A 103,775-nucleotide genomic window follows, 5' to 3' on the forward strand; every position below is an offset into this window, starting at 1 on the left:
CCCCCGGAACCCGCCGCGCCGCCATCGCGCTCGAACACCGAACTCGCCCGCCCCGTCGCCGACCGGCCCGTCCGACGCCGCAGCCCCACCCGATCTCCCGCCGAGTCCTCCCGGCCGCGGCCGCGTTCTCCGCGATCGCGCTCGCCACCGTCATGGCCCTCCCGGGCACGCTGCTGCCCGCCTCCAGTGCGGCCGCCTCGCAGACCCCGGGAGTCGCCGCCGCGGTCAGCGCGCAAGCCTTCGTCGCCTCCGACCTGCCTGACAGCATCGTCATCCGCGACAACTTCACCGCCGCCGCTGCACCCGCACGCATCGTCGAGGTCACCACCGAGACGACCGACGCCGTGGGCCCCCTCGACGCAACTGACGACAATTCGGAAGCAGCAACCGAGACCGGGTCCACGGCGACCGAGCTCTCCAGCGGCTCCGTGCGCTGGCCCTTCCCCGTCGGCGTGCGCATCTCCGATGACTACGGCCCTCGAGTGGCGCCGTGCAGCGGCTGCTCCACCTTCCACAAAGGCCTGGACATGACCCCCGGCGCCGGCACGCCGATCAGCGCCGTCGCCGACGGCGTGGTCCGCGAGACCGGCGAGACCGACACCGGATTCGGCAACTACGCCGTCATCGACCACGTCGTCGACGGCGAACTCGTCAGCACCCTCTACGCCCACATGGAGTGGGGATCCCTCACCGTCTCCGAAGGGCAACCCGTGAAAGCCGGTCAGCGTCTGGGCGCCGTCGGCTCCACCGGTCAGAGCACCGGACCCCACCTGCACCTCGAGGTGTGGGCGGGCGGCACCGACCCCATCGACCCCTACGCCTGGCTCTCGAACAATGCGGGATAGAACCGCACCGCGACTCACCGAAAGATGCAAGACTGTTCATATGTTCATTCATGCAGCTATTGAGGGTGGTGCTCGTGGGATCTGATCACGCTCACGGGTCCGCCGTGTCCGCCGCCGGCAAGCACCGTCGGCCCCTCGTCATCGCGTTCTGCCTCACCGCGGCGTACATGGTGGTCGAGTTCGTCGTCGGGTTCTCCGTCAACTCGCTCGCTCTCATCTCCGACGCCGCCCACATGGGCACCGACGTCCTCGGGCTCGGGATGGCGCTGGCGGCGATCACGCTCGCCTCCCGCCCCGCGACCTCGCAGCGCACCTACGGCTTCTACCGGCTGGAGGTCCTCGCGGCGTTGGCGAACGGGATCCTGCTGTTCGCGGTCGCCGGGTACGTGATCTTCGAGGCTGTGCAGCGCTTCTCCGAACCGCCCGCGGTTCCGGGAGCGCCGCTGCTGATCACCGCGGTGATCGGGCTGATCATCAACCTGATCAGCTTCCGGCTGCTGATGGCGGGATCGAAGGAGAGCCTGAACCTCAAGGGCGCCTACCTCGAAGTGATGGGCGACCTGCTCGGATCCGTCGGCGTGATCGTCGCCGCGATCATCCTGCTCACCACCGGCTGGCCGTACGCGGACCCGATCATCGGTGTCGGCATCGGACTGTTCATCCTGCCCCGCACCTGGAACCTCACCCGCCAGGCGCTGCGGATCCTGATGGAGTCCGCTCCCGACGACGTCGACATGCCCGCCATTCAGCGCGACGTCCTCGCCGTGCCGGGCGTGGTCGCGCTGCACGATCTGCACGTGTGGACCATCACCTCCGGGATGGACAGCGCGAGCGGGCACATCGTCCTCGAACGCGGCGCCGACTACGAGAAGGTCCTCGCCGGGGTCCTCGTCGTCCTCAAGGACACCCACCACATCGAGCACGTCACGATCCAGTGCGAGCCCGAAGAGTTCTCCGAGACCACGAACCTGATCTAGGCACCGATGAGCACCGACACCCCCGATTCCCCGCCCGCAGCGCCCGCCGCTTCCCTGCCCGTCGACGCGATGCCCTCCACCGTGATGATCGAGGATCTCGCCGACGTCTTCGGGCTCCTCGGCGATCCCGGACGTCTGCGGATCCTCATCACGCTGCTCCCCGGCCCGCGCACTGTTGGCGAGCTCGCGGAGCACAGCGGTCTCAGCCCCTCCGCGACCTCGCACGCGTTGCGGCTGCTGCGCTCGCACCGCGTCGTCGAGGTGCACCGTACCGGCCGGAGCGCGTCGTACGCGATCGCTGATGAGCACGTGCGCGAGTTCCTCGAACGCGGGCTCGAGCACATCGGTCACACCGTCCTCGTGCACACCCTCCCCCGTACCTCCCATACCGAGACCGATGAGCGCTCCGGCACGGACTGCTCCCGCGAACCCTGACCCGAGCATCCCCTGCTCCACCGTTTCTGCCGACCTCCGGCCTGACAGAAAGCACTCCATGAAAACCAGCACCAAGGTCAACCTCATCGCGATCGGCGCCGTCGTCCTGATCGTCGCGGTCATCGCGGCGATCACGACGTTCCGCCCGTTCTCGCCCTCTCGCGAGGAGGTCGCCGCGTCGACCGCGGTGCTGGAGGAGAACACCCACCGCCTCGACGTCGCCGAGAACGGGGAGGTGACGTTGGTGGAGTTCCTCGACTTCGAATGCGAGGTCTGCGGGCAGGTGTATCCGACCATCGAGGAACTGCGGGAGGAGTACGCCGGCCGGGTCACGTTCGCGACCCGTTACTTCCCGATCCCCTCGCACCGCAATTCGAAGAACGCCGCGATCGCGGTCGAGGCCGCCGCGCAGCAGGACCGGTTCGAGGACATGTACGACCGGATGTTCCAGACGCAGGCCAGCTGGGGCGAGAGCCAGGACTCCAAGGCCGACGTGTTCCGCGGCTTCGCCGAGGAGCTCGGGCTGGACATGGCCCAGTTCGACGCCGACGTCGCCGACCCGGCCACCGCCGAGCGCGTCGATTTCGACTTCCAGGCCGGCCAGGACCTCGGCGTGCAGGGCACCCCCACCATCTTCGTCAACGACGAGGCGATCGACCTTCAACGACTCGACGACATCAAGGCAGCCCTCGACGCCGCGCTCGCCTCGTGAACCGTCTCCCGCGACGCACCCTGCTCACCCTGCCGATGGTCGCGGCCGTCGCGTTGGCCACGACCGGCTGCGCCCAGGATCAGCTGTCGGAGCAGTACCGGACCGGGTCGAACAAGAACTACGTCGCCGGCGACGGGACCGTCGTCGAGTGGCCTGCCGAGACCCGAGGCGAGCCGGTGGAGTTCACCGGGCTCAGCGAGACGGGCGAGACGATCACGGCCGAGGACTACCGCGGCACGGTCCTGGTCGTGAACTTCTGGTACGCCGCCTGCGCCCCCTGCCGCGCGGAAGCACCCGACCTGCAAGCCCTGTACGAGCAGTACACCGGGCAGGGCGCTGAGTTCCTCGGCGTCAACGTGCGCGACCAGGCCGACACCGCAGCCGCCTTCGCCCAGACGTACGGCATCACCTACCCCTCGATCGTCGACGTCGACGCGGCCGCGCAGCTCGCCTTCTCCGGGAAGTTCGCTGCGAACGCCGTCCCCACCACCATCGTCCTCGACGCGGAAGGGCGCCCCGCGTCCCGCATCCTCGGACGAGTCACCGCCCGCTCCATCCTCGACACCCTCATCGCGGATGCCATCGCGGAGGCGCCGTGAATTGGAGCGAGACCGTCTTCGCCGGCCAGCTGCTGATCGCCGCGCCCATCGCAATCCTCGCGGGACTGGTGTCCTTCGCGTCTCCGTGCGTGCTCCCCCTCGTCCCCGGCTACCTCGCCTACATCGGCGGGAACCCCGACCTCGCCACCGGAAGCCGCCGCCGGCTGCTGCTCGGGGTGGGACTGTTCATCAGCGGCTTCGCCGTCGTGTTCACCGCCTACGGCGCCGCGTTCGGTGCCCTCGGCACGTGGCTGCTGCAATGGCAGGACGTGATCACGCGGATCCTCGGAGCGTTCGTGATCCTCATGGGCATCGTGTTCATCGGACAGATCCGCTTCCTGCAACGCACCATCAAGCCGCGATGGAAACCCGCGACCGGCCTGCTCGGCGCGCCCCTTCTCGGCGTCGTCTTCGGCCTGGGCTGGACGCCCTGCTTCGGCCCCACCCTCGCCGCGATCTCCGCCCTCAGTCTCGACGGCGCCTCCGCCGGCCGCGGCGCCCTTCTCGGGCTGCTCTACTGCCTCGGCTTAGGGATCCCGTTCCTGCTCATCGCCCTCGGCTTCTCCTGGGCGAGCACCGCAACAGCGTTCCTCAAACGCCACATCCGCACCATCAACCTCCTCGGCGGAGCGCTGCTCATCCTCATCGGCACCGCCATGCTCACAGGCCTGTGGACCGAGGGGATCTACCGCCTCCAAAACCTCATCAACGGCTTCGTCACCCCCATCTGACCCCGCACATGACGCACACACCCCGGATCACCCCGAACGACGAGACGAGCCACCCCGCAGTGCCCAGCACACACCCGACCCTCGACGAAGCGCCGCAGCGCCCCTCACGGACGACCCGCGTCGCGCTGATCCTCGGCGCGCCCCTCGCGGCCGGCGCCGCACTGCTCGCCCTCGCCGCGACCGGCGCCCTGGACCCCGACCGGCTCCTCATCGACCCCGGCGTCGTCGCCACCCGCGGCCTGCCCCTCGCCCGCGTCCTACACGACCTCGCCGCAACGCTCACCGTGGGACTGCTCCTCGTCGCCCTTCTCCTGCCCCGCTCGAACCGTCCCGGGGACGCGGTCCGGGAGACCGCGATCCGGTGGGCGTCCTGGGCGGCCGCCGCCTGGGTCCTCTCCGCCGCCGCGGTCCTCGTCTTCACCGTCGCCAACGCGATCGGAGCCCCCGTCAGCTCCCCCACGTTCCCCGCGCAGCTGTGGTTCTACATCACCCAGCTCGAGCTCGGGCAGGTCCTGCTGCTCTCCCTCGCCGCCGCCGCGGCCGTGCACGTGATCACCCTGCTCACCCCCGACCGGGCGTGGAGCGGTGCTGCGTTCGCGCTCGCCCTGTTCGCTCTGCTCCCGCTCGCGTTGACCGGTCACGCGGCCGGCGCCGACGAGCACGTCAACGCCGTGAACAGCCTCGCCGTGCACCTCGTCGGGGTGACTCTGTGGGCTGGAGGCCTGCTCGGCGTCGTCCTCCTCGCCCGACGCCTCGGCGCGGCCCTGCCCGACGTCGCCGAACGGTACTCGCGGGTCGCCGGATTCGCGTTCGCCGCCGTCGCCCTCTCCGGGATCATCAACGCCTCCCTCCGCCTCTCCGACCCCACCGATCTCGCCACCCCCTACGGGACCCTGCTGATCATCAAGACCACCGCCCTGCTGGCACTCGGCGCTATCGGCGCGTGGCACCGCGCCCGCGTGCTGCCCGGCCTGCGAGTCGAGGGACGTCGTCGCCGGGCGTTCCTGCGCCTCGCCACAGTGGAGCTGGTGATCATGGCCGCCACAATCGGTGTGTCCGTCGCGCTGTCTCTCTCCGAGACCCCGATCGGTGACGCGACGGTGAACGATCCCCGCCGCAACCTCCTCGGCTACCCCTACCCCGACCCGGTCACCGTCGCCCGCCTGTTCACCTCCTGGCACCTGGACTGGATCGGCCTCGCCGCCGCCGTGTCCGTGGCCTTCTGGTACCTGCGCACTCTCACGCGGCTGCGCCGCATCGGCCGCACTTGGCCTCTCCGGCGCACGATCGCCTGGTGCGCAGGCGTGCTGGTTCTGCTCTGGTCGACGAACGGTGGACCCGGCGTCTACGCCCAAGTGCACCTCAGCACCCTCCTCGGACAGCACCTGCTTCTCGCCGCCGTCGTCCCCGCGCTGCTCGTCGCCGGGAGACCGGTCGATCTTCATCGCGCGAACCGCGCTGCACACCTGCCGCCGTTCGCCCTCCCTCGTGCGTCACGCCGGTCCGGCGTTCTCGTGCAGGTGCTGCGGCGTCCCAGCGTCGCCGTGGTCCTTTTCTTCGCGAACCTCGCTGCGTACTACGGCACCGACTGGCTGCAATGGTCGCTGTTCTTCTACCAGGGGCGCGCCGCGATCATCGCCACCAGCATCACCACCGGACTGCTGCTCGCCACCGCCCTCTCCTGTCGCCCCGAACGCACCAGCGACGCCATCGAGCAGCTGCTCACCCTGCTCGCCACCGTGGCCGGATTCCTCCTCCTCGGCTGGACGCTGCGCGACACCGGCGGCATCCTCGCGCCGTCGTGGTGGATCGCGATGCTCTACCCCGACGACGCCGTCCTCTTCGATCAGGGCCGCGCGGGCGCAGTCGCCCTCATCGCCGCCACCGTCACCGCCCTAACCACCAGCGCACTCCTCAACCTCGCTCGACGACCCCGACGCACGACGGAGGCCTCCGCATGACCCGCCACCACCACACCCCGCTCCGCAGGGTCCACCGCTTCGCGGTCTCCGCGGTCGCTTTCAGCGTCCTGCTGGCCGTCCTCGCTCCCGCTCCGGCGATGGCGGCGGAGTATCCGAGTTGGGAGGACGTCGAAGCGGCCCGCTCCAGCGAGACCAGTAAGCAGGCGCAGATCGGGGAGATCACCGCGCTGCTCACCGAGCTTCGCGACAACGCCGACACCGCGCGCAGCACTCAGGACGCGCGCGTCGCCGACTACGAGAAGGCGCAGGCGACTCTCGACGAAGCCACCTATCGAGCCGACGAGCTCCAGACCGCCGCGGATGAGGCGAAAGCCCTTGCGGAGCAGTCCCGGAAGCAGGCCGGTCAGCTCGCGTCCACCCTCTCCCGCGCCGGCGGCACGAACCTCACTCTCGCGCTGCTGACCAGCGCCGACAGCGGCAGCCTGCTCGATCAGCTCGCATCGATGACCAAGCTGACAGAGAAGACCGACGCGATCTACACGACCGCCCGTACCGACTCCAACACCGCCACCGCCCTCACCGCTCAGGCAGAGATCGCCCGCGACGCTCTCGCGGATCTCGCGGCCGCCGCGGACGCCGCTCTCGCCGACGCGATCGCCGCGCGCGAGGCCGCCGACACCCGAGTGCAGGAACAGCAGGACTACGAGAGCACCCTCCGCAGCCAACTCGCCGTCCTCACCGAGAACCGCGCCGCGACCGAAGCCGACTACCAGACAGGCGAGGACGCGCGCCGCGCCGCGGAAGCAGCCCGAGCAGCCGCGGAAGCCGCCCGCATCGCTGCCCAGGCCGAAGCCGCCCGAATCGCCGAAGCTGCCCGCGCCGCTGCGCCAGCCAGCAGCACTCCAGCCGGAGGCACCACACCCGCAGGCGGCGGGGCGCCGGTCGCCGGCCCCTCCTCCCAAGGATGGGTGAAGCCCGTCTCCGGCCGCATCAGCAGCCCCTTCGGACCCCGCCCGCAGCAGCCCGTCGCCGGAGTGAACCCTTTCCACTACGCGACCGACATCGTCGCCAGCTGCGGGACCCCCGTCGCCGCCGCCTCCAGCGGCACCGTCTCCTACTCGGGCGCGTTCGGCAGCTACGGCAACTGGGTCCTTCTCGATCACGGCAACGGGATCCAGACCGGCTACGCCCACAACTCCACCCTCCTCGTCGACGCGGGACAGACCGTCACCGCAGGCCAGATCATCGCCCTCGTCGGCACCACCGGAGCGTCCACCGGCTGCCACTCCCACTACGAAACCCGCACCGGCGGCGCACGCGTCGATCCCGAACCGTTCATGCGAGCCCGCGGCGTCACCCTCGGATGATCGACTCCCGCACCAGCGCGGCCCACAGACGTTCACTGATGTCGCCCTTGCCGCGACGTCAGTGATCGCGGCTGCAGTGCCTGGTCCGTATTCGGGTTACCGACCGGACACTGCAGCCGTGTTCCCCTGACCACTCCTCATCTGAAAGAATCTGCGCATGGATGCAGACAGTAGGTGCGGGCGGCACGTCGAGAGCCCGTACGTCGAACTCGCGGTCGAGGTGTTCTCGATGCTGGCCGACGCGACGCGGGTGCGGATCGTGCTCGCCCTCGCCGACGGCGAGCTCGCGGTGAACGACCTGGCCGAGCGGGTCGGGAAGTCGCCCGCGGCGGTGTCGCAGCATCTCGCGAAGCTGCGGCTGGCGCGGGTGGTCTCGACCCGTCAGGAGGGGACGCGGGTGTTCTACCGCCTCATGAACGAGCACGCCCGGCAGCTCGTGGCCGACGCGATCTTCCAGGCCGAGCACCAGCTCGGCGGCACTCCCGCCCACCACCACGGGGAGGCGTCCGATGCGGACCGCACTGCGTAGCCGGGGAGTGCAGGCGGCGCTGCTCTCCGCGGTCCTGTTCGGCGCGGGAACGCCCGCGGCGAAGCTCCTTCTCGACTCCGTCAGCCCCTGGCTGCTCGCGGGACTCCTCTATTGCGGCTCCGGGATCGGGCTGGGCCTCCTGCGCCTGGTCCGCCGCTCCCCGCGCGTGCGCCTCGAGCGCGGCGAGTACGCACCGCTCGGCGGCGCGATCCTCTTCGGCGGGATCCTCGGCCCCGTCCTGCTGCTCGTCGGCCTCGTGAACACGCCCGCCTCGGGAGCGTCGCTGCTGCTGAACGCGGAGGGAGTCGCGACCGCGCTGCTGGCCTGGTTCGTCTTCCGCGAGAACGTCGACCGGCGCATCGCCGTCGGCATGCTCGCCATCGTCGCGGGCGCCGTCGTGCTCACCGTGCCCGCGGGGATCGCGTTCGGCAGCCCCTGGCCGGCGCTGGCGATCCTCGGCGCCTGCCTGTGCTGGGGCATCGACAACAACCTCACCCGGAAGGTCGCCCTCACCGACGCGACCTGGCTCGCCGCGGTCAAGGGCGGCGTCGCCGGTCCAGTCAACCTCGTCCTCGCCTTCGCCCTCGGGGCGCAGCTGCCCGCCCTCGGCAACATCGCGGCCGCGATGACCGTCGGCTTCTTCGCCTACGGGGTGAGCCTCGTGCTCTTCATCGTCGCCCTCCGGCACGTGGGCACCGCCCGGGCGGGCGCCTACTACTCCGTCGCCCCGTTCTTCGGCGCCGTCCTCGCCGTCGTCCTCGGCGAACCGGTGACCGCACCGCTCCTCGTCGCCGCCGCGCTGATGGCCGTCGGGATCGGACTGCACCTCACCGAGCGCCACGAGCACGAGCACACCCACGAGCCGCTCACCCACGACCACTGGCACACCCACGACGACCGGGACGAGCACCACCAGCACGAACACGACGAGCCTGTCCCCGCCGGCACCCGGCACCGGCACGTCCACACTCACGAGGCAATCACCCACACCCACGAGCACTACCCGGACAGCCACCACCGCCACGAGCACTGAGAGGATCGGCCGATCGCCACCTCGCGCCGAGAACGTCCGGCCCCTCGACGAGGCTGTCGCCGCCCGGATCCAGGCCGAACTCCTCACCTAGCCGCGTCAGGCCGCCGCGAGGGCGATGGCGGATCTGCTCCTCGATGGCGACTCGGGACCGTGCCGCCGAAGCGGGGTGACGGGATCGTTCGGCCGGGTCGGGGTGGGGTTGTAGGTCGTCTGGTCGCGGAAGATCGCCCAGATGACGTTGATGCGGCGCCGAGCGAGAGCGATCAGCGTCTACTTGTGCGACTTCCCCTCCTGGCGTTTCCGTTCGTAGAACGAGCGCGAGACCGGGCAGTTCCTTGACGCGATGAACGCCGCCTGGAAGCAGGCGTTCAACAGTCGCCGGTCGTATCGCCGTGGCCGGTGATGGTTGCCGGAGATCTTCCCGGAGTCACGCGGCACCGGGGCGAGACCGGCGAAGCTGGCCAGCCGGTCCGGCGTATCGAACGCGGCGAGGTCAGTACCGGTCGCGGCAAGGAAATCCGCGGCGAGCCTGCGCCCGAACCCAGGAATCGACACCAGAAGATCCGCGGATCTGCTGTCCTGCAAAGCGGCTTCGATCTCCCCGTCGAGCTCGGCGACCTCGTCGCGGATGCGGAGGAGATCACGCGCGGACCGGCTCACCAGCCGAGCCGCTGCCCCCTCCCCCACGACGACCGATGTCTGCTCGCGCGCGGCTTCCACCGCCGTCTTCGCGACCGCCGCGGATTTCCAGCAGCCCTGTCCCTTCAACCACGCCGCCAGCCGGCTCTCCCCCATGCGCCGGATTGCACCGGGGGTCGCGTACCGGGTGAGCAGCACCAGAGGTCCCCTGGTCGTCGCGTAGTTGAATGCCCCCTCGAGCGACGGAAAGTAGTGGACGAGGATGGCGCGCAGGCGATTCACGGCGCGGGTGCGATCGTGCACCAGGTCTTCTCGTCGCGCCGAGAGCAGGCGCAGTTCCGCGGTGACCTCGTCGGCCTGGCGCATCAGCGTCACGTCTCGCCGGGTCCGCGCTTGGTCGGCGATGATGACCGCGTCCTTCGCGTCTGTTTTGGCTTCGCCGCGGTAGGCGCCCGAGGCGTGGTGCACGACGCGGCCTGAGATGTAGAAGAGCGGCTGCGCATGCGAGTGCAGGAGCGTCTGCAGCAGCCCTGTCCCGCCGTGGTTGAGATCCGTTGCCCAGGCGACGTCGGTGCCGCCTGGCGGGGAGGCGACGTCGCCCATCAGGGTCAGGATCGCCGTTTCTCGGTTCTTGAAGCGTTGGGAGAGCAGCTTGGTTCCGTTGCCGTCGATGACGACGCAGTGGTGTTCGGTCTTGCCGGCGTCGATACCGGCCCAGAGTTGGGGCATGCAGGGTCCTTCCGTTGAGGGGTGCGGTGCGCCGTGAACGACCTTGCCGGCATGTCCTTACGGGGCGATCTGGTCGCGTTTCTCAATGAGCGGTCCTGCCGTTGCGGGGTCCCGGGCGGCTAATCATGGCGTGCCATCAGGCGGCTGAAGGCGGTCAGCCATACCCGGGACCCCTGGCGCGTTCCGGAGCCTACAACTGCCCCGGATCCACGGAAATAACGGTAAGGAAGGCGGTTCTCCGCCTTAGCAACCGAAGGGCGCAGTGCAACCCGGAGGGCGGCGGTGGAGGGAGTTTCGGCGCGAAATAAGGGAGCGCAGCGACCGCGTGCCGAAGTTTCGGAGGAGCCGGTGGCGCAGCCACTTGAACGGAGCCCGTAGGTAGCGACGACCGCAGCGAAGCGGAGGGAGCCGCCGAAGGCTTCACGGCAAAGAAGCGTGAGCCCAACGGGCGAACATCAGCGGCCGGCACCGCCGGCCGAACCTCTGGGCGGCGCTCCGTCGCCGCTGCGCGAGTGCAGCTCGCGCCCCCGGAACGGGGATGCCGGGGAGTGTGAGGGGATCGCCCCTCGCGGGCCGGCTGGAAGGCCGGCCCTCCCCCACCTGCGACCCCTGCATGTGAGACCGAGATCCGACTGCTGGACGCGGCGGATCTGGGGCACACCGAGATCTGATCGTCGCTGAAGGCCGGGGTCCCGCTCCCGGCCTTCGTCATTTCTGGTCCCCACCCGGAAAGGGGCCGCCGCGGAGGGACATCTGCCCGTTCCTGCACGGATGTTCACGGTAACGTCAGCCGACTCCTCAGCGGCGAGGAGGTCGGCGGGAGCTCGTGCCCCCGCCTGCTGCCGCTCGGGGCACTCAGCGAGGACCGACCCAGAGGACGACCATGCGACGACGACACGCCCTGCTCCCTGGAGCGCTCACCGGACTGCTGCTGGCCTCCGGGCTCGTCGCCGGAGGGCCCGCCGCGGCTCCAGCGGCGGCCGCTCCGGTGGCCCCCGCTCCCGCCGCTCCCGCTCCCGCTCCGGACCGCCCCGTCGCGGCTCCGGACGCCGAGCCCACCGTGATCGAGCCGGAGGCGGACGCGACGACGCAGCAGGCCGCCCTCGCCCTCGACGCCGACTTCGTCGACGTCGAGATCCCGGCGCGCGCCCAGGTGCAGACGCACCGCGTGACGATCGCGCTCGTCGCTCCGCAGGGCACCGTCCCGGGCGGGTACACGACCGCCGACGCCGTCCGCGCCCTCGACCTCGTCGACCGGTTCTACTCCCGCGAGACCAGCGGGGCGATCCGCTTCGAGCTCGACCAGGTCGTCGACTGGCAGGTCGTCGACCAGCCGATCGGCTGCACGAACACGGGCGAACTGCAGGACTGGATCGCGCAGAGGACCGGCTGGCAGCGCGGACCGGGCAAGCACCTGGTCGCCATGGTGCCTGAGGGTGACCCGTGCCCGAACTGGGCCAACGGCGAGCAGTCCGGCGATCCCGATGACGGCGGACGCGCGTTCCAGCCCGGACCGGACGCGTACTTCCTCGCGCACGAGCTCGGCCACAACCTCTCGCTGCCGCACGCCTACAGCGTGAACTGCGCCACGACCCGCGACTACGCCTCCACCCCGCTGCCCGCGGACTGCCGCCGCGAGGAGTACGGCAACCGGACCGACGTGATGGGCGGCGCCTGGTCGTTCCTGCCGCTGTCGTCCCCGTCGCTGGCGCGCCTGGGCACGCTGCCGAACACCCGCCAGCCGGTCTGCGGCGCACCCCGCACCACGACGCTCGACACCCTCGGAGCCGGACCCGCCGGCCGGCGTGCGCTCACCTGGAACGACCCGCAGGACACGGGCATCCGCTACTGGGCGCAGTACAACGACCGCGCCGACACGATGTCCGACGGCGGCGCGTACACGAGTCCCTTCCAGGTGCGCCGCGACGTCTCGGGCGTGCAGATCCTGCGCTCGAACCCGGGCCAGCCGTACGCCGGCGACCTGCTCGAGCGTCCGGGCGACGCGAGCGAGGCGAACGAGTTCGTGCTCGCCGGAGAGAGCGCAGTGCTCAACTCCGGCATGTCCGTGCGGGTCGACCGGATCGACGAGCTCACCCGGACCGCGACGGTCACCGTGACCGTGCCGTGCACCGACTACGTCGGCGACATCGCTCCGCTCGCCTCGTCGACGAGCGCTTCGTACACCTCGCCGTGGACCTCGGTCGGAGCGGTCGCCGACGGCGCCGCCTCGACGATCTGGGGCTCCTGGCCCCGGGTCGGAGAGCAGCACGTCGAGCTGCGCTGGCCGAGCGCCGTGACCGTCGACAGCGCCTCGGTGCTGTTCGCGAGCGACGCGGCCGACGCCGACGGACGCGGGCTGATCCCCGCGCGGTCGTGGCGGGTCGAGCACCTGGTCGGCGACGTCTGGACTCCCGTGAGCGGAGCGGCTCCCGGCCGCGAGCGCGACGTGCTGAACCGCGCGACGTTCGCTCCGGTGACCACGACGGCGCTGCGGCTCGTGTTCACGGCGTGGGGAGCCGGCGAGTACGGCGGGTCCACGGGCGTGGCCGAGATCGAGGTGAACGGCATCGCCCTCGCGGCCTCGGCGGAGGCGCGCGGGACGCTGCAGAGCGTGCCGACCGCGACGACGCGCGACCTCGCGCAGTCCGTGCTGGTGCGCGACTCCTCCGGTCGCGCCCTCGCGGGCCGCTCGGTGGGCTTCGCGATCACCGGGCCGGCGGCCTTCGGGAGCGGAGCGACGACCGCCGCGGTGCTGTCGGGCGCCGACGGCGTCGCCGCGCTCCCCCGGATCCGCACCGGCTCCACCGCCGGCACCGTCTCGATCACCGCGCGCGTCGACGGCGTGACGACGGCGCTGGCCGGAGCGAGCGTTGCGCCCGGCGCCTCCGTCACCGCGAAGGCGACCTCGCGGCTGATCCTCGGGAAGGTCGTCGTCACGGTGACGGCGACGAACACCGGCCGCGCGGCCGCCGATCTGACCGTCGTGACGCCCTACGGCACGGCGTCCTCGGCCGCGGTCGCCCCGGGCGCCACGGTGACCAAGGTGTTCCGCACGGGCAAGAGCTCGATCGCCGCCGGCACCGGCACGGTCACGGCCGTCTCGGGCGCCTCGCGCGCGAGCGTCTCGGTGGTCATCCCGCGCGCGTGACCGGGACGGGGGCTGCCCGCCCGCCAGGACGACTCCGTCCGGGCGGGCGGCTGCTGTTGGCGTCGAGGTGACGCGCCCGGCGACGTGCCGCGGCGGAGTGATCGGGGGACACGATGAGGCGGACGACCGCAGGGATCGCACTGGCAGGAGCACTGCTGCTCGCCCTGACGGGATGCGCGGGCGGAGGCGGGACGGTGGGCGAGGTCCGACTTGTAAGCATGACAACAAGTCAGCGCGGCCCGCTCGTCAGAACAGAGGAGGGAGCTGCCCTGAGGTGAGGATCAGCCGCAGCCCGACCGCGAGAAGAGCGCCCGTCGCGATGACGACTCCGACGATGAGCCGCCGCTCAGCGGCGCTGTCCGCCGCGGCGATCCGGTTCGCTCGGATCGCCTCCTCCTGCTCGATCAGGCGGCGGCTCGTCTTCCGACTCAGCCCCGTCAGCCGCTCGCCGTGCAGGCGCACACGGTCGGCCTCCTGCTGGAGTCGGCCGCTGGACAGGCGCGAGAGCTGATGAGCCGCGCGCGCGGCCCCGGGCCGCTCATCGACACGGCTGCGCTCGATCACGTAGTCACCGCCGGGATGAGGAACGCGATCAGCGCGGCGGCGTGGTCGGTGCCGTCCTCCCGGACGGGAACCCTCCGAGCACCCACACTCCGGGGAGGGTGAGCGTGTTGCGGACGCCCGCGAGCAGCCGTTCGGTGCTGTAGCTCTCGTGCTCCTCGTAGTAGTTGCGCTCGAACGCGACGATGAGGCCGATCTGCTCGGGCGTCGTGCATCCGGTGTCGGCGTCGATGACCGGTGCGGTGCGGGCGGGGTCCGGGGTGAGGAACGCGATCAGTGCGGCGGCGAGGGCGGAGCCGTCGTCCTCGACGGGCTCGGCGCCCGGCAGGGCGTGGTCGTTTCGGACGGCGGCGAGCATCACGTCGTCGCTGTCGTCGGCGTTCTGGTCCCAGTGAGCGCGCTGGTCGGTGATGATGAGGGCGACCTGATCGGGGGTCGCGAGGCCGGTGTCGGTGTCGGTGCGGTACATGGTCTGTTCCTCTCAGCGGGTTGCGGCCAGCGCGGTGTTGATGTCGACGGTGATCCCGCGCTCCGCGAGGCGGTCGAGGGTGGCGGGCTCCTTCGCGATCTGCTGCCAGCCCTCGGGCGAGATGACGACCGCGGGATCCCCGTCCGCGTCGTTGAAGACGACACAGGTGCGCGAGTCGAGAACGGCCCCGGTGCGCGGGCAGAGGATGTTCTTGCTGACGAGGTAGGTGACCATCTGGTCACGGAGGATCGCTTCGAGGGTGTCCATGTGTGTTGCTCCTGCTCCTGGCTGATCGTTTTTCTTTGCCTCTCCGGCGGGGAAAACCGTGTGAGTGGAGCCGGCGGAGTGACACCGATCACGGGCGAAATAAGCCCGTAGGGCGCGTCCGGGATCGGTGGCACGCAGCCGGTGGAGCGAAATAGGTTGGAACCGCGGAGCGGTGAAGAAAACGGATGGAACGGGCCGCATCGCGGCCTCCCATTGGCGGTGCTCCGTCGCCGCTGCGCGAGTGCAGCTCGCGCCCCGGAACGGGACACCGGGGAGCGTGAGGGGGTCGCCCCTCACGGGCCGGCGCCGCCGGCCCCCACGCTCGAGCGGGTCGTGTCAGCGTCGGATGCGACGATGGAGGCATGTGGGAACTGGCACACCGGACGCGCGCGGAATTGGCATCAACGGTGGTGCGCAGCAACGCGGCGACAAGCGCCGCGGCGATCCCGGAAGTGCGCGCAGCGATCCCGGAGGATCACGTCATCCTCTACGCGGTCCGGATCGCGAACGGCTCGGAGTAGAACCCACCGGGATTCGCTCGGAACCACTAGCGTTGCGATCAGTTCCGGAAAGCGATGGTCTCGTGATGGCAAACGTGTTGAAGTTCGTCGGAAAGGCATTCGTGATCGTCTTCCGCCTTCTGGGCGCGGCGGTGTCCGCGGGACTCGCCGCTCTGGGCGTGGGCAGCTTCCAGCAGCCCAACCCCGGACCGCCTCCGTCCTCTACGGAGAACCGCGACTATCGGCCGTAGAACGGCGAACTCTGCGGCGGATGGCGGAGTATCTCGGAGGGCCGAGTCCTACTCAGCCGCGGAGGCGGCGCTGCGGCGGGGTGCGCGCTGGGTGGTCGTGGTGACGACGGCGGTCGCGCGGGTGAGGTTGGGGCCGATGGCGTCGGCTTCGAGGACGCGGCCGGTGCGGCGGTTCTCGCCTTCGCCCCAGGCGACGGTGCGCTCGTAGCCGACGACGATCACGGCGTCTCCCTTGTGGAGGGAGGCGAGCACGTGCTCGCCGAGTTCGAACTTCGCTTCCACGTAGTGCGTGGTCGGGGCGTCGTGCGGGGTCCACTCCCCCGCGCGGTATTCGCCGGTGTTCTCGATGACGCGCAGCTTCACGATCTGCACGCGGCCCGCCTGCACGGCCTCGGGGTCGGCGGCGAGGTTGCCGGTGATGGTCCTGGTGCTCATCTGTCGTCTCCGTAAGTTTGGTGGCGGCCCGAGGGGGCCGGATGTGGCTTATCTGTCGTCGCCGATCGTGTGGCTCAGCAGGAGTGGCCGTCCGGTCCTCTGGGGTGCCCCTGGCCGCTAATTGAGATGTGCGTTTCGGTCGCTGTTTACGGAGATGACGGTTGGGTGCTCCTCGGGCTTACACGAGGCAGATCACGACTGAGGAGGACGGGTTGAACGATCGACAAGCTCACATCTGGGTGGGCATCGATGCAGGAAAGGCGCATCACTGGGTGACAGCGATCGACGACCAGGGCGCGATGCTCTGGTCGCGCAAGGTCAGCAACGACGAAAGTGCGATCCTCGACCCGCTCGCCGAAGTGCTTACTCTCGGCGAGAACTTCACCTGGGCAGTCGACATCGTCGGCACCACGTCTGCGCTGCTTCTCGCGCTGCTCGCAAGCCACGGACAGTCCGCGCTGTACGTCCCCGGACGGATCGTCAACCGGATGGCCGGCGCATACCGAGGCGAAGCGAAGACGGACGCCCGCGACGCCTACGTGATCGCCGAGACGGCGCGGCACCGGCACGACCTGGCCCCAATCAGGCTGCCGGTCGAGATCATTGCCGACCTCAAGCTCCTGATCGCACATCGCGGCGATCTCGTCGCTGATCGCGTCCGCATGCTCAACCGGCTCCGCGACGTCCTGACCGGCATCTTCCCCCGCCTCGACCGCGCGTTCGACTACGCCAAACACAAGGGCGCTCTCACCCTCCTCACCGGCTACCAGACGCCCACCGCGCTTCGCCGGATGGGGCAGGTGCGCCTGACGAAGTGGCTGGCTCGCCGCGGCGTGCAAGGCGCTCCGGCGGTCGCGGAGGCTGCTCTCGAGGCCGCGAGCGGACAACAGACGCAAATCGGGAACGAGACGATCGCGGCGCAGATCATCGCCGACATCGCAACGCAGATCCTCGCCCTCGACAAGCGTCTCCGAACGCTGGAGAACCAGATCACCACGATGTTCCACGCGCACCCGCAGGCCGAGATCATCGAATCGATGCCCGGGATGGGTCCGATCCTCGGAGCCGAATTCCTCGCCGCAGCCGGGCCACTCGACAACTACGCCGACGACGGCCACCTCGCCGCAGCGGCCGGGCTGATACCCGTTCCGCGCGACTCCGGACGCCGGACCGGGAACATGCACCGGCCGAAGCGGTACAACCGACATCTGCGCCGCTCGCTCTACCTGTCAGCGCAGACCTCCATCATCCGCGAAGGACCGAACCGCGTCTTCTATCTCAAGAAACGCGGCGAAGGGTACAAGCACACGCAGGCGCTTCTTGCTCTCTCTCGACGACGTGTGAGCGTGCTCTGGGCGCCACTCCGAGACAATCGCACATTCAGCGAAGCACCTCCGATTCGCGCTGCGTAGATCGGCGACGCGCCGCCGGACGACCCGGCTCGCGACCTACCCTCCATTGCCCATCTCCAGACTCGAGCAAGTCGTCAGTGTCGTTCCTTCCGGGATCGCGAACAGAGGCTCGCCCTACGGCGGTTGACGTGAGGCTCATCAGTTCACACGGGCGCCTCGCGAGAGGAGTTCGGCGGCGGCAGCCAAGTGCTGTTCAAGCGCGGCGCGCTCCTGATCGGTCAGGTGCGGTGTGAAGTTGGTGAGTGCTGATCCGAGTGGTTCGTCGGCCCGTTGGAGTATCGCTGCGCGTGTGGTGCTACTGAGCTCGACCTGAACCCTGCGGCGGTCTCGATCGTCGGTCGTGACGGACAGTGCGCCTGCGGCAGCGGCGGCGTGGATGATCCGCGACACGAGGCTCTGCGCCAGCCCGGTTCGGTCCGTGACCTCTCGGATCGATGCCCCCGGGTGCCGCGCGACGTCTTCGAAGACAGCGAGCTGACCTGCGTTGACGCGGTTCGCGCCCACATTCCCGGTCGCCTCAAGTGCGATCTCGCGGAGGGTGCGGGCAAGACGGTGAAGTTCTGACGCGCGCATGTACTCATTCAATCACTAGTGATACTGTCGATCCATCACTTGTGATCGAAATGGAGCGGACCGATGCAGTGGAACTGGGGCGCGGCGAACCAAATTCTGGACGACGTCATCATCGCGGCGGGGATCATCATCCTCATCATCCGCCAGTTCATCTGGCGCTCTACGCAGCTGCATCGGATGTTGCGACTGCCCGTCGTGATCATCGGAGCTGGGCTCGTCTACCTCGCTGTTGAACTATGGGGCGGCTTCCGCTGGGTCGAAGCGGACTGGATCATCATCGGCGAACTCGCCCTAGTCACCGTGACCGGAACGATCATGGGTCTGGTCACTCGGTTCAGGACGACCAACGCGCAGCTCCAATACAAGCTCAGTACCCCTGGGGTCTGGTTGTGGGGTCTCTTCATCATGATCAGGGTCGGATCGTTCTACCTGGCCTCCGCGCTCGGAGCGAACTTGGCAGGAGCCACTGGGTTGATCCTGCTGTCCTTCGGAGCCAACCGGCTTGCCGCCATTCTCGTCGTGCGAAAACGCGCAAGATCGCTCCTCGCCATAGAGCCCGGCGACGTCGTGAGCAACGCATCGTGACACACTCGATGCGACACTGACTCCCGAAGGCCGCCGTCAGCTAACTGAACTGATCGTTATCCCAGGCGCGCCGCCGGACGGTTCCAACGCTCACCGTCGACCGGGTGATCGTGGGCCTCGCGCCACGGAGAAGACAGTCGGGACGCCTTGACGTGCTCATTGAGACTCCTGCTCGTGCGGTTGGTGGGTCCCGTCGGCGTCGACAGGTTCTCGTTCGCGGCCTCGGCCGCGGGGGTGTCGGTGGGGGGTGTCTCGATGCCCCAGGACGCCAGAGCGTCGCGGCGGGTGACCTCGACCGGCGGCTCGGACAGCGCTCTGCGCTGTTCGAGCTCGGCGCGTGTGACGGTGAGGTCCTGGACGCGGCGCTCGTCGCCGTAGGCGAGGCGGTAGAGCCGGTCGGCCTCGTTCTCCAGCCAGTCGACTTCGCCTTGCCGGTCGGCTTGTCCGGCGAGGTACCCGGCCCGGTAGTCGTCACCGGTGATGTCCGGGCCGGTCATGCGGCGTGCTTCTCGATGAGGTCGGGGCGGAACCCCGACCAGTGGTCCTGGTCGCTCGCGACGACCACGGGGGCGGCGGAGTAGCCCAGCTCCTCCGTGACGTACGCGAGCGCTGCGGGGTTGGTGGTGATGTCGACGGTGGTGTACTCGATGCCCTTCTTCTCGAGCACCCGGTAGGTCATGGTGCACTGCACGCATGACGGTTTCGATTAGACAATCAGGCCAAGTTGCTTCTGCTGCATCATCTCGATTCTCCCGACTTGACGTCTGTCACTGCTGAGTCTGACTGATCGTTTTTGTTTGCCTCTCCGGCGGGTAGATCCGTTCGAGCGGAGACGGCGAAGTGCCGCGGATCCCTGGCGGTACAAGGGAGCACGCGACCGCGTCGGGGATCCGCGGCACGCAGCCGGCGAAGCGAATTAGGGTCGGACCGCGGAGAGGTGAACAAGGCCCCTCCAAGCTCGGCCGCGAAGCGGCTCCACCGTGCGGCGCTCCGTCGCCGCCGCGGCAGCGCCCCGAATCGGGATTCACGGGGGTTCCGAGGGGGCTCGCCCCCTCCGAACCCCGAAATGAGCGCCGCCTGGCTCGGAATCACTTCGAGCAGCCGGTCGACTCCTGCGTCTCGGGTGCCAGCACCGCCCGGTTATGATGCATTTGATGCAACTTTGTTGCAGTCAGATCGGGTGGTGTGGTGATGGATCGAACGCTTCGGGCGTTGGCGCCGGTGACGTTGATCGCGCCGGAGCAGCAGACGTTCCAGGAGATGTTGACGGGGTGGGAGCGGCAGATGCGCGCTCGCGGTCTGGACGTGGTTACCGTTTCCAGCCGTCTCGGGTTGATTCGTCGTCTGCGGCTGTTCCTTGATGACTATCCGTGGAACTGGCGTGCGGCAGATGTCGAGGAGTTCACTGCGTCGCTGTTGTCGGGTCCGAAGCCGCTCGCGAAGTCGACGATCCGCAGCTATCACCTGATGATCCGCGGGTTCTCGGCGTTCATCACCGATCCCCGCTACGACTGGCCGGTGGTCTGTGAGAAGCGGTTCGGCACGCACCCGGTGCAGGTCTGTCACGACTGGAACACCCACGCTCACGTTGCCGAGTTCGAGGCGCGGCCCGCGCGGCGCCCGTTCAGCTACGACGAGCTCGAGGTCTTCTTCGCCCACGTGGACGCGGAGATCGACCGGATCACTGAGCAGGGTAAGAAGGGCGCGTTGGGGGCTCTGCGGGATGCGCAGATGTTGAAGACCATCTACGCGTTCGGTCTGCGCCGTAATGAAGCGCGGATGCTGGATGTGACCGATCTGCATCCGAACCCGGAAGCACCCGCGTGGGGCACCTACGGGATGGTGCATGTCCGTCACGGGAAGTCCCGACGCGGCGGCCCTGCCCGCCGTCGCTCAGTGCTCGCGGTTCCGGAGTTCGAGTGGGCTATCCACGGCCTTCGCCAGTGGGTGGAGCAGGCGCGGCCTCTCTATGGCGAGACGGACAGCTCGGCGCTCTGGTTGACGGAACGCCGAGCCCGAGTCTCAGTCCGTCACCTGGACTCTCGGTTCGCGGCGCTGCGCGAGGGCGCGGGACTGGATTCGGCGCTCACCCTGCACAGCCTGCGCCACTCCTACGTCACGCATCTGATCGAGTTCGGGTACCCCGAGCGCTTCGTTCAGGAGCAGGTGGGCCACGCCTACTCGTCGACGACGGCGCTCTACACCTCGGTCAGCAACGACTACAAGAATCGGATCCTGGCGCGCGCGCTGGCGAACGTCTATCAGGAGGAGAGCACGCGATGACCGCGATCGAGATGACATGGAACCTCCGCCAGCTGATGGCTCAGAAGGGTCTGTTCAAGACGACGGATCTGGTGCCTCTGCTGAGCGAGCGGGGAGTCCAGCTCTCCCGCGAGCAGATCTATCGCCTGGTGACCTCCAAGCCGGCACGGCTGAACATGGATGTGTTCGGAGCGCTCTGCGACATCCTCGACTGCAGCCCGGCGGAGCTGGTCACCTTCACCAAGACCGGAACCGTGACACAGGTCGCCGCAACCGCTGCCGGGCGCCGCAAGGGACCCTCGATCGGGGATCTGCGCCCCATTCCGGCGACCATCCGCCGCGCGGACTGACACGCCTCGGTGACGCCCCCACGCAGCGACCAAGTCACCATGTTGGTCGAGTGCCTGCACCAATCCTGCGACGTCTTCACGACCCTGACGGTCGCCGAGGTCAAGGAGTTGGTGGAGCGGTACGTGCCGACGTCGAACAGTCAAACTCGGCTGCGGCATCACGTTCAGGGCCGTCCCGATTTCGCGGTGTCGGGTGACGCTTACATGCCGCGCGTCGCGCAGCGCTTTCTGCACGACCTCACTCGAGATGGGCTGGTGCAGGTCGTGCTTCCGCGGTGCCTGAGTTGCGGCGATGCCCGGCTGCTGACGAAGACGCTCGCCGACGGGAGACGGGTCTGCGGTCGCTGCGAAGGCGCCGCGGGCCGACGCGAGTGCGCTGGCTGTGGCCGACACCGCACGATCATGGCTCGCGCAGCCGAGGGCGGTATCTGCTCGAGCTGCTGGCGTCACCGGCCAGAGGCGCGCAAAATCTGCAGCCGCTGCAACCGACCCGGACTGATCCAGGAACGCACGATCGACGGGCCTGTCTGTGCCCGCTGCGCCGCCGGGACCGTGCTGCCCTGCAGCAGGTGCGGGCAGACCGCGAAGATCACCGGCTACCTCCTCGGCGGAGCCCACTGCCTGCGCTGCTACAACCAGATCCGCCGCGTCCCTCTCCCCTGCCGGACCTGCGGCGAGTCGCGCATCATCGCCTACCTCGACCCCGCGGGCGAGCCCTGCTGCGCCAGCTGCGCCGGAGTCCCTGCTCGATTCAGCTGCCGCGAATGCGGCGGGGAAACGGACCTCATCGGACGCCTCTGCGCGCCCTGCGCTGTCCAGGCGCGCAGCCTGACGTTGATCACGCGCGACGATGGGACCGTCAACGAGGTGTTCCAGCCGCTGCGCGACTACCTCATCGCCTCACACCGCAGCCACACCCTCGCCGCCTGGACCACACGAAGCGCCAGCGCCGCGCTCATCCGTGACCTCGTCAACGACCGCCTCACCCTCAACCACGACAGTCTCGATCGCGCCACACCCAGGCGAGCAGTCGACTACGTCCGAGATCTACTGGTCGCGGTCGGGTTGCTGCCCGGACGTGACGAACGCCTCGTCCGCGCCGAGCGGCGCGTCCACGCGGCGATAGACGCGGCATCCGTTGAGCACCGGCCACTGCTGCGCCGCTATGCCACCTGGGAGATCATCAACGACCTGCGCAGACGCGCCGCGCGATCGCCGTTGAGCGTCTCCGCGGCAAGCCGAGCTCATCAGAAGATCGAGGCCGCCGACCGCTTCCTCCGCCACCTCGCGCACTCCGACACCGACCTCGGATCGGTGCGTCAATCGCAGCTGGAGCAGTTCGTCCTCGATGAGCGCATGGACCAGAGCGCCCTCAGTGCGTTCCTAAGGTGGGCTCACGGCGCCCGCCTCCTCGGCGATGTCGAGTTGGTCATCCGTCAGCCCACCACACCCAGCCCAGGTCAGACCCAGACCGAACTCCTCGCCGCGATCACCACGCTCTGCGAGGACGGAAGAATCCCGCTTCGCGCTCGGGTAGCGGGCCTGCTCGTCGCCCTGTTCGGGCAACGCTTGACTCACCTGGTCACTCTTACCCGCGCCCAGATCGACGTCAGCGAACTCCACAACAGCGTCTCAATCCGGCTCGGAGACGAACCCGTCCGGCTCCCGCCGGTCCTGGCGCAGCTCACGCTCGAACTCCGAGATGCTCCGCGCCCCTGGCTCGAAGATCCCGGACAAGGATGGCTGTTCCCCTCGATGAAAGCCGGACAGCCGGTGCAGCCGTCCACCCTCGGATCCGAGCTGAAACGGCACAGCTTCAGCGCTGCACGACTGCGCAGCGCAGCCCGCTTCAACCTCGCCGGCAAGATCCCGCTCGGCCCCCTCGAGGAACTCACCGGGATCGGAGCCCAATCGCTCAACCGGTGGGCCACCACCGCCCAACGAGACTGGTCGGCCTACATCCCACTCAGAACAGAGCCGCGGTCTCAACCGATGAACGCACCACACGGTGTCGCTGAAGGCAAGGCCGAGCCGGAGGGTCGCGCTCAGGAGCGCAAGAGACCGTAGCGGACCGAACCGAGCCTGCGATCTTGCGCGCTCTGTGGCTCCGAGTCGCGTCTAGTCGAGGAGCTCGGTCCGGATTCGAGCAGCGACGGCCTCGCGGAGGGGGCGGACGCTCTCGGCGCTCCAGTCGGTCGGGTCGGGGAACTTCCACTCCAGGAACCGGCCGGACGGGGTTGCTGGCAGGGTGAGGCCGGGCTTCATCGCGACGACGATGTCCGCGTTCTCGAGGTCCTCGACCGTGACGGCGCGAGGGGTGCGGTCGCTGATGTCGAGGCCGAGCTCTGCGACGGTCGCTGCGATCGCGGGATTCACGATGTCGGCGGGCGAGAGGCCGGCGGAGGTGGCGGTGTAGCGGTCGCTGGCGAGGACTTCGAGCAGGCCTGCGCCGAGTTGGGAGCGGCCGGCGTTGTGCTGGCAGAGGAAGAGGACAGTGGGCTTCTCGGTCATGCGGGGATGCTGCTTCCGGTCGTGGTGCGGGTCCAGGTCTGGGTGGCGATCTGCACGGCGTCCCACGGTGAGCCGAGCGGGGGCGTGTAGGAGAGGTCGAGGTCGGAGACCTGCTCGACGGTGAGCCCGGCGAACAGGGCGGTCGCGTAAGTGTCGACGCGCTTGGCGGTCTCGGTCCCGAGGTGTCCGACGAGCTGCGCGCCGAGCAGACGTCCGTCGCGGGTGTCACCGGTGATGCGGATCGTGATCGGCTGCGCGCCCGGGTAGTAGCGCTTGTGGTCGTCCGCAACCGCGGTCGTCGTCGCCGGAGCGAATCCGGCGGCGAAGGCTTCGTGCTCGCGCAGTCCGGTCCGGGAGGCGACCAGATCGAACACCTTCACGACCTGCGTGCCGACGGAGCCGGCGAACCGGGCGTCGCCGCCGAGGGCGTTCTCGCCGGCCACCCGTCCCTGCTTGTGCGCGGTGGTGCCCAGTGGCAGGTAGGTGCTGCCGAGGAGGCGGTGGTGGGTGGTCACTCCGTCGCCCGCGGCGAAGACGTGCGGGAGGCCGGTGCGCATTGCCTCGTCCACGACGACGGCGCGGCCGGCGCCGAGGGAGGCTCCGGCGCGGGCGAGGAGGTCGGTGTTCGGCTTCACGCCGACGACGAGGAGGACGACGTCGGCGGTGCGGGTGAGGGGTGTGCCGTCGTGGTCGGCGTGCACGGCGAGGCCGGTCGCGGTCTTCTCGATCGAGGCGACAGTCGTGCGGGTGAGGACCTCGACGCCGTGCTGGTCGAGTTCGGTGTGGACGAGGGCGCCGAGTTCGGGGTCGAGGGTGGAGAGCACTTCCGGGCCGCGCTGGAGCTGAGTGACCTGGAGGCCGCGGACGGTGAGGGCTTCGGCCATCTCGAGGCCGACGTAGCCGGCGCCGACGATGATCGCGGTCTGCGGGTCGCGGCTGTCGAGGAACCGCTCGAGCGCGAAGGTGTCGCCCATCGAGTGCAGCACGTGCACTCCGTCCTCCGGCCCCAGCTCGTCCACTCCGGCGATCCCGGCGGAAGAGGCGAGGGCGCCGGTGCCGACGATCAGTTCGTCGTACCCGATGCGGTCGAGCGTCCCGTCGGGGGTGCGGACGGTGAGCTGGTGTCCGGCGACGTCGATGTCGGTCGCGAAGGTGTCCAGGCGCAGGGTCATGCCGGTGGCTTCGAGGTCGGCGTGGGTGCGGTGCGCGAGCGACTGCCACGGCTGCACTTCGCGGGAGAAGTAGTACGGGATCCCGCAGATGGAGAAGTTCGGGTAGGAGTCGGCGACGACGACGGTCACGTCGACGGACGGGTCGAGCTCGCGGGCGCGCAGCGCGGCGGAGATCCCCGCGTCGCTGCCGCCGATGGCGACGAGATGCATCAGATGGGCCTTCCGGATCAGACGTGTGAAGAGGTCGAGGTGGCCGGGACGACGAGGTTCCCGGCGGCCCGGGCGGCGCCCGGGAAGAGGAACACGGCGATGCCGACGCCGACCGCCGCACCGGCGAGCTGCGCGGCGATGAACGGCAGGACGGAGGTGGGGGCGATGCCGGCGAAGGTGTCGGTGAAGACGCGGCCGACGGTCACGGCGGGGTTCGCGAACGAGGTCGAGGACGTGAACCAGTACGCCGCACCGATGTACGCGCCGACCCCGGCCGCCGCGAGCGGGCCGCGGTTCGTGCGGGCGAGGGAGAGGATCACGAGGACCAGGCCCGCGGTGGCGACGACCTCCCCGAGCAGGTGCCCGGCGGTGACCCGCTCGGTCGTCGCGAATCCGGTCGGGACCTCGAACATCGCGTTCGCGAGGACCGCGCCGCCGATGCCGCCGAGCAGCTGCGCGCCGACGAACACCGCCAGCTCCCGCCCCGACAGGCCGGTGCGGTCGCGACGACCGAGGAGCGCGTCGACGGCGGACACGAGCGGGTTGAAGTGCGCACCCGACACCGGGCCGAAGACGAGGATCAGTACCGCCAGTCCCAGCGCGGTCGCGAGGGAGTTCTCCAGCAGTTGCAGACCGACGTCGTCCGGCGAAAGGGTCTGTACGGCGATACCGGAGCCGACGACGATCGCGACGAGCAGGCCCGTGCCGAGGAGCTCGGCCACGGCTCGACGAGCGAGCGGAGGAGGGGAGGTGGTGTCCATGTCGTCGGCCATCTTGACCGCTCCCGATCACTCAGTCAAGATTGAGTCAATGAACACGGAGCGAACCGAATTGGAAGCGCGAGCCGCCCGGCACGCCGCCCTCAGCGACCCCGCACGACTCCGGATCACGGACCTCCTCACCCTCGGGGACCTGGCGCCGCGGGAGCTGCAGGACCGGCTGGGGATGCCCTCGAACCTCGTCGCGCACCACCTCGCCGTCCTCGAGCGTGAGGGCATGATCCTCCGTCGCCGCTCGGAGGCGGACCGGCGCCGCAGCTACGTCCACCTGGTCCCCGGCGCCTTCGACCAGCTCGGACCGTCGACCACCGCCGCCGCGCGGCGGGTGCTGTTCGTGTGCACCGCGAACTCCGCCCGCTCCCAGCTCGCCGCGCAGCTCTGGTCGCAGCGCAGCCCCATCCCCGTCGCCTCCGCCGGCACCCACCCGGCCACCGCGGTGGCCGCCGGCGCGATCGCGACCGCCGAACGTCACGGCCTCCCCCTACCCGAAGGCGCCCCGCAGCAGTTCGCGGACGTCGCCGCGGACACCGACCTCGTGATCACCGTCTGCGATGCCGCGCACGAGGAACTCGGCTCGGAGGCGCTGCACTGGTCGATCCCCGACCCGGTGCCCGCTGGCACAGACGCCGCGTTCGATGCCGCCTACGACGAGCTCGCCGCGCGCGTCGACGCCCTCGCGGCGAGGGTCACGGCCGCCTGATCAGACGCGGGTGAGCATCCCCGCGAGGGAGTCGAGCGCGCCAGGAACGAGGGAGAAGTACGCCCACGTGCCGCGCTTCTCGCGGGCCAGGATCCCGGCGTCCACGAGGACCTTCAAGTGGTGCGACACGGTCGGCTGACTCAGCCCGACCGGCTCCGTGAAGTCGCACACGCACACCTCGCCCGTCGCGCTGGATGCCACGATCGACACCAGGCGAAGCCTCGCCGGATCCGCCATCGCCTTCAACGCCCGCGCCAGCAGCTCCGCGCCCTCCGCGCTCAGCGGCTCGCGCGCGAGCGGCGCGCAGCACGCGGCCGCTGCCGCGGTGAGAGTCAGCTCGGTCGTCGCCATGCCTCCACCCTCCCACACATTGACAGTCATCGATATAGCGGGGCAGACTCGGTCCATCGATGATCGTCGATGTTGAGGAGTGCACCTGATGACCATGCTGCTGACCGTCCCGCCCCGCACCGACGAGCGCCGCCTCACCGGCCTCCCCGTCGCCGTCATCGGCGCGGGCCCCGTGGGTCTCGCGGCTGCCGCGCAGCTGCTCGAGCGCGGCCTCGACGTCGTGGTCTACGAAGCAGGCGAGAGTGCCGGCGCCGCGGTGCAGCAGTGGGGTCACACTCGCCTGTTCTCGCCGTGGGAGTACCTGGTCGACTCCGCTGCCGGGCGCCTGCTCGACGCCGCCGGCTGGGAGGCGCCCGCCTCGAAAAAGCTGCCCACCGGGCACGAGTTCGTCCGCGACTACCTCGCGCCCCTCGCCGCGACCCCGCAGCTCGCCCCGCTTATCCACTACCGCTCCCGTGTGACCGCCGTCTCTCGTGAGGGTATGGATCGCACCCGCTCCACCGGTCGCGCTGCGACCCCGTTCCTGCTGCGCTTGGACACCCCGGAGGGCGTCACCGACGTCACCGCCCGCGCCGTCATTGACACCTCCGGCACCTACTCCACGCCCAACGCGCTTGCCTCCGCGGGCCTGGACCCAATCGGTGTCCTCGATGTCGCGGAGCATCTCAGTCACGCACTGCCGGACGCGCTCGGCGCCGACCGCGCCCGATTCGCCGGAAAGAGCGTCCTCGTCGTCGGCGCCGGCCACTCCGCCGCGAACACCCTGATCAAGCTCGCCCGTCTCGCCCGCGAGGAACCGGAGACGAGGATCACGTGGGCGATTCGCGGCACCAGCCCGCTGCGCGTCTTCGGATCCGGCGATGACGAGCTCGAGGAGCGCGGCAAGCTCGGCGGCACCGTGCACCAGCTCGTCCTCGACGGCGCGATCACTCTTCTGGACCGCTTCGAAATCGACCGCCTCGAGAAGACCTCCTCCGGTGGTGTCACGGTGATGGGGCGGCGCCGGAAGGAGCGCGAGAGTGTGGAAGTCGATGTCGTGGTGCAGGCCACCGGGTTCCGGCCCGACCTCGACATGCTGCGCGAGATCCGCGTCTCCCTGGACGAGATCGTGGAAGCGCCCCGCGCACTCGCCTCGCTCATCGACCCGAACCTGCACTCCTGCGGCACCGTCGACCCCCACGGCGTCGCGGAACTCGCCCACCCGGAGCCGAACTTCTTCATCGCGGGGATGAAGTCGTACGGCAGGGCGCCGACCTTCCTGCTCGTCACCGGCTATGAGCAGGTCCGCTCGATCGCGGACGAACTTGCCGGCGATCACGCCGCCGCCCGGCGCGTGCAGCTGGTGCTCCCCGAAACCGGCGTCTGCTCCACCGACATCGGATCCGCCGGAGGGAGCTGCTGCTCGTGACCGCGATCCGGCCGATGCTCCCCGAGGACTGGGCGGCGGTCGAGGCGATCTACCGTGAGTGGATCGAGACCGGGCACGCCACGTTCGAGGCCGAGTCGCCGACGTGGGAGGCGTTCGATGCGGGGAAGCTCGACGTCGGGCGCCTGGTCGCCGTCGACGGAGAACAGATCCTCGGCTGGGCCGCGTTGTCGGAGGTCTCGGCCCGGCCCATCTACCGGGGCGTGGTCGAGCACTCCGTCTACATCACCGCCACCTCACGCGGCCGCGGCGTCGGATCCAGGCTGCTGGCCGCGCTCATCGCCGCGGCGGACGACGCGGACCTGTGCACGATTCAGTCGAGCATCTTCCCCGAGAACACCGCCAGCCTCGCCCTCCACGACCGCGCGGGATTCCGGCGCGTGGGTACCCGGGAGCGCATCGCGCAGATGACATACGGGCCAGCTGCCGGCCGGTGGCGCGACACGATCCTCATCGAGCGGCGACGTCCGTGACGCCGTGACTCGCCCAGGATCCGCGTGTATCGTGATCGTCACAACGGGCCGGTTCCCGGAACGTTGCCAGCCGAAGACCCCGCCTAGCGGGGTCTTCGTTTTTAAGGCGTCCAGATCCGGTCGTGCGACGTCGACGCGTCGATCAGAGCGCCTAGGCGCGCCATCGTCGCCGCGGACTTTGGGTGCGTCTCCGTCACCGTCTGCTGACGCCGGTGCAGGTAGATCGCGAGGTCGGCCGCTTGCACCCCGGCGGCGTTCCTCGAGGACGCGAACTGGATCGGGGAGGAAATCAGGTCAAGGCGGCTCGTCAGGTAGCCCGGCGTGCCCAGTGACCGGTAGCTCTCGAACTGCCCCCGGTGCTCCTCCTGTGTCGCGATCTCGTCGGCTACGACGATCACCTCCTCGGTATCGAAGGAGAAGACGTCACGGCGGTACTCGTTCACCCGCTCGAGCAGGTGCTGCAGCACGATCTTGTGCGGCTGCTCCGGGTACCGGTACCGAGCGTTCAGACGCTTCACGTCCACGCCACGGAACAGGTAGCGGACCTCAGCCTCCTGCGCGATCCGCAACGCGGCCGCGTAGATGCCGGCCGCCTCACGATGCTTCCCCCGCAGAGGAGCCCACTCGCCGGCGCCGCCCATCAGCTCGTGCCCGTGGAACTCGACATCCGCCGGGACCCCGTGGTCCGCGGCGATCTGCTCCCGGAGAGCGGCGTAGCCGTGCTCGAGCTGCTCCCACTTCTCCTGTGTCGTTACGGCAGCGCCGATGAAGTAGAAGTCCTGGGTGTAGGACTCGTCCACGTACGCGATCAGCATCCGGTCATCATGTCAGCGACCTCCGCCACCACCAGCGGCAGAACAACGCCGATGAGCCGCTTCGAACGGCTCGCAGACGTGAACACGCCGCGGGAGCACTGATGCTCGGGGTGCACGGAGCGCACCCGATCGATCTGTCGTCACTGGTGTTGTCCGCGGGTGCGGAAGATGCACTCGGTCGAGCAGAGCTCGTCCCGGTCGGGGCACGCGGCGAGGTCGTGGTCGGCGCGGTCGAGGCGAGAGCGCAGCTCATCCAGTCGCGCGCGCTTCTCGTCCAGCTGCCGGACTCGTTCCGCGAGGAGCGGGCGGAGCGCATCGCGGACGTCGGTGCAGGAGGTTGTCTCGAGGGTGCGCAGGTGACGGCCGATCTCCTCGAGCGGGAGGCCGAGTTCCTTGCTGGACTCGATGAGGTCCAGGCGTGCGAGCACGTCCGCGTCGTAGTCGCGGTACCCGTTGCCGCTGCGGCCCGGGGTGATGAGCCCGATGGACTCGTAGTACCGCAGCGCCGTCGCGGAGACGCCGCTGCGCTTGCTGACGTCCGAGATCCGCACACGCCGACCCTACGACTCGAACCCCCGCTTGACCTTCAAGCAGCTCGAACGTTTACCGTTGCACCCCGTGCCCTTCCTTCTTCCCGGTGTGCTGTCGTGAGCGCGCTCGTCGCCTGGCTCGAACACCGCCAGATCCCGCTCTACCTCGCCGCGATCGCCGCTGGAGCTGCGCTCGGACTGCTGCTGCCCGCCGCGCACAGCCTGGAGATCGCGATCGAGCCGGTGCTCGCGCTGCTGCTGTTCGCCACGTTCCTTGGCGTCCCGTTCGCTGCGATCGGCCGGTCGCTGCGCGACGGTCGTTTCCTCGCCGCGGTCGGGGTGTTGAACTTCGTCGTTGTGCCCGTCGTCGCCTACGGCCTGTCCCGGTTCGTGGCTGACAGTCCCGCGCTGCTGTTCGGGGTGCTGCTGGTGCTGCTGACTCCGTGCATCGACTACGTGATCGTCTTCGCCGGCCTTGCCGGCGGCGCCTCCGATCGGCTGCTCGCCGCGGCACCGCTGCTGATGCTCGCGCAGATCCTGCTCCTCCCGCTATACCTGCTGCTCTTCCTCGGACCGGAGGGCGTCGCCGTGGTCGAGATTGGTCCGTTTGCGCGCGCGTTCCTGCTACTCATCGTCGTACCGCTCATCGCGGCCGCTCTCGTGCAGGCCCTCGGTCGGCGGCACTGGGCGGGCCGGGTCATCGAGTCCACGATGCTCGGGCTCATGGTGCCGCTGATGATGGGGACCCTGTTCGTGGTCGTCGCCTCCCAGGCCGGCGCCGTCGGCGCGGTCGCCGGACAGCTGCTCGTCCTCGTCCCGATTTACGCCGGCTTCCTCGTCGTCATGGCCGCCGCCGGTCTGGGCGTCGCGCGACTCTTCCGCCTCGAGTACTCCGCGACCCGCGCCCTCGTGTTCAGCGGCGCGACCCGCAACTCCCTCGTCGTCCTGCCGCTCGCGCTCGCGCTGCCCGCATCACTCGCGCTCGCTCCTGTCGTCGTCGTCTCGCAGACCCTCGTGGAGCTCGTCGGCATGGTCGTGTTCGTCCGGCTGATTCCCCGGTTCGTCCGTGACCCGACGGGTACACACGTCAGAGGCGCATGATCAGCAGATGAGATTCGAAGTTCTCCACATCGACGCGTGCCCGAACTCAGCGGAAGCGATCGGGCGCCTCCGCGAAGCTCTCGTCGCCACAGGGCACCCCGATGCGGTGGTCGAGACCCGGCTGCTGCGAACGTCGGAAGACGCCGCGAATGCACCCTTCGCCGGATCACCCACGATCACCCTCGACGGGACCGACCTCTTCCCCACGACCGGGCAGACGAACGACCTCGCCTGCCGCGTCTACGCGACTCCAGTTGGACTCGCGGGGGCGCCGACAACTGCGCAGATCATCGACGCGATCACCTCTCGTGCCCACTGACACTCCTCTGACCTGCTCGTGCTGCGGCCGACCCAAGAACCGCCGCCAGCTCCACCAGCTCAACAACGGAGCCGCCTTCATCTGCCGCCGATGCGGACTATGGATCGCGCTTCGCCTCCGCCGGGACCACTGACGTAGGCGGAAGGTCCGCGAACGATCGTTCGCGGGACACCAAGGTCGCCCGCGTCGTCCAGGTGCCCTTCGACCTGTTCAACCAGTCTCTTCAGCTCGACGCGCTTCCGACCCATTAGAAATGACTTCTGTAGGCTTGCGGCCAGTGGAGCACGATTAGTCGGTAGAGGTTGTGACTATCAGGCCGGACCAGTTGGACACAGGCAACCGCGTCGAGACGCTCTACACGATCAGCGCCGCCGCCCGTCGCGTTCAGCGCCGCCGCGCCACCGTCCGCGCCTGGATTCAACAGGGCCTCCTGCCCTTCGAGATGATCGACGGCGACCACGCGAAGTACATCAAGGAGGCCGACCTCCTCGCCGTCTATCGCCAGACGTTGACAACACGACGCCTGCGCCCGCGTGATGACGCCGGTCGCTTCATATCCCGGATCTAGGTCCGACCGTCCACCCCACCTCGTGTCCCTCCAGCTCGTGATCGATCCGTACCGGGGAGTTCTGGGTGCCTTCTTCCGAACACGGCCAAACCCGCCACGTCGCCGAGCTACGCTTGCCGCTAGTGGCGCAAGACTCAGAACCTCGCATCTGGACAACTGCCGACGACTGGACAATGGTCCCTCGTTCGCCAGACGAGGCCGCGCACGACCTCTACACGCTGAGCGCCGCAGCGAAACGGATCCGGAAGCGCCGCGCGACGATCCGTGCGTGGATTCAGCAGGGCCTTCTCGACTACTACCAGCGCGAAGGCGATCACACGAAGTACGTGAAGCTCAGCGAACTTCAGGCCGCCTACCTGAACCGCCTCACCGCACTCCGAAGCCGACCCCGCGACGACGACGGCCGATTCACGCCCTGGACTTGACCAACTCCATACCGTCCACCCCAAAATCTAAAGTGGGGATCGTGGCATGTGCTGCCGCATTTCATTCCTCTTCGCTCGCCGTTTCGGATCCTTGACTTCTCCCCGTACGCGAAATCTGTGTGCTCGCGCTAGGCCGCGAACTGGCTCACGGCTTGTGCGAGACATGGCCGATACCGCAAACTAGTACCGCTTGTTACAAGTGCGCCCAGACCAGCCGAACGGCTGGTCTTCTGCGTTAACGGACGACGCAGCGATCACACCCCGCGGCTCGACCGCGACGCCCTACCCACCACGACCGCTCCACCGAAACCACGCCGGCCTCGAGCCGGCTTTTTTCATGCCCGGCCCGGATTTGAGCAGCACCAGCTCTCCTGGCCCCCTCCTCATCTGACTACACACCTGGTTGCTAGTAGTCAGTGAAGCCGAGCCGACCGGCTCGGTGTCGAACGGACGCGCTCGCGCGTCCCCCGCGGAGAGGTTCGTCATGTCGATCCTGCTTCCCGAGTCACCGGAGGAGGTGAACTTCCTGAACGCCTTCGCTGAGCAGCTCCCCGAGCTGTTCGCGATCGCCGTCTTCGCTCCGCTCGTCTACATCGTCGTGCTCGGCAAGAACGGCGCTCCCGCGAAGCGCATCAAGAAGATCGCCAAGGCCCTCCGCCGCCCACCCCAGGCGTAGCGGACTCGAAAAGCGCACCTCCTTCGCGGAGGGGAGAGCTCTGTCTTCGACCGACTCGAAAAACAGTAGCTTTCTGAGACGCGCCGTCCGGCGGTCGCTCCGCACTCAGCGAGTCCGGGCTCTCGGGACGTCCAACGTCTTGAAAAGACGTCTCATTAAGTTTCGTCTCAAGACGAGGCTCGGAGGGTGTTTCCGAGTCAGAATGAGCTCATGAGCCTTCTGGGGTATACGCGTGTGAGCACGTCGAGTCAGGACGCGCAGCTGCAACTCGACGCGCTCGTCGCCGCCGGCGTGCAGAAGCGCGACGTCTTCGCGGACGTCACCTCAGGCAGCAAGACCGCGATCGAGCGGACCGGAATGAAGAAGCTCCTCGAGTACGCCGAGGACGGCGACACCGTCGTCGTCTGGCGAATTGACCGCCTCGGCCGCTCCCTGATCGACGTCCTGAACACGGTGAACCTGCTGCGCGAGCGCGGAGTGCAGGTCCGGTCGATCTCGGACGGCATCGACCCGTCGACGTCGACAGGCCGACTGATGCTGAACATGCTCGCCACACTCGCGGAGTACGAGCGCGAACTCATCGTCGAACGAGTCAACGCTGGCATCGCCGCCGCTCGCGCGAACGGCACTCGATTCGGTCGGCCCCTGTCGGATCCGGTCGTGATCGCGGACAAACTCGCCATCGCCGCGGACGCGCGAGCGCGCGGCCGGACCGCTGAGGACGCCGCTCGACTCGTCGGCTGGAGTCGAGCGACGCTCTACCGCCATCAGCAGGCCCACGCGGCCCGCGAGAGCGCCGCGCTCTAGCGACTGATGAGACCGCCGCAGTAATCCGAACACCGCGCAGAACGAACACATGCCTTGCGCCAGTCGGTGAGCATCAGTCGTCCCACCGGTCGCCGCGGTGCGGGTCGTGCTCGTCGTTGACCGGGGACCAGGCGTGCAGCTCGGCCCACTTCTCGGCGGCGTCGGTGTGTCCGGTCTGGGTAAGGATTCTCAATCAGGTTTGTCAAGCCAGCGGGGGTGGTCTGGCTCGGTTGTTCTTCCTTCTCTCCCAGCGTTTTCTTGCCTGGAAGGCACGTAGTGCCGAGCAGGGTCGGAGGTGGGAGCGCAACCCGGAGGGCGGAGGAGGAGAGGTTGTCGGCGCGATGTGAGGGAGCGCAGCGACCGCGTGCCGAGAACGTCGGAGGAGCCGGCCGCGCAGCGGCTTGCGTGGACGCCGCAGGCCCGTACGCTGCCGAAGGCTTCCAGGCAAAATGCGCACAGCGCTCAACACCGCGCCGAGCGGAGCTCGGCGTCCATGTCGGTGCCCGCGTCCGAGATCGTCTGCGCACCAGGGGCGTGCTGCTCCATCGGGCCGCACGTGCTGCCTTTGTATGCAGTGCGTACCGCTGAGAAGCCGCATATCTCCGCGGAGTAGGCCGGTTCCGCCGCGCCACCGGTGCGAGCATGACCGTAGGAGGCCTGGATGCGTGACGCGGTGATGGTCGTCGAAGACGACGTCGAGATGGGCGAGCTCATCAAGCGGGGCCTCACCGGCGACGGCTACGACGTCGACCTGTTCTCGAACGGGGTCGACGCGCTCAATTCGGCGCGCGAAGCGGACTACTCCGCGGCGATCCTCGACGTGATGCTCCCGGGGATGAGTGGCTTCGAGATCTGCCGGCACCTGCGCGCGAGCGGTGCCACGCTCCCGGTGATCATGCTCACCGCCCGCGACGCCCTGCAGGACCGCGTGTTCGGCCTCGACGCGGGCGCCGACGACTACCTCGCGAAACCGTTCCACTTCGAGGAGCTCTCCGCCCGCCTCCGAGCGATGATCCGCAGAGAGCACCTCACGAACCGGGCACCGGTCGTGCTGGGAAATCTGCGCGTCGACCCCTACGCGCACGCCGCGACGGTCGACGGCGCCGTCCTGCCTCTGAGCCCCAAGGAGTTCGGCGTCCTCCGCGCGCTCGCGGCACGCGCCGGGGACTTCGTGCCGCGGGAGGAGATCCTGCTCGAGGTGTGGGGGTCGGCGGAGTTCGTGGACCACAACATCGCGGAGCAGTACATCAGCTACCTCCGCCGCAAGCTGGCCGCGGGCGGGGCGTCGGTCGAGATCCTCACCCGACGGGGTGCGGGCTATCGCCTCGGGGTGACGCCGTGAGCTGGCGGTCCCTGTCGATCCGGGTGCGGATCACGGTGTCGAGCCTGCTGGTCGCGATGCTGTTCTTCGGGATCGTCGCGGTCGTCGTGCGCGAGCAGCTCGATCACATCCTCGATGCCTCCACGATCGAGCTGGTCCGCTCGGGAGCGTCGCAGGCGCTGATCGAGGAGAGCCGCGACACCGCCGAGGCCGTCGTCGGCGGCGTCAGCACGACGCTCCTGATCGCCCTCGCGATCCTGTTCGTCGCGTTCGCTGTGACGTCCTGGGTCCTGGTCGGCCTCGCGCTGCGCCCCGTCGGCAGGATGCGCGCGATCGCCGACCGGCTGCGCCAGGGACGCTCCACCGAGCTGCTCCCGGTCGGGCCCGCCCGCGACGAGCTCTCCGACCTCGCCTCGACCCTGAACGCGCTGATCGCGGACCTGCGGGAGTCGGCGGACCGGGAGCGGCGGCTCGTCGCCGACGCGAGCCACGAGCTGCGCACCCCGCTCGCCGCGCTGCGCACCCGGCTCGAGCTCGCTGAGCGGGTCCGCGACGATCCGGCGGCTCTCTACGCCGATGTCGTCGACGCGCGCCGCTCGATCGACCGCCTGCAGTCCCTGACGGACGGGCTGCTGATCCTGTCGAGGATCGACGCGGGCATCGCTACCGGCGACGCCTCCTCGGCGGCTCTGCGGGAGGAGGTAGCCGACAGCGTCGACCGCGCCCGGATGCTCGCCCGCGAGCGGGACCTCGCGATCGACTTCGTCGCCCCCGCCTCGATCGTCGCCGCCCGGTACCCGATCTCCCCGACCGATTTCGGCCGGATCCTGGACAACCTGCTCGCGAACGCCGTCACTGCGACGCCCGACGGCGGCAGCGTCAGCGCGACCCTCGTCGAGCGCGCCGAAGAGATCGTCCTCTCCGTCGACGACGACGGCCCGGGCGTTCCTGACGCGTTCCTCGCGGTCGCGACTGACCGTTTCACCCGCCCGGATGCCGCCCGCTCCCGCGACGGCGGCGCCGGCCTCGGGCTCGCGATCGTCGCCGGTCTCAGCCGCGCCGCCGGCGGCGAGCTCCGACTCCGCAACCTCGCCCCCCACGGCCTCGGTGTCGACGTCCGCATCCCCGCGACGCAGCCCCACCCGACCTCTCGCAAGGAGAACCGATGATCGACCCCCAATCCCTCCTCGACGGCGCCGGCCCCTGGGCGATCGCCCTGGTCTGCCTGATCGCCTTCGTCGAGACGGGCCTGCTGATCGGGTTCTTCCTCCCCGGTGACACCCTCCTCTTCTTCACCGGTGTCTTCGTCGCGACCGGCGTGATCTCCCTGCCGGTGCCGCTGGTGATCCTGATGGTCGCCGCCGCCGCGTTCCTGGGCGACCAGCTCGGGTTCGTCATCGGCCGCGCGAGCGGGCCGCGGATCTTCGAGCGCAAGGACAGCGGGCTCTTCAGCCGCTCGAGCGTCGCCCGCACCCAGTCGTTCTTCGACCGGTTCGGCGGCTGGGCGGTCACCATCGCCCGCTTCGTGCCGGTCGTGCGCACCTTCGCCCCCGTCGCCGCGGGCGTCGGGAAGATGCACTACGGCCACTTCGTCGGCTTCAACGCACTCGGCGCCGCCGTCTGGTCCACCGGCGTGATCCTCCTCGGCTTCTTCCTCGGGCAGATCCCCGGCGTCGCGGACTTCGTGGGGAAGTACATCGACATCGTCCTCGTCGGCATCGTCGTTCTCAGCCTCGCCGGCATCGCCCTCACCTACTGGCGGCAGAAGAACCGCGCCGGACGCGACGCCTGAGCCCAGCGCTCAGGGGGTCGCCGTGACGGCCGCGCGCGGTCGGCGGAGCGCGATCACCGCGACCAGCAGCAGGAACACCGCGAGGGCCGCGAGCGTGACCGGGCCGGTGCCCAGGCCCAGGCCCTTCTGGGCGACGGGATCCGCGAGCCAGTCGCAGACCGAGGCGCCGAGCGGTCGCGTGACGACGTAGGCGGCCCAGAACGCGAGGACCGCGTTCCGCCCCGTGAACCGGTGTGCGAGAGCGGGGATCGCGATGATCGCCGCGAACAGGACGGCGGAGGGCAGGTAGCCGAAGCCGAGGGTCGACGCGGTCAGGTCGCCCGCTGCGGTGCCGAGTGCGAACGTCCCCGAGACGGCGAGCCAGTAGAACGCGGCCCGGCGCGGCGTCGTGATCGAGTGGATCGACAGCGTCCGCTCCACCCGCCACCACACGGGGAAGACCGCCGCGAGAGCCACCGCGAACCCGAGGGTGGAGACGAGGTACGGGACACCGGCGACCACGTGCAGCACGTCGGCGGCCATCGTGCCGAAGACACTCACCATCAGCACCGCCAGCCAGTACACCCAGGGGACGTACCGGCGGGCTGCGAACTGCAGCGCCAGCGCGGCGAGGAACGCGAGCCCGGTCACTCCTACAACGATCACCGGGTCGAACGCGGTCGCGAGGAAGTCCGACGCCGTCTCGCCCATCCCCGTCGTCAGCACCTTGAGGACCCAGAACAGCGCCGTCGCCTCGGGCACCGTCGAGGCGGCGTAGCGGCCGGCGAGGAGGCGGGAGCGGATCCGAGGGAGCGGAGGGCGGCGCTGATCGGTGAGATGCGTCATGCCGCCATGGTCGGGCAGTCTGCGGCACCCGGGGCTGGGGGCTTCGCCGGGTCCGTTGAACAAGCGCACAGCGACCCGCTCACCGGCAGCGCTGCCCGCTGCCTTCCGCCGTCATCTGGTCGGACGGTGCCCGGAGAAGCGCCGCCAACGGAACGACGGTGATGCAGCACGTTCGGTGTGCAGCCTGACCGCGAGCGGCGCCCAGACGATCAACGCCACCCCGGCGCCCAGGAGCAGCCCGCCGACGGTGTCGGAGATCCAGTGCGCACCGAGGTAGGTGCGGCTGAGCATCATCGCCACCGTGTAAAGGGCTCCGGCGATGCGGACCCACCACAGCGGGAAGACGATCGCGAGGACCATCGCGGTCGTGGCGGCGTTCGCGCTGTGGCCGGAGGGGAACGAGCCGAAGTCGGCGTTCACGAGGATCTCCAGCGGCCGCGGACGACCGACAGCGTTCTTGAGGATCTGCACCAGCAGCCCGCTCAGCGGCGCGGCGATCGCGAAGTACGTCGCCGCCCACCGACCCCGCCAGACCAGCAGCCCCACGAACACGACGAGCGGAATCACGATCGTGCCGACGATCCCGCCGCCGAGGCTGTTCATCACCAGCGACGGCACCAACCAGAACGTCGACCGGTGCTCGATGATCTCGTTCATCCACGCGGTGTCGAACCCGAACGGCTTGTCGTGCTCCCGGTAGAAGATCAGCGCGGCCAGAAGTCCCGTGAGCAGCACCGCGAGGCCCGCCGAGATCAGCGGCCAGCGTCGCGCCGCCCGATAGGCGATCGCACCATCGGCCGGGGGTCCGCTGTTCGGCATCAGTGCCGTCCTCCTCGCTCGGCGCGCAGCACGCCGGAGGAGTCCACGCTACGAATGCGCGGGCTCCGGGTGCGGAGGATTCCCCCGCATCCGTTGTGAAAGCACAGAACCTGAGCCCATCGGCTCGGTACCGACCTGGTCGAACCGCGGAGCTTCGGGTCGTTGTGAGCAAACACAACGCAGCACGGCGCATCCCGAGCCGCCGCCCACGTCCCGGCTGGGACTCTGCGGGCATGGACATCTCAACGACGGCAGCACCGTCCCGCGGCCGGCGGCTGCTCAGCAAGGTCCCCGAGGTCACGATCTGGTTCTGGATAATCAAGATCCTCTGCACCACGGTCGGTGAGAGCTTCGCCGACTGGATCAACATGGTCCTCGGCGTCGGCCTCATCGCGACGGCTGTGATCTTCATCATCGTCACCGCGGTCGTGCTCGCCGTGCAGATGCGGCTGCGACGCTACGTGCCCGCCGCGTACTGGCTGACTGTCGTGGTGATGAGCGTCACCGGCACCCTGCTCACCGACATCCTCACCGACCAGCTCGGAGTGCCTCTCTGGGCCAGCTCCCTCGTCTTCTCGCTGCTGCTCGTGATCGTGTTCGGCGTCTGGTATTCGAAGGAGCGCACCCTCTCGATCCACAGCATCGACACCACCCCGCGGGAGGCGTTCTATTGGGTCACCGTCCTGGTCACCTTCGCGCTCGGCACCGCCCTCGGCGACTGGACTCTCGAGCTCACCGGCTGGGGCCCTGGCGTCTCGATCCTCCTGCCCCTCACGCTGCTCGCGATCGTCACCGGCCTCTGGCGCTACGGCGCGAACCCGGTCCTCGCGTTCTGGATCGCCTACATCCTCACCCGCCCCCTCGGCGCCAATATCGGCGACTGGCTCGGCCTGTCCCCCGACGAGCAGGGCCTCGGGCTCGGCACCTTCGTCACCAGCATCATCTTCCTGCTCGCGATCCTCGCCACCGTCGTCTACCTCTCCCTCAGCAAGGCCGATGTCGACAAGGGCGCATCCGAGCACTACACCACGCCAGTCGCCCGCGAACGCCGTTCACTCGTCGCCTTCGCGGTCCTCGCCGTCGCCGTCGTCGGGCTGCTCGCCTTCACCAACAGCCAGCCGCACACCAGTCCGGCACCGGAAGGCGCAGCCCCGGCCTGCGATGCGTCGGGAACGCTGTCCGCAGCTGACGCGAAGGCATCCGTTCAGACCGACTTCCCCTCCGCCGACGTGCAGAACTTCCAGACGATCACCGCCGACACCCTCGCCCTCGTCACCAGCGGCGATCAGGCCGGCGCGAAAGCCCGCGCCACCAACCTTGAGACCGCCTGGGACGACGCGGAGCCCGCACTGAGCGCCGCGAACTGCCAGACGTGGACCTACGTCGACCAGCAGATCGACCCCGTTCTCTCCTCCGTCCGCGCCGGCAGCCCCGACCCGGTTGTCGAGAAGACGAGCATCCAGGACCTGCTGACCACTCTCGCCGGACGCTGACATGAGGCGTCAAGGTCTTCTTTTGCGACCCGAATCTGGCCTCCTCCGACCAATTGATCACTGCCGCCCTGCCCTGCCGCCGCCGCAGCGGCATCAGCGCGACTCAACACATCGATCGGAACCGGTCGGTGACAAATCGGTCCGCTACTGAACCCATGCTCGAGCTCGTAGACGCACTCCGAGCACACGGGGCTGCCGACCAGGCCGGCGTCCGCGAGGTGCTCCACCCAGGGGTGCGAGCACTCACCACAAACCTCAGCGAGCAGAACCCGGAACCGGGCGCGGCGCGAACGGCGAGCGTCAGCTCGCCGGCGCCTCTGCGAGAGGCCGACCATCACGTGAGCGTAGCGAGCGCGCCACCAAGCAATCGCGCGCTTCGCCTCATCCGCATCGCCTCTGGCGTCCCGTTTGGGGATTCCCATACGGACGGTAACTAAGGATCTATCCGGCGGTGATCAGCTCGCCGGGCGCACCGAGAGACGCGAGGTCGACATCGCCCTGTGACGTCAGGAGCTCTCCGCTGATCCCGTCGTAGACGGCGGTGAAGACGTCCACCCGATGGAGGTCGAAGCCATAGGGCACGTCTGTTCTCTCCGCGGGCGCGTGCACGGTCAGCGCCCAGACCGGCTCGTCCTGTGCAACCCAGTAGTGGTCCGCGAGAGCGGGGTCATAAGCGGCGAGCTCCTCGTACGTGGTTCCGACCGCGTAGATCGGGTACTGCTTCTTCTCCTCCGCACTGAGCGTCGAGAGCTGGACTCCGGTGCCGTTGGCCAGGTCGAGCGCCGGGTTCGTCAGCTGCTGGACGTCGATGATCGGCCCCTCAGAGGCGGCGGTGGCGATGGGGGTGCCCGGTGGGCCCTCCGTCGGGACGGTGGGTGTCAGGGACTCCGTCATCTCTGTTGGTTCGGCAGGCGTCTCGGTGGAGATGGGGGTCGTGCTGGCGGTGGCGTCGATGGTGACGGGGCCGGAGCGGATGCGCATCGTCGTGGAGGTCTGGGTGAGGCTGACGTCCTCGGCGCCCAGCACGTCCATGAGCCACTGCTCTCGTTCGTCGGCGGCGTCGAGGCAGCCGACGTACGTCGTCGCGGGGCCTCCGGTGACCACCCAGACGGAGGTCTGCAGGCCGGCGGACTGGAGGTCGTAGGTGAGCGTGTTGCAGGGACCGTCGACGCTGAGCTGCGACCGGCCGTCGGTGCCGGTGATGCGAAGGCTGACGGGGTGATCGAGCAGCCATCCGCCTGATCCTTGATCGCCGATGACAGCGGTGGTCTCGTAGACGGGCTTGGTCGCGTCTTCGGCGCTGAGCAGTTCACCCGGCAGCTGCGCCGTCGACGGCGACCCGGGGCTGCTGGCGCTCGTCGCGCATCCACTGGCGAGGAGCGCCGCGGAGAGGCAGAGGATTATGAGGGGGAGGACTCTCGCCCGCCTGACGGTCACTGGTCCACTCCGGTCTGCGTCGCGGGCGGGTTGGTGCAGTCGACCGCGGTGGTCAGTCCCGTGAATATCTCGATCCGGCCGCCCTTTTGGCACACCTGCGTTCCTGCGAGGGAGAACAAGGCGGCGTCCGTCCCGTCTGCGTCGGTCCCAGCGAGCGCAGCACACGCCGCTGCGAGCGACGCAGTGGACTGCTTCGCGGGCGTCTGAATCTCGCCCGACAGGGCGACGCCCTGCCCGTCCTGTTCCCAGCAGGTGACGGGCGCTGCGACCGGAGTGCCGCGCTCCGTCGTCACCGCCGTGAGGACAGCGACGCTGAGAATCGCGCCCGCGATGCCGGCGAGGGTCACCGCCGCGGCCTGGCCGAGACGTCGGCGGCGGCGGATGCGGTGCGCGAGGCGTGCGCTGATGCGCTCGAGCTGCTCGTCGCTCAGGTCAGGATCGTCCATGGTCTTCTGTCCGTTCCGTCAGGGTTCTCGCCAGTGATGTCCGCACCCGCGAGAGGCGGTTGCGGACAGTCCCGTGGGACAGGCCGAGGGAGCGAGCGGCATCGCTGTAGCTGAGGTCGTCCTCGATGCACGCCGTCCAGATCGCCCGGTCCGTCGCGCTCATCTGCTCGACCAGACGCCGCACGTCGAGCAGCCGGTCGCTCGTCTCCGCGTCGACGCCGCGAGAGGCGGTGTCGTCGGAGAGGGGCAGGTGGCGTCGGCGCTGCTCGCGGCGGTTGGTCGAGAAGCTGAGGTTGCGTACCGTGACCAGCAGCCAGGGCAGCACCGACTCCCCCACGATGCGCACGCCCGAGCGGCGCTGCCAGAGCAGGAAGAAGCTCTCCTGCACGACGTCCTCGGCATGACCGGCGTCCGCGAGGAAGCTTCCCGCGGCCCGGTAGACCGCGCGGCCGTGCATCCGGAAGAGAGCATCCAGCGCCGAAGGGTCACCGCCGCGAAGACGATTTACCAGCGTCACCTCAGCAGCACCGACCATCCGACATCACCCCCTCAGTAGTGAATGCCCTCAGAGCACGGTTTCGTCTCAAACTTCACGAACGAACATCGCCGGTCCCGCAATGCGTCTGTGAACGATCGCCTTGCGGACGCTCTCGGTCGCGAGCCGGTTGCTCCTCGTGGTGAGAGCCGCATCACGCCTACTCTTCTCCCGTGGGCGGACTCGAGCTGGGCAGCGGTCGAGGCCGTTTCTCGCCCATTGAGGGGAGACGCCGTGGTTGAAGGTCTGGACAGTTGGGATCCGAGCGGGCTCTCGCCGGACCGGCAGACGCCACCCCGCCAACGACGGTCGGTGAGACTGTCGATCGCGCTGGGCGCTCTAGCCGTAGTGGCGGCCGCGGTTCTGTGGGTAGGTGATCTGCTGTTCGGAGTGCATGGCCCTTCCCACTACGTCAGCATCACCAACGACACCGGAGCCTCACTCACCTGGTCCTGCTCCTGGTCCGATCTTCACCTCGCCGCCGGGGAGACGGGTCAGCTGCGCATCCTCGACCAGCCCGACCAGGACTACGGCTGCGTCCCACAAGCAGCGACCCCCTTCGTAGCGGCGGCGCACAACAACGACATCTGCCCGTCACTGAACTCCATGACCGAGGGAAGGCAGTTCACGGCAACCGACTTCGCGAAGACATACCGCTGCCCGTAGCTGATGCGCGCTTGCGGCGTCGTTCCGAGCTGGCTCGACAGCTGTTCGGGATCATCGCGTCGGGCGGGCGCACCGAGAGCAGCTGTCGGCACGTCCCCCTCGGTCCGGAGGACGGCTAGACCGGCGTCGTACACGGGAGCGCAGAGAACGGCTGCAGCCGCGATCGTCGCTCCCGCGACGACGAAAGGGCGTCCGCGCTCTCTGGGCTCATCCACGAGCCCGGCCACGAGCAATGCGCTGTGGCCCCTGAGGGAACTGCGGCCACTCCATCCGGTCGCCCCAACCTCACGAGAAAGGGAGGAGCGGGGATGACGGCGGATGACCTGCTCTCCCTCAACCCGTTCCGCTTCCCTTCGGACGAGATTCTGCGTGTCGGTGAAGTGTCGCTGCGCGATGACCTCCCTGCGGGGCGCTCGCAGCCGCCTCTGTTGTTCCGGTTCTTGATCGATCCCGTGAAGTGCAGTGCATGATGTCCCGATGACCGTTGGAGAGCCCCCGCGACCGAGTGCAGCGACGCCCGTCGTTCTCGCCTTGGTCTTCGGCGGTCTCGCAGCCGTCATGGGAGCGGTTGCCTCCATCTACATGTGGGACCCGAGCGAGACGTGCCGGACCCGCGGCGGAGGCAGCCTGACCGGAGAGGGGTTCCTCTGGAACCCGCTGTGCTCGGACGGTTCGACCGTTCAGCCGACATGGATGACGTTGACGACTGCTGCGGCGTTGATCGTGGCTGTGACATGCGTCGTCCTCGCGGCCATCCGACGAGCTGAACGCGACGGACAGGAAACGGCGTCGTCCGACGTTCTGCACGACTTCTCGCGCCAGACCCTGCCGGAGGACAACCGGCTCCGCAAGCTGGGCGACGAATGGTGAGAGACGGCGGCTCCCAGGGGTTCTATCGTCCCGCCGTCGCGATGCGGCGTGCGTCGGTCCACGGCGTTTAGGTGATCGCTCGACGATCCCCATACGGGACGCGCACAAGGCGCTCGGGTTCGCGAGACTGAACTGATGTCGGGGTTGCTGGTCATCGATCTCGTGTCGCGCGTGATCAGAGCCCGCTGCGGCCGAGCCGCGGCGCACGAGAGGTGACGCGCCCGACGTCGGGAATCAGCACGCCTCATGATCCACGGCGACGGAGGACAGGACATCAACCGGCCGATCTGCGGCGTCGGCTCAGTGCCCAGACGAGCGCGCCCGCGAGGAGCACCGCGCAGGTCAGCCCGGCGACGTGCAGGACGAGCGAGAGCGTCCCGTTCTCGGGGAGCAGGAAGCCGTAGGGCACCCACCCGTCGGTCGCTCCGCGGACGAGCACGACGACGACCCAGACGATCGGGTAGGGCAGGACCACCCACAGTCGGCGCCAGGAGAGCGGTCCGCGGTCGTTGACGACGATCCAGTCGAGGAGGACGAGGGCGGGGAGCGTCACGTGCAGGACGGCGCTGACCCAGGGCGGGGCCGTGCCGGTACCGGGGACGAGGGTGTTGTAGATCACGGCGACGACGATCGAGTAGGCCGTCGCCGCGCCGCGGACGTAGCTCAGCGACACCGGCGTCGGACGGCGGGCGAGCGCGACCGATCCGGCGACGATGAGCACCGCGCTCGCGAAGAGGCTGGTCTGGTTCGTGAAGTAGCCGAAGTAGTCGAACGGATTCGGGTCGCCGGTCACGATGCTCAGCGCGTAGGTGTGGAGGATCACCGCGACCGCGGCTGCACCGACGGCGATGCGCGCTACACCCACGAATGGGCGGGTCGGTGCCGGGGAACTCATCGGGTCAGCCTAGGAGCCGTTGGGCTTCCTGCTGGCCCGCGACAGACGTTCCCCTTTCCGAACCGTGCTGAGCATTTCAGGCCGAGACGCGACCACGAGGAAAGCGGTGACGTCGCTTGGCCTGAGCCGGTGGGGACGTTCTCGAAAGTGCGCAGCACGGTCGCGGTCGCGGCATGCCTGGCGGTCGTGACGGGATGCACGGCGCAGCCTGCACCACCGACTCCGCCACCGGCGACGAACACGGACGACGGCTTCACCTCCCCGCTGACCGGCGATCTAGGCGTGGCGACGTTCACCAGGAGCGACGGGACCACCGGCGCCGTCCAGTTGAGCGCGGCGGACGGCCGGCTGGCCCTGACATCCGACGAGCTCGTCATCCCCGCCGCGTCCTCCGGTCCCGACGATTCGGCATGACGGCCGACGACCTGTTCTACCTCAACCCGTTCCGGTTCCCCTCGGATGAGATCCTCCGCGTCGGTGAGGACCTGAATCTCACCGTTGCCGCCCGATGACCGCGAGCCACTCGGTCGCCCTCGACGGAGGAGCGTGATGGTCGCCGTATCGGCCGCGGCGCTCTTCCTGCCCCAGCTGCGGATGCTGCCGCGGCCCGTCATCGACCAGGAGCACCTGTGTTTCTAGCGTTCCTCGCTGGCGCCCCGGCCGTCATCGGAATCCTGTGGCTCGTCAACCTCTCAGGCGATGGGTCCCAAGAGAAGGTGCGGCGGGACACCTGCATCGGCGCTCTCGTCGTCAGCCTGCTGTTCATCGTCGGAGCCGTCGTCGACTGGTTCGTGCCGGTGGAGACGAGCAACGATGCTCAGGGATCGTTCGGCGGTTCCGCCTTCGCCGTCGCTGCGCTGGTCGTCAGCGGCATCCTCGGCCTACTCCTCACCTTCATCCTCTGGCTCACGATGCCAAGAGGGACAAGGTTGGAGCGCGACTGATGTCCGGCGCTGCTCGCACGACGATTTGATCGACAGGCGTTCACACCACTGACCCCGCGGAGACACTTCGACAAGGCGATGAGAATCGCGCCCTGCGTAGGCTGAGCGACAGTTCGACGGACGGAGCAGCGCACACCATGACAGACACGAACGCGATCGGCCGGCTATCCGTCAAGGCCGCTGCGACCGGGCTCGTTCTGGCCCTGGCCGGGTGCACGGCACCCCTCGATGGAACCGCCGTCGCCAGCCCCTCGGCGACGTCCGCCGCTCCCAGCCTTCCTACGAACATCCCCACGGATGACTCTGATGCAACGGACGCTCCCGCCGCCCAGTCGCTTCTGGAGCAGCTGCCCATCCGCACGTCACTCGAGAGCGTGTCCAACGATGCGAGCGGCGATCTCCTGATCGAGGAGCGAGAGGACGGGACAGTGTGGCTGTCCTTCAGCGGGCTGAACCTGACCGGAGCAGTGGAACCGCGAGTCCTTCTCACGAGCGCTCCCCTCGAGGACAACGACGGCGAGTTGAGGTTCCCTGCGGACGTCGGAAGCGAGGTCGGCTCGCTGACAGCGGATGCTGATCAGGAATTGCAGATCATCGATCCCGACACGATCGGCAGCATCGAGAGCGTCCTCATCCTGGGTGTCGGTGATCCCGGCACCCGCCAGCTCGCAGCCGCTCGAGTGCCGCCCTCCAGCACGGAACAGTGACGCCGCTGCGCCGCGAACGGGCATCGCCAGGCATCGCTGCCAGCACCCGCGTCGCCCCAGGAGCATCACGAGCGCCCCGACTCGTCGTGGAACGCGCACGAGCTCTCATGGTGTTCTCCGCGTGAATCACCGGTCATCGATTCGTAAGGAACGCGATCCGCGCACTCCGGTTGCGATGCTCGCTGTGGCCGCCGTCGGCGTGCATCTAGTTCCCGGCTTCCTACTCGTCCACGCGTTCCACATCGGGCTCTTCGGAATCGACATCGGAGCAGGAGCCGCCTACCCGAGCAGTCACGACGTTCCCCGAGCCCGCTTTGAAGCAGACCTGGACCACGTTCTTCGCTGGCCGAGTGAACGCACGCGAAGCGTGGGCCGGCTCGTCGGCGCACTCCGGCAGCCTTTTCGAGAGGAACGCCTGACACGCTGAACGTCCGCACCCGGTAGACCATCCCCTACTGGGACGGCGACTCGCCGCGCGATGCCGTCCCGACGTCATCGCGGCCGGCGCCGAAGTCGGGGACAGTCAGCGGGTGGGAGGCGAGTTCGATGGCTTGCTCGCGGGTGAGGTGCTGCGGGAAGTTCACATGAGCGAACCGGCCCGTGGGATCGTCCGAAGAGGACGGCATCGAGACACTGCTTCCCTGGAGGAACGTCACGATCGCGCCCTGGGTGGGGTCGGTGGTGACTCGGCCCAGCCTGTCGCGCAGTTCGAGGAGCACCTTCTGGCCTGGCGTCGACACCTCGAGGACGACCTGTTTCGACCGACCGGTCTCGATCCTCCGTGCCGTGGTGAACGACGCGAAGGGCGTGACCCGCGAGCGCACGCGCACCGTCTCGGCTGACAGGTCGGCGTACGGTGCAGGTTGGCGAATCGCGTGCACGACGAGCGGCAGAACGTTCAGCACGACGAGCGCCTCGACGAGTACCGCCAGGCGAGCAGCAAGGGGAACGGCCTCCGGATTCAGTGCGTCGAAGATGACGTTGCCGCCGATGATCGCCACGACAGTGACTCCGATGAGAACACGCTCCGTCGGCGCTCCTGCGCGACTGAACCAGTTCCATTGAGTGAGTCGCACCTCGGACGCCGAGCGTCCACCTCTGAACCCTGCCGCCATCGCTCACCCCTTCCGTTCCGTTCAGCCTGTCCTACGGCCTGCGGTACTGGCCACTGGACGCTCAACCCCGACCGACGATCCTCAATCGAGACGGCGTTCTCTTGCCATGAAGCTCGAAGGGCCTCGTGACTCGCACCGACGAGCGGGTGCGAGAAGGTCACTCATGAGCACTGACGAGGAGCGGTGGAACCACACGGGGCTGATTCGAGTGTTCACCATCACCGCGTGCGCCTCTCTCGCCGCCGCCATCGCGTTCATGATCCTCGAGCTCACGACGGACCTCGACGCCGCGACGGGCGCGTTCATCTTCCTGACGCTGTTTGTCCTGAATGTCGGGCTGATTCTCGCCCGGCGACGACAGGAGGTTGCAACGGACACACCGGTCGTTCCCTTCTGAAGCGCACTGCTCCGTATGGGGATCCTTCAGCGGAACGATCAGGCGTTCGGTGCGGGTGCGAGTGTTGCGCTTCCGGAGACGACCATCCAGCGCCCGGCGATTCGTCGCCATGCGCGGACGTACTGAAGCCGAGCCTCGATCCGTGTGCCGTGGTCGATCACAACGACGTCTACGACGGACGTGGTCTGGGCGCCGCCGGCAGAGGCCAGCGTGCTGCGACTGATTTCATCGATCGACTCGAACTTCGTTGTGCCCGACGAATGTGCTCCGAGATCTTCGTCCCGGCTGATGATCGAGCCTTCGGGTGTCGTGAAGATCAGCTCGGGTGCGAGCAGTCGACCAAGCGCATCGACGTCACTTGCGCGCATCGCGTCCAGCAATCGATCCTCGGCAGCATCGACGGTTTCGCGGAGCATGGACGGGAACGACATCCGGAAAGAGTATCTCTGCTCGTTGCGCGGCCTGCGTCCGTAGGGGGATCGGGTGCCGGGACCCTCTTCTCTCAGGCAGGCGTGTCGGAGCTCGATACTGAGGTCATGGCATCACCGCTCGTCTCCGACGTCGCTCACTCCGGTCTCACCGTGGCCGACCTCGACGACGCGCTGGTGCTGTGGTGCTTCGGTCTCGGGTTCGTGCTCGAGCGCACCTTCACGCTCGACGTCGACGTCACGGCGGCGACCACCGGCGTCCGTGGAGCCGTGATCCGCGCAGCGACGGTGACCCTCGGCCCCCACCGGGTGGAGCTGCTGCAGTACGACCCGCCCCGACAGCTCGAGTCCGCCGGCTCGCCCGCACAGGTCGGCACGGTGCACATCGCGCTCACGGTCTCGGACCTCGATCGTGTCCTCGAGCTCTGCGCTGGACACGGCTGGACACCGGTGGGGACACCTCACCGGATGACCGGTGGCGCCCGAGCCGGCACGCGCATCATCTACCTCGAAGGTGCCCTCGGTGGATTCCTCGAACTGATCGCGCCCCCGCAGCTCCCGTAGTCCGCGTCGGCCGATCGCGTCGAGGGCCCGATCTCTCAGCCCGCCAACCTCGCCATCCACTCCTCCACCGCGTCGGGCGTGCGCGGCATCGCCGCCGAGAGCAGGATCGACGACGTCTCCGTGACCACGAGGTCGTCCTCGATCCGGATGCCCAGGCCCCGCAGCTCGGCGGGGACCGTCAGGTCGCCCGGCTGGAAGTAGAGGCCCGGCTCCACGGTGAGGGTGTGGCCGGCCGCGAGCACTCCGCCGAGGTACGTCTCGTGCGGAGCGTGGTTGCAGTCGTGCACGTCCATCCCGAGCATGTGCCCGGCGCGGGAGATGCTCCACCGGCGGTGGTACGACGCGGACGGGGCCATGGCCTCGTCGACCGAGCAGCGGATCAGGCCGAGGTCGATCAGCCCTTCGGTGAGGGCTCGCCCGCACGCGTCCTGGTAGTCCTGGAAGCGCACTCCCGCGCGCAGGGAGTCGATGCCGGCCTGCTGCGCGCGCAGCACGATCGAGTACACGTCCCGCTGCAGCGGGGTGAACTCCCCGCTGACCGGGAAGGTGCGGGTGATATCGGCGGCGTAGAGCGAGGGCAGCTCGACGCCCATGTCCATCAGGACGAGGTCGCTGTCGGCGAGGGGCCCGGTGTTCCGCGTGTAGTGCAGGGTCGTGGCGTGCGCTCCCGAGGCGACGACCGATCCGTAGGCCGGCCCCTGTCCCTCGACCAGGGCGCGGCGGGCGAAGGTGCCCTCGAGGTAGCGCTCGCCGCGGGGCATCGCGCGGGCGACCTGCCACGCCTCGAGGCAGTCGTCGAAGCCCCGCGCCGTGCCGTCGACGGCGAGCTGCAGCCGTCCGATCTCCCAGTCGTTCTTGATCAGGCGCAGCTCGTCGAGCGTCGCCTTGAGCACGAGGTGCGGTCCGAGCTCCGGTCCGCAGATGCTCCGCACCAGCTCGTCGACGCTCTCGTCGAGGGTGGGCAGGACCCGGATGCGCCGGGCCCGCCGCGCGGCCCGCTCCACGTCGCGGGTGAAGTCGGCCAGCGGCCGGGTCTCGATGCCCAGTGCTGCCTGCGTCTCGGCGAGCGACGGCCGCGGCCCGACCCAGAGGTCGCCGAGCGCGTCGTTCTGCCAGAACTCGTCGCCGTCGCGGCCGGAGGGAGCACGCAGGTACAGGATCGAGCCGGCCTCCCCTCCCGTCGTGTCGACGACGAGCACGCTCTCGGCGACTCCGTTGCCCGTCAGCCACACGTGGTCGGTGCCCGGGCGGAAGCGGTGGTCGCTGTCGTTCGAGCGCACCCGCGGCAGGCCGGAGGGGATGATCAGCAGCTCGGCGGGCAGCGCCTGCGCCAGTCGCGACCGGCGCTCCGCGGTGTAGGCGAGCACCGGCTCGTCGGAGTCGATCACCGGCTCCGGATCGGCCCAGCCGGCGGTCATGAACGCGCCGTCCCCGGGGAGCGGGCTGCGGTTCCCGGCCCTCGGCATGCTCCAGAGTGCGGACTCCTCTGCCCGGGCCTCCTCCACAGCGCTCACGCGCCCGCCCGCTCCAGCGCGTGCGGTCGCTGGACAAAGCGCGGGCCGGCTCGACGACCTCAATCTGCGCATCCTCGCCGTCCTGCGCGAGAACGGGCGCATCTCGATGTCAGCCTTGGCCGAGCGGGTGAACGTCTCGCGGGCGAGCGTCTACAACCGGGTCGAGCAGCTGACCGCATCCGGCATCATCACCGGGTTCTCGGCCCTGGTCGATCCGGGGAAGGTGGGGCTCGACGTCTGCGCCCTGGTGTTCGTGACTGTGCACCCGCAGTCGTGGCACCGGTTCCGCGAGGGCATCCTCCAGATGCCCGACGTCGAGTACTGCTGCATCACGACCGGCGAGCACGACGCGATGCTCCTGGTCCGCTCGCTCGACATCGGCGGCGTGCACGACGTCGTCACCGGCGTGGTCGCGGCCCGGCCAGAGGTGAAGTCGGTGGTCTCGGTCGTCGTGCTCGACGAGGTGGTGCGCAAGGCCTATCTGCTGCCCTCCGACATCCCCGACCGCTCCGGATCGACGAACCGGCTCGGCATGACGCGGTTCACCACCGCGGGGAACGGCCGCGACGCGGCGCGCTGAGCGTCAGACCTCGACGCAGATGCTGACGTGGTCGTCGCCGTCGATCTCGAACTCCTCGACGAGCCGCAGCAGGCCCTCGCCGTCGAGCTCGACGCGGCTGCCGCCGGTGCCGCTGACCACGGTCCCGCCGTCGATCAGCTGGTGCACGAACGAGACCTGCAGGGCGTCGCCGGTGCGCGTGCCCACGAACCGGCCGAAGGTCACGGTGTCGCCGACGTCGTCGCCCCAGACCACTCCGTCGCGCTCGGAGTAGTGGAACCGCGACGGCGACTCCGGGTCGACCGCGCTGTTGGTCGAGGAGGTCATCACGAACTCGCGGCCGTCGAGACTGGGGGCGGTGGTGGCGTCGTTCACGTCATGGAGTATGCCGGAGAGGTCGAGGTGTCCTGGCCGCGGGCCGATTTCGTCTCATCCTTCGGGTGGCGAACCCGTGGAACTGTACGAAAGTGTCGTCACGGCGTCCCTCCACGGTTCATTCGTCTGCGGTCGCGGACCGACCGACGTCGCTCGGATCGCGCCGAAGGCCCTCCGGCGTGGAGCGGGCGACTCCACGGACAGGACGTCGTCCGGTGTCTGCGAGGCGTCCGGACCTCCCCGGCCGCCTCGATGCTCCAGCGATTCGTCCGCGATCGGATTCTTTCCCGTACTCTCAAAACCCGTACGGGGAATGAATCGGGGCTCATTCGCATCCGATTCGAATTCAGCATCTTGGGGGCGCAATGGATCCGCAGCAATCGGTGAACAGGGATCGCGCCGTGTGCGCCAACGCGAGGAGCGACGGATGACGGGATCGAGCACGGCAGGGGCCGTCGTGAAGCGCCCCGAGTCGCGAGAGTGGATCGACTTCGCCAAGGGCGTCGCGATCAGTCTCGTCGTGCTCTACCACTCGTCGTTGTTCCTGGGATTCTTCGGCCTCGAGGGGTACGTCCCGAAGCTCCGCACTGTGCTGCTCTACTTCCCCATGCCCGTGTTCTTCTTCATCGCGGGCCTCACGGCCGCCCGGATGCTGACGTGGACGTTCGCCGAGCTGTGGCGCCGCCGGGTCCTCGCGCTGGTGTACCTCTATCTGCTGTGGTCGTTCATCCGGGTCGTCTTCTACCTCATCGTCCCGTTCTCACGGTCGGAGGCCACCTCACCGACGGACCCGCTCAACGTGCTGGTGCTCCCCATCCTGCCGTCGAGCAGCTACTGGTTCATCTGGGCTCTCGCGATCTTCAGCATCCTCGCCTGGGCGATCCGCAAGGTGCCCCGGTGGATCCAGCTCTCTGTGGCCGGGCTGCTGTCCGTCGCGTCCACGACCACGGGCCTGCTGGACACCGACAACATCGGCTGGGACCGGGTGCTCCAGAACTTCATCTTCTTCCTCGTGGCGATGTTCATCCCCCGCACGTTCTACCGCTTCGCCGCCCGCGTGAAGGTCTGGCAGGCGCTCGCGCTCGCAGTGTCCTACATCGGCATCATCGCGGTGATCGTCGCCTTCGACGCCAACCGCATTCCGGGCGTCATCCTGATCGCCAGTTCGGTCGCGATCGTCCTGGGCATCGCCGGCTCCCAGTACCTCGTCAAGGTCCGCGCACTGAAGATCTTCGTCACCATGGGGCAGCAGAGCTTCCAGATCTATCTCCTGCACCTCTTCGTGATCGCTGTCGTCGTCGCGTTCGTCCCCCTGCTCGGCGAGACGAATGTCCCGACCGGCCCGGCGACGGTCTTCCCGTTCGCCCTGACGGTGTTCTCCCTCTGGGCGTCGCTGTTCCTCTTCCAGTCGCTGCGGCGCTTCTCCTGGTTGTGGGTGAGCCCGTTCAGCACCGGCAAGTCCCAGAAGAAGCGCCTCGCCGCCAAGGAGGCGAGATCGGCCGCGGTCCAGCCCACCGCGGTCGAGTCCGCAGCTCCTGTCGCCCCGGCCGATGAGCCCGCTGACGCGGGGACTGCGGGCAGACCGGAGAAGGACTGACCGGCGAGCACCTCCCGGGCGACTCCCCGGGCGACCCTTCTGCAGGCCCGAGTCGTCTCGGGCGCTGGTGAGTCCGCCTCAGACCGGGCCGGCCCGCGCTGCTCGGTCTCGGGTGAGCCGAGGGAGCAGTCGGACGAGGACGACCATGCCGACGAGTTCCACGAGGGTCTGCGTGACGACGACGACGGGCGCGAGCGACAGCGGTGCCGGGAGCGCGAGTGCGAGGGGCAGCACGACGAGCGAGTTGCGGGTCGCGCCGCTGAACACGAGGGCGCGCGTCGCGGGCACGTCGAGTCGGAAGACGCGTCCAGCACCCAGCCCCAGAGCGGTCATGACCACGAGGAATCCCGCGTAGAGCGGGACGAGAACGAGAAGCCGGCCGGCCGAGGCGCCCACGGCGCCGGACTGGGAGGCGACGACGGCGAAGAGCGTGGCCGTCATGAGCGGCACCATGAGCCCGAGCATCGTGGACTCGACGATCCGGCCGGACACGTGTCGGCGCGCCAGGGCCTGCACCAGCCCGGCCGCGGACAGCGGCACCACGATCAGCAGCAGGAACGCCCGCGCGAACGGACCGGCGTCGACCACCGCCACCCCCGCAGGACCGATGAAGAGCACCAGATACACGGGGAGGGGAGGATCTGCGCGAGCATCAGCAGCGGTGCGGCGGCGAGCAGCCGGTCGGACGCCCCTCCGGCGAGCCCGGCGAACACGATCACGTAGTCGATGCACGGCGTCAGGAGCACCAGGAGGACCCCGAACAGCAGCACCGGAGTGTCGGCGACGAATCGGGACAGCCCGTAGGCGACGAGCGGCACGACGACGAAGTTCAGCACCCCGACCGCGGCGAGGAAGCGGCCGTCGCGCAGAGACCGTCCGATCGCGGCGAACGGGACACCGAGGAACGTGGCGAACAGCAGCAGCGCGAGCACCGGTTCGATCGCGACCTCGAGGTGGTGCGCGGCGGGCAGCAGCAGTCCGAGAGCGGCGCCGGCGGCGATCGCGGCGAGGTAGAGCGGGATCTGGCGGTGCTCGAGCCAGGCGACGAACACTCTCACGACAGCAGGTCGGCGAGAAGGAGGGGCACGGGTGCAACGGTAGAGGCTCGCCGCCCGGCTCACCGACGTGGCCGAGACCACCCGCGAGCTGCCGGCGCTGACCTGATCGCGCGTCGAGCGGAAGCACCGCCGCACAGTGAGTCCGCTGACGACCGCGACCTGGCGCGCCCGGGCGGATGATGGTCGGGTGAACCGCACCGATCGTCTCTACGGGCTCGTCGAGGAGCTGCGGGCGGTCTCGCCCCGGCCGCGGAGCGCGCGCCGTCTCGCCGAGCGGTTCGAGGTGTCGGTGCGGACCATCGAGCGGGACCTGTCCGCGCTGCAGCAGGCGGGTCTGCCGATCTGGGCGGAGCCCGGCCGCACGGGCGGCTATGTCATCGACGCGTCCGCGACCCTCGGGCCGGCCGGATTCACGGTGGAGGAGGCCGTCGCCGTGCTGATCGGCCTCAGCGCGCTGCAGCGCAGTCCGTTCCGGCAGGCAGCCAGGACCGCCGCCCGGAAGACGCTCGCGGTCCTGCCGGACGACGTGGCCGCCCGCGCCGGCGCGGTCGCGTCCCGGGTGCACTTCCTCGAGAGCGAGGAGGAGGCGGTCGTCCCGGCGGAGTTCGCGACGGCCCTCCGAGCGGATCGTGTCGTCCGGCTGCGCTACCGCGACAGCAGCGGCGCGGAGTCGGTCCGCGACGTCGAACCGCTCGGCTCGATCGGGAAGGAGGAGCACTGGTACCTGATCGCGTGGTGCCGGCTGCGCGAGGGGGTCCGGGCGTTCCGCGGCGACCGGATGCTGTCGGTCGAGGTGACCGACGAGCGGCCTCCGCAGCGCACCCTCCGAGCCGAGGACCTCGCGCTCCAGTACGGACGACTGCGGTCCGTCGTCGACGACTGACCCGCTCCGGGGACGCCGACGACCGCCGCGGACCTCGCGGAGACGAGGACGATCTGCGGAAACACCGACAGGACGGTGTCGCGACGACCGGCGAGCCTGGTGCCTCCACCTCGTCCCCGCCCCTGAAGGAGCCCCATGTCGTTCACCTCCCTCCGCCTCGTCACCGACGACCTCGACGGCCTCGTCGCCTTCTACGAGCAGGTCATCGGCCGTGCGGCCGAGCGCCCGGCGCCGGTCTTCGCGCAGTTCACCGGAGCGGGCGCGACCCTCGCGATCGCCCACACCACGACCGTCGGGATGCTCGATGGCGCCGTCGTCCCCGCGTCGAACCGCTCCATGCTGCTCGAGTTCGAGGTGCCCGACGTCGACCGCGCCTTCGCCGAGCTCGCACCCCGGAGCGAGGACGTGGTGCTCCCGCCGAGCACCATGCCGTGGGGCAACCGCTCCGCCCTCGTCCGCGACCCGGACGGGAACGTCGTCAACCTGTTCAGCAAGCCCGCGGGCTGACCGGTCGCGTTCCGTCGGCCGCGCCCGCTGGGCCCTGCCCGAGTGGCGGCCCGACGACCGGAGTGGGTCGCGACGCGTTTCAGAGAGCCGTTCCCCGCCGGGACGGCGTCATGACGCGCTGCCGGGCGCTGCGAGCTCGCCCGTGAGGTACTGCGCTCGACCGAAGCCGAAGGACCAGTCCGCCGCGGTGTTCTCGACGAAGCCGACGACGAGGTCGGCGCCGTCGACGCCGATCTCCTCCAGCGCGGCGGCGAGTGCGGCGAAGAACGTCTGCTTCTCGTCCGTGGTGCGTCCGGTCTGAGTGAAGATCTGGATGACCACGACCTGCTCGGACCTCTCGATGCCGAGACCGACGTCGAGGGCGGTGAGCCGGCCGGGCTTGTGCTCGGTGACGATCTGGAAGCGGTCGCGCTCCGGGAGGCCGTAGACCTCGACGAGGGTGCGCATCAGCGCGTCGCCGAGTGCGGTGATCTGCTGGTCGGAGCGGCCCTCGATCAGGTCGATGCGGATGAGCGGCATGGTGATTCCTTCGGGTCCGGGGAGGTCGTCGCACCGTAGCGTGCGGCCTGCGCCGACCTCTGCCCCTCCCCTGCGTCTCCTCTCAGCCGGGCGGCGTCGGAAGGATCGGGCAGCCTCTCCTTGCTGGCGCGTCAGCGGGGCTGGTGCTTGCATGGCCCTCATGACGACCCCGTCCGCGCCTCCGCCCTCCTCGCCCCGCGCGGAACCTCACGACGGTGCGATCTCGGGGCGGCTGAACTGGTTGCGGGCGGGCGTGCTCGGCGCGAACGACGGAATCGTCTCGGTCGCCGCTCTCGTCGTGGGCGTCGCCGGCGCCACGACCGCCACGGCACCGATCCTGACGGCGGGCGTCGCAGGGGTCGTCGGCGGTGCGATCTCGATGGCACTGGGCGAGTACGTGTCGGTGAGCAGCCAGAGCGACAGTCAGCGTGCACTGATCGAGAAGGAGCGCGTCGAGCTGGCAGAGGATCCCGCCGGGGAGCTCGAGGAGCTCGCCTCTCTCTACCAGGCGCGGGGCCTGACCCCGGAGACCGCGCATCGGGTCGCCCGCGAGCTGAGCGAGAACGACGCTCTGACCGCGCATCTGGAAGTGGAACTGGGCCTGAGCGAGGAGGCGGTCGCCAGTCCGCTCGCCGCCGCCGGCGCCTCGGCACTGTCGTTCCTCCTCGGCGCCGCGCTGCCGCTGCTGGCGATCCTGCTCCCTTCGCCGGAACAGAGGGTTCCGGTGACCTTCGCTGTGGTGCTGATCGCCCTCGTCGCGACGGGGTTCATCAGCGCCCGGGTCGGCGGCAGCCGGGCTCTGCGGCCGATGATCCGCATCGTCGTCGGCGGCGCTCTGGCGCTCGCTGCCACGTTCCTGATCGGGTCGCTGCTCGGCACGTCCGGCGCGATCTGATGCCCCGGATCCTCGTCGTCGAGGACGACCCGCAGATGGGTGCCCTCGTCGAGCGGGGGCTGCAGGAGGACGGCTACGACGTGCATCTGGTCGACAACGGTGTCGATGCGCTGATCGCCTTCACGGCGGGAGACGTCGACGTCGCCGTCGTCGACGTCATGCTGCCGGGGATGACCGGGTTCGAGGTCTGCCGTCGGCTGCGCGAATCGGGCAGCACCGTCCCGGTGGTGCTGATCACGGCGCGGGACGCCGTCGAGGACCGGATCTTCGGGCTGGACTCGGGCGCCGACGACTACGTCACGAAGCCGTTCCACTTCGGCGAATTGAGCGCGCGGATCCGCGCGCAGATCCGCCGCCGGACCAGCGGCCCACAGCCTGTGGTGCAGATCGGAGCGCTGCGCCTGGACGCCCTGGCGGTGCGGGCGACCGTCCGCGACCGCCCTTTCGCGCTGAGCGTGAAGGAGTTCACCCTGCTGCGCTTCTTCGCCCTGCGGCCGGACGAGGTGCTGACCCGGACGGGGATCCTCACCGAGGTGTGGGGGTCGTCGGAGACGTTCGAGCCGACTCTCGTGGACCAGTACGTCAGCTACCTCCGCAAGAAGCTCGCGCTCGCCGATACGGGCCTTCGGATCACGACGGTCCGCGGCGCGGGGTACCGGCTGGAGCGCGCCGAGTGAGGCTGCTGCGCTCCCTCTCGATCCGCTCCCGGATCACTCTCGGCAGCCTCCTCGTCGCGCTGATCGGGGTCGGTGCGACCACCCTCGTACTGCACGCGCAGTTCCGCAGCATCGTGGTCGCCTCCGAGGTGACCCTCGCCGAGGGCGACCTCGCCCCGTACCTCGCCGATCTGCGATCGGAGCCGACCGAGACCCCTGACCCGCCGGCCGAGGGGATCCTGATCTTCGCGCGCGCTCCCGGCGGTGCGGTCCCCGTCGACACGATGCCGCACGACGTCCACGAGGTCCTGGACCGCAGCAGCGGCAACGACGGCGCCTCGACGGTCGTCACCGACGAGGACGTGCGGTTCACCGTCCTCTCGCGGACCCTCGACACCGGCGCGGGCACGTGGGAGCTCTGGGCGGCGCGCAGCGGCGCCGGCAGCGACCTCACCGTCGCGGCCCTCGACCGGACGCTGCTCTTCAGCGCCGCAGCCCTCGTGATCCTGTCCGCTCTCGCCGCATGGCTGCTCACCGGCGTCGCCCTGCGTCCGGTCGAGCGGATGCGCCGCACCGCCGCCTCGCTCGGCGATCGTGACGGAGGCGAGCTCCCCGTCGGCTCGGCGACTGATGAGCTGTCGGACCTGGCGGAGACGCTGAACGCCTTCCTCGCCCGGACGCGGGACACGGCGGATCGGGAACGGCAGATGGTGTCCGCGGCCAGCCACGAGATCCGCACGCCACTGGCCGTCGTCATCACCCAGCTCGAACTCGCGCACCGGCACTTCGGCGACGCGGACGCCCTCGAGACGGAGATCCGCGCCGCCGAGGGGTCCCTCGCTCGCCTGTCCCGGCTGGCGACGAACCTCCTGGAGCTCTCCCGCCTGGACGCCGCCCCGCCGGTCGCGGCGCGCGCGACGGCGCGCGAGCTGGAGACCGAGTTGATGGACTCCGTCGACCGGCTGAGGACGATCGCCGGAGGCGCCGGCCCCGAGATCGAGCTCGACACCGCGATCGAGCGGGCCGATGCGCCCTACCCGCTCTCGGCGAGCGCGTTCTCGCGGATCCTCGACAATCTCGGCGCGAACGCGATCGCTGCGACGCCGCCGGGAGGACTCATCACCCTCCGTCTGCGCCAGCACGACTCCGGCCTCGAGCTGCACGTCGAGGACACCGGGCACGGCGTGCCGGAGGAGTTCGTGCCGCACGCCTTCGAGCGCTTCTCCCGGCCCGACGAGGCGCGCACCAGCCGCGACGGCGGCAGCGGGCTCGGGCTCGCCCTCGTGGCGGCGCTCGTCGACATCGCGGACGGCTCGGTCGCCCTCGAGAACCGCAGCTCCGGCGGAGTCGCGGTGACGATGGTGCTGCCCGAGCGGTGACAGCCGGGCCCTCGACGACCGATCGCAGGAGGCCACCGGCTCCGACGACTGATCGCTCCGGCGAGCGAGCGCACGCACTGACTCCGCCCGGTCGGCGCCTCGCAGCTCGGCGGTGAAGCGGGGAGTGGGCTCCGAGGACGGGCGAGCGATCGTTCGAGGGCTCACACGAACGCGTCGATCCGGCGGAGCGCGCGGGACAGGCGCGTAGCGTCACGAGGACAGCACCCCTCGACCGAAGGCGCCCCCGATGAACGACTGGCAGATCAACGGCCTCCCTCTCCACCCGCTCCTCGTGCACGCCGTCGTGGTCCTGCTCCCCCTCGCCGCACTGATGCTCGTCCTCGGCAGCGTCTGGCCCGCCGCCCGCCGCAGGTTCGGGATCTTCACCCCGATCATCGCCCTGGCCGCGCTGATCGCCGTCCCGCTCACCACGCAGGCCGGCGAAGCCCTCGAACGCCGGACGGAGCCGTCCGCGATCCTCGAGCTGCACACGGAGCTCGGCGATCACCTGCTCCCCTGGGCCGCCGGCTTGTTCGTCATCGCCCTGGTGCAGTGGCTCTGGTTCCGCCGCACGCGACGGAGCGATGACCACGCCACCACCCGCCGCCCTGTCGTCGGGATCGTGCTTGCCGTCGCAGCGATCGCCGTCTCCGTCGGAGCCACCATCGACGTCGTCCGCATCGGCGACTCCGGGGCGCAGGCCGTCTGGTCCGACTCCACCACCGGCACCGACCAGGCACCCGCGCCCAGCGGCGACAGCGACGACTGAGTCCCCGACGGATCAGCGCTCATGCCCCTGCGACGGAGGACGCGCCTCCTCCAGCCCGCCCCGCCCGCTGGATGCGCGCCCGCACCAGCCGCTGCAGCAGCGCGGGGTAGAGCTGAACGGCGATCGTCGACCCGAGCAGCCAGGCCGCGCCGCCCGTCGCACCCGTGACTGTCGCGGCGAGGGCGAGCGCGACTCCGACGGCCGTGCACGCGACGTGCACCGCCTCAGAGCGGCGGGTGTGCTGATCGAGAGCGGCCAGCCCCGCGCGCGTGCCGTCGAAGCCGCGCTCGCGGGTGACGAGGCGGTTCCACCCGACGACGTCGAGCAGCCGACCGAAGACGCCGACCCCGAGCGCCCGCAGCACCGTCGGCTCGCGGCGGCCCACGTCGAACCAGGACTGCTCGAGCGGACGGGTGCGCGCACCGAAGGTCAGTGCCGCCCAGCTGGTGAGGACCATCTGCGCGACCGCGGCGAAGACCGGATGCGAGGGTCCGATCGCGGTCCAGCCGGCCGCGAGGAGGGCGGCCGCGAGGACGGTGGGAACGAGGGTTCGGATCATCTCCGCTCCCTCCTGCTCGTGCTGCGGTGCTCGAGGCCAGTCCAGCAGATCCGCGGCATCCGTGCGCCGCGTCCTCCTCCGGACGCCCCGCGCCGGGCATCCACCGCCTTCTCGGCACCGCTTCCTTGACACCGCCGCCGGCCGGTCACCATCATGCAGTCACGACCGGCGGCGGCGCGCCACCGGCGTCCCGACAGGAACGGTGCACCGATGCCCACCATGCTCTTCGTCAACCTGGCCGTCGCCGATCTCGCCCGGGCGAGGGCCTTCTACGAGTCGCTCGGCTACTCGATCAACGAGGGCTTCAGCGACGAGAACGCCGTCAGCGTGGTGATCAGCGACACGATCACCGCGATGCTGCTCACGCGGGAGTTCTTCGCAGAGTTCACCAGCAAGCCGATCATCGACGCCACCACCTCGACCGAGGTCCAGCTGGCCCTCAGCGCCGACAGCAGGGAGGAGGTCGACGCCCTTCACGGGAAGGCCCTCGCCGCGGGCGCGACCCCGGTCGGAGAGCAGGACCACGGGTTCATGTACTCCAAGAGCTTCGACGATCTCGACGGCCACCACTGGGACTTCGTCTGGATGGACCCGGCGGCCGCGGCAGGCGGTGCGCCGGAGCTGTCCGTCGAGGAGATCCGGGCGAACACGACGCACAGCTGAGTCACGACCCGCGGACTCCGAGCGGTCGACGTCCACGACCCGCGACGGCGCGCCCTCGCAGTCACACTCCGTCACGATCCGGCGCGCACTCCCCTCGGCCTGACAGGCTCCCGGCATCCGCCTTCCGGGCGTCTGGACAGGAGCACACCGTGACGATCACTGCACCGGCGACCACCGCGACCACCGCTGCGGCGACCACAGCGACCACTGCGGCGAGCGCCGCGACCTCGACCCCGGCGCCCGCACCCCGTGCCTCCGCGGCGGCCGGCTTCTCCACGCGCCAGGTGCACGCCGGTGCCGCGCCCGACGGCGCCCACGGGGCGCGCGTCACCCCCGTGCACCTCAGCGCCGGCTTCGTGTTCGACAGCTTCGAGCACGCCCGCGAGCGGTTCGCCGGCGAGGACGAGGGCTATCTCTACACCCGCAACGGGAACCCGACCACCGAGGAGGTCGAGCGCCGGATCGCCGATCTCGAGGGCGGCGCCGAGGCGATCCTGGTGGCGAGCGGCCAGGCGGCCACCGCCTCCGCTCTCCTGGGGATCCTGCAGGCCGGCGACCGGGTGCTCTCGTCGCGCCGCTTGTACGAGGGCAACCGGGGGCTGCTGGTGCAGAACTTCGGTCGGCTCGGGATCGGCGTGGACTTCGTCGACGACGCGTCGGACCTCGGCGAGTGGGAGCGGCGGATCGGGCCCGACACCCGGGTCCTCTTCGGCGAGCCGATCCCGAACCCGAAGAACGATCTGCTGGACCTCCCGGCGCTGGCCGCGATCGCGCACCGGCACGGGCTCCCGTTCGTGGTCGACAACACGCTCGCGACCCCGTACCTCCTCCGCCCGATCGAGCACGGGGCCGACGTGGTCGTGCACTCGACCAGCAAGTTCCTCGCCGGGCACGGCTCCGCCCTCGGCGGCGTGATCGTCGACGCCGGCACGTTCGACTGGGCGGCGCGCCCCGCGCTCTTCCCGCACCTCAACCAGGAGGAGCGGTCGTTCGGCGGCCGCAGCTGGACCGAGCAGCACGGCCGGCGCGCCTTCGTCTCGTACACGCGGGACATCGTGGTCTCCCGCCTCGGACCGACGCCGTCACCGCTGAACTCCTTCCTGCTGCGGCAGGGCGTCGAGACGCTGTCGCTCCGGGTCGAGCGGCACTCGGCGAACGCCCTCGCCGTCGCCCGCTTCCTCGAGGAGCGGCCCGAGGTCGTGTCGGTCGACTACTCCGGCCTGGAGTCGAGCCCGTCGTTCGCCCTCGCGCAGCGCCTGCTCCCCCGCGGGCAGGGCTCCGTCTTCTCCTTCACCGTGGCCGGAGGGGAGGCGGGCGCGGCCGCCTTCATCGACGCCGTCGAGCTGTTCAGCCACATGACCCACCTCGGCGACGTGCGCTCGCTGGTGCTTCACCCCGCGTCGACCACCCACGCCGGCCGCACCTCCGCCGAGCGGGCCGCCGCCGGGATCCACCCCGGGCTCCTCCGGCTGTCGATCGGGATCGAGGACGTCGACGACCTCCTCCGCGACCTCGAGCGCGGGCTCGCCGCGGTGCGCGCACACGCCCTCCCCGCGCTCGCGGAGGTGTGAGCGTGGCGCGCCGTCAGCACTTCGGCTGGTTCTTCTCCCGGGGCTTCGGACCGCAGGGATGGGGGCACCCCTACCGGGAGTGGAACCACGACTGGACGAAGCCCGGCCTCTACCAGCAGTCGGCCCGCGAGCTGGAGCAGGCCGGCTTCGAGCTGATCGTGATGGAGGACGCCGTCTCGCTCGGCTCCCCGGAGACGCTCGACCTGCGGGTGCGGGGAGCGTACGGCGGGCCGAAGCACGATCCGCTCCTCCTGGCGCCGTACCTGTTCGCGGCGACCGAGCGGATCGGGCTGGCCCCGACGATCAACGCCGGCATCACGCCCCCGTACCTCGCCGCCCGGCAGGCGGCGACGCTGCAGCACCTCAGCTCCGACCGCTTCGGGATCAACCTGGTCACCGACGTCGGCAGCGCCCGTCACGTGGGCCTGGAGCCGCTGTCGCACGACGCGGCCTACGACCGGGCCGACGAGTGGATGGCGGTCGTCCGCCGGCTCTGGCACAGCTGGGGCGAGGGCGCGCTGGTCGCCGACCCCGAGTCGGGCCGCTACGCCGATGGCACCCGGATCGACGCGTTCCGCCACCGCGGGGAGCACTTCCGCGTGGACGGACCCCTGAACGCCGTCCCCTTCGAGAACGGCGACCCGATCGTCGTCTCCCCCGGCGGCTCCCCCCGCGGGCTGGCCTTCGCCGGCACGCAGTCGGACGTGCAGCTCGCCCTCGCGCCGCTGGAGGCCCGGGCGGTCCGCGACTACCGGGCGCGCGTGCTCGCCGCGGCCGAGCAGCACGGGCGGACCGCGGACGACCTGCGCGTGCTCTTCGTCGTGAAGCCCGAGATCGTGTCGAGCCCGGAGGAGGCCGCGCGCGTCGTCGAGGCGTCGCGCCACCCCGACGAGGACGCGCTGCGGCGGATCGCGCTCGGCTGGTCGAGCGACCTGGAGACCGACCTCACCGGGCTGGACCTGGACCTCCCCGTCCCGGAGTCGGTGTTCGGCGAGCACGTCTCGCACGGCACCATCGCCGGCCTGTACGGCGGCACGGAGGACGCTCCGCTGCGGGAGCTGCTCACCAGGAAGGCGCGCAAGGGCCGCGTCGCCGAGCGCGCCGGCTTCGTCGGCACCGCGGAGGAGTTCGCCGACTTCGTCGAGGAGCTCGGCGACGACGGCGGCAGCGACGGGCTCCTCCTCTCCGGGGACCTGCACCCGGTCACCCTGCACCGGATGCTCGACGACCTCGTCCCCGTGCTGCGCCGCCGCGGGATCCTCCGCGACGAGCTCGCTCCCGGCGGGACCCGCGCCAATCTCTTCGGGACGTAGGGGGGGTCCGCCCCGTCTCACTCCGGATCCTGCGCCCGGCCGGGCACCGGGCGGAAGGATCCGTGCTCGATCTCGTGGGCGAGCTGCACAGCCTCGACACGCGAGGCCGCCCGGTCCACCGCCGGCGGCCCGGCCTCATCGGGGGTGCAGAGGGAGCGGAGGCGCTGAAGGACGGCTCCTCGCCACTGTCGTGCGATGCCGCCCGCCTCGGTGCTCCGCCGTCCCACCTCGTCGAGTCCCCGCGAAGGCGCTCCGCCGTTCACACGGCGGCCCGCACGGCTTCGAGCGTCTCGAGGAGGAGGGGACGCGGCATGGCGAAGACGAGACGCACGTGGTCGGCGTAGCCGGCGCCGCACAGGCGTCCGGAGGTGAGCGTCACTCCCGCCTCGCGCTGCAGGTGCTGCGCGGGATCGGCGAGGCCGAGAGCACCCAGGTCGAACCAGGCGAGATACGTCGCCTCCGGGGTGCGGTGCCCGATCCGGGGCAGCTCGGAGGCGAGGAAGTCGGCGATGAGGCGCCGGTTGCCGTCGAGGTAGTCGACGACCTCGTCGAGCCACGCTCCGCCCTCCCGGTAGGCGGCTGTCGAGGCGATCACGCCGAGATTCGAAGCGCCGTGCTGCACCGCGAACCCGAAGCGCGAGTAGACGTCCTCGTCTGCGTCGTTCGTGGTGATCAGCTGCGCGGCCTTCAGGCCGGGGATGTTCCACGCCTTCGAGGCGCTCGTTCCGGTGACGGAATGCCGGGCGGCCTCCTCCGAGACCGAGGCGTAGGGGATGTGGGGGACGCCGTCGAACCGCACCGGCGCGTGGATCTCGTCGGCGAAGACCCGCCCGCCGTGGCGCTCGACGACAGCGGCGAGACCTTCGAGCTCGGACCGCGGCAGGACCGAGCCCGTCGGGTTGTGCGGATTGCAGAGCACCAGGGTGCCCGCTCCCTGCGCGAAGGCCGCATCGATCCCGTCGAGGTCGTGCTCCCAGCGGCCGTCGACGATCGTTCCCGGAACCTCGATCACCTCGCGTCCGATGGCCGACAGGTAGGTGAGGAACGGCATGTAAGCGGGGGTAGGCACGATCACCGGTGAGCCGGGGCGGGAGAACTCGGTGACGGCCACTCCGAGCGCGGCCATGACATCCGAGACGGAGTGCACGCGGGCGGGGTCGACCGTCCACGCGTACTGCTCAGCGAGGTACTCCGCGGCGGCCTCGCCCAGCTCGCCCGCAGTCGAGGGGGACAGATAGCCCAGCACGTCGCCGGCCACGGCGTCGTGCAGTGCCCTCCGAACGGCCGGCGCCGTACCGAAGTCCATCTCGGCGACCCAGGCTCCGATGGTGCCGGGGCGGAGGCTCCACTTGCGGCTCGTCGGGCGGTCGAGTCGTTCGCGCGTGAGCGAGTCGAACAGGTGCATGGGAGTCCTCGGGGAAGCGGGCGGAGGGCGCCCCGCTGGGCGATCGGGGCGCCCGAGGCGGGGGCGGCTCAGCTGTTGTCGAGCGGGAGCCCGGGCGGGTTCACCAGGGCCTCGTCCACGGCCTCGTCCTGCAGGCCGTAGGCCGACAGCCAGTCCTGGTACTGACCGTTCCCGATGAGGTAGCCGAGGGCCTGGGCGATCGGCTCGGCGAGTCCGGAGTCCTTCTTCACAGTCGCCGCGATCAGCCCGTCGAGCGATTCGCCCGCTCCGGAGAACGTGCCGGCGTTGCGGGTCGGGTCGGCGCCGTCCTCCGAGATCCGGTTCTGGTAGACCGTCGTCGGGTTGGGCCCGAAGTAAGCGTCGATCCGGCCGGAGCCGAGAGCGAGAGTGACGGAGTTGGCATCGGGCAGTCGCGTGATCTCCAGGGACCTGCCCTCGGACTGCAGACGGGCCTGCCACTCGAGCAGGATCTTCTCCTGGTTGGTGCCGCTGCTGACCGCGACGGTGAGTCCGTCGAGGTTCTCGTAGTCGCCGTCGAACTCCCAGTCGTTCGAGGCGAGGACCTGGAACGCGAGGGTGTCGGAGCGGTAGGAGGCGAAGTCGTACTTCTCCTTGCGCTTCTCCGTGACGGTGATGTTCGAGAAGCCGACGTCGCTGCCTCCGGTGTCGATGCCCACGAAGAGGTTGTCCCAGGTGGAGTTCTCCACCTCGGGCTGCAGCCCGAGGACGGCGGCGACGAGGCGGCCGAGATCGGGCTCCGAGCCGGTGAGGGTCTCGGTGTCGGTCCCGGTGAACGCGAGCGGAGGGAAGCCTGCGGGGAGAGCGCCGACGCCGATCGTCAGGGTCCCGCGGTCGAGGATCTCCTGCGGCAGCGTGCCGCGGATCTCGTCGACGACCGGCACGTCGATGTCCGTCTCGGTCGCCGCTCCGTTGGAGAGGGCACCCACGGTGACGGTGGTGGTGCCGGAGGCGGCTCCCGGGGAGGCCGGGTCGGAGGCGGCGGCACCGGAGCAGGCCGCGAGGCCCGTCGTCAGCGCGGCGGCAGCGAGAAGCGCCCCGACTCTGGTCCAACGAGTGATGTGCGGTCTGGTCATGATTCGATTCCTGTGTCTGTCGTGCGGATGGAGAGGAGGAGGAGTGCGGGGGCTCAGCCGAGGACTCGGCCGAGGAAGTCGCGGGTCCGCGGATTCTGCGGGCGGTCGAGGACCTCGCTCGGGCTGCCCTGCTCGACGACGAGGCCGTCGTCGACGAACACCACCCGGTCGGCGACCTCGCGGGCGAAGCCGATCTCGTGGGTCACGACGATGAGGGTGCGGCCGCTCTCGGCCAGCGACCGGATGACCTGCAGCACCTCCCCGACGAGCTCGGGATCGAGAGCCGAGGTCGGCTCGTCGAAGAGGATCACCTCGGGGTCGAGCGCGAGCGCACGCGCGATGGCCACGCGCTGCTGCTGGCCGCCGGAGAGCTGCCTCGGATAGGCCGCCGCCTTGTCGGCGAGACGGACGTGCTCGAGCAGGGCGCGTGCCCGCTCGCGGGCCTCCGCGGGCGGCTGCCCCTGCGAGATCGGCGCCTCGGTGACGTTCTCGAGGATCGTCAGGTGCGGGAAGAGGTTGAAGCTCTGGAAGACGAAGCCGATCCTCGCCCTCTGGCGCAGGATCTCCTTCTCGCGCAGCTCCTTGAGCCGACCGCCGCGCAGCCGCACCCCGATCAGCTCGCCGTTCACGGAGACGAACCCCTCGTCGAGCTTCTCGAGATGGTTGATCGCCCGCAGCAGGGTCGACTTGCCCGAGCCGCTCGGACCGAGGATGACCGTGACGGTGCCCGCCTCGACGCGCAGGTCGACTCCCCGGAGCACGGTCCGGTCGCCGTAGGACTTGGTCGCGTTGTGGATCTCGATGGCGGCGGTCATCGCGCACTCCTCAGGCCGGCGAGCGAGCGCCGCACCCGCTGGAGGGGCGTGGGCGCGAGCTCCCGGTGCGCGCCGCGGGCGTAGAAGCGCTCGATGTAGAACTGCACGACCGAGATCGCCGAGGTCAGCACCAGGTACCAGATCGTCGCGACGACGAGCAGGGGGATGATGTCCGTCGGGTACGTGCTGCCGAGGTTCTGAGCGACCCCGAACAGATCGAGCAGCGAGACGTAGAACAGCAGCGAGCTCGCCTTCAGCAGGCCGATGATCTGGTTCACGTAGGCGGGCACGATCGAGCGGAGCGCCTGCGGGAGGACGATGCGGGTGAACTGGCGGCGCTGCGGGATCCCGAGCGCCTTCGCCGCTTCGTGCTGCCCCTGATCGACCGCGAGCACCCCGGAACGGACGACCTCGGCGCTGTAGGCGATCTCGGACAGGCTCAGGCCGATCACGCCGAGGGCGAGCGGAGGCAGCAGCGACACCGTCGGCACCGACCACTGCGGACCGAAGGGGATGCCGATGCCGACGGTCGGATACAGGTTGCCGAGATTGAACAGGAAGATGAGGACGAGGATCAGCGGCACCGAGCGGAACAGCCAGATGTAGACCCAGCTGAGCGTCGACAGCACCGGATTGCCCGAGAGCCGGGCTACTGCGACGACGATGCCTCCGACGAAGCTGATCACGGCGCTGATGGCGGTGGCGAGGAGCGTCAGCTGCAGCCCCTTCAGGATCGCCGGACTGAAGAGCCAGGTCCCGACCTTCGGCCACTCCCACGACGGGTTCGTGAAGAGGGTCTGTCCGGCGTTCAGCAGGAGCACGAGGACCAGTGCGGCGACCACCCAGCGCACCGGGTGGCGCAGCGGCAGCACCGGCCGCTCGCCGAGTCGGGCGAGGTCGATGCCTCCGGGAAGGGGGCCGGACGTGTCCCGCGGTCGAGGCGGCGCGATCGTGCCGCTCATGAGGCACGCCCCGTGACGCGACCGCGCAGGCGTGCTCCGCCGTCGGGCAGGGACGCGGTGAGCTGCGCGAAGGAGTCGTCGTGCGCGGTCCGGATCCTCGCGACGTCGAGCGGCCGATCGGTGAGCGTCCGCGCATAGCCGTGCAGGACGACCACCTCCGGAGGCTGGGTCACGTCGTAGAGCGGTGTGTAGCCCGCGGTGAGGTAGAGCCGCTGCGCCTCCGGCTGGAGCGGCCCGGTCGTGAGGTAGACGGTCGAGTAGCCGAGCCGGCGGGCCTCCGCCTCGAGCTCTGCGACCACGCGCAGGGCGAGTCCCTGCCGACGGTGCGCCGAGGATGTCCAGATGCGCTTGAGCTCGGCGGTCGTGTCGTCGAATCTCTTCAGCGCGCCTCCGGCGATCGCGGTGCCGTCGCGCAGAAGCAGGACGAAGGATCCCTCCGGCGGGGCGAACACCTCGCTCGGGTAGCGCGCGAGCTCGGCCGATGCCGGCTCGCCCCAGGCGGTGCCGTAGCGGGTGTCGTACTCGCGCTCGAGCTCGTCGAGCAGGGGCCGGGCCCGCGGGTCATCGGCCCGCACATGGACGAACTCGTCGGCCGCGACGGTGTCAGACGAGGACACGAGCGGCCTCCTCGGCGGCCTGGGCGGCCGCGGCGTCGCGTCGAGCGACCTCCTCGCGCACCAGCGGTATCACGTGGCGACCGAAGTCGAGGGTGTCGTCGACGTAGTCGTAGCCGCGCGCCGAGATGATGTCGACCCCGAGATCGACGTAGTCGAGCAGCGCGGCGGCCACCGTCTCCGGTGTCCCGACGAGGGCGTTCGAGTTGCCGCGCGCTCCCGCGGCGACTCCCGCCCTGGTCCAGAGCGCGCGATCGAAACGGTCGCCTGCGGCGGCGATCGCGAGGAGGCGCTGCGAGCCGGTGTTCTCCGGCGCGGCGAGGCCTCCGGGGGCGGTCTCGCGGGTGCGCGCCTCGATGCGGCGGAGGATCCCCTCCGCCTTCTCCCAGGCCTGCTCCTCGGTGGCCCCGAGGATGGGTCGGAAGGCGACCTGGATGCGCGGCGCGACGTCGCGGCCGGCCGCCGCCGCCGCCTCCCGGATGCTGCGGATCTGCTCGGCGGTGTCCCGCAGCGGCTCGCCCCAGAGCGCGTAGACGTCGCTCTCGGCGGCACCGACGGACAGAGCGGCGGGAGAGGAGCCTCCGAACGAGATCTGCGGCCGAGGCTGCTGCACCGGCCAGACGTCGCTGACGAACCGGGAGAAGCGGTAGTGCTCCCCGACGTGATCGAACGGCTCACGGGTCGTCCAGACCTGCTTGACGATCCTGATGTACTCGGCGGTGCGCGCGTAGCGCTCGTCCTTGCTCAGGTAGTCGCCCTCCGCGGCCTGGTCCGCGTCCGACCCGCCCGTGATCACGTGGACGCTCAGGCGGCCTCCACTCAGCTGATCGAGGGTCGCGAAGGCTTTCGCCGCGACCGTGGGGTAGGAGACGTTGGGCCGGTGCGCCAGCAGCAGCTGGATGCGCTCGAGCCGCGACGCGATGAAAGCGGCGGCGACGGCGGGGTCGGGGGCTCCGGAGTGGTAGGCGAACAGGATGCGGTCCCACCCGCTGTCCTCATGAGCCGCGGCCAGACGCACCGTGTACTCCGGGTCGAAGCTCGCGCCGCTGCGTGCTCGTGTCTCGCTGCCGTCGTTGAGCGCGGCGATGCCGAGGAATTCGATGGGCACTCGAGGCTCCTGCCTGTCGGGGCGCACCGTTCTGCACGCCGTGGGGGCCGACGCTAGGGTCCGCGGCCACCCGGCTCCAACCCGCCGCTACACACTTCTTCACATCGTCACGAGTCGTCACAGAGCGGCGTCCTCACGGGGGAAGGGTCATCGTGGACGCATGTCAGCGCCATCGGACGGGACCCGCTCCCTCGTGATCGTCGGGGGAGGTCCCCGCGCGGTCGGGGTCCTCGAGCGCCTCGCCGCGAACGCCGCCGAGGACGCCCTCGGGCCGGCCGCGCTCGTCGTCCACGTCGTCGACCCGTACCCCGTCGGCCCCGGCCGGATCTGGCGCTACGAGCAGTCGCCGCTGCTGAAGCTCAACTCGCTCGCAGCCGACGTGACGATGTTCACCGACGCGAGCGCGACGATCGAGGGGCCGGTGCGCCCCGGACCCTCGCTGATCGAGTGGGCGGAGGCGGTGCGGGCCGGCCGGATCGCGCTCGCAGAGGGCGACGAAGCCGTGCGCCGCGAGCTCGACGGGCTCCGCGCCGACAGCTTCCCCACCCGCCGGCTGCAGAGCCTCTATCTGCGCTGGTTCCACCGGGAGGCGCTCGCCGCTCTCCGCCCTGACGTCGAGGTCCGCGAGCACGCGGCGCGCGTCGTCGAGGTGCTCGGCCGCGACGACGGTGCGCAGCGGGTCGTCCTCGACTCCGGCGACGTGATCGAGGCGGACCTGGTCCTGTTCTCGCTCGGGCACAGCGGCGCTCTGCCGACGGTCGACGAGACCCGGCTGGCCGGGTTCGCCGAGCGCCACGGCCTCGCCTACCTGCCGCCGTCGTTCACGGCCGACGCCGACCTCGGATCCCTCCGCGCCGGACACGACGTGATCGTGCGCGGCCTCGGCCTCGTCGCGGTCGACCTCCTGGTGCTGCTCACCGAGGGCCGGGGCGGCCGCTTCGAACGGGACGACGCCGGCGGACTGCGCTACCACCCGTCGGGACGTGAGCCGCGCATCCTGATCGGCAGCCGCCGCGGGGTCCCCTACCACTCGAAGATCGGCTCGACGCTCCAGGGAGCCGCGCCCGAGCCCCGCTGGTTCTCGGCGTCCGTCGTCGAGGAGCTGCGCTCGCGACACCGCCCGCTCGACTTCAGCGAGGACGTCTGGCCCCTGATCGCCCAGGAGATGCTCTGGGGCTACTACCGTGAGCTCTTCACCGGGCACCCCGACCGGGTGAGCACCGACTGGACGCACTTCTCGGAGGTGTTCTCGCGGCTCGACCCGCGCGCCTCGGTCCTCGCCGGCTCCCGCGGCCCGCGACCCGAAGCGGGACAGGGGTACGCTCTCCCCGCACTCGGGGCCGACGCCGAGCGGGTCCTCGGAGATGCGCGGACCCTGACCGCGCTCGTCGCGGACACTGTGCCGGACAGCCTCGACAGGCTGCTCCTCCCCGATCTCGACCGCCCGTTCGCCGATGTGCGGTTCGCCGACGGCTCGGCGCTGCAGGAGGCGGTGCGCGCCTACATCCGGGACGACCTGGCTCTGCGCAGCGGGCAGGAGCACAGCGCCACGATGGCGCTCTTCCTCGCGCTTCTGCGCAGCCACTTCCTCGTCGCCGATCTCACCGCGTCCGCGAGGTGGACGCCCCGCTCGCGGATCGAGGATCTGCACGGATGGTGGCTCGGCTGGTTCAGCTTCCTCGCGAGCGGGCCGCCCGCGCACCGTCTCGAGGAGCTGCTCGCACTCTCGGACGCGGGCGTCGTCGACTTCCTCGGCCCGGGCATCCGTGTGGAGACCTCCGAAGAGGAGGGCCGCTTCGTCGCGAGCGGCGGGGCGACCGATCAGGTCGTCCTCGCTGACGCTCTCGTCGACGCGCGCCTCCCCCGGACGTCCGTTGCGAGGAGTGACGACGCGCTGATGCGAGCGCTCGTCGCGTCGGGGTCGGCGGTCGAGGACCTCGTCGACGTCGGCGACACTCTCCTGTCGACCGGGAGGCTGCGCGTGCACCAGGACGACACCCTGCTGCGCTCGACGGCGGGAGGCCGCGTCGGCCGCCGGTACGCGATCGGCCCGTACACCGACTCGCCGTTCGTCGGCGCCTTCTCCCGGCCGGGCACGAACGCGGTGTCGTTCCGCGAGAACGACAAGGTCGCGCGCGCGCTGCTGCGCCGCCTCCGCGCACTCGACGACGAGGAGCTCGTCCGAGCCGGCACCCTGATCCGAGGAGCACGATGACCGCCGCCCCACCCCTCAGCCTCGCCGTCGCCCTCGAGGGCGCCGGCTGGCACCCCGCGTCCTGGCGCGAGCCTGGCGCCCGTCCCGACGCGCTCTTCACCGGCGCGTACTGGGCGGACATCGTGCAGCGGGCGGAGCGCGGCGGGATCGACTTCGTGACGATCGAGGACTCCTTCGCCCTGCAATCGGCGGACCCCTTCCTGGCCGACGACCGCACCGACGAGGTCCGCGGCCGGCTCGACGCGCTGCTGATCGCCTCCTACGTCGCCCCCCTCACGAGCCGCATCGGTCTCGTGCCCACGGTCACCGTGACGCACACGGAGCCCTTCCACGTGTCGAAGGCCGTCGCGACGCTCGACCACCTGAGCCGGGGGCGGGGCGGTTGGCAGGTCAGGGTGTCGTCACGCGTCGACGAAGCCTCGCACGTCGGACGACGAATCGCGGCGATCGTGCCGCCGGAGCCGGGCACGCCCCTTCTCGAGGACCCCGCGATCCGCGCCGTCGTCGACGAGCTCTTCGAGGAGGCGGCCGACGCCGTCGAGGTCGCACGGAGACTCTGGGACAGCTGGGAGGACGACGCCGAGATCCGCGACGTCGCCACCGATCGCTTCCTCGACGCCGACAAGGTGCACCGCGTCGACTTCGCAGGACGCTGGTTCTCGGTGCGCGGCCCCGCGATCACTCCCCGGCCGCCGCAGGGGCAGCCCGTCGTCGCCGCGCTCGCACACGCCGACATCCCCTACCGTTTCGCCGCGCGCTCGGCCGACGTCGTCTTCGCGACGCCTCAGAACGCAGCGGACGCCGAGAGGATCCTCCAGGAGATCGCCGAGGCGGAGCGCGGGGCGGGGCGCACGGGCGAGCGACTGCGGGTCCTCGCCGACCTCGTCGTCGTCCTCGACACCCCGGCGGAGTCCGCCGCGGCCAGACTCTCGCGCCTCGACGCTCTCGGCCGACCGCTCACCGGCGACGCCGCCGTCGCCGCCGGGTCGGCCGCGTCCGTCGCCGACCGCATCGCCGAGCTCTCACGGCTCGGCTACGACGGCGTCCGCCTCCGACCCGCGGTTCTCGCCACCGATCTGCCGCTGATCGCCGACGACCTCGTGCCCGAGCTGCGCCGACGCGGTCTGCTCGTCGGGACGGAGGAGGGCCGCACCCTCCGCTCAGCCCTGGGCCTGCCCACGTCGATCCCGAACCGCTACGCCTCCGAGGAGCAGTCATGACGCGGCGACCGAAGCAGATCGTCCTCGCCGCCTACGTGGGCGGGGTGAACGAGCACACCCTGTGGGAGCACCCCGACGCCGGCAGCCAGGTCGACTTCTCGACGTTCCGCCGCGTCGCAGAGACCGCGGAGCGCGGGCGGTTCGACTACTTCTTCCTCGCCGAGGGTCTGGCACTGCGGGAGCGCGCGGGGCGCCCGTTCGACCATGACATCGCCGGACGACCGGACACTCTGCCGCTCCTCGCCGCGCTGGCCGCGGTCACGGAGCACATCGGCCTGGTCGGCACGCTCAACGCGACGTTCAACGAGCCCTTCGAGCTCGCCCGTCAGATCGCGACCCTCGACCACCTCTCAGGCGGACGAGCGGGGTGGAACGTGGTCACGTCCTTCGACGCCTTCACGGGCGCGAACTTCCGCCGCGGCGGCTTCCTCGACCGCGCCGACCGCTACGCCCGTGCCGAGGAGGCCGTCCGCGCGGTGACGACGCTCTGGGACACCTGGACCTCCGACGCCGTGCGAGCCGATGCCCCCTCCGGCGAGTTCCTCGCCGACTCGTCGACGGGGTCGTTCGCCGTCTCGAGCAGCCAGTTCGACGTCTCCGGCCGTTTCACCGTGCCGCGCAGCCCGCAGGGCCGCCCGGTGATCGTGCAGGCGGGCGTCTCTCCGCAGGGTCGCGACTTCGCGGCGTCGAGCGCCGACGTGATCTTCTCCCCCTACCACCGGGGACCTGAGGCGCACGAGTTCGCGCGCGACATCGCGGCCCGGGTCGCGGCGGCGGGTCGCCCGGCCGGCTCCGTGCGGATCCTCCCGTCAGCCGCCGTCGTCCTCGGCGGCACCGCTGCGGAGGCGGAGGAGAGAGCGCGGTGGATCCGCGATCAGCAACTCACACCGCGCACGATCCAGGTGCTCTTCGAGCAGGTCTGGAACCGGGACCTGTCGGGCTTCGACGTCGACGGGCCGGTACCCGATCTCGAGCCCGACCTCGAGGCGCCGCCGCTGATCGAGGGCCGCGCACTGATCCACGGTGATCGCGCGGGGACCGTGCGCGCCTGGCGTGCGCTCGCTCAGGAGCGCGACCTCACCCTCCGCGGTCTCGCCGAGACCGTCTTCGACCGCACGGAGTACGTGGGCACGGCTGAGCAGGTCGCCGACCGTCTCGACGAGTTCGTGCAGAGCGGAGGCGGCGACGGGGTCGTCCTCGGATCGCACCTGCACCCGGGTGGTCTGGACGAGTTCGTCGACCGCGTCGTGCCGCTGCTGCAGGAGCGCGGTTCGCTGCGCACCGAGTACGAGGGCACGACCCTGCGGGAGAACCTCGGCCTGGAGATCCCCGCCCGGCCGTGACCTCATCCCCTCCGCCCCCTCTCCGACCTCCGAAGGAAGACCATGACCGACGCCTACTACGACCGCGCAGCCGACCGCCGCTACACCGCCGCCTACAAGAAGGAGACCCCCGACGTCCTTGCGGCGTTCACCGCCTTCGACACCGCCGTCTTCGCTCCGCAGGGTCGCGAGATCCCGCTCAAGTACCGCGAGCTCATCGCCTACGCCGTGGGCATCAGCAAGCAGTGCGTCTACTGCATCGACGGCCACGGCCAGAACGCCGTGCGCGCCGGTGCGACCGAGACCGAGCTCGCCGAATCAGCCTGGGTCGCGGCCGCCATCGGAGCCGGAGCCGCCTTCGCGCACGGCCGACTCGGCTTCAAGCTGACCGAGGACCACCCGCACTGATCGTGCCCCCGCCCCAGTCCCTCCTACCGATCGGCCGATCATGACGAACGAACCCGCCTTCAGCATCACCCTCACCCCCTTCGACGAGGACTACTCGCCGGCCCAGAGCTCCCGGATCACCACCAACTTCGCGAATCTGGCCCGCGGCGAGCGCCGCCGGGAGAACCTCCGGACCGCGCTGCGGATGATCGACGACCGGTTGAACGATCTCGTGCCGGGCGACGATCCGAGCCGCGGCCGCTACACGGTCGGGCTCGACATCGTCTCCGTCGGGCTGCGGCTCACCACGGACGGCGAGGACCGGGAGTTCCCCCTGCTGGAGGTCCTGCGCACCCGGATCCTCGACCGCCGCACCGGCCGATGTCAGCCGGGGACACTGGGGAACAACTTCTCCTCCTACCTCCGCGACCACGACTTCAGCGTGCGGCTGCCGGCGGTCAACGCCGCGCAGGCCGGCTTCACCGTCCCCGACGACTTCGGCGTCCTGCACGGCGCGCTCTTCCAGCACTTCCGGGACTCCGCGCAGTACGCGGAGCTCTCGTCGGCGCCGCCCGTCATCTGCATCAGCGTCTCGACGAGCAGGACGTACCGGCGCACCGGGACCCTCCATCCGGTCCTCGGCGTCGAGTACCGGCAGGACGAGCTCTCGCTGACCGACCGGTACTTCGCGGAGATGGGCCTCGGGGTCCGCTTCTTCATGCCGCCCGGCAGCACGGCGCCGCTCGCGTTCTACTGCGGCGGCGACCTGCTGGAGGACTACTCGGACCTCCAGCTCATCGCCACCATCAGCACGATGGAGACGTTCCAGAGGATCTACCGGCCCGAGATCTACGGCGCGCGCTCAGCCGCCGCCGACGTCTACCGGCCGGACCTGGAGCAGCAGGACTACGTGCGGCCCGCGGTCTCCTACGACCGCGAGGAGCGCGGCCGGCTCGCGGTCGAGCAGGGGCGGTTCGCAGAGGAGCACCTCATGAAGCCGCACGGGGAGCGGCTGCGGCAGTGGGCCGCCGGGTACGCGGGAGCGGTCCGATGAGCGCCCGCGGATCCTCGACGTCCCTCCCGCTCCTGCCCACCTCGATCGCCGGCAGCCTGCCGAAGCCGTCGTGGCTCGCGCAGCCGGAGACCCTGTGGTCCCCGTGGCGGCTGACCGGCGACGCCCTGGCCGAGGGCAAGCAGGACGCCCTGCGCGCCGCTGTCCACGAGCAGCACCACCGGGGCCTGGACATCGTCAGTGACGGGGAGCAGACCCGGCAGCACTTCGTCACGACGTTCATCGAGCACCTCACGGGCGTCGACTTCGAGCGGCGCGAGACGGTGCGCATCCGCGACCGGTACGACGCGAGCGTGCCGACCGTCGTCGGCGCCGTAGGGCTCGAGAGGCCCGTGTTCGCCGACGACGCCCGGTTCCTGCGCGAGCAGACCGATCAGCCGATCAAGTGGGCGCTGCCCGGCCCGATGACGATGATCGACACCCTCTCCGACCGGCACTACGGGAGCCGCGAGAAGCTGGCGTGGGAGTTCGCGACCATCCTCAACGAGGAGGCGCGAGCCCTCCAGGACGCCGGAGTCGACATCGTCCAGTTCGACGAGCCCGCCTTCACCGTCTTCTTCGACGAGGTGCACGACTGGGGTGTGGCCGCGCTGGAGAGGGCGGCGGAGGGACTCCGCATCGAGACCGCGGTGCACATCTGCTACGGCTACGGGATCAAGGCGAACACCGACTGGAAGGCGACCCTCGGGTCGGAGTGGCGGCAGTACGAGGAGTCGTTGCCGCTCCTCCAGCAGTCCTCGCTCGACATCGTCTCGCTGGAGAGCCACCACTCCCACGTGCCGATGGAGCTGATCGAGCTCGTCCGTGGCAAGAAGGTCATGCTCGGAGCGATCGACGTGGCGAGCGGGACCGTCGAGACGCCCGAGGAGGTCGCCGACACCCTGCGCCGCGCCCTCCGGTTCGTCGACGCGGACCTGCTCCTCCCGAGCACGAACTGCGGCATGGCGCCGCTGCCCCGCGACCTCGCCTGGGGGAAGCTCAGCGCGCTGAGCGCGGGAGCGGCGATCGTCCGCGAGGAGCTCGCGCCCTGACGGGCATCCGGGGAGACGGGTCGCGGCCGGCCCGTCTCCCCGGAGGTCCCGCCCGCCTCACCCCTCCGCTCGCGCCTCCTGCGCCGCGATGTCCTTCATCGCCAGGTCCGCCCGGCGGAACTGGTCCGTCTCCGGGAGCGCGAGGTGCAGTCCGGCGACGGTCGTGAGCGAGACCGTCACCTCGGCCACGGTCACGTCGAGGACGTGCCCGCCCTTCTCACGGGCGTCGTCGACGTAGTGCAGGTGATACCCGGGGACCGACACGGCCTGCTCGAACTGCGGAGTGCGGAAGCCCGCGATCGTGCCGCGGGTGTCGGCGATGCCGGTGACGCTCTGGTGGGCGGTCGCCTCGATCAGGGGCGGGTACGGCTCGGTCTGCGCGCCCACGGTCCGGGTTCGGACCTCGGTGAACCGGCCGTCGATCCGCAGGGCGACGGGGATGTTCCCGCCGTCGACCGCGTCGTCGATCAGCCGGGTGAGGCCGGCGAGACCGGTCGGCTCCTCCACCGTGAACGTCGTGGTCGCGTGGAAGGGCAGCACGGCGGCGAAGGGCGTCCGGTCGTCGCCGTCCGCGACCTGGACGGAGCCGTCGCTGCGTAGGTGGTAGCAGACGCCGTCGACGATCACCATCTCGCCGTCCAGGTGGTTGAAGGTGCCCAGCCCGAGGTCGCCGTGGGTGAGCAGCTCGCGGATCGTCAGGTCCCCGTCGTACACCCCGGCCAGCAGCGCGGCCATGGTCGAGCTCTGGTAGATCGCGTAGTCGTCGGTCGAGTCGACCGTGTGCGTGCTCATTCGAAGGCGTCCTCGACCAGGTGGGCGGCGATGTCGACGTTGCGGCTGTAGTCCACCGCGACGTCGATGATCGAGACGCCCGGCTCGGCGAGGGAGGCGCGGAAGGCCTCCTCGAACTCGGCGAGGCCGCTCACCCGCCTGCCCGTGGCGCCGAACGCCGCCGCGAACTTCTCGATGTCGTAGTCGCCGAGCTGGACCCCGGACTTGCGGCCGTACTTCAGCAGCTGCTGGAAGCCGACCATGTCGTAGGTGTCGTCCCGCATGATCACGTGCGTGAACGAGAGGCCGAGCCGCGTCGCCGTCTCGATCTCCGTCGCGGAGAACAGGAAACCTCCGTCGCCCGAGACGGAGACCACCGGGGTCCCGGGGCGCAGGAGGCTCGCCGCCATGCCCCACGGGAAGGAGACGCCGAGGGTCTGCTGCCCGTTCGAGAAGAGCAGGTGCTTGGGCTCGTACACCCGGAAGTGCCGGGCCATGAAGATGTAGTTCGAGCCGATGTCGCAGGCCACGGTGGCGTCGTCCGAGAGCAGGTCGCGCATCAGGAGCACGAGGCGGGCGGGATCGACGGTCCCGGGAGCCGCCTCGGCCGTCCGCGCCGCGTCGTCGATCCGCTCCAGTTCGCTCCGGTGCCGGGCGACCCGGTCGGCCGCGTCCTCGTCGAGCTGCAGGCCGGAGACGAGCGGCGTGAGGGCCGCGACGGTCTGCGCGAGATCGCCCTTCAGCTCCAGCGCCGGCAGGTAGTGGTTGTCCAGCGGGGCGTCGACGGAGTCGATGTGGACGATCCGGCGGTCGACGTCGCTGTTCCAGATCACCGGGTCGTACTCGACGGCGTCGTAGCCGATCGCGACGACGAGGTCGGACTCGGCGAGGGCGAGGTCGGCGGTCTGGTTCTTGAAGAGGCCGACGCGGCCGAGGTAGTGGTCCTCGAGCTCGCGGGGGACGAGGCCGGCCGCCTGGAACGTCTCGATCACCGGCAGCTCCGTCTCGCTGATCAGGGCCCGCAGGGCCGCGACGGTCTCCGGCTCCGACGCGCGGAGGCCCACGAGGAGGACGGGCCGCTCCGCGGTGTTGATCAGGTCGGCGGCGTGCGTGAGGTCCTCGGCGCGCGCCGGACCGCTCGTCGGCCCCGTGGCCGCCCGGGTGATGACCTGCGAGGTCGGCGCGGCCATCACGCTGGCCGACAGGACGACCGCCGCGGCGCCTCGGGGCTCGGTGACGGCGGCGCGGAAGGCGTTGCTGACCGCCTCCGAGACGTCGTCCGGATCCGTCGACTCGACCGCGTACTTCGTCACGGTGGTGAGGAAGGCGGCCGCGTCCATCGACTGGTGCGTGCGCTTGAGGCGGTCGGAGAGCTGCACGGCCCCGGCGAGCGCGACGACCGGGTCCTGCTCTGTGTTGGCCGTGAGCAGGCCGGTGGCGAGGTTGGTCGTGCCGGGGCCGGAGGTCACCAGGACGACGCCCGGGCTGCCCGTCAGCCGTCCCACCGCGGCGGCCATGAAGGCGGCGTTCTGCTCGTGCCGGCAGACGATCAGCTCCGGCCCCTCGTCGGCGAGGACGTCGAAGACCGCGTCGATCTTCGCTCCCGGGATCCCGAAGACGTACTTCACGCCGTTGGCGGTCAGGGTCTCGATCACCCGCCGTGCACTGCGCGTCTCGACGTTCGGCTGCTCCATGGTCGGCTCCGCTCTCTCCTCGGTTGTACCGACGAGCGTAGGAACGGGGGCACCCGGAGCGACCCGGTCAGATGACTCGTTCTGCCGGTGCATCTCCGGCGGCGTACCGATCGCAGTGACGGAGCGCTCGGCCGGGACACGCTCGGCTCCCCCGCCGACGGTCTGCTCCGAGAGTCGTCCGACGCTCGCCGCGACGTCCCCGGTCGTGATGGACTTGCCCGCATGATGATCTCTCCGCGCGAGTCCGCGCACGACACGAAGGCAGGCGTCTGATGGCCGAGGAGCGCGCGATCCTCGCGGGCGGATGCTTCTGGGGGCTCCAGGAGCTCATCCGCGACATGCCGGGCGTCTTCAGCACCCGCGCCGGTTACGCCGGCGGCAGCACGCCGAACGCGACCTACCGCCACCACGGCGACCACGCGGAGGCGGTCGAGATCGAGTTCGATCCCGAGCAGCTCTCCTACCGCGACCTGCTCGAGTTCTTCTTCCAGGTGCACGACCCGACGACGAAGAACCGTCAGGGCAACGACATCGGCACGGCCTACCGCTCCGTGATCCTCTTCCTCTCGCCTGAGCAGGAGAGGGTCGCGCGTCAGACGATCACCGAGATCGACGCGTCGGGCCGCTGGCCCGGACCGGTCGTCACCGAGGTCGAGCCCGCCGGCGAGTTCTGGGACGCCGAGGAGGAGCACCAGGACTACCTGCGCAAGCACCCCGGCGGCTACACCTGCCACTGGGTCCGGCCGAAGTGGGCGCTCGACGCCTGATCCCGGTCACGCGGGACGCGGGGCCCCGGGCTCCGCTCCCGCGGGCACGGCTCGCGCGCGGTGCGCGAAGAGAAGCACGACGGCGACCGCCGAGAGCACCAGGGCCGGCGTCGGGGCCCAGGCCGGAGCGAGCGTCACGGTCGCCGCTCCGACGACGGCCCCGACCGCGAGGCTCGCGACGATGAGCGCCTGGAGGGTCCTCGACCCGGACGAGCGCTCGGCGAGCTCCTGCATCAGGCTCGTGAGCGTGCCCGTGACGAACGTGGTCGTCAGGCCGGCGGCGCCGGAGATCCGCTTCGCGAGCACGGTCTGCAGCCCCAGCGCCGCCGCGCTGGTCGCGATGAACGCGCAGTCCACGAGCAGCGACGTGCCGCCCTGCACCGTCGGCCAGGCGACCGCGACGGCGAGCTGCAGGACGACCCCCACGAGCGCGATCGAGCGGAGCGGACGTCTCCCGTCGCCGGTCGACGGCGTGCGCGCCCGGGTCGTGCGGAACCCGGCGTAGACCGCTCCGGCGAAGAAGACGATCGCCGTGACCGCTCCGGCCGCGGTCGTCAGCCAGGCGGAGCGGGGGTACAGCCCCAGCAGCACCAGGTTGCCCGTCATGTTCGCGGTGAAGATGCCGCCGAGCAGGAGGAACGCGAACGCGTCGGTCGCGCCCGAGGCGATCGCCAGCAGCACCAGGGCGAGCCTGAGTCGCGCGGGGCCGGTCACCGCCGTCACGCGCGGCCCTCACCCATGGAGCTGCCGCCAGGTGACGATCTGCTCGCCGCGGAGCTCGTAGCTCCCGAAGCAGCGGAGCCAGTGGCCCTCCCCCGTGTCCGAGCGGAGGTGCAGGGCGTGCTCGGTGAGGACGACGCTGCCGGCGACGGCGATCGTGACGAGGGCGATCCGGATCTCGGTGAACGCCCGGTGGACCTCGTCGCACATCTCGAGGACCCGCGCCCGCCCCGCGATCTCCTGCGAACTCGACGCACTGTAGACGACCTCCGGATGCAGGAACGGGACGAGCTGGCGGCTGTCGCGAGCGCTCCACACCTCGAGGAAGTCGCGCACGACCAGCTCGTTCTCGATCATCGCGACGCCCCGCACCGATGCGTCCTGCCAGCTCTCGGCCATGGGTCCTCCCGCCGTCCCCGCACCGACACTCGTCGATGGCGACGAGCCTGCCCGAGAGCGCCCCGGGCGCCTACGCGTCGGATGACCCGATCTCCCCGCCGGCGGGCTCACCGCGCGTGGGCCGTCGCCAGCTCGCCCCAGTGCGTCGTCGCCCGGAGCGAGAGGGCGTCGCGCTTCATCGTCCACACCGGCCCCGTGCGGATGCCCGCCAGCCCGAGGCCGACCGCGGACCGGCCGTGGCGCTTCGTCACGGCGTCGATGGTGGCGCCGAGGCCCTTCGTGTCGAAGGCGGTGTGGAAGATCTCGAGCAGCGCGTGGGAGTGCCGCGGCGACAGGTTCGTGAGGATGACGCCGGCCCGCACGTAGCGCGCGCCCTCCCGCAGCCGCGGGCGCAGGGTGCCGATCGCGGCCTTGACGATACCCACCGGGTCGTCGGTGGGCACGGGGAAGCCGGCGATGCCGCCGGCGGACTCGTACGGCGCGTCCGCGAACGGCGACGTCGACGCGAACACGCTCATCGTCCTGGTGACCGACTCCTGAGCGCGGAGGCGGTGTGCGGCGCGCTGGGCGTAGACGGAGAGCACCTGCTCCATGTCCGCGATCGTCGTCACGGGAGTGGCGAAGGACCGGGAGAAGATCAGCTGGTCGCGGACGGTGCGGGCGGCCTCGAGCGGGATGCAGTCGACGCCGCGCAGCTCGTAGACGGAGCGCTGCAGGACGACCGAGAACTTCTTGCGGATCAGCGCGGGGTCCGCGTCGCGGAGGTCGCGGACGGTGTGGATGGACAGCTCCGCGAGGCGCTTCCCGGTGCGGCCGGCGACTCCCCACAGCTCGGTGACGTGCTGCGAGGCCATGAGCGCGTCGAGCTGCTCGGGCGTGTACCAGTCCGTATCGCAGACGCCCCCCAGGCGCGGGTGCTTCTTCGCTCCGCCCTTGTTGACGAACTTCGCGAGAGTCTTGCTCGGCCCGAATCCGACGCAGACGGGCAGGCCGACGTTCTTCGCGACGGCCGCCCGCATCGCCCGGCCGATCTTCGCCCGCTCCGCCACGTCGCCGTCGACGCCGAGGAAGGACTCGTCGATCGAGTACACCTCCTGCCAGGCGGAGTAGCGGCCCAGCAGCTCCATCACGCGCGCGGACAGCTCGCCGTACAGCTCGTAGTTGCTCGATCGGGCGATCACCTCCGGGAGGCGACCGGAGCGGATGAGCGGCTCGATCTGGAACCAGGGCGTGCCGTTCTCGATCCCGAGCCTCTTCACCTCGTCGGAGCGGGCGACCACGCAGCCGTCGTTGTTCGAGAGGACGACGACCGGCCGGCCCGCGAGCCTCGGATCGAACAGCCGCTCGCAGGAGACGTAGAACGAGTTCACGTCGACCAGGGCGATGCGCCGCTCAGAGCGCACGGTGCAGCCGGTGGAGGCAGACGGTGACGACGCCCCACACCTGGAGGTCGCTCAGCTCGGCGACGTGGATCGGCGGGTACTCCGGGTTCTCGGCCCGCAGCACCACTCCCCCGGGGTGCAGCTCGAGGCGCTTGACGGTCAGCTCGCCGTCCAGGATCGCGATGACGACGCTCCCGTGCGTCGGCGTGATCGACCGGTCGACCACGAGCTCGTCGCCGTCGCTGATGCCCGCGCCGACCATGCTCTCGCCCGAGACGCGGACGATGAACGTCGACGTCCTGTCGCGGATCAGGTGGTCGTTGAGGTCGAGGGACCCGTCGAAGTAGTCCTGCGCCGGCGACGGGAATCCCGCCGCCACCGCCTCGCTGGTGACGAGGAAGGTGACGGCGACGGCGTCCGAGGCCGGAGTCGCGATGCGCTCCACGACGGTCACACCCATGGTCGGCTCCCTCCTCGTGGTATCGAACGTGTGTTCGAACGCGTCCGAGTGTAGGTCGGGGGCACCGACATTCGGGAGGCGCTCGGCGCCGTCCTCGATCGCCGGCGGGGACGATCATCGGCGATGCCGCCGGTCGCCGGGAGGAGTGGCGCGTCGGCCGACGCGGGCCCAGCGTCTCTGGAGCCTTCTCCGGCACGATCCGACCTCATCCCCTCGGAAGGAGCCCCTCCCATGCGCGCATCCCGTCCCCTTCCCGGCGACCCCTGGCCGTCGGAGATGGTCATCACGGTCGAGGACAACCCCTCAGCGCTGCTCGAGCTCCTCTGGATCCGCGAGGCGCGGGGCCTCACCCCGGCGGGCGACGGGCCGCCGCCGCTCGAGCGGTCCCCGGAGCGGGTCGGGTCGGCGGAGCCCGGCGCCGACGAGCAACGCGCCTGGCCTCAGCTGTGGCAGGACTGCGTCGAGCATCTGGCGGTCGAGACCGGCCCGCTCCTCCGACGGCTCTCCAGCACCGCCGACGGATCGCCCGAGCGCGCACGCCTCCTCGACCTCGCTCGCGGCCCCGGCTGGCGGGAGCGCTTCGGCGACGACTCCCTCGGAGCTCCCTTCCGCGCCTGGCACGACGAGCTGCGGTCCGCCCAGATGGACGCACGGGACGTCCCTCTGGACGCCGCCCCCGAGCGGCGCTGCCTCGGCTTCCTCGTCCCCGCCTTGGAGGCCGGACTGACGACGGTGGTCACCCTCCCCTGCCGCGGCGAGTACACGCGCGCCGTCTCCGGCTCGGTGCTGCTCCTGACCGACAGCGACCACCGGGACCCGGACCGCTACGCGGCCGCGCTCCGCCGGTTCGCCGACGGCTCGCTGGAGTGACGGGGCACGGATCTCCGGATCGGATGAACGCTCGCGCGCTCCGGACGGTATCCCCCTCCGAGCCGCCGATCTCCGGCGACCGCAAGTCTCGAGGAGTGCACGATGACCAGGAACATCAGAGTCGGTATCGCAGCTGTCGCCGTCGCGGGCGTGATGGCGGTGGCACCCGTGCTCGCCGGTGCGAGCAGCGTCGCTCCGGCCGCGGCGACCAGCGACTCCAGCAGCGCGTCGGACAGGAACCTGATCAACGCGGTCCGCTCCGTGGCGGCGAAGCTGCGGGTCGTCGGACTCTCCGACGGCGGCACGAAGCTCGTGCAGTTCAACCCGACCAAGCCCGGGAAGGTCACGAACCGCGTCGCCGTCACCGGCCTCACCGGCGGCGACACCGCGCTCATCGGCATCGACTACCGGGTCCAGGACGGCGCCCTCTACGGCGTCGGCGACAACGCGGCGAGCGCCGGCGTCTACTCCATCAACCCGTCCACCGGCGTGGCCACCCAGGTGACCCGTCTCACCGTGGCGCTGAGCGGCACCTCCTTCGGCGTCGACTTCAACCCCGCCGCCAACGCGCTGCGCGTGGTCAGCGACACGGGCCAGAACCTCCGTCAGCCGTTCGCCACCGCGGGCGCCGCGACGGTCGCCGACGGCACGCTCAGCTACGCCGCGCCCGCCGTGGCCACCGGTGTCGCCGGGGCCGCGTACACGAACAACGACCTCGACGCGAACAGCGCGACCACCCTGTTCGTCCTCGACACGGCCCTCGACCAGATCGCCATCCAGTCCCCGGCCAACGCCGGCACCCTGGCGCCGACCGGGAAGCTCGGCCTCGACGCAGCGGGTGCGACCGGCTTCGACATCTACTCCGTCCTCCGCAACGGCAGCTCCATCGGCTCGGTCGGCCTCGCCGCCGTCAACGGGGCGCTCTACGAGATCGGACTGCTGAACGGCACGGCGACTCCGCTCGGCGCCATCGGGGCGAACGTCACGGACATCGCCGTTCCGCTCGTCCAGCGCTGACCCGAAAGGCTCCCGGCGACCGCGCCCCTGCCGACCGACGCTCCCGGTGAGCGCCGGTCGGCAGGACGCCGGTCGGCAGGACGCTCCGGCGGGCCGCCGGGGCCGAGAGCCCTCGTCGGAAAGTTCACTCAGCTATGCATCACCGTTCACCCACCGATGCGGCGATGAGGAGTGAGATGAGCGTGCCCCTTTCCGGGGTCTCACCTCTCAAGGAGTCCACGACGTGACACGACTGTTCCGCTCCGCGAACCGCGGACGCTCCGCTCTGGCCCTCTCGGCCGCTGCTCTGGTCTGCGCCGCCGCCCTGGCCGCACCCGGCGCCGCCACTGCCGTCGGTGCCGCCGACCTCTCCGCCACCGGCGGAGCCGCCCGCATCTCCCCGGTCGACGCCGACCTCTCCGACTCGCTGCGCGCAGCGGTGAAGGAGCAGGACGCGAAGAACGTCATCCTCCTCATCGGGGACGGCATGGGCGATTCGGAGATCACCGTCGCCCGCAACTACCAGTACGGAGCGGCCGGCCGCTTCCCCGGGATCGACGCCCTGCCGATCACCGGCCAGTACACGACCTACTCGCTCTACCGCGCGGACGACCCGGCGACGGGCGCCGTCAAGGGCGCCCCGGACTACGTGCCCGACTCCGCCGCCACCGGCAGCGCCTGGGCCACCGGCACCAAGACCTACGACAACGCCATCTCGGTCGACATCGACCAGCAGCGCAAGGACACCCTCCTCGAGATCGCGAAGGCGAACGGCCTGAAGACCGGCAACGTCACCACCGCCGAGATCCAGGACGCCACCCCGGCCGTGCAGGCCGCCCACGTCGACGCCCGCAGCTGCTACGGACCCGACAGCGCGAGCTGCGGCGACGACGCGCTGGAGAACGGCGGACTCGGCTCGATCAGCGAGCAGATCCTCGACACCCGCGCCGACCTGACCCTCGGCGGAGGCTCGGCCAGCTTCGCGCAGGTCGCCCGCGCCGGCGACTGGAGCGGCGAGCCGCTGTTCCAGCAGGCCGCGGAGCGCGGCTTCCAGGTGCTCGGGGACGCCACGACTCCCGCCACCGCCGCGCAGCTCGACGCGCTGACCGTCGCCGACCAGGACGCGCCCGTGCTCGGACTGTTCAACTCCGGCAACCTGCCCGTCCGCTACGCGCCCACCCCGGCGACGGTCGGCGGAGCGGACGCCGCCCCGCAGACCTGCGCCGCGAACCCCGACCGTCCGGCCGAGCAGCCGACGCTCCGCTCCATGACCGAGAAGGCGATCGACCTCCTCGACACGGGCGACAAGGGCTTCTTCCTCCAGGTCGAGGGCGCGAGCATCGACAAGCAGGACCACGCCGCGAACGCGTGCGGCCAGATCGGCGAGACCGTCGACCTCGACGAGGCCGTCCAGGCCGCGCTCGCGTTCGCCGAGGCGGACGGGAACACCCTCGTCATCGTCACCGCCGACCACGCCCACTCCAGCCAGATCGTCGACTCCACCCCCCCGACCTCGCTCAGCACCGCGCTGAAGACCGCCGACGGCAGCACCATGAAGGTGTCGTACGGCACCGCCGCCGAGGGCGGATCGCAGCAGCACACCGGAACGCAGCTGCGCATCGCCGCCTACGGGCCGGGCGCGGCGAACGTCGCCGGGCTCACCGACCAGACCGACACGTTCTTCACCATCACGAACGCGCTCGGAGTGGACCGCGACATCCGCTCGATGAGCTTCGGAGCCACCGCCGAGCTCTCCGGCTCGTCGTTCGCCCCCGGAGCCGACGTCACCCTCACCGCGAAGGGCTTCAACGGGGACACGCAGCTGATCGGCTCCGCGCCCCTGTTCACGGACCGCACCGCGACCCGCGACCTCGCCGGTGGCGGCCTCACCGTCACGGCGAAGGCGCCCACCACGCCCGGCGACTACAGCGTCACGGTGACCGGCGACCAGACCGGCAAGGCGATCACCCTGCCGTTCACCGTCACCGAGCGGCCGAAGTCGAGCACCCCCATCACCGACAAGGTCAAGGACCTCGGCGGGAAGCTGATCGACAAGATCCGCCAGCACTGAGCACTCGTCGGCCCGGCTCCTCTGGAGGAGCGCGGGCCGACGGAGTCGCGGGAAGGGCCGTCCCTCGGGGCGGCCCTTCCTCGCGTCGGGGGGGTGTCGGCACGACCGGACCGGTGAGCCCGCCTCCGATCAGGACGCGCCGACTCCCGGCGACCGGTCGCGATGCGGCACGGCCCCCGCGCGCTGCACGATCGAGCGGATCAGCGCTTCGAGCAGCAGCGCCGCCCGGCTCGCTGTCAGCGGAGTGGGCTGCCGATCCGACGAACCACTGCGACTCCCCTCGGAGGAACAGCCCGCTGCTCGAAAAGGTCCGGCTCATCAGAGGGAAGCGCGACTCGGCGGTCGGTGCGGTTGATGTAGAAATCGAACCCGCTGCCGTCGATCGTCCGCCGCGAGTGGAAGACGGCGCCGACCATCTCCGACGGGAGCTCGGAGGCCACTCCGGCGGCCTCGAGAAGTTCGGCGACGACATCGAGGAGGTCATCCCCTCGGAGACGGGTCGAGACGTAGGAGGCGCTGCCCGCTCCGGCCGCGCGCCGCGTCACCGCCGGCTCGCCCGCGTGCGGTCCTGTCGCGTAGCGGCGGACCACCCGCGTCTCAGGACTGCGGAGCTGGATCCCCTCGGTCCACAGGGATCCGCGCAGGTCACCCTCCAGCAGGACGTGCTCCTCCTCGAGGAGCGGGTGGAACTCCTCCACTCGGATGCCGAGGAGGTCGCGCAGAGCACCCGGGTAGCCGCTGGCGACGACGTGGTCGTTCTCGTCGGCGATCCCCGAGAAGTACGTGGTGATCAGGTTCCCGCCGCCCTCGACGTAGCCGGTCAGCTCGCGACCTGTCCGCCCGGAGACGAGGTAGAGCATCGGAGCGACGACGACGTCGTACGGGGTCAGGTCGGTGCCCGGGGTGATCACGTCCGCGCGGACGCCCGCGTCGGCGAGCGCGCGCCACCAGTCCAGCGCCTCGCGTCGGTAGCGCAGCAGCGTGCTGGGGTGCGATTCCAGCTCGCTCGCCCACCAGGAGTCCCAGTCGAACAGGACGGCGACCGGGGCCGCCTCGCGCCGGCTCCCCGCCACATCGTCCAGCCGGCGCAGCCGCTCCCCCAGCTGGACGACGTCGCGGAACAGCTGGCTGTCCTCGCCGGCGTGGGGCAGCATCGCGGAGTGGAACTTCTCCGCTCCGGCGACGGACTGCCGCCACTGGAAGTAGCAGACGGCGTCGGCGCCGTAGGCGACGTGGGTGAGGGCGTCGCGCGCCATCTCCCCCGGCTGCTTGGGCTGGTTGACCGGCTGCCAGTTCACCGCGCTGGTCGAGTGCTCCATCAGGAACCAGGGCGATCCCTGCGCGACGCCTGAGGTCAGCGCCGCTGAGAAGGCCAGCTCGTCGAAGGACTGCTCCCCGGCGAAGCGGTAGTGGTCGTTGGAGACGAAGTCGACCTCCCGCGCCCAGTCGTCGTAGGCGGCGTGGTTCTTGCCCTCCATGATCATGAAGTTGGTCGTGACCGGGATGTCGGGGGTGATCCGCCGCAGCACCTCGCGCTCGGCGACGAGGTACTCCTTCAGGGCGTCGGAGGAGAAACGGAGGAAGTCCAGGCGCTGGGTCGGGTTCGGCAGGGCCGCCACCAGACGCGGAGTGAGCACCTCCTCGAACGAGCTGTAGCGCTGCGACCAGAACGCTGTCCCCCACGCCGCGTTGAGGCCGTCGATGCCGGTGTAGCGGTGCTCGAGCCAGGTGCGGAACGCCCGCGTGGCGTCCTCGGAGTGGTCCCAGGCGTTGTGGCAGCCGAGCTCGTTGCTGACATGCCAGGCGACGATCGCGGGGTGGTCCCGGTAGCGCTCGGCGATGCGCTCGACGAGCTCGAGGGCGTGCGCTCGGAAGACCGCCGAGGTGGGACGCCAGTGCTGCCGGCCCCCGGGCGAGAGGATCCTGCCGTCGGCGGTGACGGGGAGGATCTCCGGGTGGGCCAGCGTGAGCCAGGGCGGCGGGGAGGCGGTCGCCGTCGCCAGATCGACTCCGATGCCTCTGGCGTGCAGCAGGTCGAGGACCTCGTCGAGCCAGGCGAAGTCCCACTGGTCGGGGGCGGGCTGGATCTTCGCCCAGGAGAAGATGGCGACGGAGACGACGTCGACCCCGGCCTCCTGCATCAGCCGGACGTCCTCGGCCCAGACCTCGCGCGGCCACTGATCCGGGTTGTAGTCGGCGCCGAAGGAGATGCGCGGGGTGCGCTCCTCGCCGGTGCGGAGCCATCGGTGGTTCATGGGAGCCTCTCGTCGGTGTCCGGGCGCCGTGAAGACGGCGACCGCGGGTCGTGTGGGGTCGGGTCGGGTCGAGCGCGGGTCGAGCGCGATCAGGCGGAGCGCTGGGAGAGCGGGGAGATGACGAGCTCGTCGATCCGCACGTGGCGGGGTGCGTCGACCACGAACATCGCCGAGCGGGCGATATCGGCGGGCGCGAGCATCACCGATCGGGCCGCCGCGCCGGGGACCTCGGGCCGCTGGCGCAGGAAGTCGCTGTCGATGTCCCCGGGGCAGAGGAGTGTCGCGCGGACGCCCGAGTCCGCCTCCTGGTCGTTGAGGGTGCGGACGACCGGCGCGAGCGCCGTCTTCCCGGCGCTGTAGGCGACTCCGGCGCCGGGCGAGGGGCGCCAGCCCGCGATCGAGGAGACCACGACGATCACGCCGGATGCGGCGCGCAGTCCCGGAAGTGCGGCGTCGGCACTGCGGACGACGCCGAGGAGGTTGGTCTGCACGACGCTCGCGAACTCCGCCATCGACTGGTCCGCCCACGCCCGCCGCGGGGTGTTGGCACCGGCGGAGAGAATGACGGCGTCCAGGCGGTCGGTGCCGGTCGCGGCGGCGATCGCCTCGACGCGCTCACGGGCGTCGTCCGCGGCGACGTCGAACGGCAGCTCGAGGGCGGTGCCGCCTGCGGCGCGGACGAGTCCCGCCGTCTCGGACAGCTCGGGCGCCCTGCGCCCCGAGAGGGCGACGGTCCACCCCCGCTCCCCCAGGGCCGTCGCGCAGGCGCGCCCCACTCCGCTTCCGGCTCCTGTCACCCAGGCGACTCGCATCTCCGCGTCCATGAGATCTATAATAAGCAGACTTTTCAGAACGACGGGGGTAGGACATGCTGATGGATCTCACGGATCGGGTCGTCCTGGTGACGGGTGGCGGCCGGGGCATCGGGCGGGCGCTCGCTGAGCGGTTCGCCCTCGAGGGTGCGAAGGTGGCGGCGTTCGACGTCGCCTTCCCGGAGGGCGCGCCCGAGGGCGTCCTCCAGATCGAGGGCGACGTGACCGAGCCCGACTCCGTGGCGAGCGGCGTCGCTCGCGTCGCCGAGGAGTTCGGCGGTATCGATGTCCTGGTCAACAACGCGGGCATCAACGTCGAGGGCCGGGTGGAGGATCTCGATCTGGCCGCCTGGCGCCGCTGCTTCGACGTGAACGTCGGCGGCGTGTTCCTGATGTCGCAGGCGGTGCTTCCGCATGTGAAGGCCTCCGGTCATGGACGCATCCTCAACGCGGCCTCGTTCGCGGCGATCGTCCCCTCGGTGGGCGCGGCCGCCTACGGCGCATCGAAGGCGGCCGTCGTGCAGTTCAGCCGGGTGCTCGCCGGCGAGCTGGGGCCGTGGGGCGTCACGGTCAACGCCTACGCTCCCGGTATGATCCCGAGCGCCATGAACGGTTTCGAGACGATGCCCCAGGCGGCTCAGGACCGGCTGCTCGACACGCTGACCCTCCGCCGCTGGGGCACCGCCGACAGCATCGCCGATCTGCTCGTGTTCCTCGCGAGCGACGCCGCCGACTACATCACGGGCACGCTCATCGACGTGAGCGGCGGAAAGCTCGCCACGCAGCTCCCGCAGCGCGCCTACGAGGGAGTGGTCCCACCCGTCTCATGACTCATCAACGCTCCCTCGTCGACACCATCGGCACCGCCATCGTCGGTGGAGATCCGCCGACGGGCACGGTGCTGAACATCGAGACGCTCACTCGCGAGCACGGCGTCTCGCGGTCGGTGATCCGAGAGGCTCTGCGCATCCTCGAGACGCTCGGGATGATAGTCGCCCGCCAGCGGGTGGGGATCACCGTCCTCGGCCGCGAGCACTGGCAGCTCCTGGATCCGCGGGTCATCGCCTGGCGGTCGCACACGGACGACGCGCAGATCCAGCTCCGCGAGCTCATGCAGCTGCGCACCATCATCGAGCCGGCGGCGGCGGAGCTCGCCGCGGTCCAAGGCACGGAGGAGCAGCTGACCGCGATCGTCCGGGCCGCCGAGGAGATGACCGCGACCTACCGCGACCGGCGCGTCGCCGCGTTCACGCGGGCCGACCTCGACTTCCACTCGGCGATCGTCGTCGCGGCCTCGAGCTCCGTCCTCGCGCAGCTCTCCGACACCGTCCTCGCCGCCCTCCGGCTGCGCTACTCCGGCAGCGTGCCGGTGTTCGACGAGGAGGGCGAGCGGGCCCTGGCCATCCACGTCCGGCTCGCCGACGCGCTCACCGCACACGACGCCGGAGCAGCGGTCGGCCTCACCCGTGCGCTCGTCGATCAGACCCGGGGCCGCCTGGAGGAGCCCGTGGAGCACCCGGACGACGCGGTCGCGGCGACGCCTGGAGGCGGCGCATGAGCTCCGCCGTCCCCGCCTACTGGGAGGCCGCGGTGTGCATCCCGCCCGTGTCGCATCACGCCGAGGGCCCGCTCTGGGACCCGCGCGGCGACACGCTGATATGGGTCGACCAGTACGCGGGACTCGTCCGCTCCGCGACCCCGGAGGGTACGAGCTTCCTGCTCCGCCCCCCGATCGCCTTCGACGGTCCCGTGGGCGCCGTCGTCGGAGACGTGCGCGGCGGCTGGCTCGTTGCGGCTGCGGACGGCCTGTGGTCCCTCTCCCCAGAGGGCACCGTCTCCCCCGTCGTCGACGTCCTTCCGCGCGACGGCGTGCACCGGCGCATGAACGACGGGAAGGTCGATCCGGCCGGCCGGTTCTGGTTCGGCACGATGGCGATGGACAAGCGCTCGGGCGCCGGCTCCCTCTACGCCCTCGACCAGGGCGTCGTCACGGAGGCGGTCCCCGAGGTCACGATCTCCAACGGTCTGGCTTGGTCCCCAGACGGCGGCACGATGCATTACATCGACACCCCGACCCACCGCATCGACCGGTATCTCACGGAGGGGTCCGCCCTCCGTCGTGACGGATCGCTCGATCTGTCGTCGCGGCCAGGGAGCCCGGACGGCATGACGATCGACGACGAGGGGGCGCTGTGGGTAGCGATGTGGGGTGCTTCGGCAGTGCATCGCTACGACCCCTCCGGCGAGCTGATCGGTGTCGTCCACGTCGACGCCCCGCAGGTCTCCAGCGTGACCTTCGGCGGACCCGATCTGGACACCCTGTTCATCACGACGTCCCGCGAGGACTACTCTCCCGCCGATGCCGCCGCGCACCCTCTCGCCGGAGCGCTGTTCCAGGTGCGGCCGGGAGTCCGCGGCACAGCGGCCGTCCTGTACCGGCCCTGATCGCTCCGCGCCGATCCTCTCCGGTCCCGCGGAGCGCGGCGGCTGTCGCGGGACAGTCGATCGCGCCCTCGACCGCGCTGGAGAGCGCGGCGCGGGGAGGCCCCGCGCCGCGCTCTCGTATCGCTCAGCGACTCCGTATCACTTGTTGACGGAGAAGCCCTGCTGGTCGCCGTACTCGACGAGCTGGTCCTGCCAGTCCATCAGTCCGCTGCCGATGTCCTCGTGGTTGACGAAGGACTGACCGACGGTGTCCGGGAAGACGCTGTTGGCGTAGACCTGGAAGGGCAGGTACTGCCAGCCCGTGCTGACGGTGCGGGACGCTTCGACGAGGATCTCGTTGATCGCCTGCCCGCCGAAGTACTCGGGGGTCTGCGCCAGGAACTCGTCCGACTCGAGGTCGGCGACGGTCGCGGGGAAGCCGCCGGACTGGAGGAAGATGTCGATGCCAGCCCGACCGTCTTCACTGCGTAGGCGGCGGCGCCGAGCGCGTGAGCTCCCATGTGGGCGACGCCGGGCGCCTGTCCCGCCGACCGCGCCGCAGCCTTCGCCGCCGGAGAGATCGCCGACTGCGCCGCACGACCCGCGACGAAGCGGAGCCGGATCTCCCCTGCCGCGTCCGACTCGCCCCGCGAGAAGGCTCGGGCGCGGGCGATGCCGTCCCGTGCCCGGACGTCGTCGGGGGCCTCGGCCTCGAAGAGGGGGAGCACCCTCTCCGCGCAGTCGGCGGCCCACGCGGCGACGAGGCGACGATCGGCTTCGGACAACGACTGCGGGGACATGCCAGCACTCTCGCAGACGGCTCGAGCGTCCGTCCGTCCGGAGCCGCCCGTGGCCGCGGTCGTCGGGGCGGATGTGCCGGTAGTTCCCGCTCACCGGCGCCCGACCCGCGGAGGGGCTCGCGGCTAGAGCACGTCGGCGATCGCGGCGAACGTCCTCTCCGGGTCCTCGAGCTGCATGTCGTGGTGCACGCCCGGGAGCCGGCGCACCTGCCAGCCCCGCTGCTCGAGCCGCGCGGCCAGGGCGTCCGGCAACACCGCCGGCGACTGGTCGGAGAGCACGATCGTCGACTGGACCGCCGGCGCCTCGACCGGGACCGGATGGAAGGCGACGTCCCGGAACACGCCGACGGCCATACGCGCGTCGAACCGCTTCTTCGCGTCGTCGAGCAGCGCGCGGATCTCCGGGCTGAAGGCGGCGCGGACCGCGGCGCTCGCCCGCGCCTGCCCGAGCTGGGCGACGCCGAGCGACAACAGCGGTGCCGCCCAGAACAGCCGTCCGCGCAGGCCGCTCGTGGGGAGCGACAGGGCGAACCCGGGATCGAGGTAGACGGCCCGGCCGGGCGCGAGTCCGGCGACGGCACGCTGCAGCACCGCGCCGCCGAGCGAGTGGCCGACCACGCTGTGGAGCCCTGCCGGCAGCGTCTCGACCAGATCGGCGGCCATGTCGTCGATCCGGTACGACTCGGCCCGCGGGCTCTCGCCGTGCCCGCGCAGATCGACGGCGGTGACGGTGTGACGGCCGGTCGCGACGAGCCGCTCGACGAACGGCCCCCAGGTCGCCGCCGACGCACCGAGCCCGTGCACCAGCCCGACGTGTCGCGGTCCGGATCCGGTGGTGAGGGTCTGCAGGCGCATCCCCTGATCCTGCCCGAGACGGCGGTGCCGAGTGCAGGGAGAGACGAGGCCGACCGGGACCGCGGGCCGGGCCGATGGAGACGCCGCGAGCGCCTCCGCTCACTCGTCGTCGATGAACGGTGGGAACGGTCCGATGTCGCCGGTGCGGAGGTTCCCGTAGTAGCTCGGCACCCAGGCCTCCTCGGGGACCCGCCCGGCCACCGGTGACACGATCACGACGTGATCGAGGAACTCCTGCTCCCACACGAGGCAGTCCCGGTAGATGTGCCCGCGCAGCGGCCCGTCCACATCACTGGCCGGCAGCTCCCTCGCGTGGACGGGGAGGAAGAGCGCGTTGACCGGCGTCATCGTGATCGTGTGGTCGATGTGGGGCTGCTCCGCCTCGACCTTGTCGAGCATCGCGTCGACGAGCTGCTGAACGCCGTCGCTCACCGTGTCCTCGCTTCCTCGTCCGGGGCCCTCCGCGTCCGCGAGGCCGGCTCGCGACGACCGTACCCATCACTCGCCGCCCGGCTGAAGCCCGTGGCGCAAGCATCGGGGGCCGCGTCGCGAACCGCTCGGACGGCGTCGACGGGCGACCGGAGGACCGGGCCGGTCGACTGCGCACCCAGCGCCGATCCTCCTCCGGAATGCCCACCGGACAGGGGCCTCCGCAGGGGGTCCGCCCGGGTGCGGTCCGGGCCTACGCTCGCCCCATGCATCTCCGCACTGTCGCGATGAGGCCCGGCGCCGGCGCGCTCGGGCCGGTCGGCGCGCCGCCACGGACCGCGCTGGACGACGTGCTCGCCCACCTCGTCGCGGCGCTCGCGATCGGATCCGGCCTGCTGCTGGTGCCGGCGGGCGTCGGCGGAGTGCCGCTGCTCGCCACGGGATCGGCTGGAGCGAGCGTCTTCGAGGCCTGGACGCTGATCCGCACCACCGTGGCGCTGCAGGTCGGCATCGCCGTGCTCGCGATCGGTCTCGGCGCCGTGGCGCGGACGCGCGGTCCCGCGGGGACCCGAGCGGAGCGCTGGTGCGTGGTCGCTGCGATGAGCGCCGCGATCGGCGTGGTGCTGCTGGTCGTGCCGCCGGTCTGAGGAGCCCCCGGGGAGCGTCGCCCACCAGTCTGTCTGGGTCGCCGCGCGCGCCCGTGACCGGACCGTCACCTGGCGCCGAGCGGCGTGATCGGATCGTTGCAGGATCGGGCACCGGCTGAGGTTCTGCATAGGACACACTCAGCGACAGGGGGCGAGCGTCCCCCGCTCATGGGGAAGCCGACCGCGATCAGCGGCTCGGAGGAAGCAGGAATCGTGCGCTCTGCGCGACGACGCCACGGCGTCACCATCATCACCACTGCGGCACTGCTGGGGGCGCTCGCGTTCCCGTCCGTCGCCCTGGCCACCGAGGTCGTCCCTGACGCCGCCTCGAGCCCCGCACCGGCCGAGCCGGCTCCCACCGCGGAGCCCACCGCCACTCCGGAGCCGACCGCGACTCCGGAGCCGACTCCGACCCCGGCGCCCACTCCGGCTGCGACCATCACGCCCGTCGAGAGCGCGCAGTCGCCCCTGGCGATCGCCCTCGACCGCACCACCTACGAAGCGGGCTCGGCGTTCTCCGCGATCCCGTCGGCGGAGGGCTGGGCCGGCGGCCTGGACGTGTCCGGGACCGGTTTCCAGCCCGGCACCGTCGCCGTCGTCGTGCTCCGCGACGGCGACTCGGAGGAGGCCGTCACCACCAGCGTGATCACCGCCTCCGGCGAGCTCCGCCTCCGGGACTGGCTCCCCACCGACGCGGACGGCGTCGCGGTGGACCCCCATCTCCCGCTCCCCGGCGAGACGATCTCCGTCGTCGCGGAGGGACTCGACGCCTCCGGCGCCCGTGTCGCCTCCGATGCCGTCGAGCTGACCGTGACGCAGCCCGACACGAGCGTCGTCTTCCAGAACCGGGAGGACGGCGGGGTGCTCCCGGCCGGTGCGGACATCCAGGTCGGAGAGTTCCGGATCTACGGCGTCGTCGCCTCGTTCCGCGGATTCGACCGCGGCGAGGACGTGTCCGTCACGCTCACAGCGCCCGACGGCAGCACCTCCGCCCTCGTGCCCCCCGCGCCGACCCCGCTCTCGGGCGAGGCCTTCGTCCTGCTCGACGCCGACACCATGGCGGACCAGCTGGGCACCTTCTCCGTGACCGCCACGGGAGAGACCAGCGGACGCTCCGTGACGTCGTCGCTCGAGCAGATCCCCTCGCGCACCGCGATCCGGATCTGGCCCCAGGGGGCTTCGCCCGAGCCCGCCCCGGCGGACGGACAGCCCACCAGCGGTGGCGCTCTCCTCGGCTTCGGCGCGGACGAGACCGTCTCGATCGGCGTCTTCTCGACCTCGGGTGCGCGCCAGACGCTCACGGGCGGCGGCTCGAGCCTCGAGGTCGGCGTCGACGCGCTCGGCTGGAGCCTGATCTCCCTCGGCCAGTACCCGCTGCAGGACCCGGCGAGCGAGATCTACTGCGTCATCGCCCGCGGCACGTCGAGCGGTCTCGTGGCGAGCACCTCCTACGACTACACCCTGACGGAGGAGGACCCGATCGCCGGAGAGGCCGACTGCTCCGCCGCGGTCGCCGCGGTCACGGCGCACCCTGTCGGCGCCGGGCCCGCAGGGCACCCGGCCGGCTCCGGACCCGCTGCGCAGACGGGCGGCCACCGCCCTGTCCTCGCCTCGACCGGCGTCTCGACGACCGCGCCGCTCGCCCTGGCCGCCTTCGGCATCCTCGGCGGTCTCGCCCTGACGGTGCTCCGCCGCCGCCGCGCGTAGACGGCCGCGCACCGCGCACGACGAAGGCGCCCGGGCACACCGCCCGGGCGCCTTCGTCGTCGCGAGACCCGTCGGGTCAGTCGGACGGCACCGCGCAGGTCTCCTCCGCCGCGGTCTGGCCTGGAGCGTCGACGGCGACGGGAGCGGGATCCGTCGGAGCCGCGCCGCCGTCCGCGGGCGCCTCCTCCGCGGGCGCCTCCTCCGCCGGAGCGTCGGATGCGAGGGTCACCGGCTGGTCGTTGACGACGCGGCTCATGAGCTCGGCGCCGACCTCGGCGTTCGGCACGACCTTGCCCGGATAGTCCGGGTCGTCGAGCGCCGGGTACTGCACGAACACCATCTTCGAGAGGTCGACGTCCTTCAGTGCGAGGGCGAGCGAGATCATCGTCGCCGGGCTCGTGAGCGACGTCGACAGGTGCACGTTCGACGAGGTCGCCTGCGCGAGTCCGTAGAGGGCGGGGATGTTCGAGAGGGTGTCGGCCGAGCGGACGGTGCGCATCAGCGAGGCCAGGTACTGCTGCTGCGACGAGATGCGGCTGAGGTCGCTCTGGTCGCCGACGCCGTGGCGGCTGCGGAGGAAGGAGAGGGCCATCGACCCGGAGACGGTGGAGGTGCCGGCGGGCAGGTCGAGTCCCGAGTCGGTGTCGAGGATCGGACCGGTGAGGCAGATCGGGACGCCGCCGACGGCGTTGCTCATCTCGATGACGCCGTTGAAGGACACCCAGCCGGCGTAGGGCACCGTCAGGCCGGTGAACTGCTGCAGGGTGTCGTTGACGCAGGCGAGCCCGCCGTACTGGAACGCGGAGTTGAGCGGGACACCGGCGGCGGCCTCGGTGACGACGCCCGTCTCGGGGTCGGTGCACGCGGGACGGTCAAGGATCAGGTCGCGCGGGAAGCTGATCACCGTCGCGCTGCGGTGGTCGGCCGAGACGTGGAGCAGGATGTTGACGTCGTTGAGCGTGTCGTCGCGGACGCCGAACGTATCGCCCTGCGTGGCGTCGTTGTCGGTGCCGACCACCAGGACGTCGAAGCCGCCCTCGACCGCGCCCATCTGCACGTTCCCGGTGGGAGGAGCGACGCCCAGATCGACCGCGTTGTCGGCGACGTTCCGGCTGATGCTCACCGTCGCGATCGCCACGAGCGAGGTGGCGCTGACGGCGAGGACGCCGACCACCGCCGCGATCCCGACCACCACTGTCCGCACCCCGGACCGCCGCCGGAGCCGCCCGTGACGCACCGCGCGCTCGTGAACCCTCATGCGCTCCCACCCCTCGCCCCGCCCGCCCGTTCGCCGACGCAGTCGCTCGCCAGTGTAGGCAGGCCCCCTCCGATGCGGCGCGGAACGGCCCTGCTACCGTCGTGCGCGCATCGAGGAGCGGAGGAGGAGCCGTGGAACACCGAGTCGTCGATCCCGTCACGCAGATCGAGTGGATCGTCCCGCCGTTCGCGACGGAGGAGGACACCCTCGCCCGCGCGCGGGCCGATCGGGAGGGGCGGCTCGCCGACCTCCGCCTGTACCCGGACCACTGCGCGGAGTATCCGCTCTGGGCGGTCGACGGCCCGGTCGACGACCCGGGTGCGATCGGCGTCCCGGAGGCCCTGCACGGACCGCTGCTCCGCTGGCAGGAGCTCTGGGCCGCCGGATGCGACGTGTTCGAGGGCTGGAGGAGCGCCGAGGCGGAGGAGCACTGGCTCGCCCTCGGCCGGGAGCTGCACACCGAGCTCGAGGCCGCCCTCTGGCTGACGACCCGGGTGCTCGCCTGCTTCTGAGGACTGCTGCTCGGACATCCGCGGGAAAGCCGGCGCAACCCGTCCCCGGACCGGCCCCCGCGTGCCTACCCTGGACGGTGCGCTCTCCTCGTCTTCTGCAGCAGGTCGTCGGCAAGCTCGGCGGGCAGCGGCCCGCGGCCCCGGTGAGCCGTCGAGCGCAGCGGGCGCTCCTCGCCGAGCAGACGGTCCGCGGGGTGCTCGAGCTGGCCGTGCGGCTGGGCGAGACGCTGCTCTCGCTGGGGTCCGCGGCCGCCGAGGTGACCGAGACGATCCAGCGGGTGTGCCGCGCGTACGGCATCGAGTGCCAGGTCGACCTCACCTTCACGTCGATCCTGGTCGTGCACGACGGAGGCGACGACTCCCCCAGCGTGAGCGTGCTGCGCGTCGTCCCCTCCCGCAGCGCCGACTACGAGCGGCTCGCCCGCGTGACGGCGCTCGTCACCGCCATCACAGAGGGCTCGCCGGAGGTGCGCGTCGCCGACGCCGTCGACTCCGCCGAGGTCCGCGAGGAGGCCCGCCACCAGTTCGAGGCCGCGCACGACCGGCTCGACGCGATCCTCGTCCAGCCTCACCGCTACCGCCGCGGAGTCGTCACCCTCACGCTCGCGCTGATGGCGGCGGGCGTCGCGCTCCTGCTCGGGGGCGGACCCCTCGTCGTGCTCCTCGCCGCCGCGACGGCCGCCGCGATCGACCTGGTCAACCAGCTCCTCGCCCGCTGGGGTCTGCCCGCCTTCTTCCAGCAGATCGCGGGCGCCGCGCTGGCGACCGGAGTGGCGGTGGTGCTGCTCGCGGTCGTGCCGCGGCTGCCCGTGGAGCTGGCGGTGCTGCCGCCCGCGCTCGTCGTCGCGTCGGGGGTGGTCGTGCTCCTCGCCGGGCTCTCGTTCGTGGGAGCGGCGGACGACGCGATCAACGGGTTCCCGATCACCGCGGGCGGCCGGCTGCTCGAGGTCGGGCTGCTGACGCTGGGCATCGTCGTCGGCATCGCCGTGGTGCTCGACGGCGCGCGCTCGCTCGGGGTCGAGCTGGTGCTGGTCGACTCCTACGCCCGCCCCTGGCCGGCCGCCGTGCAGGTGCTCGGCGCCGGGGTCGCGGCCGGCGCCTGGGCGCTCTCGTCGCACACCCCGCCGCGGCCCGCGCTCATCGCCGCCCTCACCGGAGCCGGCGCGTTCCTCGTCTCCGACTCGCTGACCACCTCGGGCTTCGCGCCGCTCATGGCCAACGCCCTCCCGGCGCTGGCGATCGGCCTGCTCGGCGAGATGCTGGCCGAGCGGATGCGGGTGCCCGCCGTGGTGACGACCGCGTGCGCGATCGTCCCCCTCCTGCCCGGCCTCACCCTCTACCGCGGCGTCCTCGGCCTCACCTCGAACGCCGGCCCGAGCGCCGGGATCGAGCTCCTGCTCCTGGCGGGCATGATCGCGCTGGGCCTCGCCGGCGGAGTCACGCTCGGCCGGATCGCCTACCGCCGCCTGCGCACCCCGATCGTGCGCGCGGTGGCGCCGGTCCGCGCCCGGACCCGCCGGGACCGCGGGATCGAGCAGGCCCTCGCCGCCGACGTCCTCTACCCCGACGGCGCAGAAGCGGGGCAGACGGACGCAGGGCAGGACGCCACGGCGCCGGGCAGCGGACCCGGCCTCCCGGCGTCCGACCCGTCGGCGCCGGCCGCCGTCGACCCCGCGCCGCTGCCCGACGAGCCGGCGGCTCCCACGGAGGAGCCGTTCACCCGCACCGGGATCGTCCCGATCGTCAGCACGATCGGCGTGACGGAGCCGGTGCCGATCGTCACCGAGGAGGATCCGGCCGACCGGGGCTGACGACAGGGCCTGCTCCCGCGGCCGGCTCCTCGCCGCAGCGGGAGGCGCCGCGCCGGTCAGTCCGCGTCGCCCCGCACGACCGCGGTCCGGCGGGTGTCGATCACGATCACCGAGCCGAGCACGATCAGGGCGAGCGACACCGAGGCGAGCGTGTCGGTCAGCCAGTGGTAGCCGAGGTAGAGCCGGGCGACGATCTGGCCCGCGATCATCCCGAGCGAGAGCGCGAAGCCCCCGATCATCCAGCTCCGGGAGGAGCGGCGGGAGGCGAGGAGGAACGTGGTGATCAGGAAGAAGTCGCTCACGCCGGTGACGTGGCCGGAGGGGAACGAGAAGGTCCCGTCGGGCCCGAGCAGCATGTACTCGACAGGCGGGCGCATCCGCATCACGAGGTGCGCGGCCAGCTGCACGCTGAGCATCCCGACGAGCATGCCGCCGGCCAGGAGGATCGGCCGCCAGAGGTGCCGCGCGAGGACGAACCAGAGCACGAGCACCGCCAGGATGATGACCGGCAGGTAGACCGGCCCGAAGACGGTGGCGAGCGCGTCCATCACGACCGTGCCCTCGGCGGAGCGCTTCTCGCGGAACCACTCGGCGACGACCGGATCGAGGACGGTGAGGCCGGTGCCGCTCGCGACCTGCGCGGTGAAGGCCGCGAAGAGGACGACGCCGACGCCGATGAGGCCGAAGCCGGCCCGGTCGAGGCCGCGGCGCGCCTCCGGGGCCATCACGCGCTCCTCCACGAGGAACCGCTGGTGGAAGCGGGCGCGGCGCGAGAGGGCGGGGGTGGTCATCCGCTCACCCTAGGGCTGCGGAGGCGCCGCCGACCGGGCCGTTCGCTCAGCGTCCTGCCGTGTAGTGCGTCTGGATCTGCTCCGGCGTGAGGACCGTCGAGTACACCGCGGCGTAGCGCAGGCTCCCGCCGAAGTACGAGGAGCCGACGTTCGGCCACTGGCCGCCGAGGCTGTCGTACCCGATCTTCCAGGTGCCCGTCGTGTTCTCGGCAGTCCGGTAGGTGCTGTTGGAGGCGACCTTCACGCCGTCGACCCAGAGCGCGATGCCCGCCGTCGGCGAGAGCGTGGAGACGACGTGGTGCCAGAGCCCGTCGTTGACGGCGCGGGTGCTCGTGATGGTCTGCGCGGCACCGTTGTAGACGCCGAAGACGAGCTTGCCGTCGGCGCCGATGTAGGTGTGGCGGTCGTACTGGCCGCCGGGAGCGGTGGCTCCCGCGCTGAAGCTGAAGAGCTTGCCGCCGGCGTTCGTGGTCTTGAACCAGATCTCGGTGCTGAAGGTGCCGGGGTTCCTGATCTCCAGCGGCGTGCTCAGGTACTGGTTGGTGCCGTTCGGCGTCCAGGAGCCGCCCGCGTCGCGCGGGCAGGCCTTGGGCGTCGCGGCGGAGCTGACCATCGCGGTCGGGAAGAGGCTGGTGGAGCGGTAGGTGCCCGGGTACTGGCCGGAGTCCGTGTCGGGCGCGGTCGTCGATCCGCTCGGCTGCGCGAGCGTGTAGGAGAAGAGCGCGGCCCCGCGGTCGGCGGCGAGGGCGCCGTCGCAGGTGAAGAACGCGGCGGCGCTGCCGACCGTGTTGGCCGAGTTCAGGATCGACGCGGTGTACGCGCCCGAGGTGGCGGGGGCGGTGAGCAGCACGGCGGCCAGGGCGGCGGCGGCGAGGGCGGCGGCGACAGACCTCGGGCGGGCGAGGAGGGTGCGCAGCCGCGCGGCCGGTGAGGCGGCGGAGAGGCGGTGCCGGCTCATGCCGTCTCCTCCTCGCGGGCGGCGCGGCGGCCGCGCTCGGCGGTCCGCTCCGGCTCGCCGGGGAGGCCGACGAAGACCGTGTAGAGCACCGGGATCGCGCAGAGCAGGACGAAGAGGACCCAGCCCCAGAACGGCAGGTGCAGAGCGGAGGAGAGGGCGTAGGCGTCTCCGTCGTGCGCCGGGATCTGCAGGCGGCCGACCTGTCCGGAGACCAGGTCGACGGGGTCGGCGCCCTCGGCGCTCACGCGGATGGGGAGGACGCCCGTCGAGACGAGCGTGGCGTTCGTCGTGCCGCTGTCGACCGTGGCCTCGAGGACGACGATGCCGACGAGCGGGCGGAGCACGAAGACGGTGACGGACGCGACGAGCGAGAGGCCGAGGATCCGCATCGACGCCCGCTGGGTGGGCGAGGCGATGAAGCGGGTGAGCAGCTGCACGAGGACGGCGCCGATGATCAGCAGGGGCAGGCCGCGCACGAGCCAGCCGAGCACCGGCAGCGCCGTGGTGACGACTCCGATGAGCTGGTCCTGGCCGGTGGCCCACGGATCGACGGCTCCGTTGATGTCGCCCTGGGTGCGGAGCGTGCCGTCGTCCGCGATCTCGACGACCCGGTGGGTGTAGGTCTCGTCGGGCGTGGTGGTGGGGTGGAAGCTGACCGCGTCGCCGACCCGGACGTCCTCGAGGGCCGTCGGCTCGGTGAGGACGAGGGTGCCGACCGGAGCGGCCGTGCCCATGGAGGGCGTCTGCACGATGAACCAGCGTCCGCCGGACGCGTGGAACAGGAGCGCCGCCGCGACCAGGACGGCCAGCAGAGCGGTCGTCGTCCCGATCAGGGCGGTGCGGAGGAGGGACCGGCGGGGGCGGTCGGTGCGGGGG

111 protein-coding genes and 3 pseudogenes are annotated in these 103,775 nt (G+C 70.6%); 66 read left to right on the plus strand and 48 right to left on the minus strand.

Annotated elements, in window-relative coordinates; genetic code table 11:
- The 10 genes from C5B95_RS10495 to C5B95_RS10540 form a co-directional block, all read left to right on the plus strand.
- On the plus strand, window positions 1-845 hold an 845-nt coding region (locus C5B95_RS10495), incomplete at its 5' end, for a M23 family metallopeptidase (RefSeq protein ID WP_104349112.1).
- A 74-nt stretch (window positions 846-919) separates the two neighbouring features.
- Window positions 920-1,822, plus strand: coding sequence for a cation diffusion facilitator family transporter (locus C5B95_RS10500; RefSeq protein WP_104349166.1), 903 nt, complete (start codon window positions 920-922; stop codon window positions 1,820-1,822).
- Between the two features lie 6 nt (window positions 1,823-1,828).
- Window positions 1,829-2,257: a helix-turn-helix transcriptional regulator gene (locus tag C5B95_RS10505; protein WP_243592670.1), complete on the plus strand. Its 429-nt coding sequence runs from the start codon at window positions 1,829-1,831 to the stop codon at window positions 2,255-2,257.
- 58 nt (window positions 2,258-2,315) lie between these two features.
- The gene (locus C5B95_RS10510) at window positions 2,316-2,969 is read left to right on the plus strand and encodes a thioredoxin domain-containing protein (RefSeq protein WP_104349113.1); all 654 of its coding nucleotides are present in this window, start codon (window positions 2,316-2,318) and stop codon (window positions 2,967-2,969) included.
- Window positions 2,966-3,568: a TlpA disulfide reductase family protein gene (locus tag C5B95_RS10515; protein WP_258059944.1), complete on the plus strand. Its 603-nt coding sequence runs from the start codon at window positions 2,966-2,968 to the stop codon at window positions 3,566-3,568. The genes C5B95_RS10510 and C5B95_RS10515 overlap by 4 nt, the downstream gene beginning before the upstream one ends.
- The gene (locus tag C5B95_RS10520; protein ID WP_104349114.1) at window positions 3,565-4,299 is read left to right on the plus strand and encodes a cytochrome c biogenesis CcdA family protein; all 735 of its coding nucleotides are present in this window, start codon (window positions 3,565-3,567) and stop codon (window positions 4,297-4,299) included. Before C5B95_RS10515 ends, C5B95_RS10520 begins: the two co-directional genes overlap by 4 nt.
- An 8-nt stretch (window positions 4,300-4,307) precedes the next feature.
- Window positions 4,308-6,260 (plus strand): cytochrome c oxidase assembly protein, encoded by a 1,953-nt coding sequence (locus C5B95_RS10525; RefSeq protein WP_104349115.1) that lies wholly within the window; start codon window positions 4,308-4,310, stop codon window positions 6,258-6,260.
- Complete coding sequence (locus C5B95_RS10530) at window positions 6,257-7,588, plus strand: M23 family metallopeptidase (RefSeq protein ID WP_104349116.1); 1,332 nt, start codon at window positions 6,257-6,259, stop codon at window positions 7,586-7,588. Before C5B95_RS10525 ends, C5B95_RS10530 begins: the two co-directional genes overlap by 4 nt.
- Before the next feature lie 157 nt (window positions 7,589-7,745).
- Window positions 7,746-8,117: a metalloregulator ArsR/SmtB family transcription factor gene (locus C5B95_RS10535; RefSeq protein WP_104349117.1), complete on the plus strand. Its 372-nt coding sequence runs from the start codon at window positions 7,746-7,748 to the stop codon at window positions 8,115-8,117.
- Window positions 8,098-9,150, plus strand: a complete 1,053-nt coding sequence (locus tag C5B95_RS10540) for a DMT family transporter (RefSeq protein ID WP_104349118.1) — start codon at window positions 8,098-8,100, stop codon at window positions 9,148-9,150. Before C5B95_RS10535 ends, C5B95_RS10540 begins: the two co-directional genes overlap by 20 nt.
- A 186-nt stretch (window positions 9,151-9,336) precedes the next feature.
- On the opposite strand, the pseudogene C5B95_RS10545 reads toward C5B95_RS10540, so the two are convergent.
- Window positions 9,337-10,518: pseudogene (locus tag C5B95_RS10545) on the minus strand (IS110 family transposase); the annotation flags it as partial.
- A gap of 883 nt (window positions 10,519-11,401) precedes the next feature.
- Here C5B95_RS10545 and C5B95_RS17485 point away from each other — a divergent pair.
- Window positions 11,402-13,666 (plus strand): Ig-like domain-containing protein, encoded by a 2,265-nt coding sequence (locus tag C5B95_RS17485; RefSeq protein ID WP_181068047.1) that lies wholly within the window; start codon window positions 11,402-11,404, stop codon window positions 13,664-13,666.
- A gap of 246 nt (window positions 13,667-13,912) precedes the next feature.
- On the opposite strand, the gene C5B95_RS10555 is transcribed toward C5B95_RS17485, so the two are convergent.
- From C5B95_RS10555 to C5B95_RS10565, 3 genes are read right to left on the minus strand one after another with little or no spacing between them, the layout of a single operon-like run.
- Window positions 13,913-14,230: a hypothetical protein gene (locus C5B95_RS10555; RefSeq protein ID WP_104260266.1), complete on the minus strand. Its 318-nt coding sequence runs from the start codon at window positions 14,228-14,230 to the stop codon at window positions 13,913-13,915.
- Window positions 14,231-14,258: 28 nt separating this feature from the next.
- Window positions 14,259-14,696, minus strand: coding sequence for a hypothetical protein (locus C5B95_RS10560; RefSeq protein WP_104349119.1), 438 nt, complete (start codon window positions 14,694-14,696; stop codon window positions 14,259-14,261).
- A gap of 12 nt (window positions 14,697-14,708) precedes the next feature.
- Window positions 14,709-14,963, minus strand: coding sequence for a hypothetical protein (locus C5B95_RS10565; RefSeq protein WP_104308045.1), 255 nt, complete (start codon window positions 14,961-14,963; stop codon window positions 14,709-14,711).
- 362 nt (window positions 14,964-15,325) lie between these two features.
- On the opposite strand from C5B95_RS10565, the gene C5B95_RS17490 reads away from it, so the two are divergent.
- Window positions 15,326-15,484 carry a hypothetical protein gene (locus tag C5B95_RS17490; protein WP_181068048.1) on the plus strand — a complete coding sequence of 53 codons (159 nt, stop codon included), beginning with the start codon at window positions 15,326-15,328 and terminating at the stop codon, window positions 15,482-15,484.
- A gap of 278 nt (window positions 15,485-15,762) precedes the next feature.
- On the opposite strand, the gene C5B95_RS10570 is transcribed toward C5B95_RS17490, so the two are convergent.
- The gene (locus C5B95_RS10570) at window positions 15,763-16,149 is read right to left on the minus strand and encodes a single-stranded DNA-binding protein (RefSeq protein WP_104268044.1); all 387 of its coding nucleotides are present in this window, start codon (window positions 16,147-16,149) and stop codon (window positions 15,763-15,765) included.
- A 212-nt stretch (window positions 16,150-16,361) separates the two neighbouring features.
- On the opposite strand from C5B95_RS10570, the gene C5B95_RS10575 reads away from it, so the two are divergent.
- The gene (locus C5B95_RS10575) at window positions 16,362-17,561 is read left to right on the plus strand and encodes an IS110 family transposase (RefSeq protein ID WP_104349169.1); all 1,200 of its coding nucleotides are present in this window, start codon (window positions 16,362-16,364) and stop codon (window positions 17,559-17,561) included.
- A gap of 138 nt (window positions 17,562-17,699) precedes the next feature.
- Here the strand turns inward: C5B95_RS10575 and C5B95_RS17190 are convergent, their stop codons facing one another.
- Window positions 17,700-18,134: a MarR family transcriptional regulator gene (locus tag C5B95_RS17190; RefSeq protein WP_146076564.1), complete on the minus strand. Its 435-nt coding sequence runs from the start codon at window positions 18,132-18,134 to the stop codon at window positions 17,700-17,702.
- A 63-nt stretch (window positions 18,135-18,197) separates the two neighbouring features.
- On the opposite strand from C5B95_RS17190, the gene C5B95_RS10580 reads away from it, so the two are divergent.
- Complete coding sequence (locus tag C5B95_RS10580) at window positions 18,198-18,719, plus strand: hypothetical protein (RefSeq protein ID WP_104349120.1); 522 nt, start codon at window positions 18,198-18,200, stop codon at window positions 18,717-18,719.
- A 56-nt stretch (window positions 18,720-18,775) separates the two neighbouring features.
- On the opposite strand, the gene C5B95_RS10585 is transcribed toward C5B95_RS10580, so the two are convergent.
- Entirely contained in the window at window positions 18,776-19,216 is a 441-nt protein-coding gene (locus C5B95_RS10585; RefSeq protein WP_104349121.1) for a hypothetical protein, read from the minus strand.
- Window positions 19,213-19,425: pseudogene (gene nrdH, locus C5B95_RS10590) on the minus strand (glutaredoxin-like protein NrdH); the annotation flags it as partial. The pseudogene nrdH and the gene C5B95_RS10585, both read right to left, overlap by 4 nt.
- A 485-nt stretch (window positions 19,426-19,910) precedes the next feature.
- Here nrdH and C5B95_RS10595 point away from each other — a divergent pair.
- The 3 genes from C5B95_RS10595 to C5B95_RS10605 are packed head-to-tail and all read left to right on the plus strand — an operon-like array spanning window position 19,911 to window position 23,398.
- Window positions 19,911-21,002 carry a tyrosine-type recombinase/integrase gene (locus C5B95_RS10595; RefSeq protein ID WP_181068056.1) on the plus strand — a complete coding sequence of 364 codons (1,092 nt, stop codon included), beginning with the start codon at window positions 19,911-19,913 and terminating at the stop codon, window positions 21,000-21,002.
- Entirely contained in the window at window positions 20,999-21,331 is a 333-nt protein-coding gene (locus C5B95_RS10600) for a helix-turn-helix transcriptional regulator (RefSeq protein WP_104273033.1), read from the plus strand. The genes C5B95_RS10595 and C5B95_RS10600 overlap by 4 nt, the downstream gene beginning before the upstream one ends.
- A gap of 39 nt (window positions 21,332-21,370) precedes the next feature.
- Entirely contained in the window at window positions 21,371-23,398 is a 2,028-nt protein-coding gene (locus C5B95_RS10605; RefSeq protein WP_146076565.1) for a hypothetical protein, read from the plus strand.
- A gap of 51 nt (window positions 23,399-23,449) precedes the next feature.
- Here C5B95_RS10605 and C5B95_RS10610 read toward each other — a convergent pair whose 3' ends face one another.
- Genes C5B95_RS10610 through C5B95_RS10620 form a run of 3 tightly spaced genes read right to left on the minus strand, consistent with a single transcriptional unit; the run spans window position 23,450 to window position 25,997 of the window.
- Window positions 23,450-23,842, minus strand: a complete 393-nt coding sequence (locus C5B95_RS10610) for a low molecular weight phosphatase family protein (protein WP_104349123.1) — start codon at window positions 23,840-23,842, stop codon at window positions 23,450-23,452.
- The gene (locus tag C5B95_RS10615; RefSeq protein ID WP_104349124.1) at window positions 23,839-25,224 is read right to left on the minus strand and encodes an FAD-dependent oxidoreductase; all 1,386 of its coding nucleotides are present in this window, start codon (window positions 25,222-25,224) and stop codon (window positions 23,839-23,841) included. Before C5B95_RS10615 ends, C5B95_RS10610 begins: the two co-directional genes overlap by 4 nt.
- 17 nt (window positions 25,225-25,241) lie before the next feature.
- The gene (locus tag C5B95_RS10620) at window positions 25,242-25,997 is read right to left on the minus strand and encodes an MIP/aquaporin family protein (protein ID WP_258059947.1); all 756 of its coding nucleotides are present in this window, start codon (window positions 25,995-25,997) and stop codon (window positions 25,242-25,244) included.
- Between the two features lie 37 nt (window positions 25,998-26,034).
- Here C5B95_RS10620 and C5B95_RS10625 point away from each other — a divergent pair, with 37 nt between their 5' ends.
- Complete coding sequence (locus C5B95_RS10625) at window positions 26,035-26,703, plus strand: helix-turn-helix domain-containing protein (protein WP_104349125.1); 669 nt, start codon at window positions 26,035-26,037, stop codon at window positions 26,701-26,703.
- On the opposite strand, the gene C5B95_RS10630 is transcribed toward C5B95_RS10625, so the two are convergent.
- The gene (locus tag C5B95_RS10630) at window positions 26,704-27,054 is read right to left on the minus strand and encodes a helix-turn-helix transcriptional regulator (RefSeq protein ID WP_104349126.1); all 351 of its coding nucleotides are present in this window, start codon (window positions 27,052-27,054) and stop codon (window positions 26,704-26,706) included.
- 88 nt (window positions 27,055-27,142) lie between these two features.
- Here C5B95_RS10630 and C5B95_RS10635 point away from each other — a divergent pair, with 88 nt between their 5' ends.
- Window positions 27,143-28,462: an FAD-dependent oxidoreductase gene (locus C5B95_RS10635; protein ID WP_104349127.1), complete on the plus strand. Its 1,320-nt coding sequence runs from the start codon at window positions 27,143-27,145 to the stop codon at window positions 28,460-28,462.
- A 14-nt stretch (window positions 28,463-28,476) separates the two neighbouring features.
- Window positions 28,477-28,953 carry a GNAT family N-acetyltransferase gene (locus C5B95_RS10640; protein WP_104349172.1) on the plus strand — a complete coding sequence of 159 codons (477 nt, stop codon included), beginning with the start codon at window positions 28,477-28,479 and terminating at the stop codon, window positions 28,951-28,953.
- A gap of 101 nt (window positions 28,954-29,054) precedes the next feature.
- Here the strand turns inward: C5B95_RS10640 and C5B95_RS10645 are convergent, their stop codons facing one another.
- Together C5B95_RS10645 and C5B95_RS10650 are read right to left on the minus strand one after the other, a co-directional pair.
- Complete coding sequence (locus C5B95_RS10645; protein WP_104349128.1) at window positions 29,055-29,768, minus strand: DUF3800 domain-containing protein; 714 nt, start codon at window positions 29,766-29,768, stop codon at window positions 29,055-29,057.
- 140 nt (window positions 29,769-29,908) lie between these two features.
- Window positions 29,909-30,319 carry a MerR family transcriptional regulator gene (locus tag C5B95_RS10650; RefSeq protein ID WP_104349129.1) on the minus strand — a complete coding sequence of 137 codons (411 nt, stop codon included), beginning with the start codon at window positions 30,317-30,319 and terminating at the stop codon, window positions 29,909-29,911.
- 96 nt (window positions 30,320-30,415) lie between these two features.
- Here C5B95_RS10650 and C5B95_RS10655 point away from each other — a divergent pair, with 96 nt between their 5' ends.
- The 9 genes from C5B95_RS10655 (at window position 30,416) to C5B95_RS10695 (ending at window position 37,307) form a co-directional block, all read left to right on the plus strand.
- Window positions 30,416-31,399 (plus strand): bile acid:sodium symporter, encoded by a 984-nt coding sequence (locus C5B95_RS10655; RefSeq protein WP_104349130.1) that lies wholly within the window; start codon window positions 30,416-30,418, stop codon window positions 31,397-31,399.
- Window positions 31,400-31,406: 7 nt separating this feature from the next.
- A complete protein-coding gene (locus tag C5B95_RS10660) occupies window positions 31,407-31,718 on the plus strand; it encodes a thioredoxin family protein (RefSeq protein WP_104349131.1) in 312 nt (103 codons plus the stop codon).
- A 325-nt stretch (window positions 31,719-32,043) separates the two neighbouring features.
- Complete coding sequence (locus C5B95_RS10665) at window positions 32,044-32,286, plus strand: helix-turn-helix domain-containing protein (protein WP_146076566.1); 243 nt, start codon at window positions 32,044-32,046, stop codon at window positions 32,284-32,286.
- A 65-nt stretch (window positions 32,287-32,351) separates the two neighbouring features.
- Window positions 32,352-32,711 (plus strand): hypothetical protein, encoded by a 360-nt coding sequence (locus tag C5B95_RS10670; RefSeq protein ID WP_146076567.1) that lies wholly within the window; start codon window positions 32,352-32,354, stop codon window positions 32,709-32,711.
- A gap of 484 nt (window positions 32,712-33,195) precedes the next feature.
- Window positions 33,196-33,387, plus strand: coding sequence for a hypothetical protein (locus C5B95_RS10675; RefSeq protein ID WP_104349134.1), 192 nt, complete (start codon window positions 33,196-33,198; stop codon window positions 33,385-33,387).
- 210 nt (window positions 33,388-33,597) lie between these two features.
- Window positions 33,598-34,194 (plus strand): recombinase family protein, encoded by a 597-nt coding sequence (locus C5B95_RS10680; protein ID WP_104349135.1) that lies wholly within the window; start codon window positions 33,598-33,600, stop codon window positions 34,192-34,194.
- Window positions 34,195-34,855: 661 nt separating this feature from the next.
- Window positions 34,856-35,536: a response regulator transcription factor gene (locus C5B95_RS10685; protein ID WP_104223238.1), complete on the plus strand. Its 681-nt coding sequence runs from the start codon at window positions 34,856-34,858 to the stop codon at window positions 35,534-35,536.
- Window positions 35,533-36,684, plus strand: a complete 1,152-nt coding sequence (locus C5B95_RS10690; protein WP_258059421.1) for a HAMP domain-containing sensor histidine kinase — start codon at window positions 35,533-35,535, stop codon at window positions 36,682-36,684. Before C5B95_RS10685 ends, C5B95_RS10690 begins: the two co-directional genes overlap by 4 nt.
- Window positions 36,681-37,307, plus strand: a complete 627-nt coding sequence (locus C5B95_RS10695; RefSeq protein WP_104226507.1) for a DedA family protein — start codon at window positions 36,681-36,683, stop codon at window positions 37,305-37,307. The genes C5B95_RS10690 and C5B95_RS10695 overlap by 4 nt, the downstream gene beginning before the upstream one ends.
- 9 nt (window positions 37,308-37,316) lie before the next feature.
- On the opposite strand, the gene C5B95_RS10700 is transcribed toward C5B95_RS10695, so the two are convergent.
- Both C5B95_RS10700 and C5B95_RS10705 read right to left on the minus strand, forming a co-directional pair.
- Window positions 37,317-38,132: a hypothetical protein gene (locus C5B95_RS10700; RefSeq protein ID WP_104347011.1), complete on the minus strand. Its 816-nt coding sequence runs from the start codon at window positions 38,130-38,132 to the stop codon at window positions 37,317-37,319.
- 111 nt (window positions 38,133-38,243) lie between these two features.
- Window positions 38,244-38,951, minus strand: a complete 708-nt coding sequence (locus C5B95_RS10705; protein WP_181068049.1) for a phosphatase PAP2 family protein — start codon at window positions 38,949-38,951, stop codon at window positions 38,244-38,246.
- A 233-nt stretch (window positions 38,952-39,184) separates the two neighbouring features.
- Between C5B95_RS10705 and C5B95_RS10710 the strand changes: the two genes are divergently transcribed.
- Window positions 39,185-40,444, plus strand: coding sequence for a hypothetical protein (locus C5B95_RS10710; RefSeq protein ID WP_104349136.1), 1,260 nt, complete (start codon window positions 39,185-39,187; stop codon window positions 40,442-40,444).
- A gap of 441 nt (window positions 40,445-40,885) precedes the next feature.
- Here C5B95_RS10710 and C5B95_RS10715 read toward each other — a convergent pair whose 3' ends face one another.
- The 3 genes from C5B95_RS10715 to C5B95_RS10725 are packed head-to-tail and all read right to left on the minus strand — an operon-like array spanning window position 40,886 to window position 42,862.
- Entirely contained in the window at window positions 40,886-41,881 is a 996-nt protein-coding gene (locus C5B95_RS10715) for a hypothetical protein (RefSeq protein ID WP_104233957.1), read from the minus strand.
- Window positions 41,878-42,327, minus strand: coding sequence for a hypothetical protein (locus tag C5B95_RS10720; RefSeq protein ID WP_104260259.1), 450 nt, complete (start codon window positions 42,325-42,327; stop codon window positions 41,878-41,880). The genes C5B95_RS10715 and C5B95_RS10720 overlap by 4 nt, the downstream gene beginning before the upstream one ends.
- On the minus strand, window positions 42,314-42,862 hold the full coding sequence (locus C5B95_RS10725) for an RNA polymerase sigma factor (RefSeq protein WP_104308041.1): 549 nt from the start codon (window positions 42,860-42,862) through the stop codon (window positions 42,314-42,316). Before C5B95_RS10725 ends, C5B95_RS10720 begins: the two co-directional genes overlap by 14 nt.
- Before the next feature lie 390 nt (window positions 42,863-43,252).
- Here C5B95_RS10725 and C5B95_RS10730 point away from each other — a divergent pair, with 390 nt between their 5' ends.
- From C5B95_RS10730 to C5B95_RS10735, 3 genes are all read left to right on the plus strand, one after another.
- Window positions 43,253-43,528 carry a hypothetical protein gene (locus C5B95_RS10730; protein ID WP_146076568.1) on the plus strand — a complete coding sequence of 92 codons (276 nt, stop codon included), beginning with the start codon at window positions 43,253-43,255 and terminating at the stop codon, window positions 43,526-43,528.
- Window positions 43,529-43,836: 308 nt separating this feature from the next.
- The gene (locus C5B95_RS17495; protein ID WP_181068051.1) at window positions 43,837-43,998 is read left to right on the plus strand and encodes a hypothetical protein; all 162 of its coding nucleotides are present in this window, start codon (window positions 43,837-43,839) and stop codon (window positions 43,996-43,998) included.
- 7 nt (window positions 43,999-44,005) lie between these two features.
- Complete coding sequence (locus tag C5B95_RS10735; RefSeq protein WP_104250836.1) at window positions 44,006-44,398, plus strand: hypothetical protein; 393 nt, start codon at window positions 44,006-44,008, stop codon at window positions 44,396-44,398.
- 274 nt (window positions 44,399-44,672) lie between these two features.
- Here the strand turns inward: C5B95_RS10735 and C5B95_RS10740 are convergent, their stop codons facing one another.
- On the minus strand, window positions 44,673-45,293 hold the full coding sequence (locus C5B95_RS10740; protein ID WP_104349137.1) for a Pr6Pr family membrane protein: 621 nt from the start codon (window positions 45,291-45,293) through the stop codon (window positions 44,673-44,675).
- Between the two features lie 129 nt (window positions 45,294-45,422).
- On the opposite strand from C5B95_RS10740, the gene C5B95_RS10745 reads away from it, so the two are divergent.
- The 3 genes from C5B95_RS10745 to C5B95_RS10755 all read left to right on the plus strand — a co-directional run bounded on the left by C5B95_RS10745 (window position 45,423) and on the right by C5B95_RS10755 (window position 46,944).
- Window positions 45,423-45,707, plus strand: coding sequence for a hypothetical protein (locus tag C5B95_RS10745; protein WP_104349138.1), 285 nt, complete (start codon window positions 45,423-45,425; stop codon window positions 45,705-45,707).
- Window positions 45,708-46,009: 302 nt separating this feature from the next.
- Window positions 46,010-46,237: a hypothetical protein gene (locus tag C5B95_RS10750; protein ID WP_146076570.1), complete on the plus strand. Its 228-nt coding sequence runs from the start codon at window positions 46,010-46,012 to the stop codon at window positions 46,235-46,237.
- A 137-nt stretch (window positions 46,238-46,374) separates the two neighbouring features.
- Entirely contained in the window at window positions 46,375-46,944 is a 570-nt protein-coding gene (locus C5B95_RS10755) for a hypothetical protein (RefSeq protein WP_104349140.1), read from the plus strand.
- Window positions 46,945-47,396: 452 nt separating this feature from the next.
- Here the strand turns inward: C5B95_RS10755 and C5B95_RS10760 are convergent, their stop codons facing one another.
- On the minus strand, window positions 47,397-47,945 hold the full coding sequence (locus C5B95_RS10760) for a hypothetical protein (protein ID WP_104349141.1): 549 nt from the start codon (window positions 47,943-47,945) through the stop codon (window positions 47,397-47,399).
- Window positions 47,946-48,222: 277 nt separating this feature from the next.
- Here C5B95_RS10760 and C5B95_RS10765 point away from each other — a divergent pair, with 277 nt between their 5' ends.
- A complete protein-coding gene (locus tag C5B95_RS10765; RefSeq protein ID WP_104233966.1) occupies window positions 48,223-48,456 on the plus strand; it encodes a hypothetical protein in 234 nt (77 codons plus the stop codon).
- Window positions 48,457-48,494: 38 nt separating this feature from the next.
- Here the strand turns inward: C5B95_RS10765 and C5B95_RS10770 are convergent, their stop codons facing one another.
- Entirely contained in the window at window positions 48,495-48,887 is a 393-nt protein-coding gene (locus C5B95_RS10770; RefSeq protein WP_104349142.1) for a nuclear transport factor 2 family protein, read from the minus strand.
- A gap of 105 nt (window positions 48,888-48,992) precedes the next feature.
- Here C5B95_RS10770 and C5B95_RS10775 point away from each other — a divergent pair, with 105 nt between their 5' ends.
- Window positions 48,993-49,448, plus strand: a complete 456-nt coding sequence (locus C5B95_RS10775) for a VOC family protein (RefSeq protein WP_104349143.1) — start codon at window positions 48,993-48,995, stop codon at window positions 49,446-49,448.
- A gap of 35 nt (window positions 49,449-49,483) precedes the next feature.
- Here C5B95_RS10775 and C5B95_RS10780 read toward each other — a convergent pair whose 3' ends face one another.
- On the minus strand, window positions 49,484-50,914 hold the full coding sequence (locus tag C5B95_RS10780; protein ID WP_258059948.1) for an aminopeptidase P family protein: 1,431 nt from the start codon (window positions 50,912-50,914) through the stop codon (window positions 49,484-49,486).
- On the opposite strand from C5B95_RS10780, the gene C5B95_RS10785 reads away from it, so the two are divergent.
- Window positions 50,913-51,542, plus strand: coding sequence for an Lrp/AsnC family transcriptional regulator (locus C5B95_RS10785; RefSeq protein ID WP_104349174.1), 630 nt, complete (start codon window positions 50,913-50,915; stop codon window positions 51,540-51,542). The two genes, C5B95_RS10780 and C5B95_RS10785, sit on opposite strands and share 2 nt — an antisense overlap.
- A gap of 3 nt (window positions 51,543-51,545) precedes the next feature.
- Here the strand turns inward: C5B95_RS10785 and C5B95_RS10790 are convergent, their stop codons facing one another.
- The gene (locus tag C5B95_RS10790) at window positions 51,546-51,896 is read right to left on the minus strand and encodes a hypothetical protein (RefSeq protein WP_258059949.1); all 351 of its coding nucleotides are present in this window, start codon (window positions 51,894-51,896) and stop codon (window positions 51,546-51,548) included.
- A gap of 427 nt (window positions 51,897-52,323) precedes the next feature.
- On the opposite strand from C5B95_RS10790, the gene C5B95_RS10795 reads away from it, so the two are divergent.
- Window positions 52,324-53,493, plus strand: a complete 1,170-nt coding sequence (locus tag C5B95_RS10795) for an acyltransferase family protein (RefSeq protein WP_104267688.1) — start codon at window positions 52,324-52,326, stop codon at window positions 53,491-53,493.
- A 78-nt stretch (window positions 53,494-53,571) separates the two neighbouring features.
- Here C5B95_RS10795 and C5B95_RS10800 read toward each other — a convergent pair.
- Window positions 53,572-54,551 (minus strand): annotated as a pseudogene (locus C5B95_RS10800) (arsenic resistance protein).
- 187 nt (window positions 54,552-54,738) lie between these two features.
- Here C5B95_RS10800 and C5B95_RS10805 point away from each other — a divergent pair.
- Both C5B95_RS10805 and C5B95_RS10810 read left to right on the plus strand, forming a co-directional pair.
- The gene (locus tag C5B95_RS10805) at window positions 54,739-55,434 is read left to right on the plus strand and encodes a YafY family protein (RefSeq protein ID WP_104262256.1); all 696 of its coding nucleotides are present in this window, start codon (window positions 54,739-54,741) and stop codon (window positions 55,432-55,434) included.
- A 135-nt stretch (window positions 55,435-55,569) separates the two neighbouring features.
- Entirely contained in the window at window positions 55,570-55,941 is a 372-nt protein-coding gene (locus C5B95_RS10810) for a VOC family protein (protein WP_104349145.1), read from the plus strand.
- Between the two features lie 108 nt (window positions 55,942-56,049).
- On the opposite strand, the gene C5B95_RS10815 is transcribed toward C5B95_RS10810, so the two are convergent.
- Window positions 56,050-56,460 carry a tautomerase family protein gene (locus tag C5B95_RS10815; protein WP_104223271.1) on the minus strand — a complete coding sequence of 137 codons (411 nt, stop codon included), beginning with the start codon at window positions 56,458-56,460 and terminating at the stop codon, window positions 56,050-56,052.
- 160 nt (window positions 56,461-56,620) lie between these two features.
- Here C5B95_RS10815 and C5B95_RS10820 point away from each other — a divergent pair, with 160 nt between their 5' ends.
- The 4 genes from C5B95_RS10820 (at window position 56,621) to C5B95_RS10835 (ending at window position 60,159) form a co-directional block, all read left to right on the plus strand.
- Window positions 56,621-57,355, plus strand: a complete 735-nt coding sequence (locus C5B95_RS10820) for a VIT1/CCC1 transporter family protein (protein ID WP_104349175.1) — start codon at window positions 56,621-56,623, stop codon at window positions 57,353-57,355.
- Complete coding sequence (locus tag C5B95_RS10825; protein ID WP_104223273.1) at window positions 57,355-58,032, plus strand: response regulator transcription factor; 678 nt, start codon at window positions 57,355-57,357, stop codon at window positions 58,030-58,032. The genes C5B95_RS10820 and C5B95_RS10825 overlap by 1 nt, the downstream gene beginning before the upstream one ends.
- Window positions 58,029-59,390, plus strand: coding sequence for a cell wall metabolism sensor histidine kinase WalK (locus C5B95_RS10830; protein WP_104349146.1), 1,362 nt, complete (start codon window positions 58,029-58,031; stop codon window positions 59,388-59,390). The genes C5B95_RS10825 and C5B95_RS10830 overlap by 4 nt, the downstream gene beginning before the upstream one ends.
- Before the next feature lie 247 nt (window positions 59,391-59,637).
- Window positions 59,638-60,159 carry a DUF2231 domain-containing protein gene (locus C5B95_RS10835; RefSeq protein ID WP_104223275.1) on the plus strand — a complete coding sequence of 174 codons (522 nt, stop codon included), beginning with the start codon at window positions 59,638-59,640 and terminating at the stop codon, window positions 60,157-60,159.
- A gap of 19 nt (window positions 60,160-60,178) precedes the next feature.
- On the opposite strand, the gene C5B95_RS10840 is transcribed toward C5B95_RS10835, so the two are convergent.
- Complete coding sequence (locus tag C5B95_RS10840; RefSeq protein ID WP_104349147.1) at window positions 60,179-60,718, minus strand: hypothetical protein; 540 nt, start codon at window positions 60,716-60,718, stop codon at window positions 60,179-60,181.
- 210 nt (window positions 60,719-60,928) lie between these two features.
- Here C5B95_RS10840 and C5B95_RS10845 point away from each other — a divergent pair, with 210 nt between their 5' ends.
- The 3 genes from C5B95_RS10845 (at window position 60,929) to C5B95_RS10855 (ending at window position 64,265) form a co-directional block, all read left to right on the plus strand.
- Window positions 60,929-61,381, plus strand: a complete 453-nt coding sequence (locus C5B95_RS10845; RefSeq protein WP_104349148.1) for a VOC family protein — start codon at window positions 60,929-60,931, stop codon at window positions 61,379-61,381.
- Window positions 61,382-61,530: 149 nt separating this feature from the next.
- On the plus strand, window positions 61,531-62,952 hold the full coding sequence (locus tag C5B95_RS10850; RefSeq protein ID WP_258059950.1) for an O-acetylhomoserine aminocarboxypropyltransferase/cysteine synthase family protein: 1,422 nt from the start codon (window positions 61,531-61,533) through the stop codon (window positions 62,950-62,952).
- Between the two features lie 2 nt (window positions 62,953-62,954).
- Window positions 62,955-64,265 carry an LLM class flavin-dependent oxidoreductase gene (locus C5B95_RS10855; RefSeq protein ID WP_104317068.1) on the plus strand — a complete coding sequence of 437 codons (1,311 nt, stop codon included), beginning with the start codon at window positions 62,955-62,957 and terminating at the stop codon, window positions 64,263-64,265.
- Between the two features lie 259 nt (window positions 64,266-64,524).
- Here C5B95_RS10855 and C5B95_RS10865 read toward each other — a convergent pair whose 3' ends face one another.
- The 6 genes from C5B95_RS10865 to C5B95_RS10890 all read right to left on the minus strand — a co-directional run bounded on the left by C5B95_RS10865 (window position 64,525) and on the right by C5B95_RS10890 (window position 70,263).
- Window positions 64,525-65,670 carry a MalY/PatB family protein gene (locus tag C5B95_RS10865; RefSeq protein ID WP_104317069.1) on the minus strand — a complete coding sequence of 382 codons (1,146 nt, stop codon included), beginning with the start codon at window positions 65,668-65,670 and terminating at the stop codon, window positions 64,525-64,527.
- A gap of 68 nt (window positions 65,671-65,738) precedes the next feature.
- Complete coding sequence (locus C5B95_RS10870) at window positions 65,739-66,764, minus strand: transporter substrate-binding domain-containing protein (RefSeq protein ID WP_104349149.1); 1,026 nt, start codon at window positions 66,762-66,764, stop codon at window positions 65,739-65,741.
- A gap of 53 nt (window positions 66,765-66,817) precedes the next feature.
- A complete protein-coding gene (locus tag C5B95_RS10875; RefSeq protein WP_104223287.1) occupies window positions 66,818-67,579 on the minus strand; it encodes an amino acid ABC transporter ATP-binding protein in 762 nt (253 codons plus the stop codon).
- A complete protein-coding gene (locus C5B95_RS10880; RefSeq protein WP_104233982.1) occupies window positions 67,576-68,541 on the minus strand; it encodes an amino acid ABC transporter permease in 966 nt (321 codons plus the stop codon). The genes C5B95_RS10875 and C5B95_RS10880 overlap by 4 nt, the downstream gene beginning before the upstream one ends.
- Entirely contained in the window at window positions 68,538-69,158 is a 621-nt protein-coding gene (locus C5B95_RS10885; RefSeq protein WP_219812350.1) for a GNAT family N-acetyltransferase, read from the minus strand. The genes C5B95_RS10880 and C5B95_RS10885 overlap by 4 nt, the downstream gene beginning before the upstream one ends.
- Entirely contained in the window at window positions 69,145-70,263 is a 1,119-nt protein-coding gene (locus tag C5B95_RS10890) for an LLM class flavin-dependent oxidoreductase (RefSeq protein ID WP_104223289.1), read from the minus strand. The genes C5B95_RS10885 and C5B95_RS10890 overlap by 14 nt, the downstream gene beginning before the upstream one ends.
- 160 nt (window positions 70,264-70,423) lie before the next feature.
- On the opposite strand from C5B95_RS10890, the gene C5B95_RS10895 reads away from it, so the two are divergent.
- Genes C5B95_RS10895 through C5B95_RS10920 form a run of 6 tightly spaced genes read left to right on the plus strand, consistent with a single transcriptional unit; the run spans window position 70,424 to window position 77,510 of the window.
- The gene (locus C5B95_RS10895; protein WP_104291813.1) at window positions 70,424-72,478 is read left to right on the plus strand and encodes an FAD/NAD(P)-binding domain-containing protein; all 2,055 of its coding nucleotides are present in this window, start codon (window positions 70,424-70,426) and stop codon (window positions 72,476-72,478) included.
- Window positions 72,475-73,698 (plus strand): LLM class flavin-dependent oxidoreductase, encoded by a 1,224-nt coding sequence (locus tag C5B95_RS10900; RefSeq protein WP_104226542.1) that lies wholly within the window; start codon window positions 72,475-72,477, stop codon window positions 73,696-73,698. Before C5B95_RS10895 ends, C5B95_RS10900 begins: the two co-directional genes overlap by 4 nt.
- The gene (locus C5B95_RS10905; RefSeq protein WP_104223292.1) at window positions 73,695-75,041 is read left to right on the plus strand and encodes an NtaA/DmoA family FMN-dependent monooxygenase; all 1,347 of its coding nucleotides are present in this window, start codon (window positions 73,695-73,697) and stop codon (window positions 75,039-75,041) included. Before C5B95_RS10900 ends, C5B95_RS10905 begins: the two co-directional genes overlap by 4 nt.
- 42 nt (window positions 75,042-75,083) lie before the next feature.
- Window positions 75,084-75,428, plus strand: a complete 345-nt coding sequence (locus C5B95_RS10910) for a carboxymuconolactone decarboxylase family protein (protein WP_104223293.1) — start codon at window positions 75,084-75,086, stop codon at window positions 75,426-75,428.
- A 40-nt stretch (window positions 75,429-75,468) separates the two neighbouring features.
- Window positions 75,469-76,461 carry a putative oxygenase MesX gene (locus C5B95_RS10915; RefSeq protein ID WP_104349150.1) on the plus strand — a complete coding sequence of 331 codons (993 nt, stop codon included), beginning with the start codon at window positions 75,469-75,471 and terminating at the stop codon, window positions 76,459-76,461.
- On the plus strand, window positions 76,458-77,510 hold the full coding sequence (locus tag C5B95_RS10920; RefSeq protein WP_104226544.1) for a methionine synthase: 1,053 nt from the start codon (window positions 76,458-76,460) through the stop codon (window positions 77,508-77,510). Before C5B95_RS10915 ends, C5B95_RS10920 begins: the two co-directional genes overlap by 4 nt.
- A gap of 57 nt (window positions 77,511-77,567) precedes the next feature.
- Here the strand turns inward: C5B95_RS10920 and budA are convergent, their stop codons facing one another.
- Together budA and alsS are read right to left on the minus strand one after the other, a co-directional pair.
- A complete protein-coding gene (gene budA, locus C5B95_RS10925; protein ID WP_104223295.1) occupies window positions 77,568-78,302 on the minus strand; it encodes an acetolactate decarboxylase in 735 nt (244 codons plus the stop codon).
- Window positions 78,299-79,975 (minus strand): acetolactate synthase AlsS, encoded by a 1,677-nt coding sequence (gene alsS / locus C5B95_RS10930; RefSeq protein WP_104349151.1) that lies wholly within the window; start codon window positions 79,973-79,975, stop codon window positions 78,299-78,301. The genes budA and alsS overlap by 4 nt, the downstream gene beginning before the upstream one ends.
- Window positions 79,976-80,247: 272 nt before the next feature.
- Between alsS and msrA the strand changes: the two genes are divergently transcribed.
- Window positions 80,248-80,742: a peptide-methionine (S)-S-oxide reductase MsrA gene (gene msrA / locus C5B95_RS10935; protein ID WP_104226547.1), complete on the plus strand. Its 495-nt coding sequence runs from the start codon at window positions 80,248-80,250 to the stop codon at window positions 80,740-80,742.
- A 6-nt stretch (window positions 80,743-80,748) separates the two neighbouring features.
- Here msrA and C5B95_RS10940 read toward each other — a convergent pair whose 3' ends face one another.
- From C5B95_RS10940 to C5B95_RS10955, 4 genes are all read right to left on the minus strand, one after another.
- Window positions 80,749-81,465, minus strand: coding sequence for a YoaK family protein (locus C5B95_RS10940; protein ID WP_104349152.1), 717 nt, complete (start codon window positions 81,463-81,465; stop codon window positions 80,749-80,751).
- A gap of 9 nt (window positions 81,466-81,474) precedes the next feature.
- Window positions 81,475-81,861 carry a nuclear transport factor 2 family protein gene (locus C5B95_RS10945; protein ID WP_104262240.1) on the minus strand — a complete coding sequence of 129 codons (387 nt, stop codon included), beginning with the start codon at window positions 81,859-81,861 and terminating at the stop codon, window positions 81,475-81,477.
- Window positions 81,862-81,968: 107 nt separating this feature from the next.
- Window positions 81,969-83,264: a Y-family DNA polymerase gene (locus C5B95_RS10950; protein WP_104349153.1), complete on the minus strand. Its 1,296-nt coding sequence runs from the start codon at window positions 83,262-83,264 to the stop codon at window positions 81,969-81,971.
- Window positions 83,254-83,703, minus strand: coding sequence for a LexA family transcriptional regulator (locus C5B95_RS10955; RefSeq protein WP_104238880.1), 450 nt, complete (start codon window positions 83,701-83,703; stop codon window positions 83,254-83,256). The genes C5B95_RS10950 and C5B95_RS10955 overlap by 11 nt, the downstream gene beginning before the upstream one ends.
- Window positions 83,704-83,934: 231 nt before the next feature.
- Between C5B95_RS10955 and C5B95_RS10960 the strand changes: the two genes are divergently transcribed.
- The 3 genes from C5B95_RS10960 (at window position 83,935) to phoA (ending at window position 87,640) form a co-directional block, all read left to right on the plus strand.
- The gene (locus tag C5B95_RS10960; RefSeq protein WP_104349154.1) at window positions 83,935-84,573 is read left to right on the plus strand and encodes a hypothetical protein; all 639 of its coding nucleotides are present in this window, start codon (window positions 83,935-83,937) and stop codon (window positions 84,571-84,573) included.
- A gap of 102 nt (window positions 84,574-84,675) precedes the next feature.
- Window positions 84,676-85,590, plus strand: a complete 915-nt coding sequence (locus C5B95_RS10965) for a DUF4394 domain-containing protein (RefSeq protein WP_219813843.1) — start codon at window positions 84,676-84,678, stop codon at window positions 85,588-85,590.
- Between the two features lie 223 nt (window positions 85,591-85,813).
- Window positions 85,814-87,640: an alkaline phosphatase gene (gene phoA / locus C5B95_RS10970; protein ID WP_308471274.1), complete on the plus strand. Its 1,827-nt coding sequence runs from the start codon at window positions 85,814-85,816 to the stop codon at window positions 87,638-87,640.
- A 236-nt stretch (window positions 87,641-87,876) separates the two neighbouring features.
- On the opposite strand, the gene C5B95_RS10975 is transcribed toward phoA, so the two are convergent.
- Together C5B95_RS10975 and C5B95_RS10980 are read right to left on the minus strand one after the other, a co-directional pair.
- On the minus strand, window positions 87,877-89,895 hold the full coding sequence (locus tag C5B95_RS10975; protein ID WP_104349155.1) for a beta-galactosidase: 2,019 nt from the start codon (window positions 89,893-89,895) through the stop codon (window positions 87,877-87,879).
- Between the two features lie 89 nt (window positions 89,896-89,984).
- On the minus strand, window positions 89,985-90,719 hold the full coding sequence (locus C5B95_RS10980) for an SDR family oxidoreductase (protein ID WP_104223304.1): 735 nt from the start codon (window positions 90,717-90,719) through the stop codon (window positions 89,985-89,987).
- 50 nt (window positions 90,720-90,769) lie between these two features.
- Here C5B95_RS10980 and C5B95_RS10985 point away from each other — a divergent pair, with 50 nt between their 5' ends.
- From C5B95_RS10985 to C5B95_RS10995, 3 genes are read left to right on the plus strand one after another with little or no spacing between them, the layout of a single operon-like run.
- Window positions 90,770-91,537, plus strand: a complete 768-nt coding sequence (locus C5B95_RS10985; protein WP_308470860.1) for an SDR family NAD(P)-dependent oxidoreductase — start codon at window positions 90,770-90,772, stop codon at window positions 91,535-91,537.
- A complete protein-coding gene (locus C5B95_RS10990) occupies window positions 91,534-92,265 on the plus strand; it encodes a FadR/GntR family transcriptional regulator (RefSeq protein ID WP_104349156.1) in 732 nt (243 codons plus the stop codon). Before C5B95_RS10985 ends, C5B95_RS10990 begins: the two co-directional genes overlap by 4 nt.
- Entirely contained in the window at window positions 92,262-93,152 is an 891-nt protein-coding gene (locus C5B95_RS10995; RefSeq protein ID WP_104238876.1) for an SMP-30/gluconolactonase/LRE family protein, read from the plus strand. The genes C5B95_RS10990 and C5B95_RS10995 overlap by 4 nt, the downstream gene beginning before the upstream one ends.
- A gap of 200 nt (window positions 93,153-93,352) precedes the next feature.
- Here C5B95_RS10995 and C5B95_RS18000 read toward each other — a convergent pair whose 3' ends face one another.
- The 3 genes from C5B95_RS18000 to C5B95_RS11010 form a co-directional block, all read right to left on the minus strand.
- Window positions 93,353-93,931: a putative immunity protein gene (locus C5B95_RS18000; protein ID WP_374954256.1), complete on the minus strand. Its 579-nt coding sequence runs from the start codon at window positions 93,929-93,931 to the stop codon at window positions 93,353-93,355.
- Between the two features lie 123 nt (window positions 93,932-94,054).
- A complete protein-coding gene (locus tag C5B95_RS11005) occupies window positions 94,055-94,786 on the minus strand; it encodes an alpha/beta fold hydrolase (protein ID WP_104349157.1) in 732 nt (243 codons plus the stop codon).
- A gap of 99 nt (window positions 94,787-94,885) precedes the next feature.
- Window positions 94,886-95,218, minus strand: a complete 333-nt coding sequence (locus C5B95_RS11010) for a hypothetical protein (RefSeq protein ID WP_104349158.1) — start codon at window positions 95,216-95,218, stop codon at window positions 94,886-94,888.
- Between the two features lie 263 nt (window positions 95,219-95,481).
- On the opposite strand from C5B95_RS11010, the gene C5B95_RS11015 reads away from it, so the two are divergent.
- Both C5B95_RS11015 and C5B95_RS11020 read left to right on the plus strand, forming a co-directional pair.
- Complete coding sequence (locus tag C5B95_RS11015; RefSeq protein WP_104349159.1) at window positions 95,482-95,862, plus strand: hypothetical protein; 381 nt, start codon at window positions 95,482-95,484, stop codon at window positions 95,860-95,862.
- A gap of 168 nt (window positions 95,863-96,030) precedes the next feature.
- Window positions 96,031-97,569, plus strand: a complete 1,539-nt coding sequence (locus C5B95_RS11020; protein WP_104349160.1) for an LPXTG cell wall anchor domain-containing protein — start codon at window positions 96,031-96,033, stop codon at window positions 97,567-97,569.
- Between the two features lie 76 nt (window positions 97,570-97,645).
- Here the strand turns inward: C5B95_RS11020 and C5B95_RS11025 are convergent, their stop codons facing one another.
- The gene (locus C5B95_RS11025; RefSeq protein WP_181068053.1) at window positions 97,646-98,773 is read right to left on the minus strand and encodes an LCP family protein; all 1,128 of its coding nucleotides are present in this window, start codon (window positions 98,771-98,773) and stop codon (window positions 97,646-97,648) included.
- Between the two features lie 185 nt (window positions 98,774-98,958).
- Here C5B95_RS11025 and C5B95_RS17505 point away from each other — a divergent pair, with 185 nt between their 5' ends.
- Both C5B95_RS17505 and C5B95_RS11035 read left to right on the plus strand, forming a co-directional pair.
- Window positions 98,959-99,339 carry a hypothetical protein gene (locus tag C5B95_RS17505; RefSeq protein WP_181068054.1) on the plus strand — a complete coding sequence of 127 codons (381 nt, stop codon included), beginning with the start codon at window positions 98,959-98,961 and terminating at the stop codon, window positions 99,337-99,339.
- Window positions 99,340-99,416: 77 nt separating this feature from the next.
- Window positions 99,417-101,150, plus strand: a complete 1,734-nt coding sequence (locus C5B95_RS11035; RefSeq protein WP_181068055.1) for a threonine/serine exporter ThrE family protein — start codon at window positions 99,417-99,419, stop codon at window positions 101,148-101,150.
- A 56-nt stretch (window positions 101,151-101,206) separates the two neighbouring features.
- On the opposite strand, the gene C5B95_RS11040 is transcribed toward C5B95_RS11035, so the two are convergent.
- The 3 genes from C5B95_RS11040 to C5B95_RS17510 form a co-directional block, all read right to left on the minus strand.
- Window positions 101,207-101,941, minus strand: a complete 735-nt coding sequence (locus tag C5B95_RS11040) for a phosphatase PAP2 family protein (RefSeq protein ID WP_104349164.1) — start codon at window positions 101,939-101,941, stop codon at window positions 101,207-101,209.
- Window positions 101,942-101,987: 46 nt separating this feature from the next.
- Window positions 101,988-102,899 (minus strand): LamG domain-containing protein, encoded by a 912-nt coding sequence (locus tag C5B95_RS11045; RefSeq protein ID WP_104349165.1) that lies wholly within the window; start codon window positions 102,897-102,899, stop codon window positions 101,988-101,990.
- Window positions 102,896-103,775 (minus strand): S26 family signal peptidase (locus C5B95_RS17510; RefSeq protein ID WP_104288378.1); only part of this gene is annotated, 880 nt, incomplete at its 5' end. The genes C5B95_RS17510 and C5B95_RS11045, both read right to left, overlap by 4 nt.

Origin of the sequence: Rathayibacter sp. AY1A7, from assembly GCF_002930845.1 — a bacterium.
Taxonomy (GTDB): domain Bacteria; phylum Actinomycetota; class Actinomycetes; order Actinomycetales; family Microbacteriaceae; genus Rathayibacter.

Bases quoted from the DNA above. Each gene is read 5' to 3' on its own strand.
- C5B95_RS10505 (WP_243592670.1), top strand. From the start codon at position 1,829: ATGAGCACCGACACCCCCGATTCCCCGCCCGCAGCGCCCGCCGCTTCC.
- C5B95_RS10510 (WP_104349113.1), top strand. From the start codon at position 2,316: ATGAAAACCAGCACCAAGGTCAACCTCATCGCGATCGGCGCCGTCGTC.
- C5B95_RS10525 (WP_104349115.1), top strand. From the start codon at position 4,308: ATGACGCACACACCCCGGATCACCCCGAACGACGAGACGAGCCACCCC.
- C5B95_RS10530 (WP_104349116.1), top strand. From the start codon at position 6,257: ATGACCCGCCACCACCACACCCCGCTCCGCAGGGTCCACCGCTTCGCG.
- C5B95_RS10535 (WP_104349117.1), top strand. From the start codon at position 7,746: ATGGATGCAGACAGTAGGTGCGGGCGGCACGTCGAGAGCCCGTACGTC.
- C5B95_RS10540 (WP_104349118.1), top strand. From the start codon at position 8,098: ATGCGGACCGCACTGCGTAGCCGGGGAGTGCAGGCGGCGCTGCTCTCC.
- C5B95_RS17485 (WP_181068047.1), top strand. From the start codon at position 11,402: ATGCGACGACGACACGCCCTGCTCCCTGGAGCGCTCACCGGACTGCTG.
- C5B95_RS10560 (WP_104349119.1), bottom strand. From the start codon at position 14,696: ATGTACCGCACCGACACCGACACCGGCCTCGCGACCCCCGATCAGGTC.
- C5B95_RS10565 (WP_104308045.1), bottom strand. From the start codon at position 14,963: ATGGACACCCTCGAAGCGATCCTCCGTGACCAGATGGTCACCTACCTC.
- C5B95_RS17490 (WP_181068048.1), top strand. From the start codon at position 15,326: ATGTGGGAACTGGCACACCGGACGCGCGCGGAATTGGCATCAACGGTG.
- C5B95_RS10570 (WP_104268044.1), bottom strand. From the start codon at position 16,149: ATGAGCACCAGGACCATCACCGGCAACCTCGCCGCCGACCCCGAGGCC.
- C5B95_RS17190 (WP_146076564.1), bottom strand. From the start codon at position 18,134: ATGCGCGCGTCAGAACTTCACCGTCTTGCCCGCACCCTCCGCGAGATC.
- C5B95_RS10580 (WP_104349120.1), top strand. From the start codon at position 18,198: ATGCAGTGGAACTGGGGCGCGGCGAACCAAATTCTGGACGACGTCATC.
- C5B95_RS10585 (WP_104349121.1), bottom strand. From the start codon at position 19,216: ATGACCGGCCCGGACATCACCGGTGACGACTACCGGGCCGGGTACCTC.
- C5B95_RS10595 (WP_181068056.1), top strand. From the start codon at position 19,911: ATGGATCGAACGCTTCGGGCGTTGGCGCCGGTGACGTTGATCGCGCCG.
- C5B95_RS10600 (WP_104273033.1), top strand. From the start codon at position 20,999: ATGACCGCGATCGAGATGACATGGAACCTCCGCCAGCTGATGGCTCAG.
- C5B95_RS10605 (WP_146076565.1), top strand. From the start codon at position 21,371: ATGTTGGTCGAGTGCCTGCACCAATCCTGCGACGTCTTCACGACCCTG.
- C5B95_RS10610 (WP_104349123.1), bottom strand. From the start codon at position 23,842: ATGACCGAGAAGCCCACTGTCCTCTTCCTCTGCCAGCACAACGCCGGC.
- C5B95_RS10615 (WP_104349124.1), bottom strand. From the start codon at position 25,224: ATGCATCTCGTCGCCATCGGCGGCAGCGACGCGGGGATCTCCGCCGCG.
- C5B95_RS10620 (WP_258059947.1), bottom strand. From the start codon at position 25,997: ATGGCCGACGACATGGACACCACCTCCCCTCCTCCGCTCGCTCGTCGA.
- C5B95_RS10625 (WP_104349125.1), top strand. From the start codon at position 26,035: ATGAACACGGAGCGAACCGAATTGGAAGCGCGAGCCGCCCGGCACGCC.
- C5B95_RS10630 (WP_104349126.1), bottom strand. From the start codon at position 27,054: ATGGCGACGACCGAGCTGACTCTCACCGCGGCAGCGGCCGCGTGCTGC.
- C5B95_RS10635 (WP_104349127.1), top strand. From the start codon at position 27,143: ATGACCATGCTGCTGACCGTCCCGCCCCGCACCGACGAGCGCCGCCTC.
- C5B95_RS10640 (WP_104349172.1), top strand. From the start codon at position 28,477: ATGCTCCCCGAGGACTGGGCGGCGGTCGAGGCGATCTACCGTGAGTGG.
- C5B95_RS10645 (WP_104349128.1), bottom strand. From the start codon at position 29,768: ATGCTGATCGCGTACGTGGACGAGTCCTACACCCAGGACTTCTACTTC.
- C5B95_RS10660 (WP_104349131.1), top strand. From the start codon at position 31,407: ATGAGATTCGAAGTTCTCCACATCGACGCGTGCCCGAACTCAGCGGAA.
- C5B95_RS10675 (WP_104349134.1), top strand. From the start codon at position 33,196: ATGTCGATCCTGCTTCCCGAGTCACCGGAGGAGGTGAACTTCCTGAAC.
- C5B95_RS10680 (WP_104349135.1), top strand. From the start codon at position 33,598: ATGAGCCTTCTGGGGTATACGCGTGTGAGCACGTCGAGTCAGGACGCG.
- C5B95_RS10685 (WP_104223238.1), top strand. From the start codon at position 34,856: ATGCGTGACGCGGTGATGGTCGTCGAAGACGACGTCGAGATGGGCGAG.
- C5B95_RS10695 (WP_104226507.1), top strand. From the start codon at position 36,681: ATGATCGACCCCCAATCCCTCCTCGACGGCGCCGGCCCCTGGGCGATC.
- C5B95_RS10700 (WP_104347011.1), bottom strand. From the start codon at position 38,132: ATGACGCATCTCACCGATCAGCGCCGCCCTCCGCTCCCTCGGATCCGC.
- C5B95_RS10705 (WP_181068049.1), bottom strand. From the start codon at position 38,951: ATGCCGAACAGCGGACCCCCGGCCGATGGTGCGATCGCCTATCGGGCG.
- C5B95_RS10710 (WP_104349136.1), top strand. From the start codon at position 39,185: ATGGACATCTCAACGACGGCAGCACCGTCCCGCGGCCGGCGGCTGCTC.
- C5B95_RS10720 (WP_104260259.1), bottom strand. From the start codon at position 42,327: ATGGACGATCCTGACCTGAGCGACGAGCAGCTCGAGCGCATCAGCGCA.
- C5B95_RS10725 (WP_104308041.1), bottom strand. From the start codon at position 42,862: ATGGTCGGTGCTGCTGAGGTGACGCTGGTAAATCGTCTTCGCGGCGGT.
- C5B95_RS17495 (WP_181068051.1), top strand. From the start codon at position 43,837: ATGACGGCGGATGACCTGCTCTCCCTCAACCCGTTCCGCTTCCCTTCG.
- C5B95_RS10735 (WP_104250836.1), top strand. From the start codon at position 44,006: ATGACCGTTGGAGAGCCCCCGCGACCGAGTGCAGCGACGCCCGTCGTT.
- C5B95_RS10740 (WP_104349137.1), bottom strand. From the start codon at position 45,293: ATGAGTTCCCCGGCACCGACCCGCCCATTCGTGGGTGTAGCGCGCATC.
- C5B95_RS10755 (WP_104349140.1), top strand. From the start codon at position 46,375: ATGACAGACACGAACGCGATCGGCCGGCTATCCGTCAAGGCCGCTGCG.
- C5B95_RS10765 (WP_104233966.1), top strand. From the start codon at position 48,223: ATGAGCACTGACGAGGAGCGGTGGAACCACACGGGGCTGATTCGAGTG.
- C5B95_RS10770 (WP_104349142.1), bottom strand. From the start codon at position 48,887: ATGTCGTTCCCGTCCATGCTCCGCGAAACCGTCGATGCTGCCGAGGAT.
- C5B95_RS10775 (WP_104349143.1), top strand. From the start codon at position 48,993: ATGGCATCACCGCTCGTCTCCGACGTCGCTCACTCCGGTCTCACCGTG.
- C5B95_RS10785 (WP_104349174.1), top strand. From the start codon at position 50,913: ATGCTCCAGAGTGCGGACTCCTCTGCCCGGGCCTCCTCCACAGCGCTC.
- C5B95_RS10780 (WP_258059948.1), bottom strand. From the start codon at position 50,914: ATGCCGAGGGCCGGGAACCGCAGCCCGCTCCCCGGGGACGGCGCGTTC.
- C5B95_RS10795 (WP_104267688.1), top strand. From the start codon at position 52,324: ATGACGGGATCGAGCACGGCAGGGGCCGTCGTGAAGCGCCCCGAGTCG.
- C5B95_RS10810 (WP_104349145.1), top strand. From the start codon at position 55,570: ATGTCGTTCACCTCCCTCCGCCTCGTCACCGACGACCTCGACGGCCTC.
- C5B95_RS10815 (WP_104223271.1), bottom strand. From the start codon at position 56,460: ATGCCGCTCATCCGCATCGACCTGATCGAGGGCCGCTCCGACCAGCAG.
- C5B95_RS10820 (WP_104349175.1), top strand. From the start codon at position 56,621: ATGACGACCCCGTCCGCGCCTCCGCCCTCCTCGCCCCGCGCGGAACCT.
- C5B95_RS10825 (WP_104223273.1), top strand. From the start codon at position 57,355: ATGCCCCGGATCCTCGTCGTCGAGGACGACCCGCAGATGGGTGCCCTC.
- C5B95_RS10835 (WP_104223275.1), top strand. From the start codon at position 59,638: ATGAACGACTGGCAGATCAACGGCCTCCCTCTCCACCCGCTCCTCGTG.
- C5B95_RS10840 (WP_104349147.1), bottom strand. From the start codon at position 60,718: ATGATCCGAACCCTCGTTCCCACCGTCCTCGCGGCCGCCCTCCTCGCG.
- C5B95_RS10845 (WP_104349148.1), top strand. From the start codon at position 60,929: ATGCCCACCATGCTCTTCGTCAACCTGGCCGTCGCCGATCTCGCCCGG.
- C5B95_RS10865 (WP_104317069.1), bottom strand. From the start codon at position 65,670: ATGCACCTGTTCGACTCGCTCACGCGCGAACGACTCGACCGCCCGACG.
- C5B95_RS10870 (WP_104349149.1), bottom strand. From the start codon at position 66,764: ATGACCAGACCGCACATCACTCGTTGGACCAGAGTCGGGGCGCTTCTC.
- C5B95_RS10875 (WP_104223287.1), bottom strand. From the start codon at position 67,579: ATGACCGCCGCCATCGAGATCCACAACGCGACCAAGTCCTACGGCGAC.
- C5B95_RS10880 (WP_104233982.1), bottom strand. From the start codon at position 68,541: ATGAGCGGCACGATCGCGCCGCCTCGACCGCGGGACACGTCCGGCCCC.
- C5B95_RS10895 (WP_104291813.1), top strand. From the start codon at position 70,424: ATGTCAGCGCCATCGGACGGGACCCGCTCCCTCGTGATCGTCGGGGGA.
- C5B95_RS10900 (WP_104226542.1), top strand. From the start codon at position 72,475: ATGACCGCCGCCCCACCCCTCAGCCTCGCCGTCGCCCTCGAGGGCGCC.
- C5B95_RS10905 (WP_104223292.1), top strand. From the start codon at position 73,695: ATGACGCGGCGACCGAAGCAGATCGTCCTCGCCGCCTACGTGGGCGGG.
- C5B95_RS10910 (WP_104223293.1), top strand. From the start codon at position 75,084: ATGACCGACGCCTACTACGACCGCGCAGCCGACCGCCGCTACACCGCC.
- C5B95_RS10915 (WP_104349150.1), top strand. From the start codon at position 75,469: ATGACGAACGAACCCGCCTTCAGCATCACCCTCACCCCCTTCGACGAG.
- C5B95_RS10920 (WP_104226544.1), top strand. From the start codon at position 76,458: ATGAGCGCCCGCGGATCCTCGACGTCCCTCCCGCTCCTGCCCACCTCG.
- budA (WP_104223295.1), bottom strand. From the start codon at position 78,302: ATGAGCACGCACACGGTCGACTCGACCGACGACTACGCGATCTACCAG.
- alsS (WP_104349151.1), bottom strand. From the start codon at position 79,975: ATGGAGCAGCCGAACGTCGAGACGCGCAGTGCACGGCGGGTGATCGAG.
- msrA (WP_104226547.1), top strand. From the start codon at position 80,248: ATGGCCGAGGAGCGCGCGATCCTCGCGGGCGGATGCTTCTGGGGGCTC.
- C5B95_RS10945 (WP_104262240.1), bottom strand. From the start codon at position 81,861: ATGGCCGAGAGCTGGCAGGACGCATCGGTGCGGGGCGTCGCGATGATC.
- C5B95_RS10955 (WP_104238880.1), bottom strand. From the start codon at position 83,703: ATGGGTGTGACCGTCGTGGAGCGCATCGCGACTCCGGCCTCGGACGCC.
- C5B95_RS10960 (WP_104349154.1), top strand. From the start codon at position 83,935: ATGCGCGCATCCCGTCCCCTTCCCGGCGACCCCTGGCCGTCGGAGATG.
- C5B95_RS10965 (WP_219813843.1), top strand. From the start codon at position 84,676: ATGACCAGGAACATCAGAGTCGGTATCGCAGCTGTCGCCGTCGCGGGC.
- C5B95_RS10975 (WP_104349155.1), bottom strand. From the start codon at position 89,895: ATGAACCACCGATGGCTCCGCACCGGCGAGGAGCGCACCCCGCGCATC.
- C5B95_RS10980 (WP_104223304.1), bottom strand. From the start codon at position 90,719: ATGGACGCGGAGATGCGAGTCGCCTGGGTGACAGGAGCCGGAAGCGGA.
- C5B95_RS10985 (WP_308470860.1), top strand. From the start codon at position 90,770: ATGGATCTCACGGATCGGGTCGTCCTGGTGACGGGTGGCGGCCGGGGC.
- C5B95_RS10990 (WP_104349156.1), top strand. From the start codon at position 91,534: ATGACTCATCAACGCTCCCTCGTCGACACCATCGGCACCGCCATCGTC.
- C5B95_RS10995 (WP_104238876.1), top strand. From the start codon at position 92,262: ATGAGCTCCGCCGTCCCCGCCTACTGGGAGGCCGCGGTGTGCATCCCG.
- C5B95_RS18000 (WP_374954256.1), bottom strand. From the start codon at position 93,931: ATGTCCCCGCAGTCGTTGTCCGAAGCCGATCGTCGCCTCGTCGCCGCG.
- C5B95_RS11005 (WP_104349157.1), bottom strand. From the start codon at position 94,786: ATGCGCCTGCAGACCCTCACCACCGGATCCGGACCGCGACACGTCGGG.
- C5B95_RS11015 (WP_104349159.1), top strand. From the start codon at position 95,482: ATGCATCTCCGCACTGTCGCGATGAGGCCCGGCGCCGGCGCGCTCGGG.
- C5B95_RS11020 (WP_104349160.1), top strand. From the start codon at position 96,031: ATGGGGAAGCCGACCGCGATCAGCGGCTCGGAGGAAGCAGGAATCGTG.
- C5B95_RS11040 (WP_104349164.1), bottom strand. From the start codon at position 101,941: ATGACCACCCCCGCCCTCTCGCGCCGCGCCCGCTTCCACCAGCGGTTC.
- C5B95_RS11045 (WP_104349165.1), bottom strand. From the start codon at position 102,899: ATGAGCCGGCACCGCCTCTCCGCCGCCTCACCGGCCGCGCGGCTGCGC.